Source organism: Micromonospora sp. BRA006-A (genome assembly GCF_033433935.1).
GTDB lineage: Bacteria > Actinomycetota > Actinomycetes > Mycobacteriales > Micromonosporaceae > Micromonospora > Micromonospora aurantiaca.
Window position 1 is genome coordinate 4,493,898 of the sequence record NZ_JANCLW010000001.1, and the last position, 112,986, is coordinate 4,606,883.

The 112,986-nt window shown below is 72.8% G+C and carries 110 protein-coding genes and 1 pseudogene (1 of these 111 cut by a window edge); 44 read left to right on the plus strand and 67 right to left on the minus strand.

From position 1 onward, the window contains the following. From NMK34_RS20255 to NMK34_RS20280, 6 genes are all read right to left on the minus strand, one after another. The coding region (locus NMK34_RS20255; protein WP_318336384.1) for a helix-turn-helix domain-containing protein at positions 1–217 on the minus strand (217 nt) is incomplete at its 3' end. A gap of 77 nt (positions 218–294) precedes the next feature. Then, positions 295–1,062 (minus strand): enoyl-ACP reductase FabI, encoded by a 768-nt coding sequence (fabI, locus tag NMK34_RS20260; RefSeq protein ID WP_135241111.1) that lies wholly within the window; start codon positions 1,060–1,062, stop codon positions 295–297. Positions 1,063–1,085: 23 nt separating this feature from the next. Further along, positions 1,086–1,790, minus strand: coding sequence for a beta-ketoacyl-ACP reductase (gene fabG / locus NMK34_RS20265; RefSeq protein WP_135241112.1), 705 nt, complete (start codon positions 1,788–1,790; stop codon positions 1,086–1,088). Between the two features lie 581 nt (positions 1,791–2,371). Next, complete coding sequence (locus NMK34_RS20270; RefSeq protein ID WP_318334772.1) at positions 2,372–3,322, minus strand: VWA domain-containing protein; 951 nt, start codon at positions 3,320–3,322, stop codon at positions 2,372–2,374. Then, the gene (locus NMK34_RS20275; RefSeq protein ID WP_318334773.1) at positions 3,319–4,275 is read right to left on the minus strand and encodes a DUF58 domain-containing protein; all 957 of its coding nucleotides are present in this window, start codon (positions 4,273–4,275) and stop codon (positions 3,319–3,321) included. Before NMK34_RS20275 ends, NMK34_RS20270 begins: the two co-directional genes overlap by 4 nt. Further along, positions 4,254–5,360 carry an AAA family ATPase gene (locus NMK34_RS20280; RefSeq protein WP_135241114.1) on the minus strand — a complete coding sequence of 369 codons (1,107 nt, stop codon included), beginning with the start codon at positions 5,358–5,360 and terminating at the stop codon, positions 4,254–4,256. The genes NMK34_RS20275 and NMK34_RS20280 overlap by 22 nt, the downstream gene beginning before the upstream one ends. A 254-nt stretch (positions 5,361–5,614) precedes the next feature. Here NMK34_RS20280 and NMK34_RS20285 point away from each other — a divergent pair, with 254 nt between their 5' ends. The 3 genes from NMK34_RS20285 (at position 5,615) to NMK34_RS20295 (ending at position 8,152) form a co-directional block, all read left to right on the plus strand. Continuing rightward, positions 5,615–5,824 (plus strand): hypothetical protein, encoded by a 210-nt coding sequence (locus NMK34_RS20285; protein ID WP_318334774.1) that lies wholly within the window; start codon positions 5,615–5,617, stop codon positions 5,822–5,824. 73 nt (positions 5,825–5,897) lie between these two features. Then, the gene (locus NMK34_RS20290) at positions 5,898–6,425 is read left to right on the plus strand and encodes a PH domain-containing protein (RefSeq protein WP_318334775.1); all 528 of its coding nucleotides are present in this window, start codon (positions 5,898–5,900) and stop codon (positions 6,423–6,425) included. 284 nt (positions 6,426–6,709) lie between these two features. Further along, positions 6,710–8,152, plus strand: coding sequence for a PH domain-containing protein (locus NMK34_RS20295; RefSeq protein WP_318336385.1), 1,443 nt, complete (start codon positions 6,710–6,712; stop codon positions 8,150–8,152). Between the two features lie 91 nt (positions 8,153–8,243). Here NMK34_RS20295 and NMK34_RS20300 read toward each other — a convergent pair whose 3' ends face one another. After that, a complete protein-coding gene (locus NMK34_RS20300; RefSeq protein ID WP_318334776.1) occupies positions 8,244–9,314 on the minus strand; it encodes a phosphatase PAP2 family protein in 1,071 nt (356 codons plus the stop codon). 115 nt (positions 9,315–9,429) lie between these two features. On the opposite strand from NMK34_RS20300, the gene NMK34_RS20305 reads away from it, so the two are divergent. Together NMK34_RS20305 and NMK34_RS20310 are read left to right on the plus strand one after the other, a co-directional pair. Beyond that, a complete protein-coding gene (locus NMK34_RS20305; protein WP_318334777.1) occupies positions 9,430–9,834 on the plus strand; it encodes a thioesterase family protein in 405 nt (134 codons plus the stop codon). Beyond that, entirely contained in the window at positions 9,831–10,658 is an 828-nt protein-coding gene (locus NMK34_RS20310; RefSeq protein ID WP_318334778.1) for an MBL fold metallo-hydrolase, read from the plus strand. The genes NMK34_RS20305 and NMK34_RS20310 overlap by 4 nt, the downstream gene beginning before the upstream one ends. A 13-nt stretch (positions 10,659–10,671) precedes the next feature. On the opposite strand, the gene NMK34_RS20315 is transcribed toward NMK34_RS20310, so the two are convergent. After that, positions 10,672–11,574, minus strand: a complete 903-nt coding sequence (locus NMK34_RS20315; RefSeq protein WP_318334779.1) for an aminoglycoside phosphotransferase family protein — start codon at positions 11,572–11,574, stop codon at positions 10,672–10,674. Between the two features lie 7 nt (positions 11,575–11,581). Next, positions 11,582–12,082, minus strand: a complete 501-nt coding sequence (locus NMK34_RS20320; protein WP_318334780.1) for a MarR family winged helix-turn-helix transcriptional regulator — start codon at positions 12,080–12,082, stop codon at positions 11,582–11,584. An 82-nt stretch (positions 12,083–12,164) separates the two neighbouring features. Here NMK34_RS20320 and NMK34_RS20325 point away from each other — a divergent pair, with 82 nt between their 5' ends. Further along, positions 12,165–13,391, plus strand: a complete 1,227-nt coding sequence (locus NMK34_RS20325) for a multidrug effflux MFS transporter (protein WP_318334781.1) — start codon at positions 12,165–12,167, stop codon at positions 13,389–13,391. A 102-nt stretch (positions 13,392–13,493) separates the two neighbouring features. Here the strand turns inward: NMK34_RS20325 and NMK34_RS20330 are convergent, their stop codons facing one another. Continuing rightward, positions 13,494–13,673, minus strand: a complete 180-nt coding sequence (locus NMK34_RS20330; RefSeq protein ID WP_318334782.1) for a hypothetical protein — start codon at positions 13,671–13,673, stop codon at positions 13,494–13,496. A 257-nt stretch (positions 13,674–13,930) separates the two neighbouring features. After that, positions 13,931–14,860, minus strand: a complete 930-nt coding sequence (locus NMK34_RS20335; protein WP_318334783.1) for a carbohydrate kinase — start codon at positions 14,858–14,860, stop codon at positions 13,931–13,933. Between the two features lie 328 nt (positions 14,861–15,188). Here NMK34_RS20335 and NMK34_RS20340 point away from each other — a divergent pair, with 328 nt between their 5' ends. Further along, on the plus strand, positions 15,189–16,322 hold the full coding sequence (locus tag NMK34_RS20340; protein WP_176739886.1) for a lytic polysaccharide monooxygenase: 1,134 nt from the start codon (positions 15,189–15,191) through the stop codon (positions 16,320–16,322). A 59-nt stretch (positions 16,323–16,381) separates the two neighbouring features. On the opposite strand, the gene asnB is transcribed toward NMK34_RS20340, so the two are convergent. Further along, complete coding sequence (gene asnB, locus NMK34_RS20345; RefSeq protein WP_091331208.1) at positions 16,382–18,343, minus strand: asparagine synthase (glutamine-hydrolyzing); 1,962 nt, start codon at positions 18,341–18,343, stop codon at positions 16,382–16,384. A gap of 113 nt (positions 18,344–18,456) precedes the next feature. On the opposite strand from asnB, the gene NMK34_RS20350 reads away from it, so the two are divergent. The 3 genes from NMK34_RS20350 (at position 18,457) to NMK34_RS20360 (ending at position 24,138) form a co-directional block, all read left to right on the plus strand. Further along, positions 18,457–19,932 carry an aminopeptidase P family protein gene (locus NMK34_RS20350; RefSeq protein WP_318334784.1) on the plus strand — a complete coding sequence of 492 codons (1,476 nt, stop codon included), beginning with the start codon at positions 18,457–18,459 and terminating at the stop codon, positions 19,930–19,932. A gap of 266 nt (positions 19,933–20,198) precedes the next feature. Continuing rightward, the gene (locus tag NMK34_RS20355; RefSeq protein WP_318334785.1) at positions 20,199–21,959 is read left to right on the plus strand and encodes a hypothetical protein; all 1,761 of its coding nucleotides are present in this window, start codon (positions 20,199–20,201) and stop codon (positions 21,957–21,959) included. Between the two features lie 289 nt (positions 21,960–22,248). Then, positions 22,249–24,138 carry a hypothetical protein gene (locus tag NMK34_RS20360; RefSeq protein WP_318334786.1) on the plus strand — a complete coding sequence of 630 codons (1,890 nt, stop codon included), beginning with the start codon at positions 22,249–22,251 and terminating at the stop codon, positions 24,136–24,138. 70 nt (positions 24,139–24,208) lie between these two features. Here NMK34_RS20360 and pulA read toward each other — a convergent pair whose 3' ends face one another. Both pulA and NMK34_RS20370 read right to left on the minus strand, forming a co-directional pair. Then, on the minus strand, positions 24,209–29,704 hold the full coding sequence (gene pulA, locus NMK34_RS20365) for a pullulanase-type alpha-1,6-glucosidase (protein ID WP_318334787.1): 5,496 nt from the start codon (positions 29,702–29,704) through the stop codon (positions 24,209–24,211). Between the two features lie 143 nt (positions 29,705–29,847). Continuing rightward, positions 29,848–30,492: a cellulose binding domain-containing protein gene (locus tag NMK34_RS20370; protein WP_318334788.1), complete on the minus strand. Its 645-nt coding sequence runs from the start codon at positions 30,490–30,492 to the stop codon at positions 29,848–29,850. A gap of 197 nt (positions 30,493–30,689) precedes the next feature. Here NMK34_RS20370 and NMK34_RS20375 point away from each other — a divergent pair, with 197 nt between their 5' ends. Beyond that, positions 30,690–31,289: a GNAT family N-acetyltransferase gene (locus tag NMK34_RS20375; protein ID WP_318334789.1), complete on the plus strand. Its 600-nt coding sequence runs from the start codon at positions 30,690–30,692 to the stop codon at positions 31,287–31,289. A 39-nt stretch (positions 31,290–31,328) separates the two neighbouring features. On the opposite strand, the gene NMK34_RS20380 is transcribed toward NMK34_RS20375, so the two are convergent. Beyond that, positions 31,329–31,982, minus strand: a complete 654-nt coding sequence (locus NMK34_RS20380) for a GOLPH3/VPS74 family protein (RefSeq protein WP_128137146.1) — start codon at positions 31,980–31,982, stop codon at positions 31,329–31,331. A 197-nt stretch (positions 31,983–32,179) separates the two neighbouring features. Between NMK34_RS20380 and NMK34_RS20385 the strand changes: the two genes are divergently transcribed. Then, the gene (locus NMK34_RS20385; protein ID WP_318334790.1) at positions 32,180–33,691 is read left to right on the plus strand and encodes an APC family permease; all 1,512 of its coding nucleotides are present in this window, start codon (positions 32,180–32,182) and stop codon (positions 33,689–33,691) included. Positions 33,692–33,743: 52 nt separating this feature from the next. Here the strand turns inward: NMK34_RS20385 and NMK34_RS20390 are convergent, their stop codons facing one another. Then, a complete protein-coding gene (locus tag NMK34_RS20390; RefSeq protein ID WP_030274248.1) occupies positions 33,744–34,133 on the minus strand; it encodes a hypothetical protein in 390 nt (129 codons plus the stop codon). A gap of 41 nt (positions 34,134–34,174) precedes the next feature. Then, on the minus strand, positions 34,175–34,963 hold the full coding sequence (locus NMK34_RS20395) for a hypothetical protein (RefSeq protein ID WP_318334791.1): 789 nt from the start codon (positions 34,961–34,963) through the stop codon (positions 34,175–34,177). Between NMK34_RS20395 and NMK34_RS20400 the strand changes: the two genes are divergently transcribed. Both NMK34_RS20400 and NMK34_RS20405 read left to right on the plus strand, forming a co-directional pair. Further along, positions 34,962–35,150, plus strand: a complete 189-nt coding sequence (locus NMK34_RS20400; RefSeq protein ID WP_141708223.1) for a hypothetical protein — start codon at positions 34,962–34,964, stop codon at positions 35,148–35,150. The two genes, NMK34_RS20395 and NMK34_RS20400, sit on opposite strands and share 2 nt — an antisense overlap. A 41-nt stretch (positions 35,151–35,191) precedes the next feature. After that, positions 35,192–35,998, plus strand: a complete 807-nt coding sequence (locus tag NMK34_RS20405) for a hypothetical protein (protein WP_318334792.1) — start codon at positions 35,192–35,194, stop codon at positions 35,996–35,998. Between the two features lie 403 nt (positions 35,999–36,401). Here the strand turns inward: NMK34_RS20405 and NMK34_RS20410 are convergent, their stop codons facing one another. Both NMK34_RS20410 and NMK34_RS20415 read right to left on the minus strand, forming a co-directional pair. Continuing rightward, complete coding sequence (locus NMK34_RS20410; protein ID WP_318334793.1) at positions 36,402–37,055, minus strand: DedA family protein; 654 nt, start codon at positions 37,053–37,055, stop codon at positions 36,402–36,404. A 23-nt stretch (positions 37,056–37,078) separates the two neighbouring features. Further along, positions 37,079–37,435, minus strand: coding sequence for a VOC family protein (locus NMK34_RS20415; protein ID WP_318334794.1), 357 nt, complete (start codon positions 37,433–37,435; stop codon positions 37,079–37,081). Between the two features lie 155 nt (positions 37,436–37,590). Here NMK34_RS20415 and NMK34_RS20420 point away from each other — a divergent pair, with 155 nt between their 5' ends. Next, positions 37,591–40,476: an aconitate hydratase gene (locus NMK34_RS20420; protein ID WP_318334795.1), complete on the plus strand. Its 2,886-nt coding sequence runs from the start codon at positions 37,591–37,593 to the stop codon at positions 40,474–40,476. Positions 40,477–40,542: 66 nt separating this feature from the next. On the opposite strand, the gene NMK34_RS20425 is transcribed toward NMK34_RS20420, so the two are convergent. Continuing rightward, complete coding sequence (locus NMK34_RS20425) at positions 40,543–40,857, minus strand: hypothetical protein (RefSeq protein ID WP_013287403.1); 315 nt, start codon at positions 40,855–40,857, stop codon at positions 40,543–40,545. Positions 40,858–40,945: 88 nt separating this feature from the next. On the opposite strand from NMK34_RS20425, the gene NMK34_RS20430 reads away from it, so the two are divergent. Beyond that, positions 40,946–41,713: a DUF5753 domain-containing protein gene (locus NMK34_RS20430; RefSeq protein WP_047893331.1), complete on the plus strand. Its 768-nt coding sequence runs from the start codon at positions 40,946–40,948 to the stop codon at positions 41,711–41,713. Then, positions 41,704–41,889 (plus strand): DUF397 domain-containing protein, encoded by a 186-nt coding sequence (locus NMK34_RS20435; protein WP_013287405.1) that lies wholly within the window; start codon positions 41,704–41,706, stop codon positions 41,887–41,889. Before NMK34_RS20430 ends, NMK34_RS20435 begins: the two co-directional genes overlap by 10 nt. Before the next feature lie 6 nt (positions 41,890–41,895). On the opposite strand, the gene NMK34_RS20440 is transcribed toward NMK34_RS20435, so the two are convergent. Beyond that, positions 41,896–42,411, minus strand: a complete 516-nt coding sequence (locus NMK34_RS20440; protein WP_091331201.1) for a GNAT family N-acetyltransferase — start codon at positions 42,409–42,411, stop codon at positions 41,896–41,898. A 279-nt stretch (positions 42,412–42,690) separates the two neighbouring features. Here NMK34_RS20440 and NMK34_RS20445 point away from each other — a divergent pair, with 279 nt between their 5' ends. Both NMK34_RS20445 and NMK34_RS20450 read left to right on the plus strand, forming a co-directional pair. Beyond that, entirely contained in the window at positions 42,691–43,650 is a 960-nt protein-coding gene (locus NMK34_RS20445; RefSeq protein WP_091331200.1) for a trypsin-like serine peptidase, read from the plus strand. 82 nt (positions 43,651–43,732) lie between these two features. Next, positions 43,733–43,939 carry a hypothetical protein gene (locus NMK34_RS20450; RefSeq protein ID WP_013287408.1) on the plus strand — a complete coding sequence of 69 codons (207 nt, stop codon included), beginning with the start codon at positions 43,733–43,735 and terminating at the stop codon, positions 43,937–43,939. 170 nt (positions 43,940–44,109) lie between these two features. Here NMK34_RS20450 and NMK34_RS20455 read toward each other — a convergent pair whose 3' ends face one another. Next, complete coding sequence (locus tag NMK34_RS20455; RefSeq protein WP_013475917.1) at positions 44,110–44,340, minus strand: hypothetical protein; 231 nt, start codon at positions 44,338–44,340, stop codon at positions 44,110–44,112. A gap of 96 nt (positions 44,341–44,436) precedes the next feature. Here NMK34_RS20455 and NMK34_RS20460 point away from each other — a divergent pair, with 96 nt between their 5' ends. Continuing rightward, positions 44,437–45,138 carry a TetR/AcrR family transcriptional regulator gene (locus NMK34_RS20460; protein WP_184975621.1) on the plus strand — a complete coding sequence of 234 codons (702 nt, stop codon included), beginning with the start codon at positions 44,437–44,439 and terminating at the stop codon, positions 45,136–45,138. A 13-nt stretch (positions 45,139–45,151) separates the two neighbouring features. Here the strand turns inward: NMK34_RS20460 and NMK34_RS20465 are convergent, their stop codons facing one another. Continuing rightward, on the minus strand, positions 45,152–45,556 hold the full coding sequence (locus NMK34_RS20465; RefSeq protein ID WP_013475915.1) for an SRPBCC family protein: 405 nt from the start codon (positions 45,554–45,556) through the stop codon (positions 45,152–45,154). 81 nt (positions 45,557–45,637) lie between these two features. On the opposite strand from NMK34_RS20465, the gene NMK34_RS20470 reads away from it, so the two are divergent. Beyond that, entirely contained in the window at positions 45,638–46,114 is a 477-nt protein-coding gene (locus tag NMK34_RS20470; protein WP_145823694.1) for a YfbM family protein, read from the plus strand. A 111-nt stretch (positions 46,115–46,225) separates the two neighbouring features. After that, positions 46,226–47,005, plus strand: coding sequence for a hypothetical protein (locus tag NMK34_RS20475; protein ID WP_318334796.1), 780 nt, complete (start codon positions 46,226–46,228; stop codon positions 47,003–47,005). 10 nt (positions 47,006–47,015) lie between these two features. On the opposite strand, the gene NMK34_RS20480 is transcribed toward NMK34_RS20475, so the two are convergent. Continuing rightward, positions 47,016–47,747 carry an SDR family NAD(P)-dependent oxidoreductase gene (locus NMK34_RS20480; RefSeq protein WP_318334797.1) on the minus strand — a complete coding sequence of 244 codons (732 nt, stop codon included), beginning with the start codon at positions 47,745–47,747 and terminating at the stop codon, positions 47,016–47,018. Positions 47,748–47,842: 95 nt separating this feature from the next. Here NMK34_RS20480 and NMK34_RS20485 point away from each other — a divergent pair, with 95 nt between their 5' ends. Beyond that, complete coding sequence (locus tag NMK34_RS20485) at positions 47,843–48,691, plus strand: LysR family transcriptional regulator (protein ID WP_318334798.1); 849 nt, start codon at positions 47,843–47,845, stop codon at positions 48,689–48,691. Positions 48,692–48,700: 9 nt separating this feature from the next. On the opposite strand, the gene NMK34_RS20490 is transcribed toward NMK34_RS20485, so the two are convergent. From NMK34_RS20490 to NMK34_RS20525, 8 genes are all read right to left on the minus strand, one after another. Further along, positions 48,701–49,183, minus strand: a complete 483-nt coding sequence (locus NMK34_RS20490; protein ID WP_318334799.1) for a GNAT family N-acetyltransferase — start codon at positions 49,181–49,183, stop codon at positions 48,701–48,703. A gap of 29 nt (positions 49,184–49,212) precedes the next feature. Further along, complete coding sequence (locus NMK34_RS20495; protein ID WP_013287415.1) at positions 49,213–49,821, minus strand: GTP-binding protein; 609 nt, start codon at positions 49,819–49,821, stop codon at positions 49,213–49,215. Further along, the gene (locus tag NMK34_RS20500) at positions 49,802–50,191 is read right to left on the minus strand and encodes a DUF742 domain-containing protein (protein ID WP_013287416.1); all 390 of its coding nucleotides are present in this window, start codon (positions 50,189–50,191) and stop codon (positions 49,802–49,804) included. The genes NMK34_RS20495 and NMK34_RS20500 overlap by 20 nt, the downstream gene beginning before the upstream one ends. After that, positions 50,188–50,613, minus strand: coding sequence for a roadblock/LC7 domain-containing protein (locus NMK34_RS20505; protein WP_030503283.1), 426 nt, complete (start codon positions 50,611–50,613; stop codon positions 50,188–50,190). Before NMK34_RS20505 ends, NMK34_RS20500 begins: the two co-directional genes overlap by 4 nt. 66 nt (positions 50,614–50,679) lie before the next feature. After that, positions 50,680–53,163, minus strand: a complete 2,484-nt coding sequence (locus NMK34_RS20510; RefSeq protein WP_318334800.1) for a nitrate- and nitrite sensing domain-containing protein — start codon at positions 53,161–53,163, stop codon at positions 50,680–50,682. Positions 53,164–53,243: 80 nt separating this feature from the next. Then, positions 53,244–54,803 carry a prenyltransferase/squalene oxidase repeat-containing protein gene (locus NMK34_RS20515; RefSeq protein WP_318334801.1) on the minus strand — a complete coding sequence of 520 codons (1,560 nt, stop codon included), beginning with the start codon at positions 54,801–54,803 and terminating at the stop codon, positions 53,244–53,246. Then, positions 54,800–55,675 (minus strand): terpene synthase family protein, encoded by an 876-nt coding sequence (locus tag NMK34_RS20520; RefSeq protein ID WP_318334802.1) that lies wholly within the window; start codon positions 55,673–55,675, stop codon positions 54,800–54,802. The genes NMK34_RS20515 and NMK34_RS20520 overlap by 4 nt, the downstream gene beginning before the upstream one ends. Beyond that, entirely contained in the window at positions 55,672–57,009 is a 1,338-nt protein-coding gene (locus NMK34_RS20525) for a cytochrome P450 (RefSeq protein ID WP_318336386.1), read from the minus strand. Before NMK34_RS20525 ends, NMK34_RS20520 begins: the two co-directional genes overlap by 4 nt. Before the next feature lie 311 nt (positions 57,010–57,320). Between NMK34_RS20525 and NMK34_RS20530 the strand changes: the two genes are divergently transcribed. Then, complete coding sequence (locus tag NMK34_RS20530; protein ID WP_318334803.1) at positions 57,321–57,569, plus strand: DUF2630 family protein; 249 nt, start codon at positions 57,321–57,323, stop codon at positions 57,567–57,569. Positions 57,570–57,615: 46 nt separating this feature from the next. Here NMK34_RS20530 and NMK34_RS20535 read toward each other — a convergent pair whose 3' ends face one another. From NMK34_RS20535 to NMK34_RS20545, 3 genes are all read right to left on the minus strand, one after another. Continuing rightward, a complete protein-coding gene (locus tag NMK34_RS20535) occupies positions 57,616–58,545 on the minus strand; it encodes a serine protein kinase RIO (RefSeq protein WP_318334804.1) in 930 nt (309 codons plus the stop codon). A gap of 224 nt (positions 58,546–58,769) precedes the next feature. Continuing rightward, positions 58,770–59,414, minus strand: coding sequence for an HAD family hydrolase (locus NMK34_RS20540; protein WP_120568947.1), 645 nt, complete (start codon positions 59,412–59,414; stop codon positions 58,770–58,772). A gap of 59 nt (positions 59,415–59,473) precedes the next feature. After that, the gene (locus tag NMK34_RS20545) at positions 59,474–60,319 is read right to left on the minus strand and encodes a carbon-nitrogen hydrolase family protein (RefSeq protein ID WP_318334805.1); all 846 of its coding nucleotides are present in this window, start codon (positions 60,317–60,319) and stop codon (positions 59,474–59,476) included. Between the two features lie 104 nt (positions 60,320–60,423). Between NMK34_RS20545 and NMK34_RS20550 the strand changes: the two genes are divergently transcribed. The 6 genes from NMK34_RS20550 to mug all read left to right on the plus strand — a co-directional run bounded on the left by NMK34_RS20550 (position 60,424) and on the right by mug (position 64,805). Then, positions 60,424–60,996, plus strand: a complete 573-nt coding sequence (locus tag NMK34_RS20550; RefSeq protein WP_318334806.1) for a helix-turn-helix domain-containing protein — start codon at positions 60,424–60,426, stop codon at positions 60,994–60,996. Positions 60,997–61,100: 104 nt separating this feature from the next. Next, on the plus strand, positions 61,101–62,021 hold the full coding sequence (locus tag NMK34_RS20555; RefSeq protein ID WP_318334807.1) for a TIGR04222 domain-containing membrane protein: 921 nt from the start codon (positions 61,101–61,103) through the stop codon (positions 62,019–62,021). Next, complete coding sequence (locus NMK34_RS20560; protein ID WP_318334808.1) at positions 62,018–62,836, plus strand: DUF692 domain-containing protein; 819 nt, start codon at positions 62,018–62,020, stop codon at positions 62,834–62,836. The genes NMK34_RS20555 and NMK34_RS20560 overlap by 4 nt, the downstream gene beginning before the upstream one ends. Continuing rightward, on the plus strand, positions 62,833–63,279 hold the full coding sequence (locus tag NMK34_RS20565; protein ID WP_318334809.1) for a hypothetical protein: 447 nt from the start codon (positions 62,833–62,835) through the stop codon (positions 63,277–63,279). Before NMK34_RS20560 ends, NMK34_RS20565 begins: the two co-directional genes overlap by 4 nt. A 31-nt stretch (positions 63,280–63,310) precedes the next feature. Continuing rightward, on the plus strand, positions 63,311–64,072 hold the full coding sequence (locus tag NMK34_RS20570) for an SDR family oxidoreductase (RefSeq protein ID WP_318334810.1): 762 nt from the start codon (positions 63,311–63,313) through the stop codon (positions 64,070–64,072). Between the two features lie 112 nt (positions 64,073–64,184). Next, positions 64,185–64,805 carry a G/U mismatch-specific DNA glycosylase gene (mug, locus tag NMK34_RS20575; protein WP_318334811.1) on the plus strand — a complete coding sequence of 207 codons (621 nt, stop codon included), beginning with the start codon at positions 64,185–64,187 and terminating at the stop codon, positions 64,803–64,805. Positions 64,806–64,858: 53 nt separating this feature from the next. Here the strand turns inward: mug and NMK34_RS20580 are convergent, their stop codons facing one another. The 3 genes from NMK34_RS20580 to NMK34_RS20590 all read right to left on the minus strand — a co-directional run bounded on the left by NMK34_RS20580 (position 64,859) and on the right by NMK34_RS20590 (position 68,012). Next, a complete protein-coding gene (locus NMK34_RS20580; protein ID WP_318336387.1) occupies positions 64,859–66,841 on the minus strand; it encodes an ABC transporter ATP-binding protein in 1,983 nt (660 codons plus the stop codon). A gap of 132 nt (positions 66,842–66,973) precedes the next feature. Next, complete coding sequence (locus tag NMK34_RS20585) at positions 66,974–67,741, minus strand: enoyl-CoA hydratase/isomerase family protein (RefSeq protein ID WP_318334812.1); 768 nt, start codon at positions 67,739–67,741, stop codon at positions 66,974–66,976. A 43-nt stretch (positions 67,742–67,784) separates the two neighbouring features. Further along, a complete protein-coding gene (locus tag NMK34_RS20590) occupies positions 67,785–68,012 on the minus strand; it encodes a helix-turn-helix domain-containing protein (RefSeq protein WP_007072022.1) in 228 nt (75 codons plus the stop codon). 328 nt (positions 68,013–68,340) lie between these two features. Here NMK34_RS20590 and NMK34_RS20595 point away from each other — a divergent pair, with 328 nt between their 5' ends. Next, positions 68,341–68,943 carry a cadmium resistance transporter gene (locus NMK34_RS20595; RefSeq protein WP_318334813.1) on the plus strand — a complete coding sequence of 201 codons (603 nt, stop codon included), beginning with the start codon at positions 68,341–68,343 and terminating at the stop codon, positions 68,941–68,943. Positions 68,944–69,071: 128 nt separating this feature from the next. Here the strand turns inward: NMK34_RS20595 and NMK34_RS20600 are convergent, their stop codons facing one another. Beyond that, positions 69,072–70,679: an ABC-F family ATP-binding cassette domain-containing protein gene (locus NMK34_RS20600; protein ID WP_043329650.1), complete on the minus strand. Its 1,608-nt coding sequence runs from the start codon at positions 70,677–70,679 to the stop codon at positions 69,072–69,074. A 247-nt stretch (positions 70,680–70,926) separates the two neighbouring features. Between NMK34_RS20600 and NMK34_RS20605 the strand changes: the two genes are divergently transcribed. Then, positions 70,927–71,841, plus strand: a complete 915-nt coding sequence (locus NMK34_RS20605) for a neutral zinc metallopeptidase (RefSeq protein WP_151015923.1) — start codon at positions 70,927–70,929, stop codon at positions 71,839–71,841. Between the two features lie 70 nt (positions 71,842–71,911). On the opposite strand, the gene NMK34_RS20610 is transcribed toward NMK34_RS20605, so the two are convergent. From NMK34_RS20610 to NMK34_RS20660, 11 genes are all read right to left on the minus strand, one after another. Continuing rightward, positions 71,912–73,123 (minus strand): hypothetical protein, encoded by a 1,212-nt coding sequence (locus tag NMK34_RS20610; protein ID WP_318334814.1) that lies wholly within the window; start codon positions 73,121–73,123, stop codon positions 71,912–71,914. Between the two features lie 162 nt (positions 73,124–73,285). Next, positions 73,286–73,924 carry an acVLRF1 family peptidyl-tRNA hydrolase gene (locus NMK34_RS20615; RefSeq protein ID WP_318334815.1) on the minus strand — a complete coding sequence of 213 codons (639 nt, stop codon included), beginning with the start codon at positions 73,922–73,924 and terminating at the stop codon, positions 73,286–73,288. A 170-nt stretch (positions 73,925–74,094) separates the two neighbouring features. Next, complete coding sequence (locus tag NMK34_RS20620) at positions 74,095–74,766, minus strand: LysE family transporter (RefSeq protein WP_318334816.1); 672 nt, start codon at positions 74,764–74,766, stop codon at positions 74,095–74,097. A gap of 424 nt (positions 74,767–75,190) precedes the next feature. Then, positions 75,191–75,628: a metal-sulfur cluster assembly factor gene (locus NMK34_RS20625; protein WP_318334817.1), complete on the minus strand. Its 438-nt coding sequence runs from the start codon at positions 75,626–75,628 to the stop codon at positions 75,191–75,193. Continuing rightward, a complete protein-coding gene (sufU, locus tag NMK34_RS20630; RefSeq protein WP_318334818.1) occupies positions 75,625–76,098 on the minus strand; it encodes a Fe-S cluster assembly sulfur transfer protein SufU in 474 nt (157 codons plus the stop codon). The genes NMK34_RS20625 and sufU overlap by 4 nt, the downstream gene beginning before the upstream one ends. 42 nt (positions 76,099–76,140) lie before the next feature. Continuing rightward, a complete protein-coding gene (locus NMK34_RS20635) occupies positions 76,141–77,445 on the minus strand; it encodes a cysteine desulfurase (RefSeq protein ID WP_318334819.1) in 1,305 nt (434 codons plus the stop codon). Between the two features lie 8 nt (positions 77,446–77,453). Further along, complete coding sequence (gene sufC / locus NMK34_RS20640) at positions 77,454–78,227, minus strand: Fe-S cluster assembly ATPase SufC (protein WP_013287444.1); 774 nt, start codon at positions 78,225–78,227, stop codon at positions 77,454–77,456. Beyond that, positions 78,227–78,571, minus strand: a complete 345-nt coding sequence (locus tag NMK34_RS20645; protein ID WP_013475890.1) for a non-heme iron oxygenase ferredoxin subunit — start codon at positions 78,569–78,571, stop codon at positions 78,227–78,229. The genes sufC and NMK34_RS20645 overlap by 1 nt, the downstream gene beginning before the upstream one ends. After that, positions 78,571–79,713 carry a Fe-S cluster assembly protein SufD gene (gene sufD / locus NMK34_RS20650; protein ID WP_318334820.1) on the minus strand — a complete coding sequence of 381 codons (1,143 nt, stop codon included), beginning with the start codon at positions 79,711–79,713 and terminating at the stop codon, positions 78,571–78,573. The genes NMK34_RS20645 and sufD overlap by 1 nt, the downstream gene beginning before the upstream one ends. A 54-nt stretch (positions 79,714–79,767) precedes the next feature. Then, a complete protein-coding gene (gene sufB, locus NMK34_RS20655; protein WP_013287447.1) occupies positions 79,768–81,198 on the minus strand; it encodes a Fe-S cluster assembly protein SufB in 1,431 nt (476 codons plus the stop codon). Then, positions 81,195–81,971 (minus strand): metalloregulator ArsR/SmtB family transcription factor, encoded by a 777-nt coding sequence (locus NMK34_RS20660; RefSeq protein WP_318334821.1) that lies wholly within the window; start codon positions 81,969–81,971, stop codon positions 81,195–81,197. Before NMK34_RS20660 ends, sufB begins: the two co-directional genes overlap by 4 nt. A gap of 98 nt (positions 81,972–82,069) precedes the next feature. Here NMK34_RS20660 and NMK34_RS20665 point away from each other — a divergent pair, with 98 nt between their 5' ends. Together NMK34_RS20665 and NMK34_RS20670 are read left to right on the plus strand one after the other, a co-directional pair. After that, positions 82,070–83,032, plus strand: coding sequence for a COX15/CtaA family protein (locus NMK34_RS20665; RefSeq protein WP_318334822.1), 963 nt, complete (start codon positions 82,070–82,072; stop codon positions 83,030–83,032). 73 nt (positions 83,033–83,105) lie between these two features. Continuing rightward, positions 83,106–84,773, plus strand: a complete 1,668-nt coding sequence (locus NMK34_RS20670; RefSeq protein ID WP_047892114.1) for a right-handed parallel beta-helix repeat-containing protein — start codon at positions 83,106–83,108, stop codon at positions 84,771–84,773. A 25-nt stretch (positions 84,774–84,798) separates the two neighbouring features. On the opposite strand, the gene NMK34_RS20675 is transcribed toward NMK34_RS20670, so the two are convergent. Continuing rightward, entirely contained in the window at positions 84,799–85,515 is a 717-nt protein-coding gene (locus tag NMK34_RS20675) for a CPBP family intramembrane glutamic endopeptidase (protein WP_047892113.1), read from the minus strand. A 62-nt stretch (positions 85,516–85,577) separates the two neighbouring features. On the opposite strand from NMK34_RS20675, the gene NMK34_RS20680 reads away from it, so the two are divergent. Then, a complete protein-coding gene (locus NMK34_RS20680) occupies positions 85,578–86,171 on the plus strand; it encodes a TetR/AcrR family transcriptional regulator (protein ID WP_047892112.1) in 594 nt (197 codons plus the stop codon). Positions 86,172–86,213: 42 nt separating this feature from the next. Here the strand turns inward: NMK34_RS20680 and NMK34_RS20685 are convergent, their stop codons facing one another. The 3 genes from NMK34_RS20685 to NMK34_RS20695 all read right to left on the minus strand — a co-directional run bounded on the left by NMK34_RS20685 (position 86,214) and on the right by NMK34_RS20695 (position 88,653). After that, on the minus strand, positions 86,214–87,131 hold the full coding sequence (locus NMK34_RS20685) for a hypothetical protein (protein ID WP_318334823.1): 918 nt from the start codon (positions 87,129–87,131) through the stop codon (positions 86,214–86,216). 10 nt (positions 87,132–87,141) lie between these two features. Further along, positions 87,142–87,474: a hypothetical protein gene (locus NMK34_RS20690; RefSeq protein WP_013287454.1), complete on the minus strand. Its 333-nt coding sequence runs from the start codon at positions 87,472–87,474 to the stop codon at positions 87,142–87,144. Positions 87,475–87,693: 219 nt separating this feature from the next. Continuing rightward, on the minus strand, positions 87,694–88,653 hold the full coding sequence (locus tag NMK34_RS20695; RefSeq protein ID WP_318334824.1) for a heme o synthase: 960 nt from the start codon (positions 88,651–88,653) through the stop codon (positions 87,694–87,696). Positions 88,654–88,916: 263 nt separating this feature from the next. Here NMK34_RS20695 and tkt point away from each other — a divergent pair, with 263 nt between their 5' ends. The 6 genes from tkt to pgl all read left to right on the plus strand — a co-directional run bounded on the left by tkt (position 88,917) and on the right by pgl (position 97,338). Beyond that, entirely contained in the window at positions 88,917–91,055 is a 2,139-nt protein-coding gene (gene tkt, locus NMK34_RS20700; protein WP_318334825.1) for a transketolase, read from the plus strand. A 16-nt stretch (positions 91,056–91,071) separates the two neighbouring features. Next, positions 91,072–92,250: a transaldolase gene (gene tal / locus NMK34_RS20705; protein ID WP_318334826.1), complete on the plus strand. Its 1,179-nt coding sequence runs from the start codon at positions 91,072–91,074 to the stop codon at positions 92,248–92,250. A gap of 101 nt (positions 92,251–92,351) precedes the next feature. Further along, positions 92,352–93,920, plus strand: coding sequence for a glucose-6-phosphate isomerase (locus NMK34_RS20710; protein ID WP_318334827.1), 1,569 nt, complete (start codon positions 92,352–92,354; stop codon positions 93,918–93,920). A 50-nt stretch (positions 93,921–93,970) separates the two neighbouring features. Further along, positions 93,971–95,485 (plus strand): glucose-6-phosphate dehydrogenase, encoded by a 1,515-nt coding sequence (zwf, locus tag NMK34_RS20715; protein WP_194803175.1) that lies wholly within the window; start codon positions 93,971–93,973, stop codon positions 95,483–95,485. Continuing rightward, positions 95,482–96,498, plus strand: a complete 1,017-nt coding sequence (locus tag NMK34_RS20720) for a glucose-6-phosphate dehydrogenase assembly protein OpcA (protein ID WP_194803176.1) — start codon at positions 95,482–95,484, stop codon at positions 96,496–96,498. Before zwf ends, NMK34_RS20720 begins: the two co-directional genes overlap by 4 nt. 69 nt (positions 96,499–96,567) lie before the next feature. Next, positions 96,568–97,338: a 6-phosphogluconolactonase gene (pgl, locus tag NMK34_RS20725; RefSeq protein WP_135241178.1), complete on the plus strand. Its 771-nt coding sequence runs from the start codon at positions 96,568–96,570 to the stop codon at positions 97,336–97,338. A gap of 66 nt (positions 97,339–97,404) precedes the next feature. Here pgl and NMK34_RS20730 read toward each other — a convergent pair whose 3' ends face one another. The 7 genes and pseudogenes from NMK34_RS20730 to rsgA form a co-directional block, all read right to left on the minus strand. After that, complete coding sequence (locus NMK34_RS20730; RefSeq protein ID WP_013287462.1) at positions 97,405–97,749, minus strand: RNA polymerase-binding protein RbpA; 345 nt, start codon at positions 97,747–97,749, stop codon at positions 97,405–97,407. 130 nt (positions 97,750–97,879) lie between these two features. Then, positions 97,880–98,074 (minus strand): annotated as a pseudogene (gene secG, locus NMK34_RS20735) (preprotein translocase subunit SecG); the annotation flags it as partial. Continuing rightward, a complete protein-coding gene (locus tag NMK34_RS20740) occupies positions 98,071–98,208 on the minus strand; it encodes a hypothetical protein (RefSeq protein WP_318334828.1) in 138 nt (45 codons plus the stop codon). The pseudogene secG and the gene NMK34_RS20740, both read right to left, overlap by 4 nt. 893 nt (positions 98,209–99,101) lie before the next feature. Next, positions 99,102–101,054, minus strand: coding sequence for an excinuclease ABC subunit UvrC (uvrC, locus tag NMK34_RS20745; RefSeq protein ID WP_318334829.1), 1,953 nt, complete (start codon positions 101,052–101,054; stop codon positions 99,102–99,104). An 83-nt stretch (positions 101,055–101,137) separates the two neighbouring features. Further along, the gene (locus tag NMK34_RS20750) at positions 101,138–101,626 is read right to left on the minus strand and encodes a Rieske (2Fe-2S) protein (RefSeq protein WP_013287473.1); all 489 of its coding nucleotides are present in this window, start codon (positions 101,624–101,626) and stop codon (positions 101,138–101,140) included. Between the two features lie 118 nt (positions 101,627–101,744). After that, positions 101,745–104,687 (minus strand): excinuclease ABC subunit UvrA, encoded by a 2,943-nt coding sequence (gene uvrA / locus NMK34_RS20755; RefSeq protein ID WP_318334830.1) that lies wholly within the window; start codon positions 104,685–104,687, stop codon positions 101,745–101,747. 209 nt (positions 104,688–104,896) lie between these two features. Further along, positions 104,897–105,976 (minus strand): ribosome small subunit-dependent GTPase A, encoded by a 1,080-nt coding sequence (gene rsgA / locus NMK34_RS20760; RefSeq protein ID WP_318334831.1) that lies wholly within the window; start codon positions 105,974–105,976, stop codon positions 104,897–104,899. A gap of 237 nt (positions 105,977–106,213) precedes the next feature. On the opposite strand from rsgA, the gene NMK34_RS20765 reads away from it, so the two are divergent. Both NMK34_RS20765 and NMK34_RS20770 read left to right on the plus strand, forming a co-directional pair. After that, on the plus strand, positions 106,214–106,930 hold the full coding sequence (locus NMK34_RS20765; protein WP_030274151.1) for a maleylpyruvate isomerase family mycothiol-dependent enzyme: 717 nt from the start codon (positions 106,214–106,216) through the stop codon (positions 106,928–106,930). Positions 106,931–106,938: 8 nt separating this feature from the next. Further along, entirely contained in the window at positions 106,939–107,592 is a 654-nt protein-coding gene (locus NMK34_RS20770; RefSeq protein ID WP_318334832.1) for an MBL fold metallo-hydrolase, read from the plus strand. 45 nt (positions 107,593–107,637) lie between these two features. Here the strand turns inward: NMK34_RS20770 and NMK34_RS20775 are convergent, their stop codons facing one another. After that, the gene (locus NMK34_RS20775) at positions 107,638–108,246 is read right to left on the minus strand and encodes a DedA family protein (protein WP_318334833.1); all 609 of its coding nucleotides are present in this window, start codon (positions 108,244–108,246) and stop codon (positions 107,638–107,640) included. Positions 108,247–108,335: 89 nt separating this feature from the next. Beyond that, on the minus strand, positions 108,336–109,010 hold the full coding sequence (locus NMK34_RS20780; protein ID WP_318334834.1) for a class I SAM-dependent methyltransferase: 675 nt from the start codon (positions 109,008–109,010) through the stop codon (positions 108,336–108,338). A gap of 180 nt (positions 109,011–109,190) precedes the next feature. Between NMK34_RS20780 and NMK34_RS20785 the strand changes: the two genes are divergently transcribed. Beyond that, positions 109,191–109,394: a cold-shock protein gene (locus NMK34_RS20785; protein ID WP_013287480.1), complete on the plus strand. Its 204-nt coding sequence runs from the start codon at positions 109,191–109,193 to the stop codon at positions 109,392–109,394. 49 nt (positions 109,395–109,443) lie between these two features. On the opposite strand, the gene NMK34_RS20790 is transcribed toward NMK34_RS20785, so the two are convergent. From NMK34_RS20790 to NMK34_RS20805, 4 genes are all read right to left on the minus strand, one after another. Further along, on the minus strand, positions 109,444–110,718 hold the full coding sequence (locus NMK34_RS20790) for an MFS transporter (RefSeq protein WP_318334835.1): 1,275 nt from the start codon (positions 110,716–110,718) through the stop codon (positions 109,444–109,446). After that, a complete protein-coding gene (locus NMK34_RS20795; RefSeq protein WP_318334836.1) occupies positions 110,715–111,290 on the minus strand; it encodes a metalloregulator ArsR/SmtB family transcription factor in 576 nt (191 codons plus the stop codon). The genes NMK34_RS20790 and NMK34_RS20795 overlap by 4 nt, the downstream gene beginning before the upstream one ends. A gap of 97 nt (positions 111,291–111,387) precedes the next feature. Continuing rightward, positions 111,388–112,296: a hypothetical protein gene (locus NMK34_RS20800; RefSeq protein ID WP_318334837.1), complete on the minus strand. Its 909-nt coding sequence runs from the start codon at positions 112,294–112,296 to the stop codon at positions 111,388–111,390. Positions 112,297–112,466: 170 nt separating this feature from the next. After that, positions 112,467–112,986 carry the end of a CocE/NonD family hydrolase gene (locus NMK34_RS20805; protein ID WP_412098904.1) on the minus strand. It continues 1,130 nt past the right edge of the window, so 520 of the gene's 1,650 nt are visible here — the last part of the coding sequence; the start codon falls outside the window, past its right edge; its stop codon occupies positions 112,467–112,469.

Genomic DNA, 112,986 nt, shown 5'->3' on the forward strand with positions numbered 1-112,986 from the left:
CTCTTCCGATCTCAGCGGGAGGTACTCCCTGCTGCCCGGCCTTCATCTGACTCGTGCGGCCGTACCGCCAGCGGTGACCAGTCCTGCGATTGATCCCGACCAGCCGGCACGCTTCACTCGTACTCACACCCCGCGCCACAAGATCCAAATATGCCTGACGCTCCGCCCGAAGCTTCTTCGGTCCCTGCGGCCGGCGATCCCCACGGATCTCGAACACTGCAACCCCTGATCAGGTCAGGCGTTGCAACGATCCCTAGAACCCAAGGGCGTTAAGAAGGGGCCCTTCCTTACATCTCAGGCGCCGATGGCGTGGTAGCCCCCGTCGACGTGGACGATCTCGCCGGTGGTGGCCGGGAACCAGTCGGACAGCAGCGCCAGGCAGGCCCGCGCGGCGGGCTCCTGGTCGGTGAGGCTCCAGCCCAGCGGGGCCCGCTCGGTCCAGGCGTCCTCGAACTGGTCGAAGCCGGGGATGGACTTGGCGGCGATGGTGCGCAGCGGGCCGGCCGCGACCAGGTTGCTGCGGATGCCCTGCTTGCCCAGGTGCAGCGCCAGGTAGCGGGAGGCGGACTCCAGCCCGGCCTTCGCCACGCCCATCCAGTCGTAGACCGGCCACGCCTTGGTGGCGTCGAACGTGAGGCCCACCACGGCGCCGCCTGCGGACATCAGCGGCAGCGCGGCCATCGCGAGGGACTTGTACGAGTAGGTGGAGACCTGGAGCGCGGTCGCCACGTCCGCCCAGGGGGCGTCGAGGAAGCCGCCGCCGAGGCAGCTCTGCGGGGCGAACCCGATCGAGTGCACCACGCCGTCGAGGCCGTCGACGTGCTCGCGCACCTTGTCGGCGAGCCCGGCCAGGTGCTCCTCGTTCGTGACGTCCAGCTCGATCACGGGCGCCGGCTCGGGCAGCCGCTTGGCGATCCGCTCCACCAGGGAGAGCCGGCCGTAGCCGGTGAGCACGACCTGGGCGCCGTTCTCCTGGGCGAGCTTCGCCACCGAGAAGGCGATCGACGCGTCGGTGATGACGCCTGTGACAAGCAGCCGCTTACCGGCGAGAAGTCCGGACATTGCGTGTCTCCTCCGTGCTCTGCTCAGTGACCCATGCCGAGGCCGCCGTCGACCGGGATGACGGCGCCGGTGACGTATCCGGCCGCGTCCGAGGCGAGCCAGGTGACGACACCGGCGACCTCGTCCGGGGTGGCCATCCGCCCGGCCGGGATCGACTTGCGGATCTCCGCCTTGCGCTCCTCGGGCAGGCCGGCGGTCATGTCGGTGTCGATGAAGCCGGGCGCCACCACGTTCGCGGTGATGTTGCGGGCGCCCAGCTCGCGGGTGATCGAGCGGGCCACGCCGACCAGGCCGGCCTTGCTGGCCGCGTAGTTGACCTGGCCCGCGCCGCCGGAGAGACCGACCACCGAGGAGATGAAGATCATCCGTCCCCAGCGGCCGCGGAGCATCTTCGTCGAGGCCCGCTTGGCGACCCGGAACGAGCCGGTCAGGTTGGTGTCGAGGACGCGGGCGAACTGCTCCTCGGACATCCGCATGATCAGCGTGTCGTCGGTGATGCCGGCGTTGGCGACGAGCACCTCCACCGGGCCGAGCTCGGCCTCGATCGTGGTGAACGCCGCGTCGACCGACTCGGCGTCGGTCACGTCACACCGCACGCCGAACAGGCCGTCGGGAGCCTCGCCGCTCCGGTACGTCACCGCCACCCGGTCGCCCTGCTTGGCGAACGCCTGCGCGATGGCCAGGCCGATCCCCCGGTTCCCGCCGGTCACCAGCACGGTTCGGGCCACGGATCCCCCTCTGCTCCAGTGATCTCTCGGTCGGTCGGAGCCTAGGGGTTACCGACAGGTAAGCGCTAACCCGCGCAGGTCACACGGCCCACCCCGGCCGCCGCCGGCAGGCGTCCGCGGAGGGCGTCGGCGGAGGGCGTCGGCCGCGCGCGCGACACCCCCACCCCCGGTGTACGATGATCGCGTCTGCGGGCCGGTCTGCGCCCGCGCCGGGCCCCGCCGACCACAGGAGGTGATCGCTGTGCGAGATAGCGATCCTCCCAGTCGTGGCCGGGCCCATCGTCAGCCCCGCTGAGCCACGGCTCGGTCGACGCGGCTGACCCGCTTCCCGCCCTCCGCACCGCATCCGCCTCCCGGCAAGCACGCCGGGGTGTGGCCTGCCGCGCGGCGGAGCACCCGGTCACGACTTCGTGCGCGTACGCCCCGACCCCCCACGGCCCGCACCGGGCCGACCGTCGCCACGGAGCACACCCATGAGCCGTTACGTCGCCCCGCTGGGCTTCACCCTCGCCGCCGTCTGGGTGGCCGTCCTGTTCGTGCTGGCCGGCGGCGGTCACTGACCACCGCCGGCCGGTTCCGGCTCACACCAGCCGGGACGTCCAGAGCAGACTCAGCGCGCCCGCGCACAGCGCCAGCAGCAGCGCGATCCCCGCGTACCACTGGGTGATCTCGCGCGGCTCGGTCCGGTAGCCGATCGAGCTGCCCATGTCCTGGTAGACCTGCTTCAGTTCGCTGGCCGACGCGGCCTCGTAGAAGAAGCCCTGCGTGGTCTCCGCGAGCTGGGACAGCGCGGTGCGGTCCACCGGCACCCGCTGGAGCTGCCCGCCGATGTCGACCTGCCCCGAGTCGGTGCCGAACGCGATGGTGGACACCGGCACGTTCGCCGCCTGCGCCGCCGCGGCGGCCTCCTCCACCGAGCGGCCCGACGTGCGGTAGCCGTCGGACAGCAGCACGATCCGGGCCGGCGGGATACCGGCGGCCCCGTCGGCCGGCACCGAGCGGATCGCCTCCAGGCAGGTGAAGACCGCCTCGCCGGTGGCTGTCGCCTCGGCCAGCACCAGCCCGTCGATGGCGGCGGTGACGGCGGCCCGGTCCTTCGTCGGCGGCACCAGCACGTTCGCCGACTTGGCGAACGAGACGAGCCCCAGGTTGTAGCTCTCCGGCAGCTCGCCGACGAACTGCTTCGCCGCCTCCTGCGCCGCCTCCAAGCGGTTCGGCGACACGTCGTCGGCCTGCATCGACAACGACACGTCGATGGCGAGCATCACGGTGGCCCGCTCCAGCGGCTCGCGGGTGTCGATCGCCGGGCGGGCCAGCCCGGTCGCCAGCACCAGCAGGCAGAGCAGGAACGCGGTGGCCGCGACGTGCCGCCGCCAGCCCAGTCCCTTGGGCGCGACGGTACGCAGCAGGTCGACGTTGGTGAACCGCAGCGCGTACTGCCGGCGGTGCAGTTGCCGCCAGACGTACGCGGCGGCGAGGGCGAGCACCGGCAGCACGGCGAGCAGCCACCACGGTTGCAGAAAACGGATCATCGAGTCGTCCCTCGGGTGCGGGCGTGCCGCTGCGCGGCGACGAAACGCACCATGTCCAGCAGCCAGTCTCGGTCGGTACGCAGACGCAGGTGGGCCGCGCCCGCGGCGCGCAGCTCGGCGGCGATCGCCCCGCGCTGGGCGGCCGCCGCCTCGGCGTACCGGCGGCGCAGGCCCGGGTCGGCGGTCTGCACCTCGTGCAGTTCCCCGCTCTCCGGGTCGACCACCGGCAGCACCCCCACGTCGGGCAGTTCCAGTTCCCGCGGATCGACCACCTCGACGGCCAGCACGTCGTGGCGGACCCGCAGCTTACGCAGCGGCCGGCCCCACTGCTGCGGCGGCGCGAGGAAGTCGGAGATCACCACCGCGACGCCGCGCCGCCGGGGCGGCCGGTTGAGCATGTCGACGAGCGCGCCGAGGTCGCTGCGGCCGGGCCGGATCTCGGCGCCCGCCACCGCCCGCAGCAGCCCCTGGGCCTCCTTGCGGCCTCCGCGGGCGGGCAGCCGCAGCATCGTCCCCGGCCCCCCGGCCCCGCCGGTGCCGACGACGGCGCCGATCCGGTTGCCGCCCCGGACGGTGAGGTGGGCCAGCGCGGCGACCGCGGCGACCGCCACGTCCCGCTTGAGCCACCGCCCGGTGCCGAAGTCCAGGCTGGCCGACATGTCGACGGCCAGCCACGTCTCCAGTTCGCGGTCGGCCACCGTACGCCGGACGTGCGGCATGGTGGTGCGGGCGGTGACGGGCCAGTCCATCCGGCGCACGTCGTCGCCGGGCCGGTACTCCCGGGACTCCCCCGCCTCGCTGCCCGGTCCGGGCAGTAGCCCGGCGTAGTCGCCCTGGAGCAGCCCGTCCAGCTTGCGGGTGACCATGAGCTGGAGCCGGGCCAGCACGGCCCCCGAGCGGTCGCCGGCGGCGCTCAGCGGGGTGGGCGAGGTCACGGCCGCTGCCCGGGCCATCCGTTGTGCGGGACGGCCGGTGGCGGCGGTGTGGCCTGCTGGCGGGGCGCGACGGCGGGTAGCGGGATGGTCGACATCACCCGGTGCACGATGTGGTCGGCCGGTACGTCGTCGGCGAGCGCGTCGTAGCTGAGCACCAGCCGGTGGCGCAGGATGTCCGGCGCGATGTCCTGCACGTCCTGCGGCAGCGCGTAGTCCCGGCCGCGCAGCAGCGCCAGCGCGCGGGTGGCCCGGACCAGGCCGAGCGAGGCGCGCGGGCTGGCGCCGTACTGGATGAGCTGGGCCACGTCGGGCATGCCGTGCTCGGCCGGCGCCCGGGTGGCGAGCACCAGCCGGACCGCGTAGTCGACGAGCGCGTTGTGCACGAACACCTGGTCGGCCTTGTGCTGGAGGGCGACCAGGTCCGGGGTGTCGAACACCCGGGCCGGCTCGGGCGGTGCGACGCCCATCCGGTAGACGATCTCGCGCTCCTCGGCGTCCGTCGGGTACCCCACGACGATCTTCATGAGGAACCGGTCCCGCTGCGCCTCCGGCAGCGGGTAGACGCCCTCCTGCTCGATCGGGTTCTGGGTGGCCATGACCAGGAACGGGTCCGGCACCCGGTGGCTCTCGCCGCCGATGGAGACCTGCCGCTCGCTCATCACCTCCAGCAGCGCCGACTGCACCTTGGCGGGCGCGCGGTTGATCTCGTCGGCGAGCAGGAAGTTGACGAAGACCGGGCCCAGCTCGACGTCGAACTTCTCGCTGGACTGCCGGTAGATCCGGGTGCCCATGATGTCGGCGGGCACCAGGTCGGGGGTGAACTGGACCCGGGCGAACGAGCCGCCGACGACCCGGGCCAGGGTCTCCACGGCGAGCGTCTTGGCCACGCCCGGCACGCCCTCCAGCAGGCAGTGCCCCCGGGCCAGCAGCGCGACGAACATCCGCTCGACCATCCGGTCCTGGCCGACGATCACCCGCTTGGTCTCGAACAGCGCCCGCTCCAGCAGCGTGGCGTCCTGTGCCGGGGTGGTGCCCGCCGGGGGCGGCGCGTCCGGCGCCGCCTCGGTCGGGTTCGGCACGTCGGGTGTGGTCGGCTGGGCCACCGGTCCTCCACAGCAGGGTCGTCGTCGTGGCGTGGTGCGTATCAAGACTGTCATGCCTCGCTGAGAGCCGAGGGTGGGAGAGGCACGATTTTCGCCGCGCCGTCCCACCACACCGTCCCGCCGCGCGGAAAACGCTGAACACGGGTGGACAACAAGGGGTCCGCAGTGTGTACGATTCACCCCGTCGCCGGGCGGCTCCCCCCGTGGCCGCCCGGCGCTAAAACTCCCCGCGTGCGGCCTCTAGACTCGCCCCGGTGACGACTCCCACCACCCCGGACGAGACGCTGACCTGCTCGGCGCGGGGGTGTCGCGCACCCGCCGCCTTCCAGCTCCGCTGGCACAATCCCCGCCTGCACGCGCCGGACCGGCGCAAGACCTGGCTGGCCTGCCCGGAGCACCGCGGCTCCCTCGGTGACTTCCTCGAGGCACGCGGCTTCCTCCGCGAGGTGGTCCCGCTTCCCTGATCGCCTACGCTCGAAGCGTGAGCGAGCAGATGACCCGAGCCCGTACCGGCGGCGCGCACGGCAGGTCCTCCCGGTGAGCGGTGACGGCCCCGCCGGCCTCCCGCCCGCCTCGCGCAGCGCGCTGGAGCCCTGGCCGGACACGGTCCGCTGGCAGCCGATCTCCCGCGACCTGATCTGGGTGGAGCTGATCCGGCTCGGCATCGGGCTGGCCGTGGCGCTCGTGGTGCTCGGCGCGGCCTGGGCGCTGTCCGGGCACTGGCTGCTCGGCGCCGCCGTCGGCGTGGCCCTGCTGATGGGCGTCTGGCGGTCCGTCACCATCGTGCGCGCGGTCCGCGCGTGGGGGTACGCCGAGCGCGACGACGATCTGCTCGTGCGCCACGGCCTGCTGGTGCGGCGGCTGTCCATCGTGCCGTACTCGCGGATGCAGTTCGTCGATGTGAGCGCCGGTCCGCTGGAGCGCGCGTTCGACCTCGCCACCGTGCAATTGCATACGGCCGCCGCCGCGAGTGACGCGCGCGTGCCCGGCCTGCGCCCGGCCGAGGCGTCCCGGCTGCGCGACCGGCTGACCGCGCTGGGCGAGGACCGGGCGGAGGGCCTGTGAGCGAACGGAGCGACTCCGGCGCCCCGCCGCCCCACGACGACCGGCCCGAGCCGACGCCCGGCCCGCCCGCGCCGGCCGACGCGGCGCAGCCGCCGGCTCCGGGGCAGCAGCCCGCGCCGGGACTGGCGCCCGGGCCCGCTCAGTCGTCTGATCAGGGGCCGCCCGCCGCGCCGGGGCAGCCGGCCAACGGGTATCCGTGGCCGCCGGCGCCGGGTTACACCCCGCCCGCCGCGCCGCCCGTCCCCGGACCGTCCGGATACGGCCCACCGGAGCCGGGCTACGGGATGCCGCCCACCTACGGACCCCCGACCGGGTACGGGCCGCCGCCCGGACCCGACGCGGCGCCCGGGCCGTGGCCCGCGCCGCTGCCGCCGTACCCGGGACCGTGGGGTCCGGCGGCCGGACCGCCCGGCGGCGAGGAGCCTCGGCAGCGGCTGCATCCGCTCAGCCCGGCGCTGCACGGCGCGAAGTCGCTGGTCGTGGTGATCGCCGGGCTCTCCTGGTCGACGCTGTCGCGGGTCGGGTTCGGCTGGTTCGCGGTGCTGGTCACCGTCTTCGTGCTCGGCGCCACCGTGCTGTCGGTGGTGAGCTGGTGGAACACCGGCTACCACCTGGTGGGCCGCGAGCTGCGGGTCTACGAGGGCCTGCTGTGGCGGCGTACCCGGGCCATCCCACTGGAGCGGTTGCAGGCGGTGGAGGTGGTCCGGCCGCTGCTGGCCCAGCTCACCGGCCTGGCCGAGCTGCGGCTGGAGGTGGTCGGCGGGGGCAAGACCGAGGCGCCGCTCGCCTACCTCAGCGTGGCCGAGGCGACCGCGCTGCGGCAGCGCCTGCTCGCGGTCGCCGGTCGCTCCGCCCCGGCACCGGTTCCGGCGGCCGAGCCCGGCGCGCCGGTCGCGCCGGTGCCGGAGGGACGCCGGCTGCACGCCGTCCGTAACCAGGATCTGCTGGTCAGCCAGCTGCTCACGCCGCAGGCGTTCCTGCTGCCCCTGGGCCTGGTGTTCGTCGGCGCCCAGTTCCTCTCCGAGGGCTCGTGGTCGTTCATCGCGGTGGCGAGCACCCTCACCGCGATGGCCGGTGTGGTGCTGCAACCGATCCGCCGGGTGCTCGACGACTGGAGCTTCCGGCTCGACCGGGACGACGGCACGCTGCGCGTGCACAACGGGCTGCTGGAGACGCGGATGCAGACCGTGCCGCTGCACCGGGTGCAGACGGTACGGGCGACCTGGCCGCTGCTCTGGCGGATGAAGGGGTGGCTGCGGCTGCGGCTGGAGGTGGCCGGCTACTCGGCCGGTGAGCCGGACGACCGCAACCGCCCGGACCGGCTCCTGCCGGTCGGCGACGCGGGCACCGGCGCGATGGTCGTGGCGGAGGTGCTGCCCGGCGTACGGCTGGACGCGCTGCCCGCCACGCCGCCCCCGTCGCGGGCCCGGTGGCTGCGACCGCTGAGCCGCAAGGTGGTCGGCGCCGGTCTCGACGAGCGGGTCTTCGTGGCCCGCTCCGGGTTGCTGACCCGCCGGTTGACGCTGGTGCCGTACGCCCGGATCCAGAGCGTGCGGGTCACGCGGGGCCCGGTGCAGCGGCTGTTACGGCTGGCCACCGTGCACGCGGACACCGCCGGTGGGGCCGGGGCGGCGGCCGTCGACCGGGATCTGGCCGACGCGTGGGAGCTGGCCGCGGAGCTGACCGAGCGGTCGCGCGCCGCCCGCCGTACCGACGGCGGCCGCTGACCCCGGCGGCCGCGACGCCACGGCGGCGGCGCGGCGAACCACGGCGGCGCGGCGACGACCCGGCCGCCCGTGACGGCCGGTGGCGCGGAGCCTACCGGCGCTCGGCGGGCACCGCGTCCACGTCGTCGGCGACGCGGTCCGGGGTGTCGGCGGCGGTGTCGCCGTCGGCGGACGGCTCGCCTGCGGCGACGGCGGTCTCACCGGCCCGCCGGGCCTGCCGCGCCGCCCACCAGCGCTCGGCCAGGCCGACCACCAGGAACGTCATGCCCACGTACGCCCAGCCGACCAGCACGTCGATCAGGTAGTGCTCGCCGCTGTACATCAGCGTGAACGTCATGGCCAGCGGATACGCCAGCATCAGCGGCCACCACCGCTTACGCACCGACCGCATGAAGAACAGCACCACGAACAGCGCGAACGCGGTGTGCAACGACGGCATCGCGGCCACCGGGTTGGAGGCGATCTGCCCGGCGTTGAGCAGGTTGCCCGCGCCGTGCATGCCGATCTCCTTCCACCCCCGGGTGGAGATCCGCGCGACCTCGGTGAGCAGGCCGTTCTGCGCCGCCCACCACGGCGGCGCGGCCGGGTAGGCGAAGTAGGTGACCAGGCCGGCCGCGCACAGGAAGCCCCAGCGGGACATGTACGCGATCCAGCGCCGCCGGTTGCGCATCCACAGCACCGCGGCGGCGGCGAACGTCGCCACGAAGTGCGAGAAGTAGATCCAGCTCACCAGCACGTCCCACCAGCGCACCTCGGACGCGTCGTACAGGCGCTCCTGGAGCCAGATCGTCGGCACCTCGCCGCCGGTGAGCCACCCGGTGAGGAAGCGGTCGGCGACGATCAGCTCCATCGCGTGCGGGGTGGCACCGTTGTCGGCGAACCCACGGGACAGGTTGTACGCGGCGAGCAGCAGCACCACCGGGATCCAGTCCCGGGCGAACCGCAGGTGGCTGCGCCACGGACGGGCCGAGTTCCACGCGATCGTGCCGGCCCAGATCCACAGGAACGCGTACGCCGGGTCGGTGGGCAGGCCGATGGCGAGCCAGGCGACGACGAAGGCGACGCCCCAGATGGTCATCGCGATCACACGGCGGCGCCCACCGTCGGGCGACTCGGTGGTCGCGTCGGGGGCGGGGGTCGGAGATTGTGTCAGCTCGGCCATCGCGGACAAGGTTAACGGCGGGCGACCGGCGGGCATGCGGGCGGGCGGTGACGACCGGACCGGTGGCGCCTCGGACGCCGGACGGCCGCGGGCCGGCTGCACTAGGCTCGGCCGCATGCAGGAGCAGCCGGAGTCGCCCTTCACGCCGGGCCTGACCGCCCGGGTCGAGCTGACAGTGACCGACGCCGACACCGCGCAGGCGGTCGGCTCGGGTGACGTGCCGGTGCTCGGCACACCCCGGGTGCTGGCGCTGGCCGAGGCGGCGACGGTGGCCGCCGCCGCGACCCGGATGCCGTCCGGGTCGACGACTGTCGGCGTCCGGGTGGAGCTGGAGCACCGCGCGGCCACGCCGGTCGGCCGCACCGTGGCCGCCCACGCCGAGCTGGTGAAGGTCGACGGGAAGCGGCTCGTCTTCGACGTGACGGTCACCGACGGGCCCACCGTGGCGGCGCAGGGCCGGGTCGAGCGGATGCTGGTCGACCGGCAGCGCTTCGTCGAGCGGGCCGTGCGCCGGTCATGACCGCCGGGTTCTCCGAGGTCGCCGCCGGGGTGCACGTGCTGCGCGAGCCGACGCTCGCGGTCAACGTGGTGCTGGTGGTCGGTGACGGCGCGGCGCTGCTCGTGGACACGCTCTCCACCGCCGGGCAGGCCCGGGAGCTGGCGGAGGCGGCGCGGGCGGTGACGCCGTACCCGTGGACGATCGTGAACACGCACCACCACTTCGACCACTGTTTCGGCAACGCCACGCTGGCCGGGCCGGACACCGCGATCTACGCGCAGGCCCAGGCCGCGGCGGCGCTGCGGGACCGGTCCGACGTGGTGCGCCGGGCCGCGTACGAGGAGATGCGTGCCGGGCATCCGGCGCTGGCCGAGGAGCTGGCGCACACCGAGCTGCGGGCGCCGACGCACGAGGTGCACGAGGAGACGGTGCTCGACGTCGGCGGCCGGCGGGTGGTGCTGCGCCATCCCGGGCACGGGCACACCGACGCCGACCTGGTGGTGCACGTGCCCGACGCGGACGTGCTGGTCGCGGGCGATCTGGTGGAGCAGAGCGGACCGCCGGCGTTCGAGGAGTCGTACCCCCTGAAGTGGCCGGACGCGTTGGCCGACCTGCTGCGGATGACCACGCCCACGACGGTGGTGGTGCCCGGCCACGGCGAGCCGGTCGGCGCGGACTTCGTCCGCGAGCAGCACGCGCAGCTCGCGCGGCAGGCATGGCTGATCCGCGCCGGGCACACCGGCAGCGCCCCGCCGGAGCGGGTGGCGGCCGAGTCGCCGTTCGGCGCGCGGCCGGGCCTGATCGCCGCCCGCCGCGGCTACGCGGAGCTGGACGGCACGGCCTGACCGGCGGCCGGGTTCAGCCGGCGTCGGCCAGGATCTCCCGGAGGCGGTTGCGGCACTCGGTGACGAACGCCGGGAACGTGTGCCAGTAGTAGGAGACGCCGCTGGCCGCCACGCCGAGCGCCCAGGCGCGGGCCCGCGCCCAGGTCACGTCGTCCACGCCGAGCGCCTCCCGGTAGGCGTGCCGGGCCCGCGGCGGAAGATCCCAGATCGGCGCGTGCTCGGCGTCGGGGTGCCCGACGGTCAGGCCGCCGAAGTCGATGACCGCCCGCAGCCGGCCGTCGTGCACCAGCAGGTTGGTGGGCTTGAGGTCACCGTGCAGCCAGACGTGCGGCCCGGCGGGTTCGGGCAGGGTGAGGGCGTCGCGCCAGAGCCGGACCAGGGTGTCGACGTCCGTCTCGTCGCCGATCAGGGTCCGGCAGTCGTCGAGCGCCGCGGAGATCCAGGTGTCGCAGGGGCGGAGGCTGCCGCCGCGGTAGCCGCTGAGCGGGCCCGCGCGGGTCGCGCCGAGCAGGTCGGTCGCGTGCAGGCGCCGGACGAACACGGCCAGGTCGGCGCCGAGGGCGGCCCAGTCCTCGACCGTGCCGGACCGGACCTCGTCGCCCGGTATCCACCGCTGCACCGACCACGGCAGCGGGAACGGGTCGGCCGGGACGCCGGCGTACACCGGTTCCGGCACCCGGTACGGCAGCAGCGGCGCGAGCCGGGGCAGCCACCGCTGTTCCTTGCGCAGGGCGCCGGCCTTCTCGGCGGTGCGCGGCAGGCGGACGAGCAGGTCCGCGCCGAGCCGGTACATCGTGTTGTCGGTCCCGGCGCCGGCCGGGGTCAGCGGCAGCGCGGCCCACTCGGGGCGCTGTGCGGTCAGCAGCGCCCGGACGACCTGCTCGTCCACGGGTATCTCGTCCTGGTGCAGGGCCATCCGGTGATCATGCGGGGCGTGGCGGTGCCGCGGCCACCGGGTTTCCGGGGGCCGGCTCGGGGCGGGCGTGTCCCCGCAGGGCGCCGAGCAGCGCGTCGAGGTGCGGGGCGGCGGCCAGGATCGCCGCCCGTGCCGGCGGCTCCAGCTCGGCCAGCGCCTCGTCGAGCAGCGCGGCGCGGTTGGTCTCGTAGTCGGCCATCCGGGCCCGGGCGGCCCCGGTCACCCGCAGCCGCAGCACGCGGCGGTCGCCGGGGTCGCGGTCACGGGCCAGCAGCCCGGCGTCGGTGAGGTCGCGAACCAGTGTGCTCACCGTGTTGGGCGCGGTGCAGAGACGCCGGGCCACCTCCTTGCCGCTGATCCCGGGCGTCTCCCGGACCAGCAGCAGCAACTCCACCTGCGCCTCGGGCAGCGGGTCGCGTCCGACACGTGCCCCGGTCCGGCGGCGCAGGAGGCGGTGCAGCTCCCCCACGACCGCGCCGACGCGCGCGACCTGCTCGTTCGTCGCCACGGAGTCACCCGCCTCACATCGCAATAGTTCTGACTACAGATGTAAGGTACCCGGACGCACCGGATCCAGGGGGTACCCACTCGTGAGCAACGCCGCGCCGACCGCCGCGCGCCCGGCCGCCGGCCGCACCACCACGTCCACCGGCGGCGTGACGCTGCTGGTGCTGCTCGGCACGCTCACCGCGATCGGCCCGCTGTCGCTGGACATGTACCTGCCGGCGTTCCCGGCCATGACCCGCGACCTCGGCGCCGACCAGGCCGGCATCCAGCTCTCGCTGACCACCTGCCTGATCGGTCTCGCCCTGGGTCAGCTCGTCACCGGTCCGCTCAGCGACCGCTGGGGGCGCCGCCGACCGGTGCTGGTCGGCGTGGTCGCGTACACCGTGCTGGCGCTGGCGTGCGCCGCGGCGCCGAACGCCCCGCTACTCGCAGCCGCGCGGTTCGCCCAGGGCGTCGCCGGCGGCATGGGCGTGGTGGTCGCCCGCGCGGTGGTCCGCGACCTCTACTCGGGACGGGACGCCGCGAAGTACTTCTCCCGGCTCACCCTGGTCTTCGGGGTGGCGCCGGTGGCGGCGCCGGGCGTGGGCAGCCTGGTGCTGCGGTTCGGCTCGTGGCGGGCGGTCTTCGTGGCGCTCGCCGTCATCGGGGCGGTGCTCGCCGTCGCCGTCGCGCTGCGCCTGCCGGAGACGCTGCCGGCCGAGCGCCGCAGCACCGGTGGCCTGGGGGCCACCGTCCGGACCATGCGGTCGCTGCTCGCCGACCGGGTCTACCTCGGGTACGCGCTGACACAGGGCTTCGCGTTCGCCGGGCTGTTCGCGTACATCTCCGGGTCGTCGTTCGTGTTCCAGGACGTCTTCGGCGTCTCCGCGGCCGTGTTCAGCGTGATCTTCGGCGTCAACGCGCTCGCCCTGGTGGCCGTCGGGCAGGCGAACGCCCGGCTGCTCGACCGGTTCACGCCGCGCCGGCTGCTGGTCACCACGCTGGTGGTGGGCCTGGTCACCGCGATCGGCGTGCTGAGCGGCGCGCTGGCCGGCAGCCTGGCCGTGACGGCGGTGGCGCTGTTCGCCTTCGTCGGCTCGCTCGGCATGGTGATGCCGAACAGCACCGCGCTGGCGCTGGACGCGCACGCCCGGCACGCCGGCACCGCTGCCGCGCTGATGGGCGGCATCCAGTCGGTGGTGGGCGCGCTCGCCGCGCCGCTTGTCGGGCTCGGCGGCGAGGGCAGCGCGTTGCCGATGGCGGTGGTACTGGCCGGCGCCGCGTTCCTGTCGCTGACCGCCGTCGTGACGCTGGCCCGTCCGCGCGCCTGACGCCGAACTCCGCGCGTGGCGTCGGCCTCCGCGCGTGGGGCGGGTGTTAAGAAGGGGCCCCTCCTCTACCGGAGGCGTTAAGTGAGCGTTTGAGAAGCCGGTTCAGGTGCTGGTTGCCTGGGCCGGTTTCGTGTTGCGGGCCAGGCGGGTGACCATGACGTGGATCATGGCCCAGGTGACGAAGGCGGCGTGGCTGGCGGGTAGGTGTTCGTAGTCGCGGACGCAGCGGCGTTTCTTGCTGATCCAGGCGAAGGTGCGTTCGACGGCGCGATCAACGCCCATTGCGCATCGGTCAGATCACCGGGATACCGCCGCCGCGCCGCCCGTTCCCGCTCCCGCCGAACCCGCTGCGGCGGATAACGGCGGGGCGAAGCGGACTGCGCATCGACGATCGGGTACAACGACATCAGAAGGCCCTCGGCACGGAAACGGTTGGCTCGACACCACCGGACCTACCGAGGGCCTTCCCTCACCTCCAACACGACACGCCGCCCAACCCCACCACTTCTCAAACGCTCACTAAGAAGGGGCCCTTCCTTTCACGCGAAGCGGGCTTCGACAGCGGTGCGGGTGGGCATGGCTGTGGCGCCGCCCGGTGACTCGCACACCACCGCCGCCACCCGCAGCGCGAACGCGACCCGCTCCCGCCACCCGGCCGGGTCGGCCGGCTCACCGGCGACCAGCAGGTCGGCCACCAGCGCGCCCATCACCGAGTCGCCCGCGCCGGTGGCGTCCACCGCGTCCACCTTCGGCGCGGGCACGCGTACCACGTCGTCGCCGGCGGCGACCAGGGCGCCGTCCGCGCCGAGCGTGACCACGACGGTGCTCGCGCCCAGTTCCCGCAGGTACGCGGCGACGCCCTCGACCGGCTCGTCCGGGTAGAGCAGCCGCGCGTCGGCGCTGCTGAGCTTCACCAGGTGCGCGGCGGCCGCGAACTCGGCGACCACCGCCCGCAGCCCGTCCAGCGCGCCCGGCGTGGTGAGCAGGCGGGGCCGCACGTTCGGGTCGAACACCCGCAGCGCGCCCGCTATCGACCAGGCGCGCCGGGCGGCGGCCAGCACCGGCGGGTCGAGCAGCACGATCGAGCCGCAGTAGAGCACGTCCGCGCCCTCGACCAGCGCCACGTCCAGGTCGTCCGGGCCGAGCAGCGCGTACGAGCGGGGTTCGCCGTAGAAGCGGAAGTCCGGCTCCGCGCCGGCGAACGTCGCCACGGCGAGCGCTGTGGGCGCCGGCACCGTGACAGTCCCGCTCACGTCCACACCCGCGTCGGTGAGGAACGCGCGGATCCGCCCGGCCAGCGCGTCGTCGCCGAGCGATCCGACGAACCGCGCGTCCCCGCCGAGCCGGGCGATCGCCACCGCCACGTTGAGCGGGCCGCCGCCGATCGCCTGCCGGTAGACGGCTTCTCCGTCGTGCTCGGCGTCGAGCAGGTCCACCAGCGCCTCGCCGAGCACCACCGCGTACCCCATCCTGGCTCCCCTCGTCGTCCTCCCCCGATCCTGGCGCATGGCGGGGTCGCGGCGCGCCGCGACCCGGACATCGAGCAGCACCTATTGCGGGCGGCGTCCGGACGTGGTGGGATGGCGATGCCGGGTAACGACGCGGGGGGCTGCCGCGTCACCGGCCGCCGGGTCGAGCCGACGCGAGGGCATCCACGGTCCGTGGCAACGGACCGCAGGCGGTGCGCGCCCGCCGACGGCCCCGGCCGCACGCCGACCGGGCGCGGGCACCGCGATCGTCGCATCCGCTCGTCGCAGCGGGGCGGGCCGAACCGGGCCACGCTCCGCGAGTCAGGAGATCCCCGTGCACCGATCCCGTACGGCCGCGTTGCTCACCGCGGCCGCCACCCTGGCCCTGGGCGCGTTCGCCCTGGCCACCAACTCCGGACCGGCGGCCGCACACGGCGCGGCCATGACGCCGGGCGCCCGCACCTACCTGTGCTGGAAGGACGGCCTCACCGGAACCGGTGAGATCCGGCCGAACAACCCCGCCTGCTCGTCGGCGGTGGCCACGAGCGGGGCGAACTCGCTGTACAACTGGTTCAGCGTGCTGCGCTCCGACGCCGGCGGGCGGACCGTCGGGTTCATCCCCGACGGCAAGCTGTGCAGCGGCGGTAACCCCGGCTTCAGCGGGTACGACGCGGCGCGCAACGACTGGCCGATCACCCACCTGACGGCGGGCCGGTCGATGGAGTTCCGGTACAGCAACTGGGCCCACCACCCGGGCACGTTCTACTTCTACGTGACCAAGGACAGCTGGAGCCCGAACCGGCCGCTGGCCTGGAGCGACCTGGAGGAGCAGCCGTTCCTGCAGGTCACCAACCCGCCGCAGCGCGGCGCGGTCGGCACCAACGACGGTCACTACTACTTCACCGGTAACCTGCCGTCGAACAAGAGCGGCCGGCACATCATCTACTCGCGCTGGGTCCGCTCGGACAGCCAGGAGAACTTCTTCGGCTGCTCCGACGTGACGTTCGACGGGGGCAACGGCGAGGTGACCGGGATCGGCTCGGGCGGCAGCCCCGGCCCGACGACCCCGGCGCCGACCACGCCCGCCCCGACGACGCCCGCGCCGACCACCCCGGCCCCGACCACGCCCGCGCCGACGACGAGCCCGACCATGCCGTCCGGCACCTGCATGGCGGTGTACAAGGTGGTCAGCGCCTGGAACGGCGGCTTCCAGGGCGAAGTGATGATCATGAACCACAGCACCCGGACGTACTCCGGGTGGACGGCCAACTGGACCTGGCCCAGCGGTCAGACCATCAACCAGGTGTGGAACGGCACGTTGAGCGGCAGCGGGGCGTCGGTGAGCGTCTCCAACGCCGCCTACAACGGCAGCGTCCCGCCGGAGGGCACCACGACGTTCGGCTTCACCGCGAACTTCTCCGGCACCAACTCCCTGCCGACGGTCACCTGCACCGGCAGGTGATCCCGTAGCGGGAAGGGCCCCCGGGGGCGTACCCCGGGGGCCCTGTCATGTCTGGCGGGTCAGCGGACCATGCTGCCGACGACCGGCTTGGTGAGCAGCGCGGACTGGTTGCGCTGGATGCCCGGGTCGAGCGTCTTGGCCACGAAGATGGCGTGCCAGATGCAGAAGATCAGCACGGTCCACACCTTGCGGGAGTGGTCGGCCTCCTCCCGCTTGTGCTCGTCGAGCAGGCGCATCGCGTACGACAGGTCGATCAGGTCGCCCGCGCCCGAGGTGGACAGCACGTGCCGCGCCCACTCGTACATCTCGCCGCGCAGCCAGACCCGGGTCGGGGTCGGGAAGCCCAGCTTCTTGCGGTTGACGATGGCCGGCGGCACGACGCCCTGGAGCGCCTGGCGCATCGCGTACTTGGTGGCCTCGGAGCGGGGCGGCAGCTTCAGGTCGACCGGGATGCCGGCGGCGACGTTGAACACCTCCCGGTCCAGGAACGGCACCCGCACCTCCAGCGAGTGCGCCATCGAGATCCGGTCGGCCTTGACCAGGATGTCGCCGCGCAGCCAGGTGTAGAGGTCGACGTACTGCATCTTGGTGACGTCGTCCAGCTCGGTGCACTCGGCGTAGATCGGCGCGGTCACGTCGGTGTAGCGCACCGAGGGGTCGTAGCGGCGCAGCAGGTGCTGCTTCTCCTCCTCGGTGAACATCCGGGCGTTGCCGTAGTAGCGCTCCTCGATCGGGGTGGTGCCGCGCTCCAGGAAGCTCTTGCCCTTGACGCCCTGCGGGATCGCCTTGGACACCGCGCGCAGGCCCTTCTGCACGCCGTCGGGCAGGCTGTTGACCGCGTTGAGCGACAACGGCTCCCGGTAGATGGTGTAGCCGCCGAAGAACTCGTCCGCGCCCTCACCGGAGAGCACCACTGTGACGTGCTCGGCGGCCTTCTTCGCCACGAAGTAGAGCGGCACCAGGGCCGGGTCGGCGACCGGGTCGTCCAGGTGCCAGACGATCTTCGGCAGCGCGTCGATCATGTCCTGCGGCCCGATCTTGGTCGGGATCGTGGTCACGTCGAGGTGCCGGGCCGAGTCCTGGGCCACGTCGATCTCGGAGTAGCCGGGCACGTCGTAGCCGACCGTGAAGGTGAGGATGTTCGGGTTGAACTCGCGGGCCAGCGCCACCACGGCTGTGGAGTCGATGCCGCTGGACAGGAACGAGCCGACCGGCACGTCCGAGCGCATGTGCATCCGTACGCTCTCGCGCAGCGTCTCCCGGATGTCGTGGTAGAGCCGCTGCTCGTCGGAGACCGGGGCCGGCCGGAACACCGGGCGGTACCAGCGGCGCACCTCGATCCGGCCACCAGGGGTCCAGGTCAGGTACTCCCCCGAGCCGATCCGGCTGATCCCCTTGTGCAGGGTGCCCGGCTCGGGCACGTACTGCAGCGTCAGGTAGTGGCTCAGGTTCGCGGTGTCGATACCAGCGTCGCCCTGGTACGCCGAGTGCGCGAACGGCAGCAGCGCCTTCTTCTCCGAGGCGAGGTAGAGGCCGTCCTGTGTCTCCAGGTAGTGCAGCGGCTTGATGCCGAAGTAGTCCCGCGCGCCGAAGGCCCGCCGCTCCTGCCGGTCCCAGATCACGAACGCGAACATGCCGCGCAGCTTGGTGAGCACCTGCTCACCCCAGTAGTGGTAGCCGGCGACGATCACCTCGCCGTCGCCGTTCGTGGCGAACTGGGCGCCGTAGTCGCGGATCAGCTCCTCGCGCAGCTCGATGTAGTTGTAGATCTCGCCGTTGAAGGTGAGCAGGTACCGCCCGCCCGCGTACGGCAGGGGCTCGTGGCTCAGCGCCACGTCGATGATCGCCAGGCGCTTGTGCGCGAACACGCCGTCCGCGTACCGGCCGGAGGCGTCGCCGACCACCTCGACCCCGGTCTCGTCCGGGCCGCGGTGGTGCAGGCACTCCAGTGCGCCGGCGATGTTGTCGCGGTGGGCGGCGGCGTCGCCGCGCGCGCTGAAGAAGGCCAGGAGTCCGCACATGGCCGCCATCTTTCCACGCGCCGGAAGCCACCGTCGCGGCACCGCAGGCACCTCCCGCTGTCGTGCGCGCGGTACCGTCGGGACCAGCGACGAGGCTCAGGGAGGGGCGGATCATGGCCGAGGAGCGGACCGGGCAGGGCAAGGCGGCGGACGGCACGGAGTCGCACGACCCGGATTTCCCGGAGGCGTTCCTGTCGTTCATGCGGCAGGGCTGGCGGGACACCGAACTGCCGGTCACACCGCGCGCCGAGGTGCCCAACCACGCCAAGCGCCGGGCCGCGCTGGCCGAGGCCTTCCCGGGCGAGACGCTGGTCATCCCCACCGGCAACGAGAAGGTACGCGCCAACGACATCGACCACCGGTTCCGGCCGGGCAGCGACTTCGCGTACCTGACCGGCGACCTGGAGCCGGACAGCGTCCTCGTGCTGCGGCCGGGCGGCGAGGCCACGCTGTTCATGCGGCCCCGGTCGTCCCGGGCGACCGACGAGTTCTTCCGCAGCCGCCACGGCGAGCTGTGGGTGGGCCGCCGGCCGACGCTGCGGGAGAAGTCGACCGAGCTGGGGCTGCCGACGGCCGACCTGAGCGAGCTGGACGCCGCGCTGGCCGAGCTGGCGCCGGGGCGTACCCGTGTGCTTCGCGGTTTCGACGCCCGCGTGGACGCGGCCGTGCGTCCCTACGACGGCGCGCGCGCCGAGGGGCAGCCCGGCCGCGACCGGGAGCTGGCGATCGCGATCTCCGAGCTGAAGCTGGTCAAGGACGAGTGGGAGATCGCGCAGCTCCAGGAGGCGTGCGACGCCACGGTACGCGGCTTCGAGGACGTGGCGCGGGCGCTGCCGGCCGACCGCGGGGTCTCCGAGCGGCTGCTGGAGGGCGTCTTCGCGCTGCGCGCCCGGCACGACGGCAACGACGTCGGCTACGGCTCGATCGTCGGGGCCGGCGAGCACGCCACGATCCTGCACTGGGTGCACAACCACGGCGCCACCCGTCCGGGTGAGCTGCTGCTGATGGACATGGGCGTGGAGAACCGCAACCTCTACACCGCCGACGTGACCCGGGTGTTCCCGGTCGACGGCCGGTTCACGCCGCTTCAGCGTCAGGTCTACGACGCGGTGTACGCCGCGCAGCAGGCCGGCATCGAGATGTGCCGGCCCGGCGTGGCGTTCCGGGACGTGCACCTGGCCTCGATGCGGGTGCTGGCCGAGGCGCTGAAGGATCTCGGGCTGCTGCCGGTGAGTGTGGACGAGGCGATGGACCCGGCCTCCACCGTCTACCGGCGGTGGACGCTGCACGGCACCAGCCACATGCTCGGCATCGACGTGCACGACTGCGCCAACGCGCGCAAGGAGACCTACCGCGAGGGGCCGCTCGGCGAGGGGTACGTGCTCACCGTCGAGCCGGGGCTCTACTTCCAGCCGGAGGACGAGCTGGTCCCGGAGGAGCTGCGGGGCGTCGGCGTGCGGATCGAGGACGACATCCTGGTCACCGCCGACGGCCCGGTGAACCTGTCGGCCGGGCTGCCGCGCGCCTCCGCCGAGGTGGAGACCTGGCTGGCCGAGCAGCGTGAGGCGGGCCCCCGCCTGCCCGGCTGATCGCCGCGGGCCGCGATCTCCGGCGGGCCCCACCACCGCGCCTCTCCAGGCAGGTGGTGGGGCCCGCCGCCGTCTGGGCCGTTCCGGTTCGCTCACGTGGTTGGTCACCGACCGCCGATCGTGGGAGGAATGCGGGCTTTTTTCGGATACGTCTTCCTCGCGAGGATCCTTCTCATACGGTGCTGATCAGAGGCTACAACCGGTTTGTAGCTGGTCGCCCGGCCTGGGGCGGTGCGACCCGTTTGGGAAGAACCGAAAGGGCTCTCATGTCGAACGACGTAACGACACCCGACGGCGGCGCTCCGATGACGCCCCCGCCGCGGACGAGCAGGCGGCGGGCGCTCTGGGTCGCCACCGGCGTGGCCGGGCTGACCGGCGTCGTCGGTCTGGCGGCGCTCGGCGGTCTCGCCGCCCGCGACGACAAGTCCGGCACCGAACCGGTGGCGGAGAACCACGCCGCAGCGCCGCAGAACGCCAGTGACGACTCCCGCGCCGACGGCGGGAAGGGCGGCGAGAAGGGCGAGGACGGGTACGGCAAGGACGGCAAGGACCGTGGCCAGGAAGGCCGCGACCGCGGCGAGTGGGGCAAGGACGGCAAGGACGACCACGGCAAGACCCGCGAGGTCCCCTGCGACGACGACGCCCTGGTCGACGCACTCGAACTGGCCAACCGCGACCACGGCGGCACCCTGAAGCTCGCCGAGAACTGCACCTACGAACTCGGCGTCAAGGACCGCAAGTTCGGCTCCGCCCTGCCCGAGATCAAGCAGGACGTCACCATCAAGGGCAACAACTCCACCATCAAGCGCGACGCCGAAGACACCTTCCGCATCTTCCGCGTCGTCGACGGCGGCGACCTCACCCTCAAGGACCTCACCGTCTCCGGCGGCAACGCCAACGAGTTCAAGTACCCCGGCGGCGGTGGCCCGGCGCCGACGGCGCTCGTCCCGGACGGCGAGGACGACGACAAGCGGTTCGAGGGTGACGGCGGCGCGCTCCTGGTCGAGCGTGGCGGCAGCGCGCACCTGGACAACGTGAAGCTGGTCGACAACAACGCCGAAGGCGACGGCGGCGCCATCGCCAACTACGGCCGCACCTGGCTCAAGGAGAGCAAGGTCGTCGACAACCACGCCCAGGGCGACGGCGGCGGCGTCTACAACGAGGGCATCCTCAAGGTCGAGGAGACCCACGTCGACGACAACACCGCAGGCGGCAACGGCGGCGGCATCGCCAACGGCGGCGGTGAGCACCACGGCGGGCCGGTCGACCTGGCCTCGGCCGCGAAGCCCGGCAAGGGCGACAAGGGCGAGCACGGCAAGCACCACGCGGGCACCGTCGAGATCATCGGGGCGTACGAGGGCAAGGACGCCTCGCTGAGCACGCTGAGCCACAACCGGGCCGGTCACAACGGTGGCGGTCTGTTCAGCAGCGGCGGCACCGTCACGGTCTCCTTCACCGCGATCGGCGGCAACGTCGCCTGCGAGAACGGTGGCGGCGTCTACGCCGAGAACACCGACCTGCTCCTGGAGAAGGTCCACGTGGCGGGCAACCACGCCGACGGCGACGGCGGCGGCGTGGTGACGACCGGTGGCCGGGACTGGGCCGGCAACGGTGCCGAGAAGGACGGCCTCGCGGGGAGCGCCACGATCGCCGACAGCGCCGTCGTGGACAACACGGCCGGCCGCTTCGGCGGCGGCATCTACAACGGCGAGTGGCTCATCAAGATCGAGGACGGCTTCCTCGCCCGCGACCACGACAAGGACGACAACGCCACCCTCACCATCCGCGACACCGACATCAAGGGCAACACCGCCCTCAACGGCGGCGGCATCTTCAACAACAAGGCGAAGATCACCCTGACCAAGACCCACGTCACCAAGAACACCGCCACCGACTCCAGCAAGCTCCACCGGGTCGCCGGCGGCGTCCTCAACAACGAAGGACGCGTCAAGCTCGACGACAAGTCCCTCATCAGCAACAACGACCCCACCAACTGCGCCAACACCGTCGAGGACTGCTTCAACTGATCGAACCACCACATAACCGGGGAGCCCTCCTCGCGCCGTGGACGGCGCGCGGGGGGCTCCCACCCCGGAGCGGCCCGGCTGGCCGCGGTGTCCCCCGCCGGGACGTCCGGGCCGCGCTGCGCCCGCCCATCCCACCCGCACCCTTATGCGGGTTTTTTTCGTATATGACCACGAGGCGAAGAAGGTTCTCATACGGTCATCTTCAGCAGCTACAACCGATTTGTAGCGAAGGCCGCCTCGCCAGGGCGAAGCGACCTTGTCAGGTACAAGGAGAGGGCAGAGAGCTCCGATGTCCAACTACCTTCGCAATAACGATGACGCCACCAGCAAGACCATCTCCCCGCTCCGGCGTCGCCGGATGTGGCTCGCCACCGGCGTTGTGGGCCTGACCGGAGCGGTCAGCCTCGCCGGCGTGGCCTACGCGACCACCGGGGCCACCGGCCCGCACCGGCTCGCCGACGTCAAGTGGTCGACCACGCAGCAGCTCAGCGACGACGACCACGGCGACAAGGGCGCCGAGGGCGACTACGGCCGCGACGGCTACGACAAGGACGGGTACGGCAAGGACGGCAAGGACCGTAGCCAGGAAGGCCGCGACCGTGGCGAGTGGGGCCCGGACAAGGGCGAGTGGGACAAGGACGGCAAGGACGACCACGGCAAGACCCGCGAGGTCCCCTGCAAGGACGACGCCCTGATCGACGCCCTCGAACTGGCCAACCGCGACCACGGCGGCACCATCAAGCTCGCCGAGAACTGCACCTACGAACTCGGCGTCAAGGACCGCAAGTTCGGCTCCGCCCTGCCCGAGATCAAGCAGGACGTCACCATCAAGGGCAACAACTCCACCATCAAGCGCGACGCCGAAGACACCTTCCGCATCTTCCGCGTCGTCGACGGCGGCGACCTCACCCTCAAGGACCTCACCGTCTCCGGCGGCAACGCCAACGAGTTCAAGTACCCCGGCGGCGGGGCCCCCGGCGGCGGCCAGCCGCCGGCCGCCGCCCCGGCTGCCGCTCCGGCCGCTCCGGCGGTCGCGGCTCCGGCCGCCGCCCCGGCTGTCGCGGCCCCGGCCGCGGCGACCACGGCGGCCGCTGTCACGCCCGTCGCGGACGGCATGAACGGCGGTAAGGACGACGACAAGCGGGTCGAGGGCGACGGCGGCGCGCTGCTCGTCGAGCGCGGCGGCAGCGCCCACCTGCACAACGTCAAGCTCGTCGACAACAACGCCGAGGGCGACGGCGGCGCCATCGCCAACTACGGCCGCACCTGGCTCAAGGAGAGCAAGGTCGTCGACAACCACGCCCAGGGCGACGGCGGCGGCGTCTACAACGAGGGCATCCTCAAGGTCGAGGAGACCCACGTCGACGACAACACCGCAGGCGGCAACGGCGGCGGCATCGCCAACGGCAGCGGCCTGTCCGGCGGGCACGGCCCGGCGGCCTCCGCCGCGCCGAAGGGCTACGACCCGAAGGGCAAGCACCACGAGGCCGGGATCGTCGAGATCTTCGGTTCCGACCACGGCAAGGACGGCGTCAAGTCCAGCCTGTCGGACAACCGCGCCGGCAAGAACGGCGGCGGTCTGTTCAGCAGCGGCGGCACCGTCACGGTCTCCTTCACCGCGATCACGGGCAACACCGCCTGCGAGAACGGTGGCGGCGTCTACGCCGAGAACACCGACCTGCTCCTGGAGAAGGTGCACGTCGCCAAGAACCACGCCGACGGCGACGGCGGTGGTGTGGTGGTCACCGGCGGCAAGCACTGGGGCTACCCGGAGAACAAGGAGCACGCCAGCGCCACGATCGCCGACAGCAAGATCGTCGACAACACCGCCAACCGCTTCGGCGGCGGCATCTACAACGGCGAGTGGCTCATCAAGATCGAGGACGGCTTCCTCGCCCGCGACCACGACAAGGACGACAACGCCACCCTCACCATCCGCGACACCGACATCAAGGGCAACACCGCCCTCAACGGCGGCGGCATCTTCAACAACAAGGCGAAGATCACCCTGACCAAGACCCACGTCACCAAGAACACCGCCACCGACTCCAGCAAGCTCCACCGGGTCGCCGGCGGCGTCCTCAACAACGAAGGACGCGTCAAGCTCGACGACAAGTCCCTCATCAGCAACAACGACCCCACCAACTGCGCCAACACCGTCGAGGACTGCTTCAACTGACCTGACGGCCCGGGGTACGCGACCGGCCCCCTGCCACGTGACGTGGCAGGGGGCCGGTCGGCCGTGCGGGTCAGCTCTGGACGAACACCGCCACGCTGCGCGCGGGCACGGTGAACGTGCCGGCGGCCCGGTCGAACGACGCGGTACGCAGCGCCGGGTCGACCGAGTTCCGCAGCACCGGGTGCAGTGCCACGTTCGCGCCGCGCAGCCCCGTGACCGTCTGCTTCGCCGTCTCCGGCGTGGCGTTGAAGACGACAGTCACCGACTTCCACGTCCCGTCCAGCCCTCGGGCGTCGAGGGTCATGGTGAGCACGCCCGGGGTCTCCTTCGTCCCGGACAGCGGGAACGCCACCCGCTTCTGCACCTGCTCGGCGGTGTCGAGCCCGAACACCGGCGAGGACCGGCGCACGCGCAGCAGCTCCGCGTACCGGGCGTCGGCCAGGTCGATCGCCGCGCAGTCCGGCACCAGCGACGAATCGGCCAGCAGCGGCTTCGCGTACGACCACTTGTCCTTGTTGTCGGCCTCCGGCGGCAGGCCGGCGCCGAACCCGTTGCCCTGGGCGCAGTCCCACCGGATCTGGTTGAACCAGTCACCGGAGTTGTACGAGTTGCGGTCCAGCGACTTCGAGCGCAGCCGCTCCGAGCCGGTGGTCACGAACCCGGCGCCCTGCCCGAGCGCGGTGGTCGCCAGCGCGAGCACCTGCATCCGGGCCCGGTCCTGCGCCGAGGTCCCCTGCGGCAGCTTGTACGCCAGCGCGTCGTACAGGATCTCGTTGTCGTGCGCGTCGACGTAGGTGACCGCCTCGCCCGGCGCGGCGGTGTACCCGGCCGGGGCGCCGTTGTAGTCGACCTGCGCCCCGGTGACCCGCTTGCCGGTGGAGTCGGTGAACCGGTAGCCACGCAGGTTCCCGGTCAGCCCCACCTTGATCAGGTCGTGCTGGTGCAGCAGCCGGGCCCGCTGCTCGGCGGCCGAACCGTTGATCTCGTCGCCGTTGGGGTCGGTGTAGAGGCCGGAGGCGAAGCCCTGCACGCGCGGGTTGGCGTCGAACGGGCCGCCGCCGCGCACCGCGTCGCGGAGCCGGTCGTTGAACGTGCCGACGCCGGTGCCGGCCATGTTGGCCTGGGTGGCCTGCGTGAACCGGGCGTCGTCGGCGACCTCGCCGAAGTTCCAGCCCTCGCCGTACAGCAGGATCTTGCGGCCGTCCACGCCGTCGCGGGCGAGCGTGAGCTTGTTCAGCGCGGCCCGTACGGCGAGGATGTTCGCCTTCGGGTGGTGGCCCATCAGGTCGAACCGGAAACCGTCGACCTTGTACGCCTTGGCCCAGGTCACCAGCGAGTCCACCACGAGCTTGCCCATCATGGCGTGCTCCGGCGCCGTGTTGGCGCAGCAGGTGGAGTTGGCGACGGTCCCGTCCTCCAGGAGCCGGTGGTAGTAGCCCGGCACCACCTGGTCGAGCACCGACTTCGGGTCGGCGCCGGCGGCCGAGGTGTGGTTGTAGACCACGTCCATGACCACCCGCAGGCCGGCCTTGTTCACTCCGGCGACCATCTGGCGGAACTCGGTGGTGCGCTTCGCGCCGTTCGGGTCGGTGGCGTACCCGCCCTCGGGCACCGTGTAGTGCAGCGGGTCGTACCCCCAGTTGTAGCCGTCGGTGCCGGCGACCGCCGCGACGCACTTCTGCTGCTCGTCGGAGTCCGGCGGCAGCGCGGCCAGGTCGCAGTTCGGCCGGGCCTGGTCGGCCCGCTTCTCCGGGATGGTCGCGAAGTCGAAGGCCGGCAGCAGGTGCAGGTGGTTGACCCCGGCGTCGCCGAGCTTGCGCAGGTGCTTCATGCCGGCGCTGTCGGGGTCGGTGAACGCCAGGTAGGTGCCCCGCCGGTCGGCGGGAACCGTGGTGTCGGCGATGGAGAAGTCCCGTACCGACAGCTCGGAGATCTGGACCTTCGACGCCGGCGGCGCGGCCGGCTTGCGCAGGTTCGCCCAGCCGGCCGGCGCGAGCGCCGGGTCGGCCAGGTCGACGATCTGGCTGTGCGTGGAGTCCGCCGCGAGCGCCACCGAGTACGGGTCGGTCACCGACGCGGTGACCATCTTCTGCGTGGCCGGCTGCCACGCCTGCACCCGGTAGCGGTAGTAGCGGCCGTTCCACGCCTTCGTGCCGCGGACCGACCAGACGCCGGTGCGGTCGTCGCGGCGCATCGCCACGCTGGTCGGCTGGGCGGTGGGCGAGTCGAACAGCTCCAGCGACACGGTCCGCGCGGTCGGCGCCCACACCGCCAGGGTGGGGACCCGGCCGGCGAACGTCGGGCCGAGCTTCGCGCCGGTCGCCGCCGCGTAGACGTCGTCGAGCACGCCGGGAATCTGCACGCCGGTGGCGGCGAGCAGCGCGCCCTCGGCGTCCCGCTCGGTCACCACGATCTGGCCGCGCAGCGCCGCCGGCACCCTGGCCAGGTCGGCGCGGTCCAGCGAGAAGGCGCGCGAGGCCCAGAGATGGGGGTACGCCTGCCGTTGCGCCTCGGTCAGCCCGTTGCGCTGGGCCCGCAGTCCGATGGTGGTGTACGTGCCGGTCAGCTCACCGTCGGCGAGGCCGATCCCACCGGCCGGGGCGACGGCGAGCGCGTACCGCCTGCCGTCGGTCGGCCCGGTCGCCCAGGCCACCGTGGACCTGTCGATCCACTGCGCCTTCTGCTTGGTCAGGTCGAGATCCTTTGCGGCGCCGGACGTGGTGGCCGGCAGCAGCCGTCCCTTCACGCCGGCGAGCAGCCACACCTCGCGCCCGGCACCGGCGAAGTCGAGCCGCTGGTCCTCGGGCTGATCCTTCTCGTCGCCTCGGTGGATGATGTAGCTCAGCCCGGTCGCCCCGGCGGCGAGGGGCACCCGGAACACCGCGCCGTACGCATCGATCTTCTCCGGCTTGAGCGGGGCGGCCCAGTCGGTCGGGTTGGCCGCGCCGTCCCACAGGTGCAGGCCCCAGCCGTCGTAGTTCCCGTCGGCCTTGCGCCAGTGGATCAGCGCGGTGTCCTGGGCGACGGGCGGGTCGGGTTCGCCGGTGGCGGCCTGCCGCGTCGGGTAGACCGCCGGGTCGCCCTGTTTGACCCAGATCTCGCCGGTCGCAGTCACGTCGATGGTGCGGTCGTTCGCCACGTCCTTGTTGCCGTCGCCGTCGATGACGAGGAATCCGACGGTCTTCGCACCGGGCTTGAGCTTGACCCAGGCGAACCGGCCGTACGAGTCCTCACCGGCGAACGGCTGCCCGGCGGGCCACTGCGTCACGTACGCCGGGTCGATGTCGCCCCAGGCGTAGAGCCGCCAGTCGTCGTACCCGCCGGCCGGGCGCTGGTAGTGCACGATCGCCCAGTCCCGCGACGCGCCCTGGGCGGGGGTGCCGACGGTGCCGGTGGCGCGGTCGGCGGCGGTGCGGCCCTTGCCGTCGCGGACCACGGCCTTGTACTCCACGCGGGTGCCGCCGGGCAGGCCGGTCAGGTCGTGGTGCACGGTGTACGGCGCGCGGTTCGCGGTGCCGAGCAGCGTCCACTTGCCGCCCGTGACCCGGGCGGCGAACGTGACGGTCGCGAGCGGGTCGCCGGTCACCTGGGCGGTGACGGCGGCCTTGCCGGGGACCGGCGCGTCGCCCGGCTCGGTGATCGTGATCGTCGGGGCCCCGGCCTGCGGGATCGCCCGATCGGCCTTGAGCACCAGCGCCGACATGGCCGGCACGGTGACGCTCAGCTTGCCGTCCGCGCCGGCCGTCGCGCCCGCGGCGCCGCCGTACACGCCGGTGAAGCGGGCGCCGGCCGACCAGGTGTCCACCGTGACAGTCTGCGGCGTCGCGGCGTTGTTCACCGCCGCCACGTACTCGATCCGGTCGGCGGGCAGGACGCGGGAGAACGCGAAGACGCCCGGCCCGTCGGCCGCGTACCGGGTCACCTGCACGCCGTCGCGCAGCGCCGGGTGTGCCGTCCGCAGCTCGCCCAGCTCGGCGATGGTCCGGTAGAGCGGGTGGCGGGTGTCGTACTGGTCGGCGGCGTGGGTGCGGGTGGTGCCGATCAGGTCGTCGTCGAGGTAGTCGGCGGTCCGCGAGGCGAACATGTCCTGCCGGGCGTCCTTGTCGCCGCCCGGTCCGGTGAAGCCCTGCTCGTCGCCGGAGTAGACGACCGGCTGACCACGGGTGAGGAACATGAGCTGGTGGGCGAGCCGGCTGCGGTTCAGCTGGGTGGTGTCGTCACCGCCGGCGGCGGCGACGAACGAGCCGATCCGGCCCATGTCGTGGTTGCCCAGGAACGTGGTGAGCCGGTTGGCGTTCGTGTCCCGCGCGGAGTACAGGTCGTCCTTGGCGTACACGTCGGCGAGCGACTTGGCCGAGCCGTCGGCGGCGGCGTACCCGCGTGCCGCCTCCTGGAACGAGAAGTCGAGCGTGGCGGGCAGTCCGCCCTGCCGCACGTAGGTGGACTGGATCTCCTGCTCGGCGCTGTAGACCTCGCCGAACATGAAGAAGTCCTTCTTGCCGGCCTTCGCGGCGGCGGCGTCGATGCCGCGCGCGAACTGCGGCCAGAAGTCGAGGTTGGCGTGCTTGACCGTGTCGAGGCGGAACCCGTCCACGCCGGCCTTGCCGATCCACTGGGCGTAGATGTCGGTCATGCCGCGCACCACCTCGGGACGCTCGGTCCACAGGTCGTCGAGGCCGAAGAAGTCGCCGTACTCGCTGTTCTCCCCGGCGAAGGTGGAGTCACCGCGGTTGTGGTACATGGTCGGGTCGTTCAGCCAGGCCGGTACCTTGACCTTCGCGTCGGCCGGGGTGGCGAACACCGGGGTGTACGGGAACGACTTCCCGTTCACCGCCGGGAACCTGCGGGTGCCGTCGGCGTAGTTGCGGTCCTCGAAGGGACGCCCCTGCGCGTCGCGGTAGGGCGCGGTCTTCTTGTCCACGTAGCCGTACTTGTCCTCGGCGTACCGGATGACGTCGGCGGTGTGGTTGACGATGATGTCGAGGTAGACCTTGATGCCCCGGCGGTGGGCCAGGTCGACCAGCTTCTTCAGCTCGGCGTTGGTGCCGAAGTGCGGGTCGACCTGGGTGAAGTCGGTGATCCAGTAGCCGTGGTAGCCGGCCGAGACGTCCGCGCCGGTGCCCTGCACGGGGCGGTTCTTGAAGATCGGCGCGAGCCAGATGGCGGTGGTGCCGAGCCCCTGGATGTAGTCCATCCGGTCGATCAGGCCCTTGAGGTCGCCGCCGTGGTAGAAGCCCTTGTCGGCCGGGTCGAGACCGGTGGTGAGCCGGCCGCCGGCGAGGCCGCCGGTGTCGTTGCGCTTGTCGCCGTTGGCGAACCGGTCCGGCAGGACGAAGTAGAACTGCTCGGCCTTCGCGGTGCCGGTACCGGCCTTGAGCAGCGCGTCGGCGGACGGCTCGCGGTTCCACTGCGGAGCGTTGCCGGCGGCCAGGACGTCGGGGGTGGCGGCCGGGCCGGTGGCGTCGGCGCCGAGCTGGTGGAGGGCCACCGGCACGCCGACGAGAGTGAGTACGAGGGAGGTGACCAGGGCGAGCAGCGCCTTGGGGGATATCGGCGGCGGTTTCATCGACGGCCTTTCTCTGGTCGCTGATTCGCCCGCACGCTAGCCCTTGCCGAAACATTCTGCAATACCTTGCAAACCATGCCGCAACAAAGCAGACACCTTGCAAGAGGAGACGTCCATCCCGGCCCCGGTCCGGGGCGCCGGATCTACCGCTCGCCGCAGGGCGAGCGATCGACGGTGCAGCTCACCGGCCGGGTACCGGCCCGCTCGATGTGGAACCGCACCGGCACTGACTGCCCGGGAGCCAGGTCGAATCCGCTGCGATAGGTGAACACGCCGTCGTCGAAGCCGAACACGCCCTGCTCGGCGCCCTCGACCCAGGCGGTGACCAGCCGGCCACCGGGGAACGTCGCGCGGACCGTCCAGCCGTGCGGCGTACGCGCCGTGTTGACGAGCAGCACCTCGCCGATGAAGCCGCCGTCGAAGGAGCTCACCACGCTGTACCGGCCGGTCACCGACGACGGCGGCGGGGGCGGCGGAGGCGTGGGCAGCACCGGCCGGGCCACGCCCCGGGGGCTGGAGGTCGGCGCGGCCGGCGTCGGCCGGGCCGGCACCACGGTGGACCGGGGCGACAGGCCCGGCACCACCGCAGCGGTGGCGGAGACCGGCGACGGGCCGGTGGCGCTGACCGCCGTGGGGGTCAACGGCATGCCCGGCAGCGACATCAGCGGATCCGGCGGACCGGCCGCCGGGAACGTGCTGCGGCCGCGCACCGAACCGAGCGCCACCACCAGCAGGACCACCATGACGACCACGCCGGCGGCGACGAGGATCCAGGGGGACGAGGTCATGGCGGCTCCGGGCTGCGGGCCGGGGCGGCGCGTGCGGGACATGGTCCTCCTGTCGGGGGTCCGGGCCAGCGTAGTCACACGGACCGGGTCGCGGCGAGCGCCGGAGATCAGGGCCTGCCGCCCGGCATGGACACCTGATACCTTGCACGCCGATCAATGACCACAATGGCTCGTCGAGCCGGTAGGACGGTTGGCCAGTGACTGAGTGGCAGGGCAACATCAGGCGGGCGTCCACGGCGGACGCCGCCGTCGTGACCGCGATCCTCGCCGAGGCGTTCATGCGGGATCCGGTGAGCGGCTGGGTCTTCCCGGCCGACGACCACCGCGCCCAGGTCCATCCCGCCTTCTTCGGGCCCTTCGTCGCGTTGGCGCTGCGCACCGGTGAGGTGTACGTCGCCGGTGACGGGATGGGCGTCACGCTCTGGCTGCCCACCGGCGAGGGGCACGACGCCGAGGACGGCGGCGAGTTCGACGGGATGGAGACCGCGATCGGCGCGGAGGCCATGAAGCGGTTCGGCACGCTCGACGAGATGATGAGCGCCCGGCACCCCGCAGAGCCGCACTGGTACCTGCCCTTCATCGGGGTGCACCCCGACCATCACGGCAAGGGCGTCGGGTCGGCGCTGCTGCGTGACAAGCTGGCCGAGCTGGATCAGGCCGGTACCGCCGCGTACCTGGAGGCCAGTTCGCCGCGCAACGCCGCACTCTACGAGCGGCTCGGATTCCGGCGCCGTCCGGTCACGCTGGACCTGCCGGAGGGCCCCAGCCTCTACCCGATGTGGCGCGACCCGTCCTGACCCGTACCGTCCCGCCCCGGCTCGGCCCGGGGCGGGACGTCATCGCCGTACCGTCGTGGTGGTGACGTCGAGCGCGCCCACGACGGCGGCGAGCAGCCCTTCGAGCTGAGCCGGCAGGAACCGGCGGCAGTCGCGCATCCGCGTGGCCACCTGCGGGTCGAAGATGTGCGCGGCCAGGCCGACCGCCTCGGCGAGGGTCGCCAGCAGCAGCGTGCCCGGGTCCAGCTCGGCCGGGGACGAGTGCATCAGCATCGCGGTCAGCCGCACCCGGGGCGAGGCCGCCTGGTTCGGGTCGATGGCCGGCCAGCGCACCGTACGGCCGATCAGTTTGCCCTGCTCACGACGGAGCACGCCGGCGGTGACCAACCGGGTGCCCACCCGCTCGTTGATGTTGAGCTGGGTCCGCAGGTAGCGGATCCACAACCGGGCCGGATGCGCCCCCTCGCGACGCAGGATCTCGGTGATCAGCAGGTCGGTGAGCGGCTCCTGCCACAGCCGCGGATCGACGGCGGCGATCCCCCCTCCGTCGAGGGCGATCCGGCCCTCGAACATCAGCTCGGCGAGCGCGGCGCCGGCCAGCCCGCACTCCAGCCGGTCGACCGCGACGTGTGGCTTGCCGGTGAACTCGTCGTGTCCGATAAGGAACAGCGCATCCGCAAGCCGGTAAGTGGCCTGCGCCCCGGGGTAGGTCATGGTCCATCCTCGAACGGTGGCCGTGATCGTCGACACGGGACGGTACGGCATGACCACGCACAGCTCAATTCCGGCCGTTCAGGCGCACCCCAATCGATATCGAAGCGGGGTTGTCACGATACGTGATCACCAATACCCTGCTTCAGGTTGTTCCGAAGTAGACACATCAATCCCCTCACCCCTCCCCTGGAGAAGCCTTGTCCTCCGATCCGTTCTTCTCCGACGGTGGGCTGCGCCGCGGTCGTCTCGGCACCGCTCACCTCGTCTTCTTCACCGTCGCCGCGTCCGCCCCGCTGACCGTTCTCGGCGGTGGTGTCACCACCATGTACGCGGTCAGCGGCAACATCGGCGCCGCGCTCGGATACGTGCTCCTCGCCGCCGTGCTCGCCGTCTTCGCCACCGGCTACGCCGCGATGAGCCGGTACGTCGCCAACGCCGGCGCGTTCTACGCGTACATCGCCAACGGCCTCGGCCGGGCCGGCGGGGTGGCCGGCTCGGCTGTCGCGCTCGCGGCGTACAACGCGATCCAGATCGGTCTGTACGGCCTGCTCGGTCAGATCCTTCACGAGTTCATGGACGCCAAGACCGGCATCAGTCTCGACTGGTGGGTCTGGGCGCTGCTGGCCTGGGTGTTCATCGGCGCGCTCGGCGTGCTGCGCATCGACCTCAACGCCACGGTCCTCGCCGTGCTGCTCATCCTCGAGTGCGTGGCCGTGCTGATCTTCGACCTGGTCGCCTTCGCCAACCCCGACGGCGGCACCGTCACCACCGCCGGCATCAGCCCGGGCCACCTGTTCGGCGCCGGCTTCGGCGCGGTGCTCGCGTTCACCATCGCCTCCTTCACCGGCTTCGAGAGCGGCGCCATCTACAGCGAGGAGGTCAAGGACCCGCGGCGTACGGTGGCCCGGGCCACCTACATCGCCGTCGCGTTCACCGGTCTGTTCTATGCCTTCTCCGCCTGGGCGCTCACAGTGCTCACCGGTCCGGAGAACGCCCCGGCGGCCAGTGCCGAGGCGGGTCCGGGGATCATCTTCGGCGCGCTCGACCAGTACACCGGCGCCGTCGTCGCGGACATCGCCAACGTCCTGTTCATCACCAGCGTGCTCGCCGCCCTGCTGTCGTTCCACAACGGCGTGGCGCGCTACCTGTTCGCGCTGGGCCGGGAGCGGGTTCTGCCGGGCTTCCTCGGTGCCACCTCCAGCCGCAGCGGCGCGCCCGTCGCGGGCTCGCTCGTGCAGAGCGTCCTCGCAGTGGTGGTGTTCCTGGCGTTCGCGATGACCGGCCGTGACCCGGTCATCGACCTGTTCACCTGGCTGTCCGGCGCCGCGGCGGTCGGCGTCGTGCTGCTGATGACGCTCACCTCGGCCTCCGTGGTGGGCTTCTTCCGGGGCCGCCCCGGCCCGGAGAGCGCGTGGCAGCGGGCCATCGCCCCGGCGCTCGGCACGGTCCTGCTCACCGCCGTGCTGCTGGTACTGCTGTTCAACTTCGACGCGCTGCTCGCCCCCGACACCGCGAGCTACCTGAAGTGGCTGCTGCCGGCGATCCCGGTGGCGGCGGGCGTGGTCGGCCTGATCTGGGGCGCGATCCTGCGCACCAGCCGGCCGGACACGTACCGCCGGATCGGCCAGGTCACCGAGGAGGGCCTGCACGAGCCCGGCCTGCACCCGGCCCCCGAGGCCGACCGCTGGGCCGGCGCCCACCACCGCTGACGTCAGTCGGTGCGGCGGCCGGCCACGCGGGCCGGCCGCCGCACCACCACGATCAGGCGGTACGGATGACGGTGCAGATCACCGGGCCGTCCTCGGTGGTGCGCAGCAGATAGCGGTAGCGCTCGCCGGGCACCGCGCCGCCCTGGCTGTCCAGGAACTCCCAGCGCACCGCCACCTCGGTGAGCAGCGCCGAGATCTGCTGCACGTCCTCGATCTGCGCGTTCGCCGCGACGAGTTCCCGCTCCTGGTAGTCCGGGGCGGCGCCGACGAAGCTGAGCGCCACCGCAGCGGGCGAGGTGAACGAGAAGCTGTAGGTGTCGGCGACCACCAGCCCGGGCAGGGCGTAGCAGCCGGCGATGGCCGGCACGTCGGCGGTGGTCAGCGCCACGCCGTACCGGTCGAAGAAGTCGGTGAGCGTGTCGAGGTCGGTGGAAGCCGTCACGACGCTCCTCATTACCGGCACGCCCCGGCGGCAAACCTTCCTCAGCGCGGCGGGATCCGCACCTCGATCTCGGCACCGAGGTGCGCGCCGCCGCGCAGCGCCAGGTCGTCGCCGCTCCAGAACCGCCCCGGGTCGTACCAGTTGGGCCGTCGCCCCTCGGGTAGCAGACCCATCGCCTCGTAGGTCACCGCGACCACCTCGGCGCAGTACGCCGTCTCCAGCGCCGCGGCGTTCTCCCTGCTGGAGTCGCCGATCCCGCTGGTGTCGCCGGTCTCGCCCCGGTCGCCGGTCTCGCCGGCCCTGCCCCGGCTGCCGGTCTCGCCCCTGTCGATGATCCTGCTCAGGATGCCGATCTGGTTCCTGTCGCCGGTCCTGCCCAGGAGGCCACCGAGGCTCAGGCGGCGCGCGTGCGGCAGCCGGCCCCGGGCCCACCGCCAGGCGAGCTGCGCGGTGGACGGGAACGGCGTGCCGTCCAGGCGAGCCACGGTACGCAGCACCGCCTCCTCCATCGCGGTGTCCGCCGGCGGTTCGAGCTGGCGCAGCCAGCCCCGCTGGCCGTACCGGTTGGCCCAGACGCAGACCGCGTCCCGCAGGTCGTGCAACTGCACGCCGCGCTGGTGGGTGCCGGTCCACATGTCCGGCAGCGAACGCCCCAGCTCGGCATGCCACATCAGCGGCGGCATGTCGTCGAGCACCACGGCCATGCCGACGTGGTTCACCGGGCTGTTCGTGGTGAGCTGGATGGCCCGGTCGGGCACGCTGCGTCCGCGGAACACCCACAGGTCGCCGGTGCGGGTCAGCTCCACGGCCTCGTCCAGGCTGATGCTCATGGAGGACTACCCTATGCGGATGCGGCAACGGATGCGGTGGTGGAAGGTACTCGGTCTCGCGGGTCTCGCCGGCGTCGCGGCGACCGGAGTGGTGGTGGCGCGGGCCGAGCGGCGGCGCCGGGCGTACACCCCGGAGGAGATCCGGGACCGGCTGCGCGAGCGGCACGCGAAGGCCTCCTCGTCCTGACCGGACAGTCGGGGGCGGCGGATTCTCCTACCATCGCAACGATGGGAACCGTTTTCTGGGAGAGCCCGTTCGTCCTCGATCCCCCGCCGGCAGCCGTGGAGCGGCACGGCGACGTCGACCTGCACGTGCCCACCGGCGACGGCCGGCACCCGGCGGTCGTCGTCGTGCACGGCGTGCCGGGGCCGCCCGAAGCTCCCGACGCGCGGGACTGGCCGCTCTACCAGGGCTACGGCGCGCTGCTCGCCGAGGCGGGTGTGCTGGCCGCGATCCCCCGGCTCACCGTGGCGAGCCCGGACGACCTGTACACGGTCGCCGCCCGGGTGACCGCCACCGCCGAACTGCTCCGCGCCGACCCGAGAGTCGACGCCGACCGGCTCGGCCTGTGGTTCTTCTCCGGTGCCGGCCTGCTGCTCGGCGACTGGCTCCGCGAACCGCCCGCTTGGCTGCGCGGCCTGGCCGCGACCTATCCGCTGCTGGCGCCGCTGCCCGGCTGGCCCCCGGTGGATCCACGCTTCCGCCCGATGGACGCCCTCGACCTGCCGGCGGATCAGGACGCCGCCGCTCCGTCGGGCACGACCTCCCCCGGCGGCGCGAACGTCGACGCCGTGCACGTGGAGGACGCGGCGGGGCCGACGCTCGTGCTGACCCGGGCGGGGCGGGAACGGCCCGAGGTCGCCCCCACCATCGAGGCGTTCACGGTGGTCGCGCGGCGGCGGGGCATCCCGCTGTGCGTGGTGGACGTGCCGAACGGGCAGCACGGATTCGACGCGCTGGACCACACCGAGGAGTCCCGGACCGCGGTCCGAACCGCCCGCGACACCCTGATCACCCTGCTCACCGCCCCCTGACCGCCGGCAGTGCCCGCCCCACCGGCACCCGCCCGCCCCGTCGGCACCCCGCCCGCCCCACCGGCACCCCGCCCGCCCCGTCGATCATGAAGTTGACGGCGTTTCCTGTCTGATTTGTCGCCGCCAACTTCATGATCGACGCTGCGGAGTGGCCGGGTCGGGTCCGGCCGGGCATCGCGCCCACCCGGTCCGCCGTGCCCCACCCTGCTCGCCGACCCGCCCACCCGCAGCGCTGATCAAGGAGTTTGTGTCACTGCGAGGGCCGCTGCAGGGCACGAACTCCTTGATCAGCGGGCAAGGACGGGCGGCACAAGGGTGAGGCGAGGGCCGGGCGAGGGCGGACGGCGCGAGGGGGACGGCCGGGCGGGAGGGTGAGTGGAGCGCGCCCCGCTGAGGGCGGGGGTCAGCGGTCGGCGGCGGGGACCGGGGTGGGCTGGTCGGAAGGCTCGGACACGTGCAGGCGCTTGGCTCGGCGGCGCAGCCACGCAGTGCTCACCACGCCGGCCAGCACCGCCAGCACCAGCCCGGCCCAGGAGATGTCCTTGAGCCAGTGCTCGGCGGCCTGCCCCACGTAGAACAACAGGTAGGTGGTGCCGAACGCCCACACCAGCCCGCCGGCGGCGTTCGCGACCAGGAACCGGCGGTACGGCACGCGCAGCGCCCCGGCGAGCGGGCCGGCGAGGATGCGCAGCAGCGCCACGAACCGTCCGAAGAACACGGCCCAGACGCCGTGCCGGGCGAAGCTCAGCTCGGCGCGGGCCAGGTGTGCCGGGCCGAGGTGTTTCGGGAAGCGCCGGCCGAGCCGTTCCAGCAACGGACGTCCGCCGCGTCGGCCCACGGCGTACCCGATGGAGTCGCCGAGGATGGCGCCGGTGGCCGCGGCGGCGGCCACCCACTCGGGCCCGACGACGCCGGTGGCGGCAAGCAGGGCGGCGCTGACCAGCACGATCTCGCCGGGCAGCGGGATGCCCATGCTCTCCACGCCGATCACCACGCCCACGAGCAGGCAGATGAGGCCCGGCGGGAGCGCGGCGAGCCAGTGCTGTACGTCGACCACCAGCCGACCCTACCCGCGCCCGGTCACACCGCGGGGGCCAGGAACTCCAGCCGGTTGCCGTGCGGGTCGTACGTGTGGAACCGTCGCATGCCGGGAATCTCGTCGTCGCCCCAGGTCACCGTGTACCCGGCGGCGTCCAGGCGCGCGGCCAGCTCGTCCAGGTCGGTGCGCAGCAGCGCGGGGTGCGCCTTGCGGGCCGGGCGGAAGTCGTCCTCGACGCCCAGGTGCAGTTCGGCGTCGTACCCGGTGAACCAGCAGCCACCGCGGGCGGCGAGGGCCGGGGGTTTGGGCTTCTCGGTGAGGCCGAGCAGACCGGCGTAGAAGGAGCGGGACGCGTCCTCGGAGCCGCGCGGGCAGGCGAGCAGGACGTGATGGATCATGGGGCACCTCCTCGTCCCGCAGCATGGCACGAGGTTGCATGAATAGCAAGACGGACGTACGGTTTTGTAGAGACCGACGCAGGTAAGTGTCGCCTAAGCACGGCGGCGTACCGGTCGGTGCGACAAACTGCTCAGGACTACTCACGGTCGCTGGTGTGAAGGAGTACGACGTGGCGAGCCTCGACACCTTCGGTGCGAAGACCCAGCTACGCGTCGGAGACGCGAGCTACGAGATTTTCAGGATCGACAAGGTGGAGGGCCACGAGCGGCTGCCCTACAGCTTGAAGATCCTGCTGGAGAACCTGCTGCGGACCGAGGACGGCGCGAACATCACCGCCGACCACATCCAGCAGCTCGGCGCGTGGGACGCCACCGCCGACCCGAGCGTGGAGATTCAGTTCACCCCGGCCCGGGTGCTGATGCAGGACTTCACCGGCGTGCCCTGCGTGGTCGACCTGGCCACCATGCGCGAGGCGGTCCGTGACCTGGGCGGCGACGCCACCAAGGTCAACCCCCTCGCTCCGGCCGAGCTGGTCATCGACCACTCGGTCATCGCCGACCTGTTCGGCCGCGAGGACGCCTTCGAGCGCAACGTCGAGCTGGAGTACGAGCGCAACAAGGAGCGCTACCAGTTCCTGCGCTGGGGCCAGACGGCGTTCAACGAGTTCAAGGTCGTCCCGCCGGGCACCGGCATCGTGCACCAGGTCAACATCGAGTACCTGGCTCGCACGATCATGGAGCGCAACGGCCAGGCGTACCCGGACACGGTCGTCGGCACCGACTCGCACACCACCATGGTCAACGGCCTGGGCGTGCTGGGCTGGGGCGTCGGCGGCATCGAGGCCGAGGCCGCGATGCTCGGCCAGCCGGTCAGCATGCTGATCCCCCGCGTGGTCGGCTTCAAGCTCTCCGGTGAGATGCCGGCCGGCACCACCGCCACCGACCTGGTGCTGACCATCACCGAGATGCTGCGCAAGCACGGCGTGGTCGGCAAGTTCGTCGAGTTCTACGGCCCCGGCGTGAGCGCCGTGCCGCTGGCCAACCGCGCCACCATCGGCAACATGTCGCCGGAGTACGGCTCGACCGTGGCGATCTTCCCGATCGACGCCGAGACCGTCCGCTACCTGGAGCTGACCGGCCGCGACGCGTCCCAGGTGGCGCTGGTCGAGGCGTACGCCAAGGAGCAGGGCCTCTGGCACGACCCGGAGCGCGAGCCGGAGTACTCCGAGCGCCTGGAGCTGGACCTGGGCACCATCGAGCCGTCGCTGGCCGGTCCGAAGCGCCCGCAGGACCGGGTGCCGCTGGGCAGCGCCAAGACGCTGTTCCGCGCCGCGCTCAGCGACTACGTGGCAGCCGACGAGACCGGCGGCGACCCGGGCCGCAAGCCGGGCGTGCCGCAGCAGGAGAAGCCGTTCGGCGCCGACGGCCCGGCCGACGAGGCGTCGGCCGAGTCGTTCCCGGCCAGCGACTCCCCCGCCAACGGCGTCAACGACCCGGCGGACGCGCCGCGCGACCTGGAGACCGCCGCGGTGGGCGCGGGCGGCCGGGCGAGCAATCCGGTACGCGTGACCAGCGCCGACGGCGTCGAGTACGAGCTGGACCACGGCGCCGTGGTGATCGCCGCGATCACCTCCTGCACCAACACCTCGAACCCGCAGGTGATGATCGGCGCCGCGCTGCTGGCCCGCAACGCGGTGGAGAAGGGCCTGGCCCGCAAGCCGTGGGTGAAGACCACCCTGGCGCCGGGCTCGAAGGTCGTCATGGACTACTACGACCGTGCCGGCCTCACGCCGTACCTGGAGAAGCTCGGCTTCAACCTGGTCGGCTACGGCTGCACCACCTGCATCGGCAACTCCGGCCCGCTGCCGGAGGAGGTCTCCGCCGCCGTCAACGACGGTGACCTGGCGGTCGTGTCGGTGCTGTCCGGCAACCGCAACTTCGAGGGCCGGATCAACCCGGACGTCAAGATGAACTACCTGGCGTCCCCGCCGCTGGTGGTCGCGTACGCGCTCGCCGGCACCATGGACATCGACCTGGCGAACGAGCCGATCGGCGAGGACGCCCAGGGCAACCCGGTGTTCCTGCGGGAGATCTGGCCGAACAGCGCCGAGATCCAGGACGTCATCGCCTCGGCGATCGGCGCGACCGGCTTCAGCGCCGCGTACGCCGACGTGTTCGCCGGTGACGAGCGCTGGCAGTCGCTGCCGACCCCGACCGGCGACACGTTCTCCTGGGACGGCGAGTCGACCTACGTGCGCAAGCCCCCGTACTTCGAGGGCATGCAGCAGGAGCCGGCCCCGGTCCAGGACATCGCCGACGCGCGGGTGCTGGCGAAGCTGGGCGACTCGGTGACCACCGACCACATCTCCCCGGCCGGTTCGATCAAGGCGGACTCCCCCGCCGGCAAGTACCTGGCCGAGCACGGCGTGGCCCGCCACGAGTTCAACTCGTACGGCTCCCGCCGGGGCAACCACGAGGTGATGATCCGGGGCACGTTCGCCAACATCCGGCTGCGGAATCAGTTGCGGCTCCCGGGCGCCGGTTCCGATGCGGGAGCTGCGCTCCCTGAAGGCGGTTTCACGGTCAACCACCTGACCGGCGAGCAGACCTCGATCTACGACGCCTCGATGGCGTACCAGGAGGCGGGTGTCCCGCTGGTCATCCTGGCCGGCAAGGAGTACGGCTCGGGCTCGTCGCGTGACTGGGCGGCCAAGGGCACCATGCTGCTGGGCGTGAAGGCGGTCATCGCCGAGTCGTACGAGCGGATCCACCGCTCGAACCTGATCGGCATGGGCGTGCTGCCGCTGCAGTTCCCGGGCGGCGAGACCGCCGAGTCGCTGGGCCTGACCGGCACGGAGACGTTCTCGATCAGCGGCGTCACCGCGCTGAACGACGGCGAGACCCCGCGCACGGTGAAGGTCACCACCGACACCGGTGTGGAGTTCGACGCCGTGGTCCGCATCGACACCCCGGGTGAGGCGGACTACTACCGGCACGGCGGCATCCTGCAGTACGTGCTGCGCCGCATGATCGCCAGCTGAGTTCTTCATGTAAGGAAGGGCCCCTTCTTAACAGACGTCTGTTAAGAAGGGGCCCTTCCTTACATCTCAGCGGAGGCGGAGCGCGACGGCGCGTGCCTCGGAGTCGGTGAGCGGCAGGAACCACAGGAAGCGCCGCACGATCGCGATCGGGTCCGGGCCGTCGGGGCGGCCGCGCAGGTCGCGGATGGCCTGCCGGGTGAGCCGGGAGAACTCCGGGATCATCGTGGCGCGGCGGGCCGCGTCGGTGGGCGCGGCCCGCAGGGTCGGGCACGGCCAGGGCTCGCCGCAGCGGTCGCAGCGCCAGGCCGGACCGCACGCGCGGTGGCCGGTCAGCGGCAGCACCACCCGGGGGTACGCCGATGTGGGTGTCGGTTCGGTCATGCCTCCACCGTGCCGAGGGTGCCCGAACAATCACACAGCGTTGTGTAATCTCCTTCGGACGGTTCTTTTGCTCCGGGGAGGAATGGGCATGAACCATGCCTTCGTCACCGCGCTGGCCGGCGCCGGCCACACCGCCGAGAGCCTGGCGGAGCGGCTCGGCCTGCACCCGAAGACGGTGGCCCGGTGGGCGAACCCCGGGCACATCCCGCAGAGCCGGCACCGCGCTACTGTGGCGAACCTGCTGGGCCAGCCGATCGAGGCGCTCTGGCCCGACGCGGTCCGCCGCCGCGAGCCCGTCTGGTTCCGCCCGTGGGTGGACATCGAACGCGAGGCGGTCGCGCTACGCACGTTCGAGCTGGCGTGGGTGCCGGGTCTGTTGCAGACCGAGGCGTACGCCCGGGCCACGTTCATCGGCCAGCCGCTGACCGCCGACGAAGTCACCGACCTGGTCACCGCCCGGCTGGACCGGCAGGGCATCCTCACCCGGCCGCGCGGACCGCTGTACGTCGTGGTGCTCGACGAGCAGGTGCTGCGCCGCGCCGCCGCCGGCGACCGGGCGCTGATGGCCGCGCAGGTGACCCACCTGCTCGCCTGCGCCGAGCTGCCGAACGTGCAGCTCCACGTGGTGCCGGCCGACACGCCGACCTATCCCGGGCTGGACGGGCCGTTCGTCATCGCGGAGCTGCGCGACGGCAACCGGGTGGCGCATGTGGACAGCCAGGCCCGCGCGCAGATCATCGAGCAGCCCTCGGAGATTGCTACCCTGGAGCGTCGGTGGGAACGCATCCGGGGCGAGGCGCTGCCCCGCGCGCGGACCCTGGAACTGCTGAGGGAAGTGGCGGCGGCATGGACCTGAGCGGCGCCCGGTGGCGCAAGAGCACCCGCAGCGGCGGCAACGGCGGCAACTGCGTCGAGGTCGCCGGCAACCTGCCCGGTGTGGTCGGCGTCCGCGACTCGAAGGACCCGGCCGGGCCGGTGCTCACCTTCACCCCGGCCGCGTGGACCCGGTTCGTGACGTCGACCCGCCGCTGAGCCCGGTCAGGCCAGGCGCGCGGCGTACACGTGCACCGGATTCCCCGATTCGGACGTCGTCGCACGCTCGAAGCTCAGCCCGATCCGCTCCGCGACCCGATGTGAGGGCGTGTTGTCCGGGTGGATGATCGCGACGAGACGGTCGACGCCCAGCCGGTCGCGCGCGTGGTCGCGACACGCGGCCGCCGCCTCCGTGGCGAATCCGCGACCCTGCATCCCGGTCCGCAGGTGGTAACCGACTTCGACCTCCATCACCCCGTCCACCGGCTGCGGAGTGAGACCGCAGTCGCCGACGAACTCGCCTGTCGCCCGTGACCTGAGCACCCACAGTCCGAAGCCGTGGCCGCGGTAGAGGCCCTCGTTCCAGCGGATCCAGTCCAGTGCCTCCGCCCGGATCTTCGGTCGCCGGTAGTAGCGCATCACAATCGGGTCGCCGAGAAGGGCGGCCATGTCGTCGAGGTCGTCGACGGTCATCTCGGCGAAGGTCAGTCGTCCGGTGGCGGGCGGCGGATCAGCAGTCATCGTGGCCCGGCCCCTTCGTCACGGCTTCGAGGCTACCGAGGCCGAGCGCCGCTCACGGACCGGCGGCAACGAACGACCGCTGAAGCCGGCATCCCACTCATCGCGAAATTGCAATTCGGTGATGCCCCTCGCCCCCCGATCGCACATCCGACACCGCAAACAATCGACGTCCATGATTCGTTGACACGCTCCGAAGCCCGTCGATACGTTGCCGATATCGCGATGCACAACGGGGGCGCTCCAGTTTCGATCCGGGAATCGAACACTGGGAAGGATTTCATGAAGACGACGATCAGACTTCTGGCCCTGCCGGCCCTGATCTTGCCGGCGATCCTCGCCGGCACTCCGGCACTGGCCGGCACCGGCGCAGGCACGGCCGCTCCGGCTGCTGTCACGTCGATCGAGCGCAAGGCGGGGTCGTCCTCGCAGGCCAGGGCCTACTGGACGGCCGAGCGCATGGCGGCGGCCACTCCCGCCGACGAGGTGGAGAAGGCCGCCGGCCCGGTCACCCAGAGCCCCACCGCGGAGCGGGTGCGGCGCTTCGCGGAGGCGGTGGCACCGAAGGACGGCAGCGGCTTCGGCACCCAACTGAACGAGTCGATCACGGTGGGGAAGATCTTCTACACCAGTTCCACCGACGGTCTCGGCCACTACTGCTCGGCGAGCGTGGTGAACAGCCCGGCGCGCAACATGGTCTTCACCGCCGCGCACTGCGTACACGACGGGCCGGGCCGGGACTGGCACACCGCGAACTGGATGTTCGTGCCGTCGTACCGCAACGGCGCGCAGCCGTACGGCACCTGGGACTGGTCCACGCTCGCGGTGCCCAGCGGCTGGATCAGCACCCGTGAGCGGCAGTACGACGTGGCCGTCGCGCTCGTCTACGGCAGCCGGTCGATCGTGGACGCGGTCGGCGCCAACGGGCTGCTCACCGGCGGTGGCCGGGCATACCACTACGACATCTTCGGCTACCCGAGCAACAAGGACAGCGGCGAGATCCAGTGGGTCTGCTCGGGCACGTCGAGGGACGCGGGCAGCAACCGGATCGAGATGAACTGCGGCTTCGGGGGCGGTTCGAGCGGCGGCCCGTGGTACTACAGCTACGACAACACCACCAGGCGTGGTGACGTGCACGGGGTGATGAGCTACTCGAGCGGCTCGAACACGAACGGCTCGCCGTACTTCTCCGCCGCGGTGGTGGGGACGCTCTACAACACGTACGCGAACGACACCTGGTGAACGACGGTCCGCCTGGTGTGCCACCCGGCGCACCAGGCGGGCCGGCACCAGGCGGACCGGCACCCGGCCCGGAGGAGGCGACATGTCACATCGTGTGCTGCTCGGCGCGGCCGCCGTCGCGGCACTCGCCGTCGCCGCGGCCGTCGTGGTCCTCGCGGCGCGCGAGGGCGACGCGGGGCGACCGGCGCCGCCCGGCCCGGTGGTCGCGACGCACAATCCGAGCCCCGGCGCCACCGACCCGTCCGAATACTGGACGAGGGAACGAATGCGGGACGCCATCGGCGACTGAATCACCGAGTTGCATTCGCCGGACTGCGTGAGCCGGACTGCGTGAGCCGGATTGCGTGAGCCGGATTCGAACGCCGGCGCACCGGTGCGCCGAATTCCCTCCCGCTCACGATCTCCGGCCGAGCCCGGCCGCAATTCCCATTTCAGCGAACATGCGTGCCGGCGAGCCGTTCACGGACCGGTGTCGGAGTAGACCTCGACGTCGTAGAGCAGTTGCACGTTGCGGCGCCCGTTGGTGATGCCGACGAAGACCGGGTCACCGGCCGGGGTGCGGCCCTGGCGCCACACCTGTTCCCGGGCCGCTTCCCGCGACTCGTGATGGACGCCGCCCTCGCGATGCAGGTGCAGGACTCGGCGGGCCGTGGCCGGGTCGCTGTCGAGGTGGACTCGCAGCAGAGGCATGGCGTGCCCTCCTTGCCCACTGTCGAGGCCGGACTTTCGTCTGTTCAATGAGCTTACCGTTGTTAAGCTGCCTGTCCAGCGAACTAGAGTGGCTCCATGACCGCGACAGATCCCGGTGCGCCGACGACACCGGTGTGGCTGCGGGCAGGGCCGCCGCGGGCGCGGCGCAAGCCGCCACTGACCCTCGAACGCATCGTGGAACTCGCGGTGACGGTGCTGGACGAGCACGGCGTCGAGGGCCTGACGATGCGCCTGCTCGCCCAGCGGCTCGACGTGACCGCCACCGCCCTGTACTGGCACGTGAAGACGAAGGACGACGTCCTCGACCTGGCCGTCGACCGTGTCTTCGGCGACGTGCCGGTTCCGGATGCCGGCGACGACTGGATGGAGGACATCCGCGTCCTGGTCCGGGCCTGGCGCGGCGTCATGCTGCGCCATCCCTGGGCACCGGAGCTGGTCGGACGTCCGATGCTCGGGCCCAACGTCCTGGCCCGTACCGAGTTCCTGCAGTCGGCGCTCGTGCGGGGTGGCTGTCACGGACTTCGGCTCGCGGTGGCCACGCGACTGCTCGCCAACTACGTCATCGGCGCCTCGCTCACGGAAGCCACGTGGCACCGGAGCGCGGACCCGGACGCGAGAGCCGCAGCCCGCGACCACATCGCCGCGAACGCCGACGCCTATCCGACCCTCGACGCCTCCGGCCATCTCGACGACACCCGATGGGACGACGACCTGCTGTTCGACGAGGGCCTCGACGGCATCCTCCGGACGGCGGCACGGACAGGCACGCCGGAATGACCACGGGCGCCGGTCAGCCGGTGGCGCTCTCCAGTACGGCCTTGAGCCGGGCCAGGTCCGCCTCCACGAGCGCGGTGTCCCGGTCGAAGTCCGCGTCGCTCATGCCGGGCATCCGCCGCAGGCTGAACACCACCTCGGTGGCGTCGCCGTCGGCGATGGCGCGCAACGGCACGTACACCGTCTCGCCCGACGGCGTCCGCACCTCGTGGTCGAGCACGCCGTACTCGTTGGCAGGGGCGAACGTGAGCCGCGCCCGCCCTTCGGGTGTGTCCACGAACCAGTGGCCGTCGACGGACACGACCGAACCGCCGAGGCCCGGCGCCCAGCGGGTCAGGTTCGCCGGGTCGGCGGCGAAGGCGTAGACCTCCGCCACCGGACGATCGATGTGGACGCTGAGGTGCCGGGTGTCAGTGGCCATACGCCGATGATCACACGGCTGTCGGACGCCTGCGTTACGCTGCCGCCGATTTCCACAGACACCCCCCGGGGAGACGACCACATGGGCATGGTGTTCACCGCACGCCGGCTGTCCGGCGCGGAACTGGCGACGGTGCTGGCCGATCCGGACACGGTCGGCACGCTGTTCCAGGGCGGTCCGGACGAACTCGACCTCGACAAGGCGTGGCACGGGCTGCACTACCTGCTGACCGGCACCACGTACGAGATCCGGGGCGACGCCGGGCCGGCGATCGTCGGCGGCGACCCGATCGGGCCGGATCTCGGCATGGGCCCGGCCCGGCTGCTCATGCCGGACGCGGTCCGCACCGTGGCCGCCGGGCTCGACGCGGTGGACGACGCGACGCTGCGGGCCCGCTTCGACCCGGAGGCCATGTCGGAGGCCGAGATCTACCCGCACATCTGGGACGACGGCGACGACGAGTTCGACGGCTACCTGCTGCCGTACTTCACCGCGCTGCGCGACTTCTACCGCGACGCGGCGGCGAGCGGCGACGCCGTGCTGCTCGCCGTCACCTGAGCCGCCGCGAATCGGCGCGCGGGCACCCGAGCGGTCGCGAGCCGGTGCGCGGGCACCTGAGCCGCCGAAACCGGCGCGCGGCGCCGGGGCGGGCGCCGGTAGCGTGCCGGCGTGGGACTCGACGCGTTCGTGTACTGCCGGTGCTGGCAGGACGGCCTCGCCACGCCGTGCCCGGTCGGGCCGGTCGGCTACGACGAGGACGGCTGGCTCGCGCTGGTGCAGGCCGGCGAGTACGACGGGGCCGCCGACAACGCCTTCTACGCCTGGATGACCGGGGACGCCTGCCCGCACCGGCACATGGAGCTGGTCAGCGAGCGCGTGTCCAACTGGGCCGGCGTACGCCTGTTCCAGCAGGCGTTGCGCGCGGCCGGCGAGCACCGTTTCCCGATGCTCGTCGCCGCGCTGCCGGACGCCAACGGCGGCTCGCTGCCCGCCGACCGGGCAGCGGTCGTGCTCGCCGAGTTGGACGCGTTCGCAGGCATCGACCGGATCACCGACGAGGTGGAGCTGATCGACGAGGCGACCGGCGCGGTCGTGATGCAGTACGTCGAGGCCTACCGCGGGTTGTTCATGTTCGGCCCGGGCTTCCAGGCGGGCGTCGACCCGGACGGCTTCTTCGTCCTCGACCGGGCCGACCCGCCGGTGACGCTGTTCCGGGCCGTCCGGTTCGGGCAGCGGCCGCTGCCCGGCGACCGGGTGGAGTTCACCGCCGGCGGGACGCGGACGGTGGTGGCGATGCGGCCGGTGGGCGAGCACGGTGAGCCGCCGCCCGAACGGCTCGCGGTGCGGACCCGGAGCCGGTCGGGCGGCGACTTCGCCTACATCGTGGAGCCGCTGCGCCGGCTGTGTACGGCGTCGGTGGCGACCGGCAATCCGGTCATGTGGTGCTGACGGGCGGCGCTCACCACGGGATCGTGCCCGCGTCCTCGACGTAGCCGCCGGTCGGCCCGTCGTCGGGCAGCGTCGCCAGCCGGATCGCTATCGCCGCGCCCTGCTGCGGCGTCCGCACGCCCCGGAAGCCGTTCAGGTCGGTCGCGGTGAAGCCCGGGCAGCCGGCGTTCACCAGGATGCCCGTGCCGGCGAGCGCCCGCGCGTACTGGATGGTCACCGCGTTGAGCATGCTCTTCGACGGCGCGTACGCCACCGACAGCGGGCCGGTCTGGTCCTCGCCGGTGGAGGCGCTCTGCCGGGTCAGCGAGCCGACGCCGCTGGACATGTTGACGATCCGCGGTGAGGCCGAGCGGCGCAGCAGCGGCAGCATCGCCTCGGTCACCCGGACCACCCCGATCACGTTCACCTCGACGGCGGCACGGATGGTCGCGACGTCCACGTCACCCGGGTGCTGGGGCACGCCACCTGTGACGCCGGCGTTGTTGACGAGCACGTCCAGGCCGCCGGCCTCCGTCTCCAGCAGCCGGGCGGCGGCGGTCACGCTCGCGTCGTCGGTCACGTCCAGCGGTACGCCGAACGCGTCCACGCCGCCCGCGCGCAGCTTCGCCACCGCCTCGGCGAGCCGCTGCCCGTCCCGGGCACCGACGCCCACCCGCCAGCCGAGCGCGCCCAGGCCGGCCGCGATCTCGTACCCGATTCCCTTGTTCGCGCCGGTCACCAGCGCGATCGTCCGTTCGCTCATGGGCTCGATCCTGTCCGCGCGGCGGGCGGGCCTCCAACACCACCTCGGTAGCGGCCGATACCCGACGGGTATCGATCCGGCGGTACGGTGGCGGGATGGAGACGCGGGAGCTTCGCTACTTCGTCGCGGTCGCCGAGGAACTGCACTTCGGCCGCGCCGCGCGCCGCCTCGGCATCGCCCAGCCGCCGCTGTCGCGGGCGATCCGCCAGCTCGAACGGCGCCTCGGCGTGACGCTGCTGGAACGGGACAGCCGCCGCGTCGCGCTCACCGCGGCCGGGTCGGTGCTGCGCCGCGAGGGCCGGGCCGCCCTGGACGCGGTCCACGCCGCGGAGCGCCGTACCCGCCGTGCCGGTGAGGTCGCGAACGGCGGCGCCGGGCTCGTGCTGGCGACGAAGGCGGGTGCGTCGAGCGAGCTGCTGCCGAAACTGCTCGACGCGTACGCCGCCGAGCCGGACGCGGTCCGGGTGGAGGTGCTGCTGTCCGGCATCGGCGAGCAGGAGCGGCTGCTGCGCGACGGGCGGGCCGACGTGGCGCTGCTGCACCTGCCGTTCGACTCGACCACCGGGCTGGACACCGAGGAGCTGGTCACCGAGCAGCAGGTGGCGGTCCTGCCGGCCGGGCATCCGCTGGCCCGGCGGCCGCACCTGCGGATGGCCGAGGTGGAGACGCTGTCCGGCCTGCCGATGCCGCGCTGGCCCCGGGCCGACGGGTCGTACCCGGACGGTCCGGGCCCCGAGGTCCGGGACCACGCCCAGTTGTTACAGCTCATCGCGCTCGGCCGTACCGTGGTGGTGCTGCCGGAGTCGGTCCGGTCGCTGCTGCTCGCCGACCTGGCCGTCGTGCCGGTGCCGGACGCCCCGGCGGTGACCACCGTGATCGCGTGGCCGCCGCACAGCCGGTCCCGGCCCCTCGCCGCCCTGATCCGGACCGCCACCCGCCTGTGACGCCGGCCGCTACGCGGGCAGCTCCTTGCGCATCTGCTGGGTGACCACCCGGTAGCCGGACGTCTCGTACAGCTTGCGTGCCGTCTCGTTGGCGCCGAAGACGTTCAGCTCCAGCGCCCGGGCGCCGTGCTCCCGGGCCGCCCGCTCCCCGGCCGCGAGCAGCGCCCGCCCGAGGCCCCGGCCCCGGTGCCCGGCGTCCACCTCGATGTCGTAGAGGAACGCGCAGTCGGCGAGACCGCGCGGGTGGGTCAGGCCGATCCACAGCCAGCCGACGGGTGAACCGTCGGCCAGCTCGCCGACCAGGAACAGCATGCCGGGCGTGGCCATGCCCTGCGGCAGGAAGCCTGCGGTGGCCTCCCGGGCCCGGCCGAGCGCCTCCTCGGGCGTCCAGTTGCCGGCCGTGACGTGCTCCCGCGCGTACCCGGCGGCCAGCTCGTCCTGCCATCTGCCGAACTCGTCCGGGTTCATCGCCCGGACCGTCACCTCGGTCATCGCCACTCCCCCGTCGATGTTGTGTCCGCTCAGTCCTCGGCGGCGCGGCGGCGCGCCTCCCGCAGCTTCATGGCGTGCTCCAGCAGCGTGATCAGCACCTCCTTGGCCGACTCCCGCTTGCGCGCGTCGCACAGCACCACCGGTACGCCCGGGTCCAGGTCGAGCGCGGCCTGCACCTCGTCCAAGCGGAACGTCTTGGCGCCCTCGAAGCAGTTCACCGCCACCACGAAGGGCGTACCGCGCCCCTCGAAGTAGTCGATCGACGGGAAGCAGTCGGCCAGCCGGCGGGTGTCGGCGAGCACCACCGCGCCGAGCGCGCCGAGAGCCAGCTCGTCCCAGACGAACCAGAACCGGTCCTGCCCGGGCGTGCCGAACAGGTAGAGCACCAGGTCGTCGCTGATGGTGATGCGGCCGAAGTCCATCGCCACGGTGGTGGTCGACTTCTCCTCGATGCCGGACAGGTCGTCGATGCCGATCCCGGTCTCGGTCAGCACCTCCTCGGTGCGCAGCGGCCGGGTCTCGCTGACCGCGCCGACCATCGTGGTCTTGCCGACGCCGAACCCGCCCGCGATCAGGATCTTGATCGCGGTGGGCAGCGGCGCGGCGCCCGCCGGCCGCTCAGAGCGCCCGTAGTCCATTGATTACCGCCTCGAAAACGTGCTCGTCGGGAAGGCCGGCGGTGGTCGCGCGCGGCTCGCGTACCTGTACCAGGCTGCGGGCGGCCAGGTCTCCGAGGAGGACCCGGACCGTACCCACCGGCAGGTCGAGATGCGCGGCGATCTCGGCCACGGAGAGGATCCGCTGGCAGAGGCCGACGATCGCCACGTGCTCCGGGCCCAGCCCGGACTCCGACCCGACATCGGTGCGGGTCGAGGTGACCAGCGAGATCAGGTCGAACGTGCCGGTGACCGGGCGGGCCCGGCCTCCGGTCACCGCGTACGGGCGCACCACCGGGCCGGCGTGGTCGTCCACCCACTCCTGCTCCGCGGAGTCCCCCCGGCCGGTCATCGTGCCGCGTTCTCGCCGAGGGGCTGTTCCCGGGTCGGTGACGCGACGAACCGGCCGACCCGGGTGACGAGCATGGCCATCTCGTACGCGATCAGGCCGACGTCCGCGTCCTCCGAGGCCAGCACCGCCAGGCAGGCGTTGCGCCCGGCCGCGGTGACGAACAGGAAGGAGGACTGCATCTCGATGATGGTCTGCTGTACCTGTCCGCCACCGAACCGCTTGCCCGCGCCGCGTGCCAGGCTTTGGATGCCCGCCGCCATCGCCGCCAGGTGCTCGCCGTCGTCCCGGCTCAATCCGCGGGACGAGGCCATCAACAGTCCGTCGGTGGAGAGCGCCACGGCGTGCTCCGCCTGCTTGACCCGGCCGACCAGGTCATCCAGCAGCCACGTCAGATCCGCGCTCGAAGCCGTCTTCTGCGCCACTCGTCGTCCTCATCTTCCCGGCTGGTGTGCCGTCAGCTTCCGGTTTCCGTCGCGTCGACGTCCCGGTCAGGTAACCTGCTCGTCCGCGTCGGCCGGCCCGCCGCCGGCCCCCTGCGCTCCGCCGAGCAGGCGCGCGGCATCGGTACGGCCGCGTCGGGTGCCGCTCTGGTAGGAGCTCATCATCCGGCGCACCTGCTCCGGTGCACGCGCCGTGTCGTCGTCGGCGTCGTCATCCGCCGCGCTCTGGTCGTGCCGCAGCTCCGGCACGAGGCTGGCCTGACGCACCCGGACCGGCAGTCCCGCGTCGGTGACCGGCGCCGTCTCCGCCTCGGTCTCCGGCTCCGTCGCCGGCGACGCCTCCGCCGCGTCCGTCGTGCCGGCCGGCCGCCGCTCCACCACTGCCAGCTCCGTGGTCGGCCCCGCCACCGCGGGCTGCCGCTTGCGGGTACGCGCCGGCAGCCCGGACGGGGTCAGCCGGGGCGCCTGCGTCACCGGCTCCGGCACGTGCGGGGCGGGCTCGGCCGGCTGGTCCGGCTCGGCGGTGTCGTCCGGGCCGGACGGGGGCGCTGGTCCGTCGCTGTCGGCGGCCGGCGTGCTCCGCACCGGGTCCGGCGCGGGTGCCGCGGGCAGGGCCGTCCCGGGTGCGGGCAGGGCGTCGGCCTCGTCGGCGCCGTCGGCGGTGATCAGTTCACGCGGGATGAGCACCACGGCAGTGGTCCCGCCGTACGCGGACTCCTTGAGCTGCACCTTGACGCCGTGGCGCTCGGTGAGCCGGCTGACCACGAACAGGCCGAGCCGGGCGGCGTCGGCGAGGTTCAGCTCGGACCGGTCCACGATGCGCGCGTTGGCGGCGGCCAGCTCGTCGGCGCTCATGCCGAGGCCGCGGTCCTCGATCTCGATGGCGAAGCCGTTCGCCACCAGCTGACCGCGTACCTCCACAGTGGTCTGCGGCGGGGAGAACGAGAGCCCGTTCTCGATCAGCTCGGCCAGCAGGTGGATCACGTCACCGACGGCGCGGCCGGTGAGCGACACCTCGCCGAGCGGGCGCACGGTGACCCGGGTGTAGTCCTCGACCTCGGCGACCGCGCCGCGCACCACGTCGACCATGGGGACGTTGCGCCGCCAGGCCCGGCCCGGCGTCGAGCCGGAGAGCACGATCAGGTTCTCCGCGTTGCGCCGCATCCGGGTGGCCAGGTGGTCGACCCGGAACAGGTCCTCCAATTCCTCGGCGTCGTGCTCGCGCCGTTCCATCGCGTCCAGCAGCGTGAGCTGCCGGTGCACGAGCGCCTGAGTGCGCCGGGCCAGGCTCAGGAACACGTCGCGGACGCTGCGGCGCAGCTCGGCCTGCTCGACGGCGGTGCGGACGGCGGTCTCCTGCACGACGTTGAACGCCTTGCCCACCTGACCGATCTCGTCGTCGCCGAACTGCAGGGGTGGCGCCTCGCGGGCGACGTCCACCTCCTCACCGCGGCCCAGCCGGTCCACCACGCTCGGCAGGCGTTCGTGGGCCAGCTTGAAGGCGGCTTCGCGGAGCCGTTCGAGCTGGCGGACGAGCGCCCGGGCCGTGGTGATCGAGACGACCACGGAGGCGATGACGGCGATCAGGCCGAGACCGGCGGCGAGCACCAGCCGTACGATGACGCCCACCGCGACCGGCGTGGCCCGGGACACGATGTCCTCACCGCCGGCGAGGATGACCTCGCGCAGGTCGGCCATCGCCTTCTCGGCGGCGGCCTGCCACGCCGCGGCGGTCACCGGGGGGCGCACCTCGGCGCCCTTGGCCGCGAGCACCTGGTCCTGGAGCGTGCGGAGCTGCTGGAACGCCTCGCCCTCGACCATCCGCTCGAAGCGGGCACGGTCGCCGGGGGCGAGTTCGCGGGCGGTGCGGTCGGCGAGGAACCACTGCGCGCCGACCAGGCGGGCGAACGCGGTCTGCTCGCCGACGGTGATCCGGTTGGCCGCGATCGCACCGGTGAGCAGCGCGTCCTGTTGGGACAGCAGTTCCCGGGACCGGTTGAGGTCGATCAGCGCGGCGGTGTCCTTGGCGATCTCGTCGTCGTCGAGGCCGCCGAGGGCGTCGAAGACCGCGAAGATCCCGTCGACCGCCTCGTCGTACGCGATGAGCGTGGTGGTCCGGTCGATCGTCTTGCGGCTGACGTCGGCACGGATCTGGCCGAGCTGGTCCAGTTCGGTCTTCAGCTCGTCGAGCCGCTGCATCAGCTCCTCGCTGGCCGGGATCTCGGTGCGCCAGTCCCGCACCGAGCGCCACAGCGCGCCGGCGGTCTCGTCGGTACGCGCGCGCTGGGCCTCCAGCTCCCGCAGCCGGCTCGGGTCGGACTCACCGAGGTAGCGCAGCGACAGCCGGCGCTCGGCCTGCAACTCCTGCAGCAGTGGATCGCTCGGCTCGAAGACGCGCGCGTTGAGCGTCTGCACGCCGAGCAGGTTGAATCCGTCCCGTACGGTCACCCACGCGGCGAACGCCCAGAGCGCGGTCAGCGACGCCAGCAGCGCGATGATCTTCGTACGGAGATTCGTACTGCGGGAACCCATCACACCGTCCTGGCCCGGTCTTCGGTCGGTTCGGAATCCGATCGACTCCGGCGCACGCTAGCAGCCGTCGTGAACCTCATTCAAGCGATCCTGATCATGGTAGGTGCGGCCCCGGTCCGGGCCGCGCCGGCACGGCCGGAGGCCGCCAGCACCGCGGCGCGCACGATCCGCGTCGGGCGGTAGAGATCCTTGTCGTGCCATAGTGCCGGTTCACCGTCGCATCCGTCCAGCTCGGACAGTCGGCGACGCCCCCGCGCCAGCGCCGACGTGATCCGGGGGTCACCGGGCCGGCCCGCGTCGGCCAGGGCGAGCACCCCGTACGCGGTCTCCTCGGCGGTGCCGTCCCACCGTCCCCAGGAGCCGTCCGGGCGTTGTGTGTCCAGCAGCCAGGCCACCCCGCGCTCGACGGCGGTACGCGCCGCACCGTCCGGCGCGTGGTCGGCCAGCGCCAGCAGCACCGCGTACGTGGCGTAGTACGGCGAGGCGTGCCAGCGGTCCTCCCACCGCCCGTCCGGCTCCTGCCGTTCCAGCAGCCACTCGGTGACCCGGCGCCGGGCGCCGGTGACGCCGGGTGCGCTCGGATGCTCGCCGAGGGCGTCCAGCACGTGCGCGTTGGTGGTCAGCGAGGCGCCGTCCTCCCCCGGCCAGGTGCAGAAGTGCCGTCCGGTGTCGAACCCGTCCAGCGGCGCGACGCCGGGTGCGCGGCCGAGCCGGGCCAGCGCGTAGAGCGTGACCGCCGTGGTGTCGGCGTCGGCGGGCAGGCCGGGCGCGGTGGCCGCGCCGGACGGTCCGACCGCGGCGCGCAGCTCGGTCAGCACCGGCTCGGGCGCGCCGACCGGCACGCCGGCCCGGACCAGGACGGCGAGCACCCAGGCCCGCTCGAAGACGGTGATCGGGCTCGCGCAGGGCACCGGGCCGGGCCGGGCCACAGCGTTCAGGTAGTCCAGCGCGGGACCGCGTTCCGGACCGCCCAGCCAGGCGGCGGTGGCGGCGGGTGAGGCGCCGACCGCGCCGCTGGCCGACGGACGCACCCCGGGCGCCCGGTACGCCAGTTCGCCCGCCACCTCCAGCGCGTGCGCCAGCTTCTCCGGCACCGGCCGTCCGGTGGCGAGCAGTCCGCGTACCCGGGTCAGGCGGGCCGGGTCGAGACCGGCCGGCAGCGGCAGGCGGGGCCGGCCGGCCCACTCGGCCAGCCCGGGTGGCGGCCCGGCCGGGCCGTCGAGGTGCCGGTCCACGGCGGTCAGCAGCGCCGGCACGATCAGGTCGGTGGCCGGCAGGTCCGGCGGGGTGCCGTCGCGCAGCGCGCCGGTCAGGTACGTCAGGCCCCGGCACGCGGCGTCGGCGGGCGCGGCGGACGGCCCGTCGCGGTGCAGCACGGCCAGCAGGGCCTCGACCGCGCTCAGCGTCGGGACCAGCGCGTACCCGCCGGGGCCACCCCACCCGCCGTCCGGGCGCTGCCGGTCCAGCAGCCAGGCCACGCGCCGGTCGTGGCCGTCGAGCCAGGGCGCGAGCGCGACCAGCCGTCCGGTCTCGTAGACCGACTGTGACGTCTGCCCCTCCGGTTCGCCGCCGAGCGCCGTGATCAGGTCGTGCGTGGTCCCGGACCGGGTGGCGGGCACCGATCCGGCGGTGAGCGTCACCGCACGCCCCAGAAGTCGGTGTTCCGGTAGAAGCCGGTGGTGAAGCCGAGCTGCCGGGACAGGAAGCCGGCTTCCCGCGGCACCTCGCCGGCCAGCTTCGCCAGCAGGACGCGGCAGTGGTCGACCTGCTCGGCGAAGCGCCGCTCGACCTCGGCCGGATCGTCCACCAGCAGCAGTGCGTTGAGGTCACCGGACTCGGCGTCGCGGCGGTGGGTGCCGAGGTCGTTCACCAGGCGCAGGGCCCGCTGGACCTCGTCGCCGACCTCGATCAGCCGGGCCAGCGTGACGGCGTCGGACACCGATCCGGTGTGGATCCAGTGCGCCACGTTCACCACAGTGGCGGCGAGGTTGTCGGCGTTGGCGAGGTACTCGGCGAGCGTGGGACGGCCGGTGTGCCGCCAGTCCCACTCGCGGGCCATCGCGTCGAGCGTGCGAGCCATCGTGTCCCGCCAGAGACCGCGCAGCGCCGGATAGGCGGGCGCGGCGGCGACGTCGTCGCGCAGCTCGGCGAGGAACCGGCCCAGCGGGTCGGTGGACTCGCCGCCGTCGAGCACGTCCAGGCAGACGGCGGTGATCCGGTCGACCTCGGCCCGGCTGGTGGCCTGGTGGTCGACCAGCCAGTCGACTGCGAAGCCCCAGAGCACCGCGCGGTTCGTCACCGCCAGCTCGGCGGCGGTGTGCCAGGGGGCGCTGAACGCCATCGCCTGCGCGATGCTGCTGAACAGCGTCGCGTCGAACGGGTCGCCGGGGAACAGCTCGGGGTGCGCGGCGGCGGCCCTGCGCAGGCCGCGCTGGCCCTGCGCGGCGAGCGCGCAGACCCGGCCCTGCTCCGCGGCGACCGTGAGCGGATCGGGTGTCGGCCCGTCGGTCATGCCGGCTCCGTCCGCCCGGCGGCGACGAGCGTCAGCTCGACGCGTTCGCGCGGCCGCAGCGCCGCGGCCAGCCGCAGTCCGGGTACGCCGGGGCGGTGCAGCCGGAAGCGGTAGCGGCTGAGCATGGTGGCGAGGATGAGCTGGGCCTCCAGGTAGAACAGGTACATGCCGAGGCACTGGTGCGGCCCGCCGCCGAACGGGAAGTGGGCATACCGGTGGCGGGTGCGGACGCGCTCGGGGCGGAACCGTTCCGGGTCGAACTCGTCCGGGCGGTCCCAGAACTGCCGCATCCGCTGGGTGATCAGCGGGCTGACCGCCATCGTGGCGCCGGGCTCGATCGGCACGCCGTCGATGACGTCCCCGGCGACCGCGCGGCGCGGGATGATCCACCCGATCGGGTAGAGCCGCAGCAGCTCGTCCAGCACCATCCGGGTGTACGTGAGCCGGCTCAGGTGCTCGCGGCGTACCGGCTCGCCGCCGACCACCTCGTCGATCTCGGCGTAGAGCCGCCCGGCCACCTCCGGGTGCTGGTCCAGGTGCGGCCAGGCCCAGGTCAGCACGTTGATGGTGGTCTCCGTGGTGGCGGCGAACATCGCCACGGTGTCGTTGCGGACCTGCCGCTCGTCGAGCTGCCGCCCGTCGTCGGTGCGGGCCTGCCAGAGCGTCGAGATGACGTCGTCGCCCTGGTCGGCGGACTCCCGCGTCTCGCGGACGATCGGCACCAGCACGTCGTCGACGATGCGGACGGCGCGGGCGAACGTGCGGTCGCCGGGCATCGGCAGGGACAGCGGCGCGAACGGCACGACGATCCGGGGGATGACGGCGGTGGCGATCCGGTCCTGCGCCTCGATCACGCGCATCGCGTCCGGCACCGAGATCCGGTCGGCGAAGAGCACCTTCATGATCGCCCGGCTGACGATGCGCGCCTGCTCCACGCCGATGTCGACCGGCTGCCCGGCGCGGGCCGGCTCGTCCAGTTCATCCACCGCGTCGCGGATGGCGTCGGCCATCCCGTCGACCAGCGCCTCGACCCGCTTGGCGGTGAACATCGGCTGGAGCATCCGGCGGCTGGCCGACCAGATCTGCCCCTCGCCGAGGATGCCCTCGCCGAACAGCCGCTTGACCGGGCGCCAGAACAGCCCGTCACCTGCTCGTTCGTAGTTGTCCGCCCGGTCACGCAGGACGTGCTGCACGTGCGTGGGGTGGGTGACCAGGTAGGGGCGGAACGAGCCGAGGTTGAGCCGGACCAGTTCGCCTTCGGTACGGTTACCGATGTCGATGAGTGCTCGGGCGGGGTCGCGGAGCACCGCCGGCAGGATCTGCCGCAGCGGCACGGTTCGGGGTCGGCCGGTGGGCCTCGGTCCGTCCGTCGGTTCGGGCACCTGAACGCTCCCTCGGTTGACTCAGGGTCGCGACTCCGTATCGACCCGTGACGTTGCTCGCGAGCATGCCATCCTGAGCCGCAGACCAAAAGGCAGGTCGGAGGATATTTCACGTAACAACAATCTCTTTGTCGAGAATGGAGCCCGTGGGATATGCGTCACTGGCGTACACAGTGGCCGTTGCGGAGAGCGAGCAACGCTCACCTCCGGCGGACGGCGGCAGAACGCGGGCGCGGACCCGTCCGCTGTGCCAAGCTTCGGGCATGGACGACAAGACCATCCTGAGCCGGATCTCGGAACTCGTCGACGAGGAGCACCGGCTGCGCGCCGACGCGCAGCAGCACGAAGCCGGCACCGACGACGAGGCGCGGCAGCGGCTGCGCGCGCTGGAGGAGTCCCTGGACCAGTGCTGGGATCTGCTGCGCCGCCGCCGGGCGGCCCGCCAGGCACACGGCGACCCGGACGCCCAGGGCGAGCGCCCGGTGCCCGAGGTCGAGCGCTACCTCCAGTGACCCGGACCGGCGTCCCGGGCGGTCTCCCGCCCGGGACGCCGGCCGGTCAGCGGACGCCCGCCTCCCGCAGCAGCGCCTCGGTCAGCGCCACCGGGTCGGTCACCGTCGCGGGCATCCCGCGGGCGGTGAACCAGGCGGCCACCACCCGCACGTCGCGGGCCAGGAAGTCGGCCCCCTGCGGGTTCGCCACCACGTCGACCACCTGGGGCAGGTCGATCATCACCAGCCGGCCCGCGTGCACCAGCAGGTTGTACGGCGACAGGTCGCCGTGTGCGTACCCGGCCCGGGCGAGCACCGTCAGCGCCTCCACGAGCTGGTCCCACAGGTCGCGCAGCTCGTCGTCGCCGGGCCGGACCTGGGCCAGCCGCGGCGCGGCCTCCCCCGCCTCGGCGTCGCCGACGAACTCCAGCATCAGCTCGGTGCCGAGCAGCTGCACCGGGTAGGGCACGGCGATCCGCCCGGAGGCGGCCCCGATCTCCCAGAGCTGGGACAACGCGGCGAACTCGGCCGCCGCCCACTGCCCGGCGATCATCTGGCGGCCGAACGCGGTGCGGCCGGTCATCGCCCGCATCTCACGCGACCGGCGGACCCGGCGGCCCTCCAGGTAACCGGCGTCGCGGTGGAACAGCCGGTGCTGGGCGTCGCGGTAGCGCTTGACCGCCAGCAGGCAGGCGCGGTCGGTACCCGGCACGGCGCGGCGGACCAGGTGGACGTCCGCCTCCTTGCCGGTCTTGAGCACCCCGAGCTCGGTGTCCCGGGCGGCCAGTTCGGTGACCAGCCACTCCGGGTGCGGCTCGGGGCCGTGGACGGCCTGGTCCCAGGAGGACCAGGCGTCCTCCGCCTCGGGCTCGGCGTCCGGGTCGGTGAGGGTCGGCGGGGTACGCCGCCCCCGCTTCAGGAAGTCGGGTTCGTCGTCGTCGAAGCGGCTCTTGCCGCGGCCACGGCGCTGCGGCGCCGGGATGTCGTGATCGCGCACGGGTGGATCTGTCCTTCGATCGAGGCTGGTGGAGGCAGGTGGTACGACCCTGCGAAAACGGCCATGACCGACCCCCTCTCCTCGACCGGGCACACCCGGCTGCGCACTCGCGCGGCACCATGCTCGTTCCCCGCCCGCGTCGGGTCAACGGATTTTCCGCGCGGGGCGCCGCTGTGCCGCCGCGCCGCCTGCGGGCCCGCGCCGCCCGCCGGCCCGCGCCGCCGTCAGCCGGCCAGGACGGCCGCGACGGCGGCGATCAGCCCGTCCTCGATCCGGGTGGGCGCGAACCTCGGATCGGACCAGCGGCGTCCCCGGTGCAGCCAGACGCTGGGCAGGCCCACCGCCGTCGCGCCGCCGATGTCCGCCTCCGGGCTGTCGCCCACCACCCACGCGCCGCGCAGCGGCATCCGGGCCCGCTGGGCGGCGAGCGCGAAGATCCTCGGGTTCGGTTTGCTGACGCCCGCCTCCTCGGAGATCACCCAGTCGGCGACGTACCGGTCCAGGCCGGTCTTGCGGATCTTGGCGTCCTGTTGACGGGACGCGCCGTTGGTGACCACCACCGGCACCCAGCCGGCGTCGGCGGCGATCCGCAGCGCGCACGCCACCAGCGGGTCCAGCCGCATGTGGGCCACCACGCCGTCGTGCAGCTCGTCGACCAGGTCGATCGAGGGGATGCGCAGCGCGTACCGGTCGCGGATCGCATCCGCCACGTCCCACCTGTTGGTCAGTCCGTCCGCGTCCACGGACACCAACCAGTCGAGGTCGGCCGGCGGCGCGCCGATGCCGTCCAGGAAGCGTTCTCCCCAGGCGCGGAACGGCCCGTCGCGGTCCAGCAGGGTGTTGTCCAGATCAAGCAGGAGCAACGGCACCTGGGCACCCTACGGGACGGGCCGGAGCACCGACAGGGCCGAGGGCCCCGCCACGGCGATCAGGCCACGAGGACGGCGCGAGCCGCCCCGGCGTCGAGCGGGCGGTCCCGCAGCATGGTGTGCGCCGCGCGGGTGGCGGCCAGCGCGGCCGGATCCAGCGTGGCCACCAGCACGTCCTCGCCGGTGTCGGCGCCCCGGGCCAGCGGCCGGCCCTCCGGGTCGTACACCGCCGCGCCGCCGTTGAAGCGCCACGGATCGGCGCCGCCGACGGCGTTGGCGAACACCACGTACATGGTGTTGTCCAGCGCCCGGGCCGCGTAGTAGAGGTCGCGGCGGTGTGCCGAGCCGGCCAGGTAGCCGCTCGGGCAGAGGTAGCCGTGCGCGCCGTCGCGGGCGGCGGCCCGCGCGTGCTCCGGGAAGCAGCCGTCGTAGCAGACGCCCAGACCCAGCCGCCACGTGTCGACCTCGAGCGTGGCGCCCCGGCGGCCGGCGTCGAACAGCTCCCGCTCGCCGCTCCAGAGCTGCTGCTTGTCGTACGCGGCGGTGACCATGCCGGCCGGGTCCACGACGAGCGAGGAGATGGTGCGCCGCCGGTCGGGGTGGCGGACGGCGGCGCCGATCACCACGGCTGCGCCCGCGTCGGCGGCGGCGGAACGCAGCGGCTCCAGCCGGGCGTCGCTCACCCGGCCGTCGGCGTCGGCTGCCACGTCCGTGCCCTCCGGATCGGCGCCGAGCGTCGGCGGGTGGTACGCCGGCAGGAACAGCTCGGGCAGCACCACGACGCGGGCTCCCTCGGCCCGGCCGACGAGGCCGCCGGCGGCGCGGGCGTTGCCGGCGACGTCGCCGGGGACGGGCTGGGCCTGGACGGCGGCGACGGTGAGCGGGCGCGCGGGAAGGGCGGTCACCCGCCGATCGTAACCACCAGGCGGGGCCAGATGATCAAGCGTCGGCGCATCTCAAGCCGTACGTACGGTTTGCATCGGCCGGTTCCACCTGCGACGATCCGTTCGTGCCCAGAGTAAGTCAGGACCAGCTCGACGCGCGCCGACAGGAGATCCTCGCGGCGGCGCGGGCGTGTTTCGCCCGGCACGGATACGAGGGCGCCACCGTACGGCGGCTGGAGGAGGCCACCGGCCTGTCCCGGGGCGCGATCTTCCACCACTTCCGGGACAAGGACTCCCTGTTCCTCGCCGTCGCCGAGGACGACGCCGCCGCGATGGTGGAGACGGTGGCTCGCAACGGCCTCGTGCAGGTCATGCGCGACCTGCTGGCCCGGGCCGTCTCGCCGGACACCACCGGCTGGCTCGGCAGCCAGCTGGAGGTCTCCCGCCGGCTGCGCACCGACCCCACCTTCGCCAAGCGCTGGGCGGAACGGTCCGAGGCCATCGCCGCGGCGACCCGGGAGCGCCTGCTGCGCCAGCGCGAAGCAGGCGTCCTCCGCGACGACGTGCCGATCGACGTGCTCGCCCAGTTCCTGGAGCTGGCCTACGACGGGCTGGTGCTGCACCTGGCGATGGGCCGCCCGGCCGGCGACCTGGCCCGGGTGCTCGACCTGGTCGAGGAAGCCGTCCGCCGGCACTGAACCGGCACCGGTCTCGGTCCGGTAACTACGCCCCTCCAGGAGATCGACTCTGGCGCGCCTGCTCCACAATGAGCCGCGACCCCTCCTCGCGACAGGAGCAGACGATGACCCCCACCGACACCTGGGGCATCCCCGGCCCCGTATTCCTGCGCTGGTACCTCCTGCTCGCCGTCGTCCTGGTCATCGGTGCGATCGTGTACCGGTGGCGCATGCTGGCGGGCACGCCGGTGGCCGTCCACGGCGGACTGGGGCCGCAGCAGGTCGCCTACCTCAACGGTGGCGACCAGCTCGCCGTCTGGGCCGCGCTCGGCGGGCTGCGCCACTGCGGCGCGGTCGGCGTCCGGCCGGACCGGCGGCTCACCACCGGCGGTCCGCTGCCGGCCGGGGCAACCCCGCTGGACCAGGCAGTACACCACGCGGCGAGCCGCGGCCTGCGAACCCGGGACCTGGCCGCCGACGAGTGGGTGCGGCGCGCGCTCGACGAGCTGCGCGACGGCCTGGTACGCCGGGGCCTGGCCCTGGACCAGGAGCGACGCCGGACGCTGCGGCGCGGCGCGCTGCTGATCGGAGCCCTGCTGGCGATCGGCGTCGTGCGCGCATTCTCCGGGCTCCTCAACGACCGGCCCACCGGCTGGCTGCTGCTCAGCCTGTTCCCGCTCGGCCTCGCGTTCGTGCTGCTCAACCGCGTGCCCTGGCGTACCCGGGCGGCCACCGCCGCGCTGAACGACATGCGCCGCCGGCACGCCTGGCTGCGGCCGGACGCCGGGCCCGCGTACTCCACGTACGGCGCGACGGACGTGGCGCTGGGCGTGGCGCTGTTCGGCACCGCCACGCTCTGGACCATGGACCCGGGCTTCGCGGAGCAGGCCGAGATCCAGCGGCAGGCGCTGGGCAACACGGGCGGCGCGAGCACCGGCACCTCCTGCGGCGGCGGGGCGACCGCCGGTGGCACCTCCTCGTGCGGCGGCGGCAGCTCGTGCGGCGGGGGTGGTGGCTGCGGCGGGGGCGGCGGGTGCGGCGGATGAGCGGCCCGTCCGGCGTCGGCATCGGCTGGCGCCCCGAGATCGCCGGCTTCGTCGCCGGGCTGCCGGGACTGCGCTTCGTCGAGGTGGTCGCGGAGGCGATCGCACCGGCCGGGCCGCTCCCCGACGGGCTCACCGAACTACGCGGACGCGGCGTCGACGTCGTACCCCACGGGGTGCGGCTGTCCCTCGGCGGCGCGGAACCGGTCGACCCGGCCCGGGTGGCGCACCTGGCCGGGGTGGCCGCGGCCCTGGACGCGCCGCTGGTGAGCGAGCACATCGCGTTCGTGCGGGCCGGCGGCCTGGAGGCCGGTCACCTGCTGCCGCTGCCGCGCAGCCGCGAGGCGGTCGCGGCGGTGGTGGCGAACGTCCGGCGGACGCAGGCGGAGCTGCCGGTGCCGCTGGCCCTGGAGCCGATCGCGGCGCTGTTCGACTGGCCGGACGACGAGCTGGACGAGGCGGACTTCCTCACCGAGATCCTCGACGCCACCGACGCGCTGCTGCTGCTCGACATCGCGAACGTGCACGCCAACGCCCGCAACCGGGGCGGCGACCCGGCCGCGCTGCTGGACCGGCTGCCGCTGGAACGCATCGCCTACGTGCACGTCGCGGGCGGCGCCGAGCACGGCGGCTTCTACCACGACACGCACACCGATCCGGTGCCCGACGCCGTGCTGGACCTGGTCCGCGAGCTGTGCACCAGGCGCCGGCCGCCCGCGCTGCTGCTGGAACGCGACGGGCACTACCCGCCCGCCGCCGAGCTGCGCGGCGAGCTGGACGCGCTGGCCGCCGCGTCCGGCCACCCGGTGGTCACGTGAGCGGCGACCTGGCCGCCCGGCAGGCCGAACTGGTCGCGGCGCTCGTGGCCGGTGGACCGCTGCCGCCCGGCTTCGCCCCGGCCCCGGTCGAGGCGGCCCGCCGGGCACTGCTGCGCAAACGGGCCGGGGACGTGGCCCGGCACTGGCCGCTGCTCGCCGCCGGCCTCGGACCGGACTGGCCGGCCGCGTTCACCACGTGGGCCGACGGCCGGCCCACGAACGGGTCGCTGCGCGACGGCTGGGATCTCGCCCGCGACCTGCGCGACCGGGACGCGCTGCCGCCGCTGGGCGCGGACGAGCTGGCCGCGCGGGAGGCCGCGAGCCGCTACGACGGCCGGCGCCCGCCCCGGCCACGCCGGCTGCCGGCCCTCGCCCGGACCGGCGGCGCCATCGCGGTTCAGGTCGCCGGCCGGGTACGCCTGGTGCGGCCCGCCCCGCGCTGACAGGCACCCGCCGGTACGGCAGGATCGGTGCATGGATCTCGGACTCGCCGACCGGGTGTACGTGCTCACCGGCGCCTCCGGCGGCCTCGGCTTCGCCACCGCCGAACACCTCGTCGCCGACGGTGCCCGGGTGGTCGTCTCCGCGCGTACCCCGGAACGGGTGGCCGCCGCGATCGAGGCGCTCGGTGACCCGCAGCGGGCGATCGGGCTGACCGCCGACCTCGCCGACCCCGCCACCCCGGAGCGGCTCGTCGCCGCCGCCCGCGAACACTTCGGCCGCCTCGACGGCGCGCTGATCTCGGTCGGCGGCCCACCGCCCGGCACCGCCGCCACCGTCAGCGACGAGCAGTGGCGCGAGTCGTTCGAGACGGTCTTCCTGGGCAGCGTCCGGCTCGCCCGCACGGTGGCCGGGGCACTCACCGACGGCGGCGCGATCGGGCTGGTGCTGTCCACCTCGGTACGCGGACCGCTGCCCGGCCTCGGCATCTCCAACGGGCTGCGGCCGGGCCTGGCCGGCGTCGCGAAGGACATGGCCGACGAGTTCGGCCCGCGCGGCGTCCGCGTCGTCAGCCTGCTGCCGGGACGGATCATGACCGACCGCAACCGGGAGCTGCTTGCCGGTTCCGGCGACCCCGAGCGGGCCCGCGCGCAGGCCGAGGCGGCGATCCCGCTCGGACGCATCGGCGACCCGGCGGAGTTCGGCAGGGTGGCCGCGTTCCTGCTCTCCCCCGCCGCCGGGTACGTCACCGGGATCACCGTCCCGGTCGACGGCGGCGCGCTGCGCGGGCTGTGACGGTGGCCTGGCTTCCCGCGCCGGCACCGGTGCTTCCCGCGGCGGCGGCTCCGCTGAGCCGGGTGCGGGTGGCCGCGCCTGCGGCGGGACGGTCACCCGGGACGGTGGGCCGGTGAGCGATCGACGGCGGCCGGGGGGTGGGCGGCCCGAGGCCGCGCCCGGATCGGGCACGCCCGCGCGCCGCCATCCCCGGCCCAGCCGCGAGCAGCTCGCCGCGGCGGCCGACCGGCTGCTGCCCGACGTGATCGCGCCCGGCCTGGACGTGCTGTTCGTCGGCATCAACCCGGGCCTGTGGTCGGCGGCCACCGGCTGGCACTTCGCCCGCCCGGGCAACCGGTTCTGGCCCGCCCTGCACCGGGGCGGCTTCACGCCGCGCCTCCTGCACCCCAGCGAACAGGACACGCTTCCGGCGCTGGGCCTCGGCATCACCAACATGGTGGCCCGGGCCAGCGCCCGCGCCGACGAGCTGACCGCCGATGAACTGGTCGACGGCGCCGCCATGCTCACCGCGAAGGTCGAGCACTACCGGCCGCACTGGGTGGCCGTGGTCGGGGTGACCGCGTACCGGATCGGGTTCGCCCGGCCGAAGGCCGGTTTCGGGCCGCAGCCGGAGACGCTCGCGGCGGCCCGGCTCTGGGTGCTGCCCAACCCGAGCGGCCTGAACGCCCACTTCACGCCGGAGACGCTCGGCGCCGCGTTCGCCGAGCTGCGCGCCGCGGTCGCCGCAGGTTAGGGCTTCGGTCGTCCGGTGCCGGCGGGCCGTCGGTGGCCCGGCCGGCCGGGCCGCTAGTTGGCGGCGGCCGGGGGCATGGCCTCGTGGGCGACGTAGGTGCCCATCGGCACCGTGGTCACCACGGGCTCGGGCTGGTCGGCCTCGGCGTGGGGCGCGGGCGAATCGGTGACCGCGAACTGGGTGCGGTACAGCTCGGCGTACAGGCCGCCGACCGCCACCAGCTCGTCGTGCCGGCCGCGCTCCACGATCCGGCCCTCGTCGAGCACGAGGATCTGGTCGGCGTCGCGCACTGTGGAGAGCCGGTGCGCGATGACCAGCGCGGTACGCCCGGTCAGCGCCACCGACAACGCCCGCTGCACCGCCGCCTCGCTCTCCGAGTCCAGGTGGGCGGTGGCCTCGTCGAGGATCACGATCGACGGGGCCTTGAGCAGCAGCCGCGCGATGGCGATGCGCTGCTTCTCGCCGCCGGAGAAGCGGTAGCCGCGCTCGCCCACAGTCGTGTCGAGCCCGTCCGGCAGTGCCCGGACCAGGTCAGCAACCTGCGCGCCGGCCAGCGCCGCCCAGATCTCGTCGTCGGTGGCGTCGGGCTTGGCGTAGCGCAGGTTCTCCCGGATCGTCTCGTGGAACAGGTGCGAGTCCTGGGTGACCACGCCGATCTCGTCGCGCAGGGAGGCGAGCGTCGCGTCCCGTACGTCGACGCCGCCGACCAGCACCTGGCCGTCGCTGACGTCGTAGATCCGGGAGATCAGCATGGACAGCGTCGACTTGCCGGCGCCGGAGGGGCCGACCAGGGCCACCATCTGACCCGGCTCGACGGCGAACGACACGCCCCGCAGCACCGGCTCGTTCACCGTGCGGTCGAGGGTCGAGACCTCCTCCAGGGACGCCAGCGACACCTCGGCGGCGCTCGGGTAGCGGAAGCGCACGTCGCGGAACTCGACCCGGCCGTTGCCACGCGGCACCGGCACCGCGTCGGGCTTCTCGGCGATGGACGGGCGCAGGTCGAGCACCTCGAAGACCCGGTCGAAGGAGACGAGCGCGCTCATCACGTCGACCCGGACGTTGGACAGCGCGGTCAGCGGGCCGTAGAGGCGGGTCAGAAGCAGCGCCAGCTTGACGACGGTGCCGGCGCTGACCGCACCGGTGACCGCCAGCCAGCCGCCGACGCCGTACGTCAGCGCCTGGGCCAGCGACGCGACGAGCAGCATCGCGACGAAGAACGTCCGCGAGTACATCGCGGACTGGATGCCGATGTCGCGTACCCGCTCGGCCCGGCGGGCGAACCGATCGGCCTCCACCTCCGGCGCGCCGAACAGCTTGACCAGGAGCGCGCCCGCCACGCCGAAGCGCTCGGTCATCGTGGCGTTCATCTTGGCGTCGAGGTTGTACGACTCGCGGGTGATCTCGGCCAGGCGCCGGCCGACCCGGCGGGCCGGGATGATGAAGATCGGCAGCAGCACCAGCGCCAGCACGGTGATCTGCCAGGACAGCACGAGCATCGCCCCGGCGGTGAGCACGAGCTGGATGACGTTGCTGACCACGCCGGACAGCGTCGAGGTGAACGCCCGCTGGGCGCCGAGCACGTCGTTGTTGAGCCGGCTGACCAGGGCGCCGGTCTGGGTACGGGTGAAGAACTGCAGCGGCATCCGCTGGACGTGGTCGTACACCCTCGTGCGCAGGTCGAGGATGATGCCCTCGCCGATGCGGGCCGAATACCACCGCTGGACCAGGGAGAACAGCGCGTCGGCCACGGCGAGCGCGGCGATGATCAGGGCGAGCCGGACCACCGTCGAGCGGGCGTCCGCGCCGCCGCCGGCGATCGCGTCGATGACGTCGCCGGCGAGCAGCGGCGTGGCCACGCCGATCACCGCGGCGATGATCACGGTGATCAGGAAGACGACGATGTCGCGCCGGTAGGGCTGGGCGAACGCGACGATCCGCCGGGCGGTGCCGCGCTTGAGCTCGTGGGCGGAGACCTCGTCGCGGTTACGCAGCGACCGGAGCATGCTCCAGCCGCCCATGCCGCCGCCGGCCATCGGGTGGGACACTCGTCACCTCCGGGTCGTCGGGGCAGCATGAACCGTCGGAGTCCATTCTCCCGACGCCTGTGACAACCTCGCGAGTAACCCAGATCTTCCCGAACGGTCCTTACGAAATCGCCGTACCGGCTATTCGCCCCGCCCGGCCAGGTCCCGGATCCGCCGGGTCTGCGCCTCCCGCTCGGCGCGCTGCTGCTCGGCGTGCGAACGGTCGGCCGCGCCCGCGAGCAGCACCTTGATCTCGATGATCGCGTCCCGGTTGTTGGCGAGCAGCCCGGCGGAGAGATCACGCACGGCGCCGTCCAGCTCGTCGTTCGGCACCACGAGCGTGGCCAGGCCGATCCGGTCCGCCTCGGCGGCGTCCATCCGCCGGCCGGTGGCGCAGATCTCCAGCGCCCGGGAGTAGCCGACCAGCTCGACCAGGCGGCGCGTACCGGCCAGGTCGGGAACCAGGCCGAGGGTCACCTCGGCCATCGAGAGCTTCGCGTCGGCGGCGAGCACCCGCATGTCGCAGGCCAGCGCGAGCTGGAAGCCGGCGCCGATGGCGTGGCCCTGCACGGCGGCGATGGACACCACGTCCGGCCGGTGCAGCCAGGTGAACCCGCCCTGGTACTCGGCGATCCGGTCGGCGCACTCCGCCTCCGGCATCGCGGCCAGCTCGGCGAAGGAGCCCGGCCCGGTCGCACCGGCGACCGCCAGATCCAGGCCCGCGGAGAAGGCGCGCCCCTCTCCGCGTACGACGACGACGCGCACGTCGCCGGGCAGATCCCGGGAGAAGTCGCTCATGGCGCGCCACATCGCCGGGGTCTGGGCGTTGAGTACGTCGGGCCGGCACAACGTCACCGTCGCTACCGGCCCGTCGCAGTCGAAGCGCACTCCGGTCGTCTCGGCGGTCACCGGACGCCCCGGAACGCGCTGATGGACGACGCTGGGGGGCGGGTCACGCCTTCTTCCGGCGCCGGGCGCCGCCGCGCTGCCGCAGCTGCACCCCGGACTCGGTGAGCACCCGGTGGATGAACCCGTAGGAACGGCCGGTCGAGGCCGCCAGAGCACGGATGCTCTCTCCGCCGGTGTACCGCTTTACCAGGTCTTTGGCGAGCGTCTGACGCTCGGCCCCGACGATCCGGCGACCCTTCTCAGTGCTGGTGGCTGTGCCGGTGGCTGCCATGCTGATTCCTCACGTCCCAGACTGTGCGGTTCGGATACGGTCCCACCTATTAGACCGCCTCGGACGATCATGCGCCAGATATCAACTATTCGCCAACCGACACGCTACGCAATGTCAGCTTCCCGATAGAGTGATCCTTCCGGCCGGCTGATCCGTACCGCCCGCCGGCGAGCCTGCCCGCCCCACTTCGGCGAAGTGGCGGCATCCTCCCGCATGATCGACACCACTTCTCCGAAGTGGCTGCATCACCGTGCTCCGGACACCTCCACTTCGGCGAACTGGTGTGGATCATGCGATGGCCGGTGCGGCGGGCCGTATCGTGCGCGGGGTGTTTGACGTGATCACGGCCGCGGCGGGTGCCGCCGGTGTCTTCGCCGCCACCAATCTCGACGACATCGTCGTGCTCATGGTGCTGTTCGTGACCCTCCGGCACACCGGACGCCCCCGGCCCTGGCAGATCGTCGCCGGGCAGTACGCGGGCATCGGCGCGCTCGTCGCGGTCGCGGTGCTGGCCGCCGCCGGGCTGCTCGTGGTGCCGGACCCGTGGCCCGGCCTGCTCGGCCTGCTGCCGATCGCGCTCGGCATACGCGCGCTGATGTCTCGTGGCGACGACGACGAGCCGCCGGCGGTGGTCGGCAGCCTGCTCGGCGTCGCCGGGGTGACCGTGGCGAACGGAGCCGACAACATCGCCGTCTACGTGCCGGTGTTCCGCTCCCTCGACCCGGCCACCGGCCTGGTCTGGCTACTGGCGTTCGCGCTACTGGTGGCCGTGTGGTGCGCGGTCGCCGCCGCGCTCGCCGGGCACCCCCGGGTGGTGGCCCTGGTCGGCCGCGCCGGCCACTGGCTGGTGCCGATGATCTTCATAGTCATCGGCGCGACCATCCTGCTCACCTCCGGCGTCCTCCCCCACCTGGCCACCCTCCGGACCTGACCGACCCGCCCCGACCCACCCCGTCGATCATGAAGTTGGCGGCGATCTGGATCTCCAGAAGTGCCGTCAACTTCATGATCAACGGGGATGGCGCGGGGGAAGGCGCGGGCGAAGGGCGAGGGCCGGGTTCAGGCGAGCTCCACCAGCTCCAGCAGGTCGTCGGACCAGGCGTCCTCGTCGCCGTCGGGCAGCAGGATGGCGCGGTCCGGCTTGAGCGCGGTGACCGCGCCCGGGTCGTGCGTGACCAGCACGATCGCTCCCGGGTAGCGGGCGATCGCGTCGAGCACCTGCTCGCGGCTGACCGGGTCGAGGTTGTTCGTCGGCTCGTCCAGCAGCAGCACGTTGGCGCCGGAGCAGACCAGCGTGGCCAGCGCCAGCCGGGTCTTCTCGCCGCCGGAGAGCACACCGGCCGGCTTGTCCACGTCCTCGCCGGAGAAAAGGAACGCGCCGAGGATCTTGCGCAGGTCGGTGTCGGTCTGGTCGGACGCGGCGCTGCGCATGTGCTCCAGGATCGTCCGGTCCACGTCGAGCGTCTCGTGCTCCTGCGCGTAGTAGCCGAGCCGCAGCCCGTGCCCGGGGCGCACCTCGCCGGTGTCCGGCTCCAGCAGCCCGCCGAGCATCCGCAGCAGCGTGGTCTTGCCGGCACCGTTGAGGCCCAGGATGGCCACCCGGGAACCCCGGTCCACCGCCACGTTCACGTCGGTGAAGATCTCCAGCGACCCGTACGACTTGGACAGGCCGGTCGCGGTCAGCGGCGTCTTGCCGCACGGCGCGGGGCTCGGGAACCGTACCTTCGCGACCTTGTCCGCGACACGGACCTCGTCGAGGCCGGAGAGCAGGCGCTCGGCGCGGCGGGCCATGTTCTGCGCGGCGACGGTCTTGGTGGCCTTGGCCCGCATCTTGTCCGCCTGCGCCATCAGCGCGCCGGCCTTCTTCTCGGCGTTCGCCCGCTCCCGGCGGCGGCGCCGCTCGTCGGTCTCGCGCGCCTCCAGGTACGCCTTCCAGCCCAGGTTGTACGTGTCGACCACGGACCGGGTGGCGTCCAGGAACCAGACCTTGTTGACCACCGCCTCCAGCAGCGAGGCGTCGTGGGAGATCACGATCAGGCCGCCCTTGTGATTGGCGAGGAAGCCGCGCAGCCAGGTGATCGAGTCGGCGTCGAGGTGGTTCGTGGGCTCGTCGAGCAGCAGGATGCCGCCGCCGTTCTCGCCGGCGTCGCGGAACAGGATCCGGGCCAGCTCGATGCGGCGGCGCTGACCGCCGGAGAGCGTGCCGATGGTCTGCGCCAGGGCCCGGTCGGGCAGGCCGAGGTTGGCGCAGATCCGGGCCGCCTCGGCCTCGGCCGCGTAGCCGCCGAGCGAGGCGAACTGGTCCTCCAGCGCGCCGTAGCGGCGGACCAGCCGCTCGTCGTCGGCGCCCTCGGCGAGCTTGTTCTCCAACTCCTTCATCTGCGCCATGAGCACGTCCAGCCCGCGGGCGGAGAGCACCCGGTCCCGGCCGGTGACGTCCAGGTCACCGGTACGCGGGTCCTGCGGCAGGTAGCCGATGGCGCTGCGCCGATCGATCTGGCCGCCGTACGGCTGCCCCTCCCCGGCGAGCACCTTGAGCGTGGTGGTCTTGCCGGCGCCGTTGCGGCCGACCAGGCCGATCCGGTCGCCCGGCTGCACCCGCAGGGTGGTGTCGGACAGCAGGATCCGGGAACCGGCACGCAGTTCCAGGCCGGTGGCAGTGATCATCTCGGAGTACTCGCTCTCGGGTCCGGAAGGGCTGACTCAGGGCACGCGAAAGCGCCGGCGGGTGGTGATTTCCCGTCGGCGCGGGGCCGTTCAGCCTTCGCAGCGCAGCACGGGGGCAAGTGTACCGGGCCCCGCGGGCCTTCTCCGCCGGATTACCGTGCAAGATCATCGGGTACGGAGACCGCCGTCCGGACCCGGTCCGGTACCGCAACCATCACATACGGACACATCGGTGATCGGGGTCAACATGGAGCTGAACGAGAACGCGCGGGTCGACACCAGCCAGGTGGACGACCGGCGAGGGTCCGGCGGAGGCGGCGGGATGGGCATTCCGATCCCGATCGGCGGCGGCCGGGGCGGGATCGTGGGCATCATCATCGCCGTACTGGTCGCCCTGGTGGGCGGCGGGTTCGGCCTCAACGCCGCCACGAACGGCGGCGGCGACGAGCAGGGCGACAACACCTCGCTGGAGCAGAAGTGCTCGGCGCAGGACGCGCTGAAGCAGCTCGACTGCCGCAACGCGCTCTACGTCAACTCGATCCAGGCGTACTGGCGTACCGCCATGCCGGAGGCGTTCGGCGAGCAGTACCGGCCGTCGAAGACGGTGTTCTTCAGCCAGAACGTGAGCACCGCCTGCGGCGCCGCCGACTCGGGCGTGGGCCCGTTCTACTGCCCGGCCGACGACCTGGTCTACATCGACCTCAGCTTCTACAAGCTTCTCGCCGACCAGCTCGGCGCCGAGGGCGAGTTCGCCCAGCCGTACGTGCTGGCCCACGAGTACGGCCACCACGTGCAGGACCTGCTCGGCACCGAGGCGCAGATGCGCCGCCAGCAGCAGCGCGACCCGCAGAGCGCGAACGCGCTCTCAGTGAAGCTGGAGCTGCAGGCCGACTGCTACGCCGGGGCGTGGGCGAAGAACGCCACCGGCACGGCCGACGACAAGGGCCAGAAGATCTTCACCAGCATCACCGAGCAGGACATCTCGCAGGCCATCGACACCGCCGAGAAGATCGGCGACGACGCGATCCAGCAGCGGTCCGGCCGGCCGGTGAACCCGGACGAGTTCACCCACGGCAGCTCGGAGCAGCGCAAGCAGTGGTTCACCAAGGGCTTCACCACCGGTGACCCGAAGTCCTGCGACACCTTCGGTTCCGGGGCCTGATCCGCTCCGTGCATCGGCCCGCACCGCCGACCTGGTCGGCGGTGCGGGCCGATGTCGTTTCCGGGGACGGTCAGGCCGGCAGGGTCACCTGGCCCGGCGTGGACCGGTTGACTGTGGTGCCGTCGCCCAGCTGACCACCGCTGTTGTCACCCCAGCACCACAGGCCGCCGTCGGTACGGATGCCGCAGCCGTGGTCGGTGACCGCGAGGCCGCCGGTCCAGGTGGTGGCCGTACCGGCCTGGGCGGGCGCGGACCGGTGGGTGGTGCTGCCGTCGCCCACCTGGCCGGCCGAGTTCTTGCCCCAGCACCACAGGGTGCCGTCGGTACGCGACGCGCAGGACGTGTCGCTGCTGGCGGCGATCCGGCTCCACGTGGTGACGGTGCCGATCTGCACCGGCGCGGTCCGGTAGGTGCCGCTCACGCCGAGCTGCCCGTACCCGTTCTCCCCCCAGCACCACAGCGCGCCGGAGCGGACTCCGCAGGTGTGCACGTAGCCGGCCGCGACGCCGGTCCACCCGGTCGCGGTGCCGACCTGCGCGGGCGTGGTCTGGGGCGCCAGGTTGCCCAGCCCGAGCTGGCCGTCCGAGCTGGACCCCCAGCACCAGAGCGTGCCGCCGGTCCGGATACCGCAGGTGTGCCCGTAGCCGGTCGAGACGCTCACCCAGTCGGTGGCCGTGCCGACCTGCAACGGGGTGTTCGCGACGTACGGCGAGGCGCCGACGCCCAGCTGGGTGGTCCGGTTGAAGCCCCAGCACCAGAGCGTGCCGTCGGTGCGGATCGCGCAGGTGTGCTGGGGGCCGGCGTCGACCCGGGCCCAGGTGGTCGCGGTGCCGACCTGCACCGGGGTGCTGCGGCTGGTGGTGCTCCCGTCGCCGAGCTGGCCCCGGAAGTTCGAGCCCCAGCACCACAGCGTCCCGTCGGTGCGGACCGCGCAGGTGTGCCCGGTGCCGGCGTCGGCGTTCGTCCAGGTGGCGGTGCCGACCCGGGCCGGGGCGCCGCGGTTCGTGGTGGTCCCGTCGCCGAGCTGGCCGCCGTAGTTCGAGCCCCAGCACCACAGTCCCCCGTCGGTGCTGATCGCGCACGTGTGCGCGCCGCCCGCGGTGACGCTGGTGACTGTGGGCGCGGCGAGCGCGGCGCGCTGCATCGGGCTCGCGTTCGCCGTACCGGCCGTCAGCGCGGCGGTGAGCACGAGGCTTCCGACGCTCATCGCCGCCGCCGCGACGAGGAGCCTCGTCGCACGGCGCCACCGGGCCCGCAGCCGGCCGTCCTGATATCCGCTCATGAAGGTGTTCTCTCCCAACGATGTCGGCACGTGATGGCGGAGGCGAAGCTGCCCTGCGGGTCGCCCGGAGACCCGGCTTCGTGACACCGACGATAGGCATCGAGTCGATTCGATGCACCTTCGAGAAGCGGGATTGAGTCGTCTTGAGGTGATCTTTCCTGTTCAGCGGACCAGGATGTGGACCGCCCGGGCGGCGGCGACTGCGGCCACCAGCACCGCGTGCCGGGGTTCCGGCACGTCGAGCAGGCGCGGCGCGCGCAGCGCCGCGAGCGGGGCCAGCCGCCGGTCGGCCAGGACCGTGTCCACCGCGCGCCGGTCGCCGCCGCACACCAGCGCCGCCAGCGTGCCCGCCTCCGGCAACAGCAGACGTACGGCCAGCTCGGCCGCGTCGCCCAGGGCTGCCTTCGCCTGGTTGTCGCGCCGCCTGGCGAACCGCTGCTGGGACCAGCCGCCCGCCGCGGTACGCCCCTGCACGTACCGGGTGTCCACCTTGGAGACCACCAGGTCGGTGCCGTCGGCGACGCCGACCGCGACAGCGCCCTTGCGGGCCAGCAGCAGGCCGAGCCGGCGGGCCGCCGTGGCCGAGGCGACGAATCCGGGTACGTCCGCCGACGCGCTCGCCCCGGGTGGGCTGTGCAGCTCGGCGGTGGCACCGTCCGGGGCGGTGAGCAGGAGCCCGTACTCCTGGACGGTCGTCACCGACGGGCCGTGCCGGCCGGTGAAGCCCTCGACCCAGCGGGCGACGCGGCCGGGGTCGACCTCGACCCACCGGCCACCCCCGGCGGCGGGTCGGCTGCTCATGGCCCGACGGTACGCCATCAACGGGCCGGGGAACGCAACGCGGGAGGACGACTGACCGGCGTACGACGAACGCGGCGGGGGCCGGCGGGACGACCGCCGGCCCCCGCCGTCGTCGTGTCAGCGGTGAACCGGTCCGCATTCGGCCCGATACGTTGCCGTGTCCACGTCGGTCACACGCCGAGCACCGTGGCGACAGCGAGAGCGGCGATGATGACGCTGGACAGCAGCGCGGTGACCCGCCGCCCGCGGGGACCGGTGAGGGCCCGGCCGATCAGCGAACCGCCTCCGGCGATCAGCACCTGCCAGCTCGCCGAGGCGAGGAACACGCCGAGGGTGAACGCGGCAGCGGCCGGCGCGCCGGAGTCGAGCACGTCACCTCGGCCGAGGACGAGCGCCACGAAGTAGACCACAGTGGCCGGGTTGAGCAGGGTCAGCGCGAGAACAGCGCCGAACGCCCGCACCGGCGTGTCCAGGCCACCCCGCGCGCCCGGCTCCTGCGTCGGGCCCGACTGGTGCGTGGTGGCCGACGGGCCCGGCGGGTGCGTCGTGGCCGGCGGGCGTAGCGCGCGCCGGGCGGTGAGGCCGGCGAGGGCCAGCAGCACCCCTGCGGCGACCAGCCGCAGCGGACCCGCGAACGGCGCGAGCCCGCTCGCCACCGCGGCCCCGCCGAGCGCCGCCACGGCAGCGTAGAGCCCGTCGGCGGTGGCCACGCCGAGCGCCGCAGCCGCACCGACCCGGAACGAGGTACGCGCGCTGAGTCCGAGAATGAGGATCGCGATCGCGCCGACCGGAATGGCGACGCCGTAGCCGGCGATCAGGCCGGCGAGGAACGCCCCGGTCACGACGACGGGTGATGGGTCGAGGCGGCCGAGGGCAGGGTGCGCTGTCGACGCGCGGCGGTGGCCGCACGGACAGGAGCCTGCTTCGGGTACGCCTCGATCACCCGCTCATCCTGCGCCCCGCTCCCTCACCCCGCGACCGCTTTTCCCGCGCCCGGGCTGGACGGTCAGCCACCTTGATCGACACCAGTACGCCGATGTGGCGGCATCAGAGCCGCTCCGACCACACCACATCGTCGTACTGGTGTCGATCATGCGACAAGGCGGACGATTTCCCACGATGAGGGAGGCTGATCCCGGCATGAGGGAGACGGGCTAGGGAAACAGGCCCTCATGAGGGCCGCATCGCCGGCGAGGGCGGCAGACGCCACGGGCGCGGCACCCCTTCGCAGGGGTGCCGCGCCCGTGGCGGTGACCGGGAGGACGGTCAGACGTTGAAGCCGAGCGAGCGGAGCTGGTCGCGCCCCTCGTCGGTGATCTTGTCGGGGCCCCACGGCGGCAGCCAGACCCAGTTGATCCGGATGTCGTTGACCAGGCCACCGCCCGGCCCGGTGGTCAGCGCCTGCCGCGCCTGATCCTCGATGACGTCGGTCAGCGGGCAGGCCGCCGAGGTCAGCGTCATGTCCAGGGTGGCGACGTTCTCGTCGTCGACGTGGACGCCGTACACCAGGCCGAGGTCGACCACGTTGATGCCCAGCTCGGGGTCGACGACATCCTTCATCGCCTCCTCGATGTCACCGATCGCGGCCTTGCCGCCGGCCGGGGCCGCCGCACCCGCGGCCGCACCGTCAGCGACAGCCCCGTTGACGGCCGCGCCGTCCGTCGCCACCGCGCCGGCCTCGGGAGTCATGCTCTCCTCGCTCATGCCTTCACCTCCGGGCTCACGCCCACCCCGGCGCGTGCCGCGGCGTCCTTGAACGCCATCCACGACAACAGCGCGCACTTCACCCGGGCCGGGTAGCGCGCGACACCCGCGAACGCCACCCCGTCTCCGAGCACGTCCTCGTCCGGCGTGACCTGGCCCCGCCCGGACATCAACTCCACGAACGCCTCGTGCACCACGGCGGCGTCGCTCGCGGCCTTGCCGCGCAGCAGCTCGTGCAGGATGCTCGCCGACGCCTGACTGATCGAGCAGCCCATCCCGTCGTACGAGATGTCGGTGAACACGCTGCCGTCGGTCGCCACCCGCACGGTGATCTCGTCGCCGCAGGTCGGGTTGACGTGGTGCGCCTCGCCGACCCGGACGGCCGGGTCCGTCGCGTCCCGCAGGCCACGGCCGTGCGGGCGCTTGTAGTGGTCCAGGATGATCTCCTGATAAAGAGAATCAAGTTGCATCAGGCTGAACTCCTGTCGACTCGCGGACTCCTGCGTCGCCGCTCACGCAAACACCTTCCGCACCCGCTCCAGACCCGCCACCAGAGCGTCGATCTCCGCGGTGGTGGTGTAGAGGTAGAACGACGCCCGCGTCATGGCCGGCACCCCGAAGCGGGTGCACACCGGCTTGGCGCAGTGGTGGCCCACCCGCACCTGCACGCCGAGCGAGTCGAGCACCTGCCCGACGTCGTGCGGGTGCACGTCACCGAGCGCGAACGAGATCGTCCCGCCCCGGCCCACCGGCACCGTCGGGCCGAAGACCCGCAGGTCCGGCACGGTGGCGAGGGCGTCGAGCGCGTACGCCGTCAGCTCCTTCTCGTGCCACTGGATCGCCGGCATGCCGATCGCGGTGAGGTAGTCCACCGCGGCGCCGAGCGCCACCGCCTCGGCGATCGGCGGGGTGCCCGCCTCGAACCGGGCCGGCGGCGCGGCGAACGTCGAGCCCGCCATCGTCACCGTCTCGATCATCGAGCCGCCACCCATCACCGGGGGCATCGCGGCGAGCAGCTCGCCCCGGCCCCAGAGCACGCCGATGCCGGTCGGGCCGCACATCTTGTGCCCGGTGAAGACGATGAAGTCGGCGTCGTAGTCGACCACGTCCATCGGCAGGTGCGGCACCGACTGCGAGCAGTCGAGCAGCAGCAGCGCACCGGCCTCGCGGACCCGCGCGGTGATCCGCGCGGTGGCGTTGACGGTGCCGAGGATGTTCGACATGTGCACCAGCGAGACGATCTTCGTCCGCTCGGTGACCAGGTCGTCCAGGCCGGACTCGTCGAGCCGGCCCTGGTCGGTGACCGGGAACCAGCGCAGCGTCGCGCCGGTACGCTCCGCCAGCAGCTGCCACGGGACGATGTTCGAGTGGTGCTCCATCTCGGAGATCACGATCTCGTCGCCGGGGCCCAGCCGGAAGCGGGGGTCGCCGTCCGCGCGCAGCGAGGCGTTGGAGAACGCGTACGCCACGAGGTTGATCGCCTCGGTGGAGTTCTTGGTGAACACCACCTCGTCCACGCTCGGAGCGTTGATGAACGCGGCGATCTTCGCCCGCGCGCCCTCGTACGCCTCGGTCGCCTCGGTGCCCAGCGTGTGCACCGAGCGCGACACGTTGGCGTTGTGCAGCGCGTAGTGCTCGGCGAGCACGTCGAGCACCTGCCGCGGCTTGTGCGAGGTGTTGGCGCTGTCGAGGTAGACCAGCGGGTGACCGTTGACCTCCCGGTCGAGGATCGGGAAGTCGGCCCGCACCTTCGCCACGTCGAAGCGGGGCACGTCGTCGTACTGCGGCATGCCCGCCGGGATGGCCATCGAGGTCATGTCGAGTCTCAGGCCCGCGCCGCGCCGGCCCCGGCGACGTACCGCTCGTAGCCCTCTTCCTCGAGCTTGTCGGCCAGCTCCCGGCCGCCCTGCTCGACGATCCGGCCGGCCACGAAGACGTGCACGAAGTCCGGCTTGATGTAGCGCAGGATGCGCGTGTAGTGGGTGATCAGCAGCAGGCCGGTGTCACCGGTGTCGCGCACCCGGTTCACGCCCTCGCTGACCACGCGCAACGCGTCCACGTCCAGGCCGGAGTCGGTCTCGTCGAGGATCGCCATCTTCGGCTTGAGCAGCTCCAGCTGCACGATCTCGTGCCGCTTCTTCTCGCCGCCGGAGAAGCCCTCGTTGACGTTGCGCTGGGCGAACGCCGGGTCCATCTGGAGCTTCTCCATGGCGCCGCGCAGCTCGCCGGCCCAGGTGCGCAGCTTCGGCGCCTCGCCGTCGATGGCGGTCTTGGCGGTACGCAGGAAGTTGGCCACCGACACGCCGGGGACCTCGACCGGGTACTGCATGGCCAGGAAGAGGCCGGCGCGGGCCCGCTCGTCGACGGACATGGACAGCACGTCCTCGCCGTCGAGGGTCACCTCGCCGCCGGTGATCTCGTACTTCGGGTGACCGGCGATCGAGTACGCCAGCGTGGACTTGCCGGAGCCGTTCGGGCCCATGATGGCGTGCGTCTCGCCGGAGCGCACGGTCAGGTCGACACCGTGCAGGATCGGCTTGAGCTCACCCTCGGGCAGCTTGACCGACACCTTCAGGTCGCGGATCTCCAGGGTGCTCATCAGCGGGTCACTCCATTGCTCGGCAGCGGACGGCCGTCGCCGTCCACGGAAAGGTAGATGTCGCCGTCGCGGACTTCGACGGGATAGACGGGTACGGGTTCGGTCGCGGGCAGCCCGGTGGGCTCACCGGTACGCAGGTCGAAACGGGATCCGTGCAGCCAGCATTCCAGCGTGCAGCCCTCGACCTCGCCCTCGGACAGCGCCACGGCGGCGTGCGAGCACTCGTCGTGCACCGCGTAGAACACGTCGTCCTCGCCGTGCACGATCGCGACCTGCACGCCGTCCACGTCGGCGCTGATCGCGGTGCCCTTCGGCACGTCCTCGGTGGAGCAGATCTTGAGCATCAGGCGCCGGCCTTCGCCAGCCGGGCCTCGATGGCGTCACCGAGGCGCTCGCGCAGGTCCTCGACCGGGATCTTGTTGATCAGCTCGGCGAAGAAGCCGCGCACCACCAGGCGCCGCGCCTCGGCCTCCGGGATGCCCCGGGCCATCAGGTAGAACAGCTGCTCGTCGTCGAACCGGCCGGTCGCGCTGGCGTGCCCGGCGCCGGCGATCTCGCCGGTCTCGATCTCCAGATTGGGTACGGAGTCGGCCCGCGCGCCGTCGGTGAGCAGCAGGTTCCGGTTGATCTCGTACGTGTCGGTGCCGGTGGCCTCGGCACGGATCAGCACGTCGCCGACCCAGACCGTGTGCGCGTCGTCGCCCTGCAGCGCGCCCCGGTAGCCGACGTTGCTGCGGCAGTCCGGCACGGTGTGGTCGACCAGCTGCCGGTGCTCCAGGTGCTGGCCGGAGTCGGCGAAGTAGACGCCGTACAGCTCGGCCTCGCCGCCGCGCTGGGTGTACTCCACCGACGTGTACTGCCGGACCAGGTCGCCGCCGAGGCTGACCTGCACGTGCAGGATGCGCGCGTCGCGGCCCAGCCGCACCTTGAGGTGCTGCGCCTGCACCGCGTCGTCGGCCCAGTCGGCGACCGTGACCAGGGTCAGCTTCGCCCCGTCGCCCACAGTCACCTCGACGTTGTCGGCGAGCGTGGCCGAGCCGACGTGCTCGATCACCACTGTGGCCTCGGCGAACCGGTCCACCTCGACGAACGTGTGCCCGAAGGCGAGCGCCTCGGCGTTCTCGCCGACCACCCGCAGGCGCACCGGCTGCTCCACCACCGCGTCGCGGTCGACGCGCACCAGCAGCGCGCCGTCGGCCCCGCCGTACGCGAGCGCGCTGACCCGGTCGAACGGGGTGAGCACGCTGCCCACCCGGGGGTCGTCCCGGCCGATCCGGTCGACGGTGACGCCCTCGGGCAGGTCACCGTACTCGTGCCGGACCGTGCCGGTCGCGCCCTGCGCCGACCCGGTCAGGCCGCGCAGGCGCTTGAGCGGGGTGAAGCGCCACTCCTCCTCCAGGCCGGTGAGGGCCGGGAAGTCGGCGACGTCGTACGAGCGGAGCGCCTGCGACTTGGTCGTGGGCGGCGCGGAAGCCTGGGTAGTCATCTCTTCCTTGGTGTTCTGCGACGAGGTGTCAGGTGAGGCGGAGGGCGGCCGGCGTCAGCCGACGGCGCCTTCCATCTGCAGCTCGATCAGGCGGTTGAGCTCCAGCGCGTACTCCATCGGGAGCTCCTTGGCGATCGGCTCGATGAAGCCGCGCACGATCATCGCCATCGCCTCGTCCTCGCTCAGGCCCCGGCTCATCAGGTAGAAGAGCTGGTCCTCGCTGACCTTGGAGACGGTCGCCTCGTGCCCCATCGACACGTCGTCCTCGCGGATGTCGACGTACGGGTAGGTGTCGGAGCGGGAGATCGTATCCACCAGGAGCGCGTCGCACTTGACCGTGCTCTTGCTGCTGGTCGAACCCTCCAGCACCTGCACCAGACCGCGGTACGAGGTGCGGCCGCCGCCCCGGGCGATCGACTTCGACACGATGGTCGAGGAGGTGTGCGGCGCGGCGTGCACCATCTTGGCGCCGGCGTCCTGGTGCTGGCCCTCGCCGGCCATCGCCACCGAGAGCACCTCGCCCTTGGCGTGCTCGCCGGTCATGTAGACCGCCGGGTACTTCATGGTGACCTTGGAGCCGATGTTGCCGTCGACCCACTCCATGGTCGCGCCCTCGTGGCACACGGCGCGCTTGGTGACCAGGTTGTAGACGTTGTTCGACCAGTTCTGGATGGTCGTGTAACGGCACCGGGCGTTCTTCTTGACGATGATCTCCACGACGGCGCTGTGCAGCGAGTCGGAGGAGTAGATGGGCGCGGTGCAGCCCTCGACGTAGTGCACGTACGCGCCCTCGTCGACGATGATCAGCGTCCGCTCGAACTGGCCCATGTTCTCCGTGTTGATCCGGAAGTAGGCCTGCAACGGGATGTCCACGTGCACGCCCTTCGGCACGTAGATGAACGAGCCACCGGACCAGACGGAGGTGTTCAGCGCGGCGAACTTGTTGTCGCCGACCGGGATCACCGTGCCGAAGTACTCTTTGAACAGGTCCTCGTGCTCCTTGAGCGCGGTGTCGGTGTCCAGGAAGACGACGCCCTGCTCCTCCAGGTCCTCGCGGATCTGGTGGTAGACCACCTCGGACTCGTACTGCGCCGCGACACCGGCGACCAGGCGCTGCTTCTCCGCCTCCGGGATGCCGAGCTTGTCGTAGGTGTTCTTGATGTCCTCGGGCAGGTCCTCCCAGGAGGTGGCCTGCTTCTCGGTGGACCGCACGAAGTACTTGATGTTGTCGAAGTCGATCCCGGTGAGGTCGGCGCCCCAGTTCGGCATCGGCTTGCGGCCGAACAGCCGCAGGCCCTTGAGCCGCAGGTCGAGCATCCAGGCCGGCTCGTTCTTCTTGGCCGAGATGTCCCGCACCACCGCCTCGCTGAGGCCGCGCTGGGCGGACGCCCCGGCGACGTCGGGGTCGGCCCAGCCGTACTCGTAACGGCCGAGGGCCGCGAGCTGCTCCTCCTGGGTCAGGGGCTGGACGATCTGCTCGGTCATCTATCTGTCCTCACAGTGGTGACGGTGGAACCGGACTGGGCGGGAATGTGCGTGGTGCACACGCCGTCGCCGTGCGCGATGGTGGCCAGGCGCTGTACGTGAGTGCCGACCAGACGGGAGATCACTTCGGTCTCGGCCTCGCACAGCTGAGGGAACTCGGCGGCCACGTGCGCCACCGGGCAGTGGTGCTGGCAGAGCTGGCCGCCGGAGGCGATCGTGGACGCGTTGGCAGCGTAACCCTCGGCGGTCAGCGCGCCGGCGAGCGCCTCCGCCCGCGCGAGCGGGGCGTCTCCGGCGTCCTCCATGGCCGCCCGGCAGCGGGCCTCCAGCGCGGAGACCTGCTCGGCCGCGAACGCCGCGACCGCCTCGGTGCCGCCGGTGCGGGCGATCCACCGCAGCGCGGCGGTGGCCATGTTGTCGTAGTGGTGGGTGCCGCAGCGGCCGCGGCCCGCCTCGGTGAGCGCGAAGACCTTGGCCGGGCGGCCACGTCCGCGGCTGCCGCGGACGGTCTGCTCGCGGGCGATCACGTCACCGTCGGCGAGCATCGCGTCGAGGTGGCGGCGGATCGCGGCCGGGCTCAGGCCGAGCGCCGAACCGAGCTGCGCGGCGGTGGTGGGACCACGCTCCAGCAGTAGCTGGGTGACCCGGTCGCGGGTCGACAGGTCGGCCGGAGCGGCCTCCCGCTCGCCGGGCCGTACGCCGCGACGTGCGCGCGAACCACCGGCGACCCGACCGGTCACCGGCGTTCGGGAGAGCGCCGCCGCGTTTTTCACAACGGCAACGTTACGTAATTCGCTGGGGGCCCGCAAACCCGGGGTCCGGTGATTCCGACCACCGGGGTGCCGGAGTCACCCGATCGGGATCAACTACGGTGCGTAGGATTCGCTTCGTGAAGCGATCCGTCCGGTTTCCGGTCTCCGCCACGCTGCTGCGCCGCCTCGCGCTCGCCTCGATCATCGCGAACGTCGCGATCGTGGTCACCGGCGGGGCCGTCCGGCTCACCGCCTCCGGCCTCGGCTGCCCCACCTGGCCCCGGTGCACCGAGGACTCCTACACCACCACGCCCGAGATGGGCGTGTACGGGGTGATCGAGTTCGGCAACCGGCTGCTCACCTTCGCGGTCGGGATCATCGCGCTCGCCGTGGTGCTGGCCGTCCTGGCGCACCGCCCCCGCCGCCGCGGGACGCTGCCGCTGGCCGTGGGCGTGCTGTTCGGCATCCCGGCCCAGGCGATCATCGGTGGCATCACCGTGCTCACCAACCTCAACCCGTGGGTGGTCGGGCTGCACTTCCTCGCCTCGATGGCGGTGATCGCGGTCGCGTACGCGCTCTGGCGGCGCATCAAGGATCCGGACGGGCCGGTGTCCCCGACCGTGCCGGCGCCGCTGCGTACGCTCGCCTGGATCACCACGGCGGTGAGCGCGTCGGTGCTGGTGATCGGCACCTGGGTGACCGGCAGCGGACCGCACGCCGGCGACCACGGCGCGGCCCGCAACGGCCTGGACCCGGCGGCGATCTCCCAGGTCCACGCCGACAGCGTCTTCCTGCTGATCGGCCTGTCGGTGGCGCTGTACTTCGCGTTCCGGGCGGTCGGCGCGGCGCGGGCGGCCCGGGCCGCCGCGGTGCTGATCGCGGTCGAGCTGGGGCAGGGCGTGATCGGCTTCGTCCAGTACTTCACCCACCTGCCCGCCGTGCTGGTCGGCGCGCACATGCTCGGCTCCTGCCTGGTGCTGCTGGCCACCCTCGGCGTGCTCTGGGCCACCCGGGAGCGGCTGCCGGCCACCCCGGAGGCACCGGCCGCTCCCGCCGCGCAACGGGTGGGCGCCGCCGCCTGAGCGCGGGCGTTACCGCGCGGCGGGAGCGGGAAAGCGGCACGGGCCACCGACCGCCGCCCGAGGGGAGCTCCCCGTGTCGCGCAAGAGCCTCTCCACCACCACCCCGCAACGGCTGACCCCGGTCGCCGGCGCGCCGCTGTGGTGCGACGCCCGCGAGCACGGCCTCACCGGCGACGGGGTCACCAACGACCAGCCCGCCCTGGCGGCGCTGGTGGACCGCCTCGGCGCCGGGTACGACGCCGACGGCCGGGCCCGGGTGATCTACTGCCCGCCCGGCCTGTACTCGATCCGCGACGCCGGCACCGTCTGGCGCAGCGGCGTCTCGCTGATCGGCGCCGGACCGGCAGCTACCCGCTTCCTGCTCAGCAACGAGGGCAACCGCAGCGCACCGGTCCCGCTCGCCTTCTGGACCACCGTGCAGCACGGCGCGGACCGGGACCGGCACATCGCCGACTGCTCGTTCGCCGACTTCGAGATCGACGGCTCCGGCGTGGCCCAGACGTCCTACGACTACCTGGCCAAGGGGCTGGGCCTGCAATACGTGGTGCGCGGCGTGTTCCGCAACCTCTACATCCACCACACCGGGGCGACCGGCCTGGGCTGTGACTTCCTCCAGGACAGCCTGATCGACGGCGTGGTCGTGGTGGGATGCGGCCGGCTGGACAACGGCGACCAGATGGGCGGCGCGGGGATCGGCGTCGGCATCGGCGGCTGGGGCGACGTGGAGCGCCTCACCATCGCCAACTGCACCACCATCGGCAACGGCACCAACGGCATCTTCCTGGAGCTGCAGAAGGACTACTGGACCCCGCCGCGCGGCATCCGGATCGTCGGCTGCCACAGCCAGGCCAACCGGTTCGGCATCTCCGACTGGGGAGCGGACGGGCTGATCGTCTCCGCCTGCACCATGACCAACAACCTGGAGGCCGGCTTCGACGTGTCGGGCAACGGCACCGCCGGGGTCGCCGGGCGCGGCGGCCTGGTCACCGGCTGCGTGATCGACTACAACGTCGGCGACGGCATCAGCATGGGCAACACCCCCGGCCCGTACGCGGTGCAGGCCAACCGGATCAGCCGCAACGGCGGCTTCGGCTACCACGAGCACGACCTGGGCCACGGCTACCGGGGCGCGGCGGCCGACGTGGTGATCCAGGACAACGACATCCGGGAGAACGCGCTGGACGGCATCCGGATCGACCGGCCGATGCTCGACACGTCGATCGTCGGGAATCGGATCCGGGACAACGGCCGCCGCTCCGCCCCGGCCTGCTCCGGCTCCGGCGAGGCGGTGCGGTACGGCCCGCGCGAGGTCGCCGACGGCAACGCCGACTGGCCGGCCGGCGGGCACCGGGGCAAGGTGGTCCGGGTCGGCTCGCGGGACGCGGTGGTGTCCGACAACAGCGCCACCGGGCTCTCCCTGGCCGAGGTACGCCCGGACGGTTCCACCGGCTGGAACGCGGACACACCGGGGCCCGGCACGGCGTACGAGCTGCCCGACTCGCCACCGGCGTGCGGCGGCATCACGATCGCCGCGCCGTTCGACTCGGCCACCGTGCGCGGCAACCGGATCTGGCACCGGGACGCCGACACCCAGGCGTACGGCATCTGGGTCACCGAGGCGGGCAGCTGCGTCTCCTGCGCGTTCGAGGACAACGACCTGGCCGGCACCGAGGCCGCGCTGCGGCTGGACACGCCGCCGATCGGTGGTCGCTGGGCACGTAACCACAGCGACCGCGACTGAGCGCGCTGCCGCCGCCTCCGGGCGGTCAGGCGGACGCCTCGGCGGCGAACGCCAGCGCGACGAGCGTCCCGTTGCTGACGGCATGGGCGAGGATCGGCACCCAGAGGTTGCGGTGGCGGTGCAGCAGCCAGGCGAACAGCAGCCCGGCGAAGAGCGCGCTGACGGTGTTGAAGACCCGGGGCAGGTGTACGACGGCGAAGAAGGCCGCCGACAGCACCACGGCGGCCACGGCGGGCAGCCGCGCGGCCAGCCCCTGGTAGAAGACACCCCGGTAGAGGATCTCCTCGTAGAGCGGGGAGACGACGGCGCCGAAGGCGAACGCGAAGGCGAACTGCGCGAGCAGGCTTCCGGCGGGGTAGCCGCCCTCACCACCGCCGCCCTCGACGAGCGCCGCGGGCAGCGCCACCACGAGCACGAGGGTGAGCGCGGCCTTGGCCAGGCCCCAGCCCACCGCGGCGCCCACCTGGCGGCCCGCCGGGCGGACGAGCCGCAGCGGCCGGGCGATCTCGCCGAAGCGGTGGCGCACCACCGCGAGGCCGACAGCGAGCTGGGTGCCGTTGATCAGGGCCCAGGCGATGGTGGACGCCGCCGTCTCCGGCATGCCCAGCCGCGCCGGTCCCCGGGCCAGGAAGTCCGCCACCGCCGAGTTGGCCAGGCCGACGCCGACGGCGAGCACGAGCGCCATGTCGAGGTAGCTGAACCGGCGGGTGTCGCGTGCGGTGTCGGTGAGGGGTGCGGTCATGCCGGGCAACGTTAGGCGGCCGACCTATATCGGTCAAATGACCGACCATCTATGATCACCTCGTGCCCAAGGTTGTGGACCACGAGGAGCGGCGACGTCATCTCGGCGCGGCGGCCTGCGTCGTACTGGCGCGGGCGGGGTCGGCCGGGATGACGGTGCGGGCCGTCGCCGCCGAGGCCGGCATGCCGCTGGCGACCGCGCAGCACTACCTGCCGGCTCGGGAACTGATGGTCCGGGCGGCAATGGACCACCTGGCCGGACGCGTGGTGGCGCGGGCCCGGACGATCCCCGCCGACCCGGTCACGCCGGAGGTGATCCGGCAGGCGGTGCGCCAACTCGTCCCGCTGGACGCCGAACGCGCCTTCGAGGCCCGCGTCTGGCTGGTCCTCACCGCCGAGGCGCTCGTCGACGAGCAGGTCGCGGCGATCCTGGCGGAGAGCGAGGCGCAGATGCGGGCCAACGTGGAGCGGCTGCTCACGCTCGGCCGGGCCGCGGGTGGCATCGCCGGGCACGTGGACGCGCGGGCCGAGGCCGCCGCGCTGGCGACGCTGCTGGACGGCCTCACGGTACGGATCCTGACCACCGGCCTGGATCCCGCGAACGCACGCGCGGAGATCGACGCCCACCTGGCCCGGCTCACGGCGGCCGTCGCCTGAACCGGCCGGCATCCGCGACCCGGCTCGGCCGGGCCCCGAAGGTCAGCGGCGGCGGGCCAGGTGGGTGAGCACCGCGTCGGCGAGCCGGTCCGGGGCGCCGTCGGCGTACCCGACGAACAGACTCGGCTCGGTCAGCTCCAGCTCGACCAGCACGGGCTCGCCGTCCGGGCCGGGGATCAGGTCGACGCGGGCGTAGAGCAGGCGGTCCTGGCCGCCGGGCACCACCGCCAGCACCTTCTCGGCCACCGCGCGCTGCTCCGCCGTGGCGACGCGGGCGTCGATCCGCTCCTCCTTGTAGAGCGCGGCCTCGCCCAGGTCCGGCCCGGTCAGCATCGGACCCTTGCGGATCGCGTGGCTGAACGCCAGGCCGCCGGGCCCGGCCAGGAACAGCAGCGCGGTCTCCCCGGCGGTGTCCACCGCGCCGAGGTACGGCTGGACCATCGTGACCCGCCCGGCGTCGGAGAGCCGCCGCACGTGGGCCGGCGCCAGCTCGCGGTGCTCCCTGTCGGTCAGGTCGTAGCGGCCGGTGTCCTGGCTGCCCGCGCTGACCGCCGGCTTGATCACGTACTCGCCCCCGGACGGCGGCGTCCACGCCTGCCCCGGCTCGACCCACTCGGTCGGGACGGTGGGCACTCCGGCGGCGGACAGCTCGGACAGGTAGCGCTTGTCGGTGTTCCAGGCGACCACGTCGGCCGGGTTGACCAGGGCCGGCACGGTACGCGCCCAGGCCACGAACTCGTCCCGGCGCAGGGCGTAGTCCCACGGGGAGCGGAGCACGACCAGGTCGTACCCGGACCAGTCGACTGCGGGGTCGTCCCAGACGGCGATCTCGGCGGAGACGCCGCGGGCGGCGAGCGGGCCGAGCGCGAGCCGGTCGTCCGGGTCGAGGTCGGGCAGCTCGGCGCAGGTGACGAAAGCGACCCGGGGTCTCCCCCGGGCCGACTGGTGGTGGTTGGTCATTCGGTATATGTCAACGGGCCATCGTGCGCCGGGCCATCGACCGCCACAGGTCGTTGCTCGGACGCATCTGGTCCATCAGTTCACGCTCCCAGGCGTTCTCGACGTCGACCCCGGCCTTGGCGCAGGCCTGCCGCGCGACGTCCGTGCCGTCGGCGAACTGGTCCGCCCATACCCCGTCGGAACCCACGAGGACGATCCGTGCGCCGCGCTTGCCGACGTACTCGATGACCGCCTTCGCGCCGCCGTGTCCGGCGGCGAACGACTTGATGCCCGCGACCAGGCCGTTGGGGGCCTGCTCGGCGGTCTTGTCAGCCGTCAGCGTCGTATCGGAACCATCTGCCATGACGCGAAGCCTAAGCAGAGTTCCACCCGGATGTGCGAGAACCATGAACTGAATGTGATGCCAATTACCCATCGGTTTAAGAAGAACCACAGGTAATTCGCCCGTACATGTCGCTTATTTCGGGGCGAAGCGGACGGGCGGGATCGTCACAATCTGTCCGGGTTGAACACGTCCGGGGAAGCCCGAAAAAAATTTCTGATGAACCGCCGGACGGGCGGGTCAGAGCAGCGCGTCGAGCGCGACGGCCGCGAAGAGGATCGTGAGGTACGTGGTGGACCAGTGGAACAGCCGCATCGGCTTGACCGCCTCGCCGCGCGTCGCGCGCCGGCACAGCTTGTGCGCCTCGACAAGGAAGATCGCGCCGACCACGAGCGCGGTGACGCCGTAGATCGGGCTCATCCCGAGCGGCCACACCGCCAGCGAGGAGAGCACCGTCAGCCAGGAGAAGCCGATGATCTCCGCGTTCACCCGCCGGACCGAGGCCACCACCGGCAGCATCGGCACCCCGGCGCGGGCGTAGTCGGCCTTGTACTTGATGGCCAGCGCGTAGAAGTGCGGCATCTGCCAGAAGAAGACGACAGCGAACAGGCCCCAAGCGGCCGGTGCCAGCGTGCCGGTGACAGCGGCCCAGCCGATCAGCACCGGCGCGGCGCCGCAGATGCCGCCCCAGAACGTGTTGGCGGCGGTGGTCCGCTTCAGCCACAGCGTGTAGACGAGGTCGTAGTAGGCGATCGCGGCGAGCGTCAGCACCGTCGCCAGCCAGTTCGTCGCCGCCGCCATCAACGCCACCGAGACGGCCGCCAGCACCAGGCCGAAGACCAGCGCGCTGCGCGGCGACACGGTGTGCGCGGGCAGCGGACGGCGCTTGGTGCGCCGCATCAGCTGGTCGATGTCGCGGTCGATGTAGCAGTTGATGACGCTCGCCGCGCCGGCCGCGAGCGACCCGCCGACCAGCACCACGGCGACCAGCCACAGCGACGGCATCCCGCCGTGGGCCAGCATCATCGCCGGCACGGTGGTGACCAGAAGCAGCTCGACGATCCGCGGCTTGGTCAGCGTCACGTACGCCGCCACCACGGCGCGTACGTCCCGCCGGCCGCTCGCCGGCGCCTCCGCCACCGCGCCCACCGGCGACTGCCCGGCAGGGTTGCTGACGGGGCGCTCGGTGATCATGCTCACGGATTGCCACCTTCCGGCATCGGCGGGGGAGGTCGTTCGGCCCGGACCGCTGCGGGTCCACACACCGCCCCACACACTACGCGGCGTCGTTTTCGCTGCCCCGTGGACCCGGCAACGGTGCGAGCCGTCACACCTGGGGTTGAACGACCGGACGTCCGCGATCCGTACAGAACAGCATGCTGAGATCCCCGGGCGGACGTTTAGCACCGCTCGATAGGGTCATCAGTGAGGGTTCCGCCCATCTGCCGAGGAGCACAACCATCGTGGCTGCCAACCGACCCGAGCTTCCCGCTCTCAACTGGTCCGACCTCGACCGCAGGGCCGTCGACACGGTCCGCGTGCTGGCCATGGACGCCGTGGAGAAATCCGGCAACGGCCACCCGGGGACGGCGATGAGCCTCGCCCCGGTGGCGTACCTGCTCTTCAACCGGGTCATGCGGCACAACCCCGCCGACCCGAACTGGGCCGGACGCGACCGGTTCGTGCTGTCGGCCGGGCACTCCAGCCTGACGCTCTACATCCAGCTCTTCCTCTCCGGCTACCCGCTGGCGCTGGACGACCTCAAGGCGCTGCGCCAGTGGGGCTCGCTCACCCCGGGCCACCCGGAGCACGGCCACACCCCGGGCGTGGAGACCACCACCGGTCCGCTCGGCCAGGGCCTCGGCAACGCGGTCGGCATGGCGATGGCGGCCCGCCGCGAGCGCGGCCTGTTCGACCCCGAGCCGGACCGCGCAGACTCGCCGTTCCGGCACGACATCTGGTGCATCGCCTCCGACGGTGACATCGAGGAGGGCATCACCCACGAGGCCAGCGCGCTCGCCGGTCACCAGCAGCTCGGCAACCTCTGCGTGATCTACGACGACAACGAGATCTCGATCGAGGACGACACCCGTATCGCCAAGAGCGAGGACGTGGCGGCCCGCTACGAGGCGTACGGCTGGCACGTGCAGACCGTCGACTGGCGTCGCGGCGACGCCGACCAGGGCGACTACCACGAGGACGTGGAGGCGCTGCACCAGGCGCTGCTGGCCGCCAAGGCGGAGACCGGCCGGCCGTCGTTCATCGCGCTGCGCACCATCATCGGCTGGCCCGCGCCGAACAAGAAGAACACCGGCAAGATCCACGGCTCGGCGCTCGGCGCGGACGAGGTCAAGGCCACCAAGGAGATCCTCGGCTTCGACCCGCAGCGCACCTTCGAGGTCGACGAGGAGGTGCTCAAGCACGCCCGTCAGGTGCTGGAGCGCGGCGCGCAGGAGCAGGCCGAGTGGACCACCGGTTTCGACGCCTGGGCGCAGGCCAACCCGGAGCGCAAGGCGCTGTGGGACCGGATGGCCACCCGTACGCTGCCGACCGGCTGGACCGACGCGCTGCCGACCTTCCCGGCGGACGCCAAGGGCGTCGCCACCCGGGCCGCGTCCGGCAAGATCCTGGAGGCGCTGGCGCCGGTGCTGCCGGAGCTGTGGGGCGGCTCGGCCGACCTGGCCGAGAGCAACAACACCACGATGAAGGGCGAGCCGTCGTTCGTCCCGGCCGCGCACGCCACCAAGGACTTCCCGGGCGACGAGTACGGCCGCACGCTGCACTTCGGCATCCGCGAGCACGCCATGGGCGCGATCCTCAACGGCATCGCCCTGCACGGCGGCACCCGCCCGTACGGCGGCACGTTCCTGGTGTTCAGCGACTACATGCGCCCGGCGGTGCGGCTGGCCGCGCTGATGAAGCTGCCGGTGACGTACGTCTGGACGCACGACTCGATCGGCCTCGGCGAGGACGGCCCGACGCACCAGCCGATCGAGCACCTGACCGCGCTGCGGGCCATCCCCGGCCTGGACGTGGTCCGCCCGGCCGACGCCAACGAGACGGTCTGGGCGTGGCGGCAGGCGCTGGAGCACACCGACCGGCCGACCGCGCTGGCGCTCAGCCGCCAGGCGCTGCCGACGTTCGACCGTACCGACCTGGCCGGCGCCGAGGGCGTCGCCAAGGGCGGGTACGTGCTGGCCGAGGCGTCGAACGGCAAGCCGCAGGTGATCCTCGTCGGCACCGGCTCGGAGGTGCAGCTCTGCCTCACCGCGCGGGAGCGGCTGGAGGCCGACGGCACCCCCACCCGGGTCGTCTCCATGCCCTGCCAGGAGTGGTTCTTCGCCCAGGACGAGGCGTACCGGGAGTCGGTGCTGCCGCGCGGGGTAAAGGCACGGGTGAGCGTGGAGGCGGGCATCGCGATGTCGTGGCGCGGGATCGTCGGCGACAGCGGCGAGTGCGTGAGCATCGAGCACTACGGCGCCAGCGCGCCGCACACCGTGCTCTTCGAGCAGTTCGGGTTCACCCCCGACCGGATCGTGGCCGCCGCGCACGCGGCGCTGACCCGGGTGGGCGACATCACCGGTTTCACGACCGGCAACTGAGGGGAGCGTGGACGGCATGACGGACAGGCTGAAGGAGCTCCAGGGCGCCGGTGTGGCGATCTGGCTCGACGATCTCTCCCGGGTACGGCTGACCTCCGGCGGGCTGGACAAGCTGCGCCGGGAGAGCCACGTAGCCGGGGTGACCACCAACCCGACGATCTTCGCCAAGGCGCTGAGCGACGCCGACGAGTACGACTGGCAGCTTCGTGACCTCGCCGTACGCGGCGTGGACGTCGAGGAGGCGGTCCGCATGCTCACCACGTACGACGTGCGGTGGGCCTGCGACGTGATGCGCCCGTCGTACGACGTCAGCGGCGGCGTGGACGGCCGGGTGTCGATCGAGGTGGACCCGCGCTCGGCCCACGACGCGGCGAAGACCGTCGCCGAGGCCAAGGCGTTGTGGTGGCTGGTCGACCGGCCGAACCTGTTCATCAAGATCCCGGCCACCGAGGAGGGCCTGCCCGCGATCACCGCGACCCTGGCCGAGGGGATCAGCGTCAACGTCACGCTGATCTTCGGCCTGGACCGGTACTCGCAGGTGATGGACGCCTTCCTGGCCGGCCTGGAGCAGGCGAAGGCCAACGGGCACGACCTGTCGAAGATCGGCTCGGTCGCCTCGTTCTTCGTCTCCCGGGTCGACACCGAGGTGGACAAGCGGCTGGAGAAGATCGGGTCGGACCAGGCCAAGGCGCTGCGCGGCAAGGCCGCGGTCGCCAACGCCCGGCTGGCGTACGAGCGCTACGGCGAGGTGTTCTCCTCGGCGCGCTGGCAGAAGCTGGCCGACGCGGGCGCCCACCCGCAGCGTCCGCTGTGGGCCTCCACCTCGACGAAGAACCCGGACTACCGGGACGTCATCTACGTCGAGGAGCTGATCGCGCCCGGCACCGTCAACACCATGCCGGAGCCGGTCATCCACGCCTACGCCGAGCACGGCGAGACGAAGCCGGACACCGTCACCGTCGCGTACGACGACGCCCGCCAGGTCTTCGACGACCTGCTGGCGGTGGGCGTGGACCTGTCCGACGTGATCGCCACGCTGGAGCGCGAGGGCGTGGAGAAGTTCGAGGCGAGCTGGGTGGAGCTGCTGGAGGGGGTCAAGAAGTCCCTCGCCGAGGCGGCCAAGGGCTCGGGCAGCCCGCACCGGGCCGCCGGGAAGAACGCGCAGGCGGCGCAGCAGGCCGGCGGCAACGCGTGACCGACGGCGTCCGACGCGTCCCGGGGCCGCGCCCCGGGACGCGTCGCGCCGTACCGTGGACCGGGTGAGGTGGTCTGCCTTGAGCGAGCCGAGGTGTCGCGGTGAGTGACCTGCTGGCCGGGCGGGCGGACATGGCCGCCGGTCTGGCCGTGCGCGGAGCCGACGCCCTCGGTGCGTCCACCCGCGCCACGCTCGTCTCCCACGACGTCCCGGCCCGGCTCGCCGCCGCCGACCCGGCCCTCTGGGGGCCCGCCGCCGAGTCGGCGGCCCTCGACGGGCTGGGCTGGCTGCACGCCCACCGGCGCAGCCGGGATCTGCTCCCCCAGCTCGCCGAGCTGGCCGCCGAGCTGGGCGACCTCGACCACGTGGTGCTGGCCGGCGCCCCCGACGACACGCTCGCCGCGGAGGTGCTGGCCGAGTGCCTGGGCCGGCCGCTGACAGTGCTCGACACCGCCGACCCGGGACCGGTCCGGGCCGCGCTCGCCGACCGCCCGGCGCGTACCCTCCTGGTGCTCGCCGCCCGGCGCGGCCTCGACCCGGCCACCGACGCCCACCTGCGGGTCTTCCGGCAGGCGTGGGCGGACGAGGGCCCCGACGCCGCCCGGCACGTCGTGGTGGTCACCGAACCCGGCTCCGACCTCGCGGCGCGCGCCGACGAGCTGGGCGCGATGGTCATCCCGGCCGAGTCCGGCGTGGCCGGGCCATGGGCCGCGCTCACCGCGTCCGGTCTGGTCCCGGCGGCGCTGGCCGGCGCGCCGGTGGCCGAGGTGCTGGACGAGGCGGAGGCGCTCACCGGCGCGCTGGACCGGGACCGGGACAACCCGGCCCTGGCGCTCGGCGCGGCCCTGGGCGCGGCGCCCGGCGCCGGCCGGGACACGATCGCGCTGGTCCCGGACGGCACCGGCCTCGGCGGCCTGGGCCGCTGGGCCGGCCCGCTGCTCGCCCGGGCCACCGGTGGACGGCTGCTGCCGGTGGTCGCGGAGTCCCCCGACTCCCCCGGCGCCACCGGGCCGGGCGTGCTCACCGTCGGTCTCGGCGGCGCCCTCGGCCCCGGCGTCGGGCCGGGCGTGGCCGCCGACGTGGCCGTCAACGGCCCGCTCGGCGCGCACCTGCTCACCTGGGCCTACGCGGCCGCCACCGCCGCGGTGACGCTGCGGGCCGACCCGTTCGCGGCGCCCGCCGCCGTGGCGGCCGACGACGCGCCGGACGGCGGGCCGCCGTCGTCGGTCGAGGGCGCGATCGAGGTGTACGCCCCGAGCGGCGCACCGGCCGACCTGACCGGCGCGCTGCGCTGGCTGCTCGACGGGCTGGACGAACGGGAGCACCTCGTGGTGACCGCGTACCTCGACCGGCACGGCGACGCGGCGGTCGCCGGGCTTCGCCCACTGCTGGCGCGCGCCACCGGACGGCCGGTCACCTTCGGCTGGGGACCGCGCCGGGCCGAACACACCGACCCGCACGGCCGGCACCTCCAGATCACCGGTGCGGTCACCGATGATCTGAAGGTGCCCGGTCGTCCGTACACCTTCGCGCAGCTCCAGGCGGCCCAGGCCGCCGGCGACCGGCGGGCCTTGACCGGCCGGGAGCGACCGGTGCTGCGCCTGCACCTGACCGAGCGGGCGGCGGGTGCCGCCCAGCTCCTGGAAACGGCCGGACGGACACGCACGTGACGATCAATGACCTGGAATCAGCGGACCGAGACGCAGGAGGAGGTGGCCCGGTGAACCCGCTGCGCGATCCGCAGGACCGGCGGCTGCCCCGGATCCCCGAGCCGTGTGCCCTGGTGATCTTCGGGGTGACCGGCGACCTGGCCCGCAAGAAGCTGCTGCCGGCGGTCTACGACCTGGCCAACCGAGGGCTCCTGCCGCCCGGCTTCGTGGTCCTGGGCTTCGCCCGCCGGGACTGGGGCGACGGCGACTTCGAGTCGGTGGCGCACGACGCGGCCAAGAAGCACGCCCGCACCCCGTGGCGGGAGGAGGTGTGGGCCCGCCTCGCCGGCAACATCAAGTTCGTCGGCGGCTCGTTCGACGACGACGCGGCGTTCGACCACCTCGCCGCCACACTCGACGAGCTGCGCGACTCGCACGGCATCGCCGGCAACGCGGCCTTCTACTTCTCCATCCCCCCGGCGGCCTTCCCGGTGGTGCTCAAGCAGCTCGCCCGCACCGGCATGGCGGACAACGCCAAGTCCGGCGGCTGGCGGCGCGTGGTGGTCGAGAAGCCGTTCGGCAACGACCTGCCGTCGGCGAAGGCGCTCAACGATCTGGTCGACGACGTCTTCACCAGCAAGGACGTGTTCCGGATCGACCACTACCTGGGCAAGGAGACGGTCCAGAACATCCTGGCGCTGCGCTTCGCGAACAACCTGTTCGAGCCGCTGTGGAACTCCAAGTACGTCGACTCGGTGCAGATCACCATGGCCGAGGACGTCGGCATCGGCACCCGCGCGGCGTTCTACGACTCCGTCGGCACCGCCCGCGACGTGCTCCAGAACCACCTGCTCCAACTGCTCGCCCTGGTCGCGATGGAGGAGCCGACGAGCTTCGACGCCGACGAGATCCGGGCCGAGAAGCTCAAGGTGCTCAAGGCGATCACCGTGCCGCGGGACGTCACCGAGGACACCGTGCGCGGCCAGTACCTGCCCGGCTGGGTGGGCGGCGAGCGGGCCAAGGGCTACCTGGAGGAGGAGGGCGTCCCGGAGGGCTCCACCACCGAGACGTACGTGGCGGTGAAGCTGGGCATCCAGAACCGCCGCTGGGCCGGGGTGCCGTTCTACATCCGGGCCGGCAAGCGGCTGCCCCGGCGGGTCACCGAGGTGGCCATCATGTTCAAGAAGGCGCCGCACCTGCCGTTCAACGCCGCCGACATGGAGTCCCTCGGCCCCAACCAGCTCGTCATCCGGGTGCAGCCGGACGAGGGCGTGGTGCTGAAGTTCGGCTCCAAGGTGCCGGGTACCACGATGGAGGTCCGCGACATCGCGATGGACTTCCAGTACGGCGAGGCGTTCACCGAGTCCAGCCCCGAGGCGTACGAGCGGCTGGTGCTGGACGTGCTGATCGGCGACCGGACGCTGTTCCCGGACGCCGCCGAGGTGGAGCAGAGCTGGCAGGTCGTCGACCCGCTGGAGCACGCCTGGGAGGGCACGACCCCCGAGCCGTACCGGGCCGGTGAGTGGGGGCCCCGGGCCGCCGACGAGATGCTGGCCCGCGAGGGCCGGGCTTGGAGAAGAGCATGATCGGGCTGTGGGACACCACCGGCAACGAGGTGGTCAAGGCGCTGGCCGCGGAACGGCGCAGCGCGGGCGGGGTGGCCAGTGGCATGGCGCTCACGCTGATCGTGGTGGTGGACGAGAAGCGGGTACGCGAGGCCGAGGCGGCGGCCACCATCGCCGCCGCGGCGCACCCGTGCCGGCTGCTCGTGGTGGTCCGCTCCGACGTCGAGCGGGACCGCAACCGGCTGGACGCGGAGATCGTCGTGGGCGGCCGGCTCGGGCCGTGCGAGGCGGTGGTGACCCGGATGTACGGGCGGCTCGCGCTGCACGCCGAATCCGTGGTGATGCCGCTGCTGGTGCCGGACGTACCGGTGGTGACGTGGTGGCACGGCGAGCCGCCGGAAGAGATCGCCACCGACTTCCTCGGTGTGGTCGCGGACCGGCGGATCACCGACTCGGCGCAGGCCGCCGACCCGATCGCCGCGCTGCGGCAGCGGGCGCACGACTACGCGCCGGGCGACACCGACCTGGCGTGGACCCGGATCACGCCGTGGCGCACGCTCGTGGCGGGCGCGTTCGACACCACCCAGGCCCGGGTCACCGAGGCGAGCGTGGTGGCGCCCCCGTCGGACCCGACGGCGGCGCTGATGCGCGGCTGGCTCAACGCCCGGCTCGGCATCGACCCGATCCTGACCGCCACCGAGGAGTTCCCGCGGATGCGTCAGGTGCAGCTGCGCTGCGCCAACGGCGACGAGCTGACGCTCACCCGGGACGACAGCATCGCGGTGTTCCGGCGTACCGGGCAGGAGGACCGCACGCTGCCGCTGGTGCGCCGGCCGCTCGGTGACGAGCTGGCCGAGGAGCTGCGCCGCCTCGACGCCGACCAGGTGTACGCGGAGGCGCTCGGCGCTGCGGCCGGGATCACCGGCCTCGACCAGCGTCCGGCCCAGCGGGTGCACGTGTGGAAGGATCCGGCGACCGCCCAGCGGGCCGAGGCCGGCGTGACCGCGCACGCGGGCGCGACCGCGAACGAGTGACCGCCCGGACCGGGTGGTCGGAGGCACAGGTGACCGCCGGTGGGCGGTCGGAACACGAGGGCTCGACGGATGACTGAGGCGAGTGTCGCCGTACACGCGGACCCCGACCTGCTGGCGCAGGCGGTGGCGGCCCGGTTGGTGGTGAAGCTGCTCGACGCGCAGGCCGAGCGCGGCCAGGCGTCGGTGGTGCTGACCGGCGGGCGGATCGCCGCGGCGGTGTACCGGGCAATCGGGCAGCTACCCGCCCGGGACGCCGTCGACTGGGCCCGGGTCGACGTGTGGTGGGGCGACGAGCGGTTCCTGCCCGCCGGTGACCCGGAGCGCAACGAGACGCAGGCCCGGGCGGCGCTGCTGGACACGGTGCCGCTGGACCCGGCCCGGGTGCACCCGATGCCGGCCTCCGACGGCCCCGCCGGCGACGACCCGGAGGCGGCTGCCGCCGGCTATGCGCGGGAGCTGGCCGCCGCCGCCCGGCCCGGGAACGCGATCGTGCCGCACTTCGACGTGCTGATGCTCGGTGTCGGCGAGGACGGGCACGTGGCGTCGGTGTTCCCGGAGCACCCGGTGCACCACGACAACCGGCCGGTCAGCGCCGTGCGGGGCAGCCCGAAGCCGCCGCCGGTGCGGACCACGCTGACGCTGCCGACGATCAACACGGCCGAGGAGGTCTGGCTGATCGCCGCCGGGGCGGACAAGGCCGGGGCGGTGGGGATGGCGCTGGCCGGGGCCGGGCCGGTGCAGCTTCCTGCCGCAGGGGTGCGGGGCGTCTCCCGTACCCTCTGGCTGCTCGACCGGGCCGCGGCGGCCAACGTGCCGCCCCGCCTGCGCAGCCTCCGCTGAGCATGTAAGGAAGGGCCCCTTCTTAACGTCTCCGGTAGAGAAGGGGCCCCTCCTTAACACCTCGGGTCAGGCCCGGCCGCGGCGACGCCGCAGCGCGTCGAGGGCCTCGGCGAGCAGCGCCTCCCCCTCCTCCGGCGTGCGCCGCTCCTGCACGTACGCCAGGTGGGTCTTGTAGGGCTCGGCGCGCTGGCGGCCCGGCGGGTCGCCCGGGTCGGGGCCGGCCGGCTCGCCGCAGCGCGGGCACTCCCACGCGGCGGGCGTCTCGGCCTCGGCGGCGATCAGGAACTCGACCCGGTGCCCGTGGCGGCACCAGTAGACGACCGGGCGGCGCGGTGCGGGCTCCACCCGCTGGTCGAACCGCTCGGGGGCGGACCCGATCCGGGTGCCGCGGATGACGTTGTTGCTGGGCACGGTTGCTCGCTCCCTGTCGTCGGAGGGGACCGCCGCCGGAGGGGGCAGGCGACGGGCGACGTGCGGAGAAACAAAACTGCGCGCGGTCCGTGACGGACCGCGCGCAGATTGTACGCTTCTCAGCGCCGACTCAGGTGCCGCTGGCCATCTGCAGCCGCAGCCAGAGTCCGAGCCCGACGATGCACGCGAACCAGACGATTCCCACCAGAACGGTGTAGCGGTCGAGGTTCTTCTCGGCCACCGACGAACCGGCCAGGCTGGAGCTGACGCCACCGCCGAACATGCTCGACAACCCGCCGCCCTTACCGCGGTGCAGGAGGATCAGYMGGCGTACCTCACCACGCTGGTGCCGGTGGTGGGGGCGGCGTGGGCGGCGATCGCGGGGCCGGCGATACCTCCGGCGGTGGCGGCGATACCGGCAGCGGTCAGAACGGTCTTACGCAGCAGAGTGGTAGCCATGATGGTTGCCTCCCTGAAGTCGGGGGATCACGCGGCGAAGGGGGATGCCGCACGAGGGGGGAAGTCTTGGGGGTGCCCGTCGATAGGGCTGGCGCGCGGGCGACCCTGGGGGGCCTGCTCCGCGGCTCGGGGATGTAACGACGACCGGCCCGGGGTGATTCCCGCCGGTGGTGACTCCGTCCGGGGGCGACGGCCCGAGGGCGTTGCCTGGTGGCTCGGCCTCGGGGGATGTAACGACCCAGCGGGCCGGGCTCATTCCCGGGGACGCCCGGGGGTGCCCGTCGCTCGGGGATGTAACGACGACCGGCCCGGGCCGATTCCCTGACCTGGCGATCCGCTCCCGGGTGCCGGGCGGGCCGGTGTCCGGCGCTCGACCCGGTTCCTCGGCGGTCAGCCATGTACAACGCCCCGCGCCCGCCACCGATTCCACGCTGACGATGGCACCGACCACAGCCAGGCCCCCGCCCATCGCAACGAACCGGACATTGTTTACCAAAACCACCCAGCCGGGCGGAGGGGATCCGCGAGATCCCGGCTCCAGCAACAAGATCCACCCCTGCCGCGCGCGATCTTGCACTTTGGTGCCGGACATGCCTCGTGAAACGGGCATCCCACGGGCCAAAGTGCAAGATCGCGCGCGGGCCGGGGCCGGGGCGGGGGCGGGGGGCGGGGACGACGGGTCACCCGCCCTCGCGTGGCGGCACAACCCCCACCAAACCACCGCGGAAACCTCCCAGGAGGCGGGATGACGCTTCCGCCCATCGGGACCAGCGCCGTCGGTGGAACGTCATGGGTGTCAAATGCGGGCGGAGACACCCATGGTGTTCCACTCGGGCGTTGCCGGCGGGCCGGACAACGGGCGCGAGCAGGAACGGGCAGGAGCGGGGAACGGGTCAGGGGCGGGGGGCGGCTTCGGTGGTGGTGGTGGTGGAGCCGTCCAGCGCGGCCAGGATCGCCTCGGCCGTACGCCTGCCCACCCCGGGCACCTCGGTGATCTCCTCCACCGTGGCGGACGACAGCCGCTTCAGCGAGCCGAAGTGCCGCAGCAGCGCCTTGCGGCGTACGTCGCCGAGGCCGGGGACGTTGTCCAGCGCGGATTCGGTCATCCGCTTGGAGCGCCGCTGCCTGTGGAACGTGATGGCGAAGCGGTGCGCCTCGTCGCGGACCCGCTGCAGCAGGTAGAGCGCCTCGGAGGTGCGCGGCAGGATCACCGGGAACTCGTCGTCGGGCAGCCAGACCTCCTCCAGCCGCTTGGCCAGCCCGCACAGCGCCACGTCGTCGATGCCCAGCTCGGCGAGCGCCTTCGCGGCGGCGGCGACCTGGGGCGGACCGCCGTCGACCACCACGAGCTGCGGCGGGTACGCGAACTTGCGCGGCCGCCCGGTGGTCGGGTCGATGCCGGGCCGGTCGGGGTCGGAGGCGGTCTCCTCGCCCAGCTCACCGGTCTCGGCGCGGGCGTCGAGGTAGCGGGCGAAGCGCCGCCGCAGCACCTCGGACATGGCCGACAGGTCGTCGGTGGCGCCGCGCACGATGAACCGGCGGTATTCGCTCTTGCGCGGCAGCCCGTCCTCGAACACGACCATGCTGGCGACCACGTCGGTGCCCTGGATCTGGGACACGTCGAAGCATTCGATGCGCAGCGGTGAGGTGTTCATGGCGAGCGCGTCGGCGATCTCGTCGAGCGCCTGGCTGCGGGTGGTCAGGTCACCGGCCCGCTTGAGCTTGTGCCGGGCCAGCGCGTCCTTGGCGTTGCGCTCGACGGTCTCCAGCAGCGACCGCTTGTCGCCGCGCTGCGGCACCCGCAGCGACACCCGGCTGCCCCGGCGGGCGGTGAGCCAGTCGGCGAGCGCGTCGGCGTCGCCCGGCAGCTCGGGGACGAGCAGTTCGCGGGGCACGTCGGCCTCGCCCTGCTCGCCGCCGTACACCTGGGTGCAGAAGTGGTGCACGAGGTCGCCGGTGGTCAGCTCCTCGGTCTTCTCCACCACCCAGCCGCGCTGGCCGCGCACCCGGCCGCCGCGCACGTGGAAGACCTGCACGGCGGCTTCGAGCGGGTCGTCGGCGAACGCGACCACGTCGGCGTCGGTGCCGTCGCCGAGCACCACTGTCTGCTTCTCCATCGCCCGGCGCAGCGCCGCGACGTCGTCACGCAGCCGGGCGGCCCGCTCGAACTCCAGGTGCTCGCTGGCGTCGAGCATCTCCTTCTCCAGCCGCCGGACCATGGTGTCGGTGCGGCCGGCCATGAAGTCGCAGAATCCGTCGACGATCTCCCGGTGCTGTTCGGCGGTGACGCTGCCGACGCACGGCGCGGAGCACTTGCCGATGTAGCCCAGCAGGCAGGGCCGGCCGACCTGCCCGGCCCGCTTGAACACCCCGGACGAGCAGGTCCGCGCCGGGAAGACCCGCAGCAGCAGGTCGAGCGTCTCGCGGATCGCCCATGCGTGCGAGTACGGCCCGAAGTAGCGCACGCCCTTGCGCTTCACCCCGCGCATCACCTGCAACCGGGGGTATTCCTCGTCGAGGGTGACCGCGAGATAGGGGTACGACTTGTCGTCGCGGTAGCGGACGTTGAACCGGGGGTCGTACTGCTTGATCCAGGTGTATTCCTGCTGGAGCGCCTCGACCTCGGTGGCGACGGTGATCCAGTCGACCGACTCGGCGGTGAACACCATCTGCCGGGTGCGCTGGTGCAGGCCGACCGGGTCGGCGAAGTAGGAGTTGAGCCGGCTGCGCAGGTTGCGCGCCTTGCCGACGTAGATCACCCGGCCGGTGCCGTCGCGAAAGCGGTAGACCCCTGGCGACTCCGGGATGGTGCCGGGCGCGGGACGGTAGGTCGAGGGGTCAGCCACGGCGTCAAGCCTAGTCCGCACCCCTGACACACGACCGTCACCGCGCCCCCGCCGACGACCGGCCGGCGGGGGCGCGGAACGGGTCAGGCCAGCGTGATCTGGTCGCCGTCGACCTTGATCTCCTTCGCCGCGAGCGGCTTGGTGGCCGGGCCGCCCTTCACTGAGCCGTCGACGATCGAGAACCGGCTGTTGTGGCAGGTGCAGTTGATCGTGCCGCCGTCGACGTTCGACACCGGGCAGCGCTGGTGCGTGCAGATCGGGTCGAACGCCTTGAACTGGCCGGCCTCGGGCTGGGTGATCACCACGCCCTGGCTGGCGAAGACGGCGCCACCGCCCACCGGGATGTCCGAGGTGCGCGCCAGCGCGCTGCCGCCGTCCCGGTCGCCGCCGCCGGCGTCGCCGGTCGCGGTGGCGCCGGGCGGGCCGCCGCTGGTCGGTGCGAGGCCCGGGGACGCGTCGTCGTCGCTGCCGCAGCCCGCGAGCACCACGGCCGCGCCGATCGCTCCGGCTCCGGTGAGCAGGGTACGGCGGCTCTGGGTGACCGGTCGGGTCAGCGCCTGATCATCACTCATATCCGGCCTTTCTCTCGGCTTACTGCGGAAACACGCACCAGCGTGGGGCACGGTTCATACTGGCGCGTCACAGACCGGGCACCGACGGCCCGGCCTGCGAAAACGCGTACCGGATGGGTCAGCGCGCCCCGGCGGGGACCTTGCGGGTCCGCGACTTGGCGCTGCCGTTGGCCTTGGCCGCCCGGGTGGTGGCCGCCTTGGCGCCCTTGGCCTCGCCGTCGAGCTTGAGGATCGGCCGCAGGAACTGCCCGGTGTGGCTCTCCGGCACCTCGGCGACCTCCTCCGGCGTGCCGGTGGCGAGCACGGTGCCGCCCCGGTGGCCGCCCTCGGGGCCCATGTCGATGAGCCAGTCGGCCGTCTTGATCACGTCGAGGTTGTGCTCGATGGTGATGACCGTGTTGCCCTTGTCGACCAGGCCCTCCAGCACCATCAGCAGCTTGCGGATGTCCTCGAAGTGCAGGCCGGTGGTGGGCTCGTCGAGCACGTAGACGGTGCGGCCGGTGGAGCGCTTCTGGAGTTCGGAGGCGAGCTTGACGCGCTGCGCCTCACCGCCGGACAGCGTCGGAGCGGGCTGGCCGAGGCGGACGTAGCCGAGGCCGACGTCGACGAGCGTCCTGAGGTGCCGGTGGATGGCCGGGATGGCGGAGAAGAACTCGGCCGCCTCCTCGATCGGCATGTCCAGCACCTCGGCGACCGTCTTGCCCTTGTAGTGCACCTCGAGCGTCTCGCGGTTGTAGCGCGCGCCCTTGCACACCTCGCAGGGGACGTAGACGTCCGGCAGGAAGTTCATCTCGATCTTGATCGTGCCGTCACCGGAGCACGCCTCGCAGCGCCCGCCCTTGACGTTGAACGAGAACCGGCCCGGGCCGTACCCGCGCACCTTGGCCTCGGTGGTCTCGGCGAAGAGCTTGCGGATGTGGTCCCAGACACCGGTGTACGTGGCGGGGTTGGAGCGCGGCGTCCGCCCGATCGGCGACTGGTCCACGCCGACGACCTTGTCCACGTTCTCCAGGCCGGTGATCCGCGTGTGCCGGCCGGGCACCAGCCGGGCGCCGTTGATCTGGTTGGCGAGCACGGTGTAGAGGATGTCGTTCACCAGCGTCGACTTGCCCGAGCCGCTGACGCCGGTGACCGCGATGAGCTGGCCGAGCGGGAAGCTCACGGTGAGGTTGCGCAGGTTGTGCTCGCGCGCGCCGTGCACCACCAGTTCGCGCCCCGGCGTCTGCGGCCGGCGGGCGGCCGGCGTCGGGATGGACTTCCGCCCGGCCAGGTACGCCCCGGTGACCGACTCGGTGTTGTCCAGCAGCGCCGGCACCGACCCGCTGTGCACGATCTTGCCGCCGTGCTCGCCCGCGCCCGGGCCGATGTCGACGATCCAGTCCGCCACCCGGATGGTGTCCTCGTCGTGCTCGACCACGATCAGCGTGTTGCCCAGGCCGCGCAGCCGCAGCAGCGTCTCGATGAGCCGGTGGTTGTCGCGCTGGTGCAGGCCGATCGACGGCTCGTCGAGCACGTAGAGCACGCCGACCAGGCCGGAGCCGATCTGGGTGGCCAGCCGGATGCGCTGGGCCTCACCGCCGGAGAGCGTGCCGGCCGGGCGGTCCAGCGAGAGGTAGTCCAGACCGACGTCGAGCAGGAACTTCAGCCGGGCGTTGATCTCCTTGAGGACCCGCTCGGCGATCATCTTCTGCCGGTCGGTCAGCTCGATGCCGGCGAGCAGGTCGGCCGCCTCGCCGACGGAGAGGTTGCAGACCTCGGCGATGCTCTTGCCCGCCAGGGTGACCGCGAGCACCTCCGGCTTGAGCCGGGTGCCGCCGCAGGCCGCGCAGGGCACGTCCCGCATGTAGCCCTCGTACTTGTCCCGGGACCACTCCGACTCGGTGTCGGTGTGCCGGCGCTCGATCCACTGCACCACGCCCTCGAAGCCGGTGTAGTAGGAACGCTCGCGGCCGTACTTGTTGCGGTAGCGCACGTGCACCTGGTCGTCGGAGCCGTGCAGGATCGTCTTCTGCGCCCGCGACGGCAGCGCCCGCCACGGGGTGTCGATGTCGAAGTGCTCGGCCTCGCCGAGCGCCTCCAGCAGCCGCAGGAAGTATTCGAGGTTGTGCCCGGTGGCCCAGGGCTGGATCGCGCCCTCGCGCAGCGTGCGCTCCGGGTCGGGGATGACCAGCTCCGGGTCCACCTCCTTCTTGGTGCCCAGGCCGGTGCACTCCGGGCAGGCGCCGTACGGGGCGTTGAAGGAGAAGACCCGGGGTTCCAGATCCTCGATGGCGAGCGGGTGGTCGTTCGGGCAGGCCAGGTGCTCGGAGTAGCGGCGCTCCCGGGCCGGGTCGTCCTCCGCCAGGTCGACGAAGTCGAGCAGCACCAGGCCACCGGAGAGACCGAGCGCGGCCTCGACCGAGTCGGTCAGCCGCTGCTTGGCGCTCGGCTTGACGCTGAGCCGGTCGATCACCACCTCGATGGTGTGCTTCTCCTGCTTCTTGAGCTTCGGCGGCTCGGTGAGCGGGTGCACCACGCCGTCGACCCGGGCCCGGGCGTAGCCCTTGGCCTGGAGTTCGGCGAACAGGTCGACGTACTCGCCCTTGCGGCCGCGCACCACCGGCGCGAGCACCATGAACCGGGTGCCCTCGGCCATGGCCAGGACCCGGTCGACGATCTGCTGCGGGCTCTGCTTGGAGATCCGCTCGCCGCAGATCGGGCAGTGCGGCTCGCCGATGCGGGCGAACAGCAGGCGGAGGTAGTCGTAGACCTCGGTGATGGTGCCGACGGTGGAACGCGGGTTTCGCGAGGTGGACTTCTGGTCGATGGAGACGGCGGGACTGAGGCCCTCGATGAAGTCGACGTCGGGCTTGTCCATCTGGCCCAGGAACTGCCGGGCGTACGACGACAGCGACTCGACGTAGCGGCGCTGCCCCTCGGCGAAGATGGTGTCGAACGCCAGGCTCGACTTGCCCGAACCGGAGAGCCCGGTGAAGACGATCAGGGCGTCCCGGGGCAGGTCGAGACTGACGTCACGCAGGTTGTGCTCGCGCGCGCCACGGATGATCAGTCGGTCGGCCACGGTGCGTGTGCTCCCGGAAGAAGAATATGAGGCGGATCTGTGCACCAGACGCCGGGTCTGGGTGGTTTTCACAGGTTGTCGGGGGCGCAGAGAAGACGCCCCGGCAACTCTAGCCCCGACGTATGACAACTTCCGTCGCGCGAACATTCCCCCAGCTCAGGCCGGTCGGGCGCGAACCACGCAGGTCCACCCGACCGGCCCGGGCCGGCTCAGAATGCCCCTGGTGCGGGCGGGGTCGCCGGACGTCCGGTACGTCGCCGCCCGGCCCGCCATCCGCCCCGCCGTTCGGCCGCCAGCCGGGCCGCGCGGCGACCGCCCTCGTGCTCGATCTCCCGCTGCAGCCGCCGCCAGCTCTCCCAGCGGCGCACCGGCAGCTCGCCGTCGTCCAGCGCGGCCCGCACCGCGCAGCCCGGCTCGGCGTCGTGGGCGCAGTCGGCGTACCGGCAGCTGGCGGCCAGCGCGGTGATGTCGGCGAACGCCCGGTCCAGCCCGGCCGCGCCGTCGAGCAGGCCGACCGCCCGTACGCCGGGGGTGTCCAGCACCGCTCCCCCACCCGGCAGCGGCACCAGCGACCGCCAGGTGGTGGTGTGCCGGCCCTTGCCGTCGACCCGGCGGATCGCCTGGGTACGCATCACGTCCGCGCCGGCCAGCGCGTTGACCAGGCTCGACTTGCCGGCCCCGGAGGGGCCGAGCAGGCCGAGCGTGCGGCCCGGGGCGACGTGCCGGCGCAGCGGCGCCAGCCCGGTGCCCCGCTCGGCGCTGACCGGCAGCACCGGCACCCCCGGCGCGAGGTCGGCCAGTTGCCGGGCCACCGCCGCCGGATCGGCGGCCAGGTCGGCCTTGGTGAGCACGACGAGCGGCTCCGCCCCGGATTCGTGCACCAGGGAGAGCAGCCGTTCGATCCGCGCGGCGTCCGGTTCCGGGTGCACCGGCTCGACCACCGCGGCGGCGTCGAGGTTGGCGGCCAGCACCTGGCCGCTGGAGTCCTTGCCGGCGGTGCGCCGCACCAGCGCGGTACGCCGCGGCAGCACCGTCTCCACCGTGACCGGGCCGTCCGGCCAGGTGGACAGCAGCACCCAGTCACCCGCGCAGGGCAGCGCCGTCAGATCGCGGGCGGCGGCGGACAGCACGCCGCCACCGAGGCTGGCCCGCACCGGCCCCTGCGGGCACAGCACGGTGCAGACGCCCCGGTCCACCCGGGCGACCCGCCCGTGACGGTGGCCGGCGCGCCGGTCGAGATGGGCCGCCCAGCCGGCGTCCCAGCCGAGGGCGGTCAGATCGAGAGTCATGGTGTCCTCATCGGTGTCGAGGGGAGATACGGCGGAACACACGCGCTGCGACCGGCATGCACACCACCTCCCCTCCGACTCCCGGTGCCGCGTTCGCGACGACGTGGACCCCGGCGCGTGCGGCGCCGGTCCGATGTCGTCGGCCCCGACGGTAGGTGCCGCGCCGACGCGCCGAAAGCGATTTCCCCCCGGGCACGGCCCGGTCCGGCCCGCTAGGGTCGGACGGGTGAGAACGCGATGACCGCCGACCCCCTGCTGCTGACCGGCCCGCTGGCCGAGGCGAACGACCGGCTGCTGCGTACCGTGTCCGGCCTGACCGCCGCGGACGTCGCGGCGCCCTCACTGCTGCCGGGCTGGACCCGCGCGCACGTGCTCACCCACCTGGCCCGCAACGCCGACGGGTTCGTCAACCTGCTCACCTCGGCGCGCACCGGCGAGGAGATCCCGATGTACGCCTCGGCGCAGGCCCGCGCCGACGACATCGACGCCGGCGCCGACCGCGGCCCGGCCGACCTGCTGGACGACGTACGCCGCAGCGGCCAGCGCTTCGACGCGGCGGTCGCGGCGATGCCCGTCGACGCCTGGGGCGCCACGGTGCAGACCCGGCGCGGCCCGTGGCCGGCGGCGATGCTGGTCTGGGGGCGGCTGCGCGAGGTCGAGGTGCACCACGTCGACCTGGCGGCCGGTTACCGGCCCGCGGACTGGCCGGAGGCGTTCGCCCAGCGGCTGCTGCACGAGGTGGTGACCGGGCTGGCCGGCAACCCGGCGGCACCGGCCATGGTGCTGCGTTTCGACGGCGCGGCGTCCGAACTCGTCGTGGGTGACCCGGAGGGGGCGCCCACGGTCACCGGCCCCGCGCCGGAACTCGCCGCCTGGCTGACCGGCCGGGGCGCGGGCGAGCTGCTCACCGTCGAACCCGACGGCCCCCTGCCGAACCCACCGGAATGGATCTGAACATCGTCATGACCTACACCGGAGACGTCACGCCTGGCGGTCCGCCGGCCGTGCGCGAGCTCGACCGGCTCACCGTCACCAAGCTGTCGGTGGGCCCGATGGACAACAACGCCTATCTGCTGCGCTGCAACGCCACCGGCGAGCAGGTGCTGATCGACGCCGCGAACGAGGCGCCGCGCCTGCTGGAGCTGGTCGGTGACGGCGGGCTGGCCGCCGTGGTGACCACCCACCAGCACATGGACCACTGGGTCGCGCTGGAGGAGGTGGTGGCAAAGACCGGGGCACGGGCGCTGGTGCACGCCGACGACGCCGAGGGCCTGCCGATCGAGGCCGAGCGGCTCGCCGACGGCGACACGGTGCCGGTCGGCGACTGTACGCTGGAGGTCATCCACCTGCGCGGGCACACGCCGGGCTCGATCGCGCTGCTCTACCGCGACCCGGCCGGCACCCCGCACCTCTTCACCGGTGACTCGCTCTTCCCGGGTGGCGTGGGCAACACGGACCAGGACCCGGAGCGTTTCGGCCGGCTCATCGACGACGTCGAGGCCAAGCTCTTCGACCGGCTGCCGGACGACACCTGGTTCTATCCGGGCCACGGCAAGGACAGCGCCATCGGCGCCGAGCGGCCCGCGGTGCCGCAGTGGCGCGCCCGCGGCTGGTGAGCACGCCCGGTCCGGCCTCCCCCGTGACGGCCGGGCCGGGCGCGGTCAGCCGGTGACCGCCCGCAGCCGCCGCCGGGTGGCGAGCAGCACCGGGCCGGCCAGCAGCAGCCCGACCGCCATGGTCAGCACCGTGGGGTTGAGCGCCGCGGGCAGCAGGCCGGTCAGTGCCCGCGCGGCGAGCCCCAGCGCCACGTAGAGGCCGGCCCACGCGGTGGCCCCGGCCGCCGCGCAGACCAGGAACCGCCGGTACGACATCCGCAGCCCGCCCGCGGCCAGCGGCAGCAACGCGTTGAACACCGGCAGGAACGGCGCCACCAGCACGATCCGTCCGCCGCCGCGGTGCAGCAGCGTCTCGGCGGCGGCCCAGCGGGACTCGCCGATCCAGCCGCCCACCCGGCTGTCCCGCAGCCGCCCGCCCCAGCGCCGGCCGGCGAAGAAGCTCAGCGACCAGCCGGCCAGGCAGCCGGCGACCACCGCCGCGACGGTGAGCGCCCCTCCGGCCGGGCGACCCGCGCCGACCGCCGCGAGGACCGCGGCGTCGCCGGGCACCAGCACCCCGATCAGGGGTACGGCGTCGGCGATCATGACCACGCCGAGCAGCCCCATCAGCAGGGTGGTGGGCAGCTCACCGGCGGCGGCCACGAGTTCGTTCATGAGCTGCACGCTATGCGGCGGCGGCACGCCGGCACATCGGGCATGATCCCCCAGTGGTCCCCGACACCCGACCGGGGAGACCCCTAGGGTCAGCGGGGGCGCAGCACCTGCACCCGGCGTACCGGGGAGTCGACGGAGGGTTCCGTGGTCGGCACCGGATAGCTGGCCACCAGTTCCAGCCCGTCCGGCGGCAGGTGGCCCCGGTCCGGGTCGCCGACCAGCACCTGTACCCCGTGTGCGGCACACCGCCGCAGGTAGGGCAGGACCCGGGCGGCCAGCCCCGCGTCGTAGAGCGCGTCCCCGGCCACCAGCAGGTCGGCGCCCGCCACCCCGTCGAGCAGGTCGGCGCCGTCGGCCGTCACCCGGACCCGGTTGGCTCGCGCGTTGACGGTGACCGCGGCCACCGCGTACGGGTCGATGTCGTTCGCGACCACCTCGTCGGCCCCGGCGAGCGCGGCGGCGATGGCGACCAGTCCCGATCCGGCGCCCAGGTCGAGCACCCGCCGCCCGGCGGCCAGCTCCGGGTGGTCCAGCAGGTGCCGGGCGAGCGCCTGCCCACCGGCCCACACCGACGCCCAGTACGGCGGCGGCAGCGGCCGCCCGGCGGCGGCCTCCATCCGGGCCCACCACAGGATGGCGTCCTCGGCCAGGTGCAGGCGCACCTCCGGCACGAACGGCGTACCGACCAGGCGCAGGCGGTCCGGGCCCGCGCCGGGCGCCGCGATCTCCTGCTCCAGGTCGGCCAGAGCCGTCTGCCTGCTCATCGGGGCAAGCATGCCGCGCCCCGCCCGACGGCGGGGTCTTTTTCCGGTCCCGCACGTATTCACGGGCGCGCCGCGCGCTTCCGGCAGCGGATTCCGGTCCGGACGGTTACTGTCGGGGTGGTACAGGGCGATCACCGGCCGCGGAGCCGATGCTCGCCCGCATTGAACAGGGAGAGACGCATGGCAACCGGCACGGTCAAGTGGTTCAACTCGGAAAAGGGCTTCGGCTTCATCGAGCAGGACGGCGGAGGCCCGGACGTGTTCGTCCACTACTCGGCCATCCAGAGCAGTGGCTACCGCGAGCTGAACGAGGGTCAGAAGGTCGAGTTCGAGGTGACCCAGGGGCAGAAGGGCCCGCAGGCGGACAACGTTCGTCCGATGTAACGCGTGCCGGTGGCGGCGGTCGGGGTCCGACCGCCGCCGCAGTGCATCCTCAGGACGGCGCGGCCGGCAGGTCGCGCCGTTTCCGTAGTGGCCCGGCCAGCAGGATCAGCGGGGTCAGCGCCAGCCAGGCGGTCATCGCCCGGATCGCGCCGCCCGGCCCCCAGACCGCGCCCAGCGCCCCGGCGAGCACGGCGGCCAGCGGAATGGTGCCGTAGTTGAGCAGGTGCATGCTCACCGTCACCCGGCCGAGCAGCCGGTGCGGCGTGTACGTCTGCCGGAAGCTGCCCTTCACCACGTTGCCGACGGCGACGCCGAGGCTCACCAGCACGCCGCCGAGCACCAGCCAGCCGGTGCGTGCGCCGGGTCCGGCGAGCGGGATCAGCAGCGCGGGCGGGCCGGTCAGGGTGCCGGCGACCAGCAGCGTACGGGCGCTGCCGAGCCGGCGGGACAGGCGCGCGGCGAGCGCGGCGCCGATCACACCACCGAGGCTGGCGAGTCCGATCAGGAGGCCGACGAGGCCCGCCGGCAGGTCGGCCGAGCGGACCAGGAACACCACGAGCACCGCCTGGTAGCCGGTGAGCCCGATGTTGCTCGCCGCCCCGAAGACCGTCAGGACCCGCAGGTACGGGTCGCGGACGACGAACCGCAGCCCGGCGGCGACCTCGCGGCGCAGCGACGTAGACCCGGCCGGACGGTGCGGGCGGGGTTCGTCAGCGCGGATTCGGCGCAGGCACAGTGCGGACAGCAGGAAGCTGAACGCGTCCAGCGCCACCGCTGTCACCGCGCCGACCAGCTGGGCGACCAGACCGGCCAGCCCCGGCCCGACCAGGTAGCTCGCCGTCTGGGTGGCGTGCAGCCGCGCGTTGGCCTCGGGCACCTGCTCCGGACGCAGCAGCGTGGGCAGGTAGACCTGGTCGGCGGTCTCGAAGAAGACCCGGGCCAGGCCGGCGCCGAGCGCCACGATCAGCAGGTGCCCGACGGTGAGCAGTCCGGCCAGGGCGGCCACCGGCACGCTCGCGAACAGCGCCGCGGCGGCGAGGTCGGCGGCGATCATCACGGGTCGCCGGCGGACCCGGTCGACCCACGCCCCGACCGGCAGACCGGCGAGCAGCCACGGCAGCCAGGCCGCGGCGGTGAGCACCGCCACCTGGAACGTGGTCGCGTCAAGCACCGCTACCGCGACCAGCGGCAGCGCCACGGCGGTCATGTTGCTGCCCACGGCGCTGACCGTGTGACCGGTCCAGAGGAGCCGGAAGTCCCGGTGCCGGAACAGCCGCCCGGGCGGCGCCTCGACCGGCCCGGACGTGCGCGCGGGAGCGGTCACGGCCGGCCCGGCACGCCGTGGGCGAACACGAAGACCGGCTCGCGGCGCTGCCCGTCCCCGGGCACCGGCCGGTCGGCCCACCGGGCGAACAGCGCGATCACCTCGCGGCTGAGTTCGGCCAGCTCGTCGGGGGTCAGGTGCAGCCACTTGTCGGTGCTGAACGGCCCCTCCCCCCACGCGGCGTGCGCGTCGTCGGGTGCCGAGTGCCAGGCGCGGACCAGTTCGGCGTGCCGCTCCAGGTTGAGCGAGCTGGCGGCGTCGGCCACCACCCGGGCCGCCGGGTCGTCGTCGAAGTCGCTGTTGGACCAGCGCACCCCGCGGTCGCGCAGCCGCCACCAGCGTTCCCGGCGGTCGCGGGCCAGTTCGGGCGCCTCGACCAGCAGGTCGGCGGCGGCGAGCACCTTGAGGTGGTGGCTGACGTTCGCGGGCGCCTGGCCGGTGTGCTCGGCGAGCATGCCGACGGTGCACGGGCCGTACACCTTGAGCACGTCCATGAGCCGGCGGCGCAGGGGGTGGGCGAGTGCGGCGAGCACCCGCGAGTCGGTGACCTGCCGGACGGAGGGCTGTTCCATGCGGCGAGTCTGACATTCGCAAGAGCTGTTGCGCAACACCTCTTGCGAATTGGGAGGAACCGCGGCGCCGCGACGGGACCGTCGCGGCGCCGGGCGGTCAGGCGGTCAGACGGCGGGACAGTTCGTCGGCCACGTCCCGGGCGATCTGCGGCGGGATGGCCTCGGCGATCTTCTCCGGCGGCAACCCGGCCAGCACCCCGGAGACGATCTGTTCCTCGTCGGTGAAGTCCTTCCCGGACAGCTCGTTCACCTGTGCCACCAGTGCCGGCCAGGCGCGCAGCATCGCCAGCATCTGCTGCAACGGCGAGTTCGCCATGGGCGGGTTGACCAGCCCCGTGGTGTTGACCGGCGAGATGAGCCAGTTGCGCAGGTTCTGCAGGTCGGCCAGGACGTCGCCGACGGTTCGGTTCTCGGCGCCGGTGTCGCGGATGAGCTTGTCGGTCTGTTCCATGTCGTCCTCCGGTTTCGCGGTGGCGATCATCCCGATCGCGGTCAGGTAGCGGCGGAACAGCGGGGTCTGGTCCCGGCCCGCCTTCGTGGAGTCGCGGAAGAAGCTGAAGTGGGTGTGGAACAGGTGGCTGCTGTCGCCGCCGGTACGCCGTCCCAGCCGGTCCCAGCGGCGTACGGTCCGTCCGTCCGGGGAGTAGATGATCTCCCGGATGTCCCGGGTGTCCGCGGCGTTCGCCACGCACTGCGCCACCATCCAGGTGGAGAACGTCCGCAGGTTGTGCGTGCCACCACCGGAGCGGACGGAGAACGTGCCGACGTCCAGCGCCGACGCGTACAGCGTGAGCCCGGACCGGTCCCGGTTGGACTCCACCACCGAGTAGTCGTTCGTGACGACCCGGTCGGAGCCGCAGTGGTAGCCGCCGCGGTGGTTGACGTCGCCGACGATGCCGACCTCCGCCGGCTCCAGGTCGTCGGCGCGTACGGCGTTCTTGTCGACGTTGAGGTAGGTGAGTAAGAGATTCCGGACGGCCAGCAGGTTCGCCGGGGCCGACGTCATGGCAGATCCCCTTCCGATCGATGACCGGCGAGGGCACGACAATCACACCGCGTGATGACGTGCGATCCGCGGACGCGCCCCGCCGGATAACTGCACGGCACCGGGCACTTGCTCCGAGCTTAACCACGGTTAGGCAGAAATGCCCAGCTCAGGAGCGGTTTTTTGAACTATCAGCCCGCTGTGGACGGTGTCGGCACGAGCGGCAGCACCAGTGCCGAGGGATGCTCGCGATCGTGGAAGATCTCCCGCCATCCAGCACGGAGGGTCACAGCGGTGCCGAGCGGCTCACCGGTGCCGGGGTTGCGCGCGTAGCGCGGGTGGGCGCCGCCGGAGACCTGCACGCGCAGCCGGTGCCCGGGCGCGAAGCGGTACGCGGTGGGCCAGAGCGTGACCGGTACGGTGACCACTCCGGACGGATCGCGCGGGAACCGGCCGGGCTCGACGCGGACCAGGCCGTCGCAGACGTTCCACGAGCGCCCGCGCCGGTCCACGTCGCACAGACGCACGAACACGTCCAGGTACGACAGTTCGCTGCGCAGGTGGATCTCGGCGGCCACCGGACCGGCCACCTCGACCGGGTCGCGCAGCGGCTCGCTGGTGTACGTGAGCACGTCCGGGCGCGCCTCGACCGGCCGGTTGTCCACCGCGCCGGCCCGCTGGGCCACCAGCAGCGGGCCACCGAGCGACGGG

Coding starts and splice junctions, on each gene's coding strand:
- NMK34_RS20445 (WP_091331200.1), top strand. CDS start 42,691: ATGAAGACGACGATCAGACTTCTGGCCCTGCCGGCCCTGATCTTGCCG.
- NMK34_RS20395 (WP_318334791.1), bottom strand. CDS start 34,963: ATGAGCATCAGCCTGGACGAGGCCGTGGAGCTGACCCGCACCGGCGAC.
- NMK34_RS20785 (WP_013287480.1), top strand. CDS start 109,191: ATGGCAACCGGCACGGTCAAGTGGTTCAACTCGGAAAAGGGCTTCGGC.
- NMK34_RS20520 (WP_318334802.1), bottom strand. CDS start 55,675: ATGACCGACGGGCCGACACCCGATCCGCTCACGGTCGCCGCGGAGCAG.
- NMK34_RS20425 (WP_013287403.1), bottom strand. CDS start 40,857: ATGACCGAACCGACACCCACATCGGCGTACCCCCGGGTGGTGCTGCCG.
- NMK34_RS20580 (WP_318336387.1), bottom strand. CDS start 66,841: ATGGCCGGCGGCGGCATGGGCGGCTGGAGCATGCTCCGGTCGCTGCGT.
- NMK34_RS20675 (WP_047892113.1), bottom strand. CDS start 85,515: ATGACCGCACCCCTCACCGACACCGCACGCGACACCCGCCGGTTCAGC.
- NMK34_RS20490 (WP_318334799.1), bottom strand. CDS start 49,183: ATGACCGAGGTGACGGTCCGGGCGATGAACCCGGACGAGTTCGGCAGA.
- NMK34_RS20600 (WP_043329650.1), bottom strand. CDS start 70,679: ATGATCACTGCCACCGGCCTGGAACTGCGTGCCGGTTCCCGGATCCTG.
- NMK34_RS20380 (WP_128137146.1), bottom strand. CDS start 31,982: ATGACCTACCCCGGGGCGCAGGCCACTTACCGGCTTGCGGATGCGCTG.
- NMK34_RS20315 (WP_318334779.1), bottom strand. CDS start 11,574: ATGGCCCTGCACCAGGACGAGATACCCGTGGACGAGCAGGTCGTCCGG.
- NMK34_RS20405 (WP_318334792.1), top strand. CDS start 35,192: ATGGGAACCGTTTTCTGGGAGAGCCCGTTCGTCCTCGATCCCCCGCCG.
- NMK34_RS20435 (WP_013287405.1), top strand. CDS start 41,704: ATGGACCTGAGCGGCGCCCGGTGGCGCAAGAGCACCCGCAGCGGCGGC.
- NMK34_RS20305 (WP_318334777.1), top strand. CDS start 9,430: ATGCAGGAGCAGCCGGAGTCGCCCTTCACGCCGGGCCTGACCGCCCGG.
- NMK34_RS20415 (WP_318334794.1), bottom strand. CDS start 37,435: ATGATCCATCACGTCCTGCTCGCCTGCCCGCGCGGCTCCGAGGACGCG.
- NMK34_RS20300 (WP_318334776.1), bottom strand. CDS start 9,314: ATGGCCGAGCTGACACAATCTCCGACCCCCGCCCCCGACGCGACCACC.
- NMK34_RS20590 (WP_007072022.1), bottom strand. CDS start 68,012: ATGGCAGCCACCGGCACAGCCACCAGCACTGAGAAGGGTCGCCGGATC.
- NMK34_RS20500 (WP_013287416.1), bottom strand. CDS start 50,191: ATGACCGGCCGGGGGGACTCCGCGGAGCAGGAGTGGGTGGACGACCAC.
- NMK34_RS20570 (WP_318334810.1), top strand. CDS start 63,311: ATGGATCTCGGACTCGCCGACCGGGTGTACGTGCTCACCGGCGCCTCC.
- NMK34_RS20765 (WP_030274151.1), top strand. CDS start 106,214: ATGACCGCCGACCCCCTGCTGCTGACCGGCCCGCTGGCCGAGGCGAAC.
- NMK34_RS20335 (WP_318334783.1), bottom strand. CDS start 14,860: ATGGGGTACGCGGTGGTGCTCGGCGAGGCGCTGGTGGACCTGCTCGAC.
- NMK34_RS20800 (WP_318334837.1), bottom strand. CDS start 112,296: ATGACGTCGGCCCCGGCGAACCTGCTGGCCGTCCGGAATCTCTTACTC.
- NMK34_RS20480 (WP_318334797.1), bottom strand. CDS start 47,747: ATGAGCGAACGGACGATCGCGCTGGTGACCGGCGCGAACAAGGGAATC.
- NMK34_RS20455 (WP_013475917.1), bottom strand. CDS start 44,340: ATGCCTCTGCTGCGAGTCCACCTCGACAGCGACCCGGCCACGGCCCGC.
- NMK34_RS20440 (WP_091331201.1), bottom strand. CDS start 42,411: ATGACTGCTGATCCGCCGCCCGCCACCGGACGACTGACCTTCGCCGAG.
- pgl (WP_135241178.1), top strand. CDS start 96,568: ATGACTGAGGCGAGTGTCGCCGTACACGCGGACCCCGACCTGCTGGCG.
- NMK34_RS20350 (WP_318334784.1), top strand. CDS start 18,457: ATGGCCGAGGAGCGGACCGGGCAGGGCAAGGCGGCGGACGGCACGGAG.
- pulA (WP_318334787.1), bottom strand. CDS start 29,704: ATGAAACCGCCGCCGATATCCCCCAAGGCGCTGCTCGCCCTGGTCACC.
- NMK34_RS20465 (WP_013475915.1), bottom strand. CDS start 45,556: ATGGCCACTGACACCCGGCACCTCAGCGTCCACATCGATCGTCCGGTG.
- NMK34_RS20635 (WP_318334819.1), bottom strand. CDS start 77,445: ATGACCTCGATGGCCATCCCGGCGGGCATGCCGCAGTACGACGACGTG.
- NMK34_RS20625 (WP_318334817.1), bottom strand. CDS start 75,628: ATGAGCGAGGAGAGCATGACTCCCGAGGCCGGCGCGGTGGCGACGGAC.
- asnB (WP_091331208.1), bottom strand. CDS start 18,343: ATGTGCGGACTCCTGGCCTTCTTCAGCGCGCGCGGCGACGCCGCCGCC.
- NMK34_RS20485 (WP_318334798.1), top strand. CDS start 47,843: ATGGAGACGCGGGAGCTTCGCTACTTCGTCGCGGTCGCCGAGGAACTG.
- NMK34_RS20450 (WP_013287408.1), top strand. CDS start 43,733: ATGTCACATCGTGTGCTGCTCGGCGCGGCCGCCGTCGCGGCACTCGCC.
- NMK34_RS20775 (WP_318334833.1), bottom strand. CDS start 108,246: ATGAACGAACTCGTGGCCGCCGCCGGTGAGCTGCCCACCACCCTGCTG.
- NMK34_RS20310 (WP_318334778.1), top strand. CDS start 9,831: ATGACCGCCGGGTTCTCCGAGGTCGCCGCCGGGGTGCACGTGCTGCGC.
- NMK34_RS20295 (WP_318336385.1), top strand. CDS start 6,710: ATGCCGCCCACCTACGGACCCCCGACCGGGTACGGGCCGCCGCCCGGA.
- NMK34_RS20685 (WP_318334823.1), bottom strand. CDS start 87,131: ATGACCAACCACCACCAGTCGGCCCGGGGGAGACCCCGGGTCGCTTTC.
- NMK34_RS20750 (WP_013287473.1), bottom strand. CDS start 101,626: ATGAGTGATGATCAGGCGCTGACCCGACCGGTCACCCAGAGCCGCCGT.
- NMK34_RS20360 (WP_318334786.1), top strand. CDS start 22,249: ATGTCCAACTACCTTCGCAATAACGATGACGCCACCAGCAAGACCATC.
- NMK34_RS20560 (WP_318334808.1), top strand. CDS start 62,018: ATGAGCGGCCCGTCCGGCGTCGGCATCGGCTGGCGCCCCGAGATCGCC.
- rsgA (WP_318334831.1), bottom strand. CDS start 105,976: ATGACTCTCGATCTGACCGCCCTCGGCTGGGACGCCGGCTGGGCGGCC.
- NMK34_RS20470 (WP_145823694.1), top strand. CDS start 45,638: ATGGGCATGGTGTTCACCGCACGCCGGCTGTCCGGCGCGGAACTGGCG.
- NMK34_RS20605 (WP_151015923.1), top strand. CDS start 70,927: ATGGAGCTGAACGAGAACGCGCGGGTCGACACCAGCCAGGTGGACGAC.
- NMK34_RS20430 (WP_047893331.1), top strand. CDS start 40,946: ATGAACCATGCCTTCGTCACCGCGCTGGCCGGCGCCGGCCACACCGCC.
- sufU (WP_318334818.1), bottom strand. CDS start 76,098: ATGCAACTTGATTCTCTTTATCAGGAGATCATCCTGGACCACTACAAG.
- fabI (WP_135241111.1), bottom strand. CDS start 1,062: ATGTCCGGACTTCTCGCCGGTAAGCGGCTGCTTGTCACAGGCGTCATC.
- NMK34_RS20270 (WP_318334772.1), bottom strand. CDS start 3,322: ATGATCCGTTTTCTGCAACCGTGGTGGCTGCTCGCCGTGCTGCCGGTG.
- sufD (WP_318334820.1), bottom strand. CDS start 79,713: ATGACTACCCAGGCTTCCGCGCCGCCCACGACCAAGTCGCAGGCGCTC.
- NMK34_RS20555 (WP_318334807.1), top strand. CDS start 61,101: ATGACCCCCACCGACACCTGGGGCATCCCCGGCCCCGTATTCCTGCGC.
- NMK34_RS20610 (WP_318334814.1), bottom strand. CDS start 73,123: ATGAGCGGATATCAGGACGGCCGGCTGCGGGCCCGGTGGCGCCGTGCG.
- sufC (WP_013287444.1), bottom strand. CDS start 78,227: ATGAGCACCCTGGAGATCCGCGACCTGAAGGTGTCGGTCAAGCTGCCC.
- sufB (WP_013287447.1), bottom strand. CDS start 81,198: ATGACCGAGCAGATCGTCCAGCCCCTGACCCAGGAGGAGCAGCTCGCG.
- NMK34_RS20275 (WP_318334773.1), bottom strand. CDS start 4,275: ATGGCCCGGGCAGCGGCCGTGACCTCGCCCACCCCGCTGAGCGCCGCC.
- NMK34_RS20460 (WP_184975621.1), top strand. CDS start 44,437: ATGACCGCGACAGATCCCGGTGCGCCGACGACACCGGTGTGGCTGCGG.
- NMK34_RS20770 (WP_318334832.1), top strand. CDS start 106,939: ATGACCTACACCGGAGACGTCACGCCTGGCGGTCCGCCGGCCGTGCGC.
- tal (WP_318334826.1), top strand. CDS start 91,072: ATGACGGACAGGCTGAAGGAGCTCCAGGGCGCCGGTGTGGCGATCTGG.
- NMK34_RS20780 (WP_318334834.1), bottom strand. CDS start 109,010: ATGAGCAGGCAGACGGCTCTGGCCGACCTGGAGCAGGAGATCGCGGCG.
- NMK34_RS20530 (WP_318334803.1), top strand. CDS start 57,321: ATGGACGACAAGACCATCCTGAGCCGGATCTCGGAACTCGTCGACGAG.
- NMK34_RS20510 (WP_318334800.1), bottom strand. CDS start 53,163: ATGGGTTCCCGCAGTACGAATCTCCGTACGAAGATCATCGCGCTGCTG.
- NMK34_RS20495 (WP_013287415.1), bottom strand. CDS start 49,821: ATGGACTACGGGCGCTCTGAGCGGCCGGCGGGCGCCGCGCCGCTGCCC.
- NMK34_RS20690 (WP_013287454.1), bottom strand. CDS start 87,474: ATGGCAGATGGTTCCGATACGACGCTGACGGCTGACAAGACCGCCGAG.
- NMK34_RS20400 (WP_141708223.1), top strand. CDS start 34,962: ATGGAGGACTACCCTATGCGGATGCGGCAACGGATGCGGTGGTGGAAG.
- NMK34_RS20330 (WP_318334782.1), bottom strand. CDS start 13,673: ATGGGCGTTGATCGCGCCGTCGAACGCACCTTCGCCTGGATCAGCAAG.
- NMK34_RS20720 (WP_194803176.1), top strand. CDS start 95,482: ATGATCGGGCTGTGGGACACCACCGGCAACGAGGTGGTCAAGGCGCTG.
- NMK34_RS20355 (WP_318334785.1), top strand. CDS start 20,199: ATGTCGAACGACGTAACGACACCCGACGGCGGCGCTCCGATGACGCCC.
- NMK34_RS20370 (WP_318334788.1), bottom strand. CDS start 30,492: ATGACCTCGTCCCCCTGGATCCTCGTCGCCGCCGGCGTGGTCGTCATG.
- NMK34_RS20795 (WP_318334836.1), bottom strand. CDS start 111,290: ATGGAACAGCCCTCCGTCCGGCAGGTCACCGACTCGCGGGTGCTCGCC.
- NMK34_RS20645 (WP_013475890.1), bottom strand. CDS start 78,571: ATGCTCAAGATCTGCTCCACCGAGGACGTGCCGAAGGGCACCGCGATC.
- NMK34_RS20615 (WP_318334815.1), bottom strand. CDS start 73,924: ATGAGCAGCCGACCCGCCGCCGGGGGTGGCCGGTGGGTCGAGGTCGAC.